The organism is Micrococcus sp. iso_239 (genome assembly GCF_056173395.1).
The window spans coordinates 1-114341 of record NZ_CM149672.1 but is presented as its reverse complement, the minus strand read 5'-3'; the positions used below and the strand labels follow the sequence as shown (position 1 = coordinate 114341).

General features: G+C 73.1%; 102 protein-coding genes and 3 tRNA genes (1 of these 105 running past the window's edge). 35 read left to right on the top strand and 70 right to left on the bottom strand.

Annotated elements, in window-relative coordinates; all coding sequences use genetic code 11:
* The 5 genes from AC0VX2_RS00525 to AC0VX2_RS00505 form a co-directional block, all read right to left on the bottom strand.
* On the bottom strand, positions 1-1593 hold the 5' portion of the coding sequence (locus AC0VX2_RS00525) for an ATP-dependent Clp protease ATP-binding subunit (protein WP_158184786.1). It extends 963 nt beyond the left edge of the window; 1593 of the gene's 2556 nt are visible here — the first part of the coding sequence; the start codon lies at positions 1591-1593; its stop codon lies off the left edge, out of view.
* A gap of 156 nt (positions 1594-1749) precedes the next feature.
* Positions 1750-2052, bottom strand: coding sequence for a histone-like nucleoid-structuring protein Lsr2 (locus AC0VX2_RS00520; protein WP_036314827.1), 303 nt, complete (start codon positions 2050-2052; stop codon positions 1750-1752).
* 164 nt (positions 2053-2216) lie between these two features.
* Entirely contained in the window at positions 2217-2456 is a 240-nt protein-coding gene (locus AC0VX2_RS00515; RefSeq protein ID WP_041104642.1) for a hypothetical protein, read from the bottom strand.
* Between the two features lies 1 nt (position 2457).
* Positions 2458-3972 (bottom strand): lysine--tRNA ligase, encoded by a 1515-nt coding sequence (gene lysS / locus AC0VX2_RS00510; RefSeq protein ID WP_136939888.1) that lies wholly within the window; start codon positions 3970-3972, stop codon positions 2458-2460.
* Between the two features lie 32 nt (positions 3973-4004).
* Positions 4005-4994, bottom strand: a complete 990-nt coding sequence (locus tag AC0VX2_RS00505; RefSeq protein WP_136939887.1) for a 2-hydroxyacid dehydrogenase — start codon at positions 4992-4994, stop codon at positions 4005-4007.
* Between the two features lie 165 nt (positions 4995-5159).
* On the opposite strand from AC0VX2_RS00505, the gene AC0VX2_RS00500 reads away from it, so the two are divergent.
* Positions 5160-7034 carry an MDR family MFS transporter gene (locus tag AC0VX2_RS00500; RefSeq protein WP_136939886.1) on the top strand — a complete coding sequence of 625 codons (1875 nt, stop codon included), beginning with the start codon at positions 5160-5162 and terminating at the stop codon, positions 7032-7034.
* On the top strand, positions 7027-7536 hold the full coding sequence (locus AC0VX2_RS00495) for a MarR family winged helix-turn-helix transcriptional regulator (protein WP_036380863.1): 510 nt from the start codon (positions 7027-7029) through the stop codon (positions 7534-7536). Before AC0VX2_RS00500 ends, AC0VX2_RS00495 begins: the two co-directional genes overlap by 8 nt.
* A 40-nt stretch (positions 7537-7576) precedes the next feature.
* Here the strand turns inward: AC0VX2_RS00495 and AC0VX2_RS00490 are convergent, their stop codons facing one another.
* From AC0VX2_RS00490 to AC0VX2_RS00440, 11 genes are all read right to left on the bottom strand, one after another.
* Positions 7577-9640: a M13 family metallopeptidase gene (locus AC0VX2_RS00490; protein WP_036380860.1), complete on the bottom strand. Its 2064-nt coding sequence runs from the start codon at positions 9638-9640 to the stop codon at positions 7577-7579.
* Positions 9641-9789: 149 nt separating this feature from the next.
* Positions 9790-10272, bottom strand: a complete 483-nt coding sequence (locus AC0VX2_RS00485) for an SRPBCC family protein (RefSeq protein ID WP_036380856.1) — start codon at positions 10270-10272, stop codon at positions 9790-9792.
* A 47-nt stretch (positions 10273-10319) separates the two neighbouring features.
* Positions 10320-11018: a DNA-3-methyladenine glycosylase gene (locus AC0VX2_RS00480; protein ID WP_036380853.1), complete on the bottom strand. Its 699-nt coding sequence runs from the start codon at positions 11016-11018 to the stop codon at positions 10320-10322.
* The gene (gene panC, locus AC0VX2_RS00475; RefSeq protein WP_036380850.1) at positions 11015-12046 is read right to left on the bottom strand and encodes a pantoate--beta-alanine ligase; all 1032 of its coding nucleotides are present in this window, start codon (positions 12044-12046) and stop codon (positions 11015-11017) included. The genes AC0VX2_RS00480 and panC overlap by 4 nt, the downstream gene beginning before the upstream one ends.
* A gap of 154 nt (positions 12047-12200) precedes the next feature.
* The gene (locus AC0VX2_RS00470) at positions 12201-12899 is read right to left on the bottom strand and encodes a DUF3618 domain-containing protein (RefSeq protein WP_069941095.1); all 699 of its coding nucleotides are present in this window, start codon (positions 12897-12899) and stop codon (positions 12201-12203) included.
* A complete protein-coding gene (locus tag AC0VX2_RS00465; protein WP_020625304.1) occupies positions 12896-13363 on the bottom strand; it encodes a phage holin family protein in 468 nt (155 codons plus the stop codon). Before AC0VX2_RS00465 ends, AC0VX2_RS00470 begins: the two co-directional genes overlap by 4 nt.
* Positions 13360-14175 carry a CsbD family protein gene (locus AC0VX2_RS00460; RefSeq protein ID WP_020625303.1) on the bottom strand — a complete coding sequence of 272 codons (816 nt, stop codon included), beginning with the start codon at positions 14173-14175 and terminating at the stop codon, positions 13360-13362. Before AC0VX2_RS00460 ends, AC0VX2_RS00465 begins: the two co-directional genes overlap by 4 nt.
* Before the next feature lie 157 nt (positions 14176-14332).
* Complete coding sequence (locus tag AC0VX2_RS00455) at positions 14333-15559, bottom strand: glycerophosphodiester phosphodiesterase (RefSeq protein WP_396729624.1); 1227 nt, start codon at positions 15557-15559, stop codon at positions 14333-14335.
* A 174-nt stretch (positions 15560-15733) separates the two neighbouring features.
* On the bottom strand, positions 15734-17203 hold the full coding sequence (locus tag AC0VX2_RS00450; protein ID WP_101965649.1) for a GntP family permease: 1470 nt from the start codon (positions 17201-17203) through the stop codon (positions 15734-15736).
* A 39-nt stretch (positions 17204-17242) separates the two neighbouring features.
* On the bottom strand, positions 17243-18745 hold the full coding sequence (locus AC0VX2_RS00445) for a CoA-acylating methylmalonate-semialdehyde dehydrogenase (protein WP_101965650.1): 1503 nt from the start codon (positions 18743-18745) through the stop codon (positions 17243-17245).
* Between the two features lie 31 nt (positions 18746-18776).
* Positions 18777-19682 (bottom strand): NAD(P)-dependent oxidoreductase, encoded by a 906-nt coding sequence (locus AC0VX2_RS00440; protein ID WP_101965651.1) that lies wholly within the window; start codon positions 19680-19682, stop codon positions 18777-18779.
* A gap of 111 nt (positions 19683-19793) precedes the next feature.
* Here AC0VX2_RS00440 and AC0VX2_RS00435 point away from each other — a divergent pair, with 111 nt between their 5' ends.
* Positions 19794-20684, top strand: coding sequence for a LysR family transcriptional regulator (locus tag AC0VX2_RS00435; RefSeq protein ID WP_101965652.1), 891 nt, complete (start codon positions 19794-19796; stop codon positions 20682-20684).
* A gap of 35 nt (positions 20685-20719) precedes the next feature.
* On the opposite strand, the gene AC0VX2_RS00430 is transcribed toward AC0VX2_RS00435, so the two are convergent.
* Positions 20720-22882, bottom strand: a complete 2163-nt coding sequence (locus tag AC0VX2_RS00430; protein WP_475432597.1) for a S9 family peptidase — start codon at positions 22880-22882, stop codon at positions 20720-20722.
* A 95-nt stretch (positions 22883-22977) separates the two neighbouring features.
* Positions 22978-23427 carry a DUF3806 domain-containing protein gene (locus tag AC0VX2_RS00425; protein ID WP_101965654.1) on the bottom strand — a complete coding sequence of 150 codons (450 nt, stop codon included), beginning with the start codon at positions 23425-23427 and terminating at the stop codon, positions 22978-22980.
* A gap of 262 nt (positions 23428-23689) precedes the next feature.
* On the opposite strand from AC0VX2_RS00425, the gene AC0VX2_RS00420 reads away from it, so the two are divergent.
* Positions 23690-24166, top strand: coding sequence for a low molecular weight protein-tyrosine-phosphatase (locus AC0VX2_RS00420; protein WP_119217628.1), 477 nt, complete (start codon positions 23690-23692; stop codon positions 24164-24166).
* 97 nt (positions 24167-24263) lie between these two features.
* On the opposite strand, the gene AC0VX2_RS00415 is transcribed toward AC0VX2_RS00420, so the two are convergent.
* The 9 genes from AC0VX2_RS00415 to ftsH are packed head-to-tail and all read right to left on the bottom strand — an operon-like array spanning position 24264 to position 32603.
* Positions 24264-25214 carry a Rossmann-like and DUF2520 domain-containing protein gene (locus AC0VX2_RS00415; protein ID WP_020625298.1) on the bottom strand — a complete coding sequence of 317 codons (951 nt, stop codon included), beginning with the start codon at positions 25212-25214 and terminating at the stop codon, positions 24264-24266.
* Positions 25211-26902, bottom strand: a complete 1692-nt coding sequence (locus AC0VX2_RS00410) for a PH domain-containing protein (protein ID WP_020625297.1) — start codon at positions 26900-26902, stop codon at positions 25211-25213. Before AC0VX2_RS00410 ends, AC0VX2_RS00415 begins: the two co-directional genes overlap by 4 nt.
* Positions 26899-27411 (bottom strand): PH domain-containing protein, encoded by a 513-nt coding sequence (locus tag AC0VX2_RS00405; RefSeq protein WP_020625296.1) that lies wholly within the window; start codon positions 27409-27411, stop codon positions 26899-26901. The genes AC0VX2_RS00410 and AC0VX2_RS00405 overlap by 4 nt, the downstream gene beginning before the upstream one ends.
* Entirely contained in the window at positions 27392-27919 is a 528-nt protein-coding gene (locus AC0VX2_RS00400; RefSeq protein ID WP_475432596.1) for a DUF3180 domain-containing protein, read from the bottom strand. The genes AC0VX2_RS00405 and AC0VX2_RS00400 overlap by 20 nt, the downstream gene beginning before the upstream one ends.
* Positions 27916-28560, bottom strand: coding sequence for a 2-amino-4-hydroxy-6-hydroxymethyldihydropteridine diphosphokinase (gene folK / locus AC0VX2_RS00395; protein WP_020625294.1), 645 nt, complete (start codon positions 28558-28560; stop codon positions 27916-27918). Before folK ends, AC0VX2_RS00400 begins: the two co-directional genes overlap by 4 nt.
* Complete coding sequence (folB, locus tag AC0VX2_RS00390; protein WP_070708645.1) at positions 28557-28937, bottom strand: dihydroneopterin aldolase; 381 nt, start codon at positions 28935-28937, stop codon at positions 28557-28559. Before folB ends, folK begins: the two co-directional genes overlap by 4 nt.
* Positions 28934-29848, bottom strand: coding sequence for a dihydropteroate synthase (gene folP / locus AC0VX2_RS00385; RefSeq protein ID WP_102708238.1), 915 nt, complete (start codon positions 29846-29848; stop codon positions 28934-28936). Before folP ends, folB begins: the two co-directional genes overlap by 4 nt.
* A 26-nt stretch (positions 29849-29874) precedes the next feature.
* Positions 29875-30495 carry a GTP cyclohydrolase I FolE gene (gene folE / locus AC0VX2_RS00380; RefSeq protein WP_145950588.1) on the bottom strand — a complete coding sequence of 207 codons (621 nt, stop codon included), beginning with the start codon at positions 30493-30495 and terminating at the stop codon, positions 29875-29877.
* Between the two features lie 17 nt (positions 30496-30512).
* Positions 30513-32603, bottom strand: a complete 2091-nt coding sequence (gene ftsH, locus AC0VX2_RS00375) for an ATP-dependent zinc metalloprotease FtsH (protein WP_041104656.1) — start codon at positions 32601-32603, stop codon at positions 30513-30515.
* Between the two features lie 395 nt (positions 32604-32998).
* Here ftsH and AC0VX2_RS00370 point away from each other — a divergent pair, with 395 nt between their 5' ends.
* The gene (locus AC0VX2_RS00370; protein WP_396729634.1) at positions 32999-34063 is read left to right on the top strand and encodes a hypothetical protein; all 1065 of its coding nucleotides are present in this window, start codon (positions 32999-33001) and stop codon (positions 34061-34063) included.
* Positions 34064-34098: 35 nt separating this feature from the next.
* Here the strand turns inward: AC0VX2_RS00370 and hpt are convergent, their stop codons facing one another.
* Genes hpt through AC0VX2_RS00350 form a run of 4 tightly spaced genes read right to left on the bottom strand, consistent with a single transcriptional unit; the run spans position 34099 to position 38445 of the window.
* Positions 34099-34650 (bottom strand): hypoxanthine phosphoribosyltransferase, encoded by a 552-nt coding sequence (hpt, locus tag AC0VX2_RS00365; RefSeq protein ID WP_002858265.1) that lies wholly within the window; start codon positions 34648-34650, stop codon positions 34099-34101.
* Between the two features lie 49 nt (positions 34651-34699).
* The gene (tilS, locus tag AC0VX2_RS00360) at positions 34700-35881 is read right to left on the bottom strand and encodes a tRNA lysidine(34) synthetase TilS (RefSeq protein ID WP_102708240.1); all 1182 of its coding nucleotides are present in this window, start codon (positions 35879-35881) and stop codon (positions 34700-34702) included.
* On the bottom strand, positions 35868-37100 hold the full coding sequence (locus AC0VX2_RS00355) for a zinc-dependent metalloprotease (RefSeq protein ID WP_396729636.1): 1233 nt from the start codon (positions 37098-37100) through the stop codon (positions 35868-35870). The genes tilS and AC0VX2_RS00355 overlap by 14 nt, the downstream gene beginning before the upstream one ends.
* A 34-nt stretch (positions 37101-37134) precedes the next feature.
* A complete protein-coding gene (locus AC0VX2_RS00350; RefSeq protein WP_230297375.1) occupies positions 37135-38445 on the bottom strand; it encodes a D-alanyl-D-alanine carboxypeptidase/D-alanyl-D-alanine-endopeptidase in 1311 nt (436 codons plus the stop codon).
* A 220-nt stretch (positions 38446-38665) separates the two neighbouring features.
* On the opposite strand from AC0VX2_RS00350, the gene AC0VX2_RS00345 reads away from it, so the two are divergent.
* Both AC0VX2_RS00345 and AC0VX2_RS00340 read left to right on the top strand, forming a co-directional pair.
* Entirely contained in the window at positions 38666-39253 is a 588-nt protein-coding gene (locus AC0VX2_RS00345; RefSeq protein ID WP_136939882.1) for an inorganic diphosphatase, read from the top strand.
* An 89-nt stretch (positions 39254-39342) separates the two neighbouring features.
* On the top strand, positions 39343-39972 hold the full coding sequence (locus tag AC0VX2_RS00340; protein ID WP_036337173.1) for a hypothetical protein: 630 nt from the start codon (positions 39343-39345) through the stop codon (positions 39970-39972).
* Positions 39973-39999: 27 nt separating this feature from the next.
* Here the strand turns inward: AC0VX2_RS00340 and AC0VX2_RS00335 are convergent, their stop codons facing one another.
* The 3 genes from AC0VX2_RS00335 to AC0VX2_RS00325 all read right to left on the bottom strand — a co-directional run bounded on the left by AC0VX2_RS00335 (position 40000) and on the right by AC0VX2_RS00325 (position 43236).
* Complete coding sequence (locus AC0VX2_RS00335; RefSeq protein ID WP_044659867.1) at positions 40000-40809, bottom strand: HAD family hydrolase; 810 nt, start codon at positions 40807-40809, stop codon at positions 40000-40002.
* Positions 40810-40934: 125 nt separating this feature from the next.
* Entirely contained in the window at positions 40935-42218 is a 1284-nt protein-coding gene (gene serS, locus AC0VX2_RS00330) for a serine--tRNA ligase (protein ID WP_036380800.1), read from the bottom strand.
* A gap of 10 nt (positions 42219-42228) precedes the next feature.
* Positions 42229-43236, bottom strand: a complete 1008-nt coding sequence (locus AC0VX2_RS00325) for an IS481 family transposase (RefSeq protein ID WP_396729642.1) — start codon at positions 43234-43236, stop codon at positions 42229-42231.
* A gap of 146 nt (positions 43237-43382) precedes the next feature.
* Here AC0VX2_RS00325 and AC0VX2_RS00320 point away from each other — a divergent pair, with 146 nt between their 5' ends.
* Both AC0VX2_RS00320 and AC0VX2_RS00315 read left to right on the top strand, forming a co-directional pair.
* Complete coding sequence (locus tag AC0VX2_RS00320; protein WP_036316232.1) at positions 43383-44561, top strand: diacylglycerol/lipid kinase family protein; 1179 nt, start codon at positions 43383-43385, stop codon at positions 44559-44561.
* A 323-nt stretch (positions 44562-44884) separates the two neighbouring features.
* Positions 44885-46171 (top strand): ISL3 family transposase, encoded by a 1287-nt coding sequence (locus AC0VX2_RS00315; protein ID WP_355505385.1) that lies wholly within the window; start codon positions 44885-44887, stop codon positions 46169-46171.
* 147 nt (positions 46172-46318) lie between these two features.
* Here the strand turns inward: AC0VX2_RS00315 and AC0VX2_RS00310 are convergent, their stop codons facing one another.
* Positions 46319-46657 carry a transposase gene (locus AC0VX2_RS00310; protein ID WP_396730043.1) on the bottom strand — a complete coding sequence of 113 codons (339 nt, stop codon included), beginning with the start codon at positions 46655-46657 and terminating at the stop codon, positions 46319-46321.
* A 117-nt stretch (positions 46658-46774) separates the two neighbouring features.
* On the opposite strand from AC0VX2_RS00310, the gene AC0VX2_RS00305 reads away from it, so the two are divergent.
* Positions 46775-47752 (top strand): magnesium transporter CorA family protein, encoded by a 978-nt coding sequence (locus AC0VX2_RS00305; RefSeq protein WP_180951264.1) that lies wholly within the window; start codon positions 46775-46777, stop codon positions 47750-47752.
* Here the strand turns inward: AC0VX2_RS00305 and AC0VX2_RS00300 are convergent.
* Both AC0VX2_RS00300 and AC0VX2_RS00295 read right to left on the bottom strand, forming a co-directional pair.
* Positions 47749-48756: an IS481 family transposase gene (locus AC0VX2_RS00300; RefSeq protein WP_011117094.1), complete on the bottom strand. Its 1008-nt coding sequence runs from the start codon at positions 48754-48756 to the stop codon at positions 47749-47751. The two genes, AC0VX2_RS00305 and AC0VX2_RS00300, sit on opposite strands and share 4 nt — an antisense overlap.
* Before the next feature lie 114 nt (positions 48757-48870).
* A protein-coding gene (locus AC0VX2_RS00295) for an IS5 family transposase (protein ID WP_377651721.1) occupies positions 48871-49765 on the bottom strand; the annotation gives its coding sequence in 2 pieces (ribosomal slippage) (positions 48871-49407 and positions 49409-49765; 894 coding nt in all).
* 356 nt (positions 49766-50121) lie between these two features.
* Between AC0VX2_RS00295 and AC0VX2_RS00290 the strand changes: the two genes are divergently transcribed.
* The gene (locus AC0VX2_RS00290) at positions 50122-51408 is read left to right on the top strand and encodes an ISL3 family transposase (RefSeq protein WP_355505385.1); all 1287 of its coding nucleotides are present in this window, start codon (positions 50122-50124) and stop codon (positions 51406-51408) included.
* A 63-nt stretch (positions 51409-51471) separates the two neighbouring features.
* On the opposite strand, the gene pheA is transcribed toward AC0VX2_RS00290, so the two are convergent.
* A complete protein-coding gene (gene pheA / locus AC0VX2_RS00285) occupies positions 51472-52422 on the bottom strand; it encodes a prephenate dehydratase (protein WP_020625278.1) in 951 nt (316 codons plus the stop codon).
* Entirely contained in the window at positions 52419-52745 is a 327-nt protein-coding gene (locus tag AC0VX2_RS00280; protein WP_010079684.1) for a rhodanese-like domain-containing protein, read from the bottom strand. The genes pheA and AC0VX2_RS00280 overlap by 4 nt, the downstream gene beginning before the upstream one ends.
* 83 nt (positions 52746-52828) lie before the next feature.
* Here AC0VX2_RS00280 and AC0VX2_RS00275 point away from each other — a divergent pair, with 83 nt between their 5' ends.
* Positions 52829-54337, top strand: a complete 1509-nt coding sequence (locus AC0VX2_RS00275) for an amidase (RefSeq protein WP_475432595.1) — start codon at positions 52829-52831, stop codon at positions 54335-54337.
* A 9-nt stretch (positions 54338-54346) separates the two neighbouring features.
* On the opposite strand, the gene AC0VX2_RS00270 is transcribed toward AC0VX2_RS00275, so the two are convergent.
* The 3 genes from AC0VX2_RS00270 to AC0VX2_RS00260 form a co-directional block, all read right to left on the bottom strand.
* Complete coding sequence (locus AC0VX2_RS00270; RefSeq protein WP_041103506.1) at positions 54347-54916, bottom strand: DUF4190 domain-containing protein; 570 nt, start codon at positions 54914-54916, stop codon at positions 54347-54349.
* Between the two features lie 98 nt (positions 54917-55014).
* Complete coding sequence (locus AC0VX2_RS00265; protein ID WP_041103514.1) at positions 55015-57138, bottom strand: PIG-L family deacetylase; 2124 nt, start codon at positions 57136-57138, stop codon at positions 55015-55017.
* Positions 57135-58253, bottom strand: a complete 1119-nt coding sequence (locus tag AC0VX2_RS00260) for an acyl-CoA hydrolase (RefSeq protein ID WP_475432594.1) — start codon at positions 58251-58253, stop codon at positions 57135-57137. Before AC0VX2_RS00260 ends, AC0VX2_RS00265 begins: the two co-directional genes overlap by 4 nt.
* A gap of 161 nt (positions 58254-58414) precedes the next feature.
* On the opposite strand from AC0VX2_RS00260, the gene AC0VX2_RS00255 reads away from it, so the two are divergent.
* The 3 genes from AC0VX2_RS00255 to AC0VX2_RS00245 all read left to right on the top strand — a co-directional run bounded on the left by AC0VX2_RS00255 (position 58415) and on the right by AC0VX2_RS00245 (position 62342).
* Positions 58415-58843 carry a Fur family transcriptional regulator gene (locus tag AC0VX2_RS00255; RefSeq protein WP_119217636.1) on the top strand — a complete coding sequence of 143 codons (429 nt, stop codon included), beginning with the start codon at positions 58415-58417 and terminating at the stop codon, positions 58841-58843.
* Between the two features lie 67 nt (positions 58844-58910).
* Complete coding sequence (gene pgm, locus AC0VX2_RS00250; protein ID WP_119217637.1) at positions 58911-60629, top strand: phosphoglucomutase (alpha-D-glucose-1,6-bisphosphate-dependent); 1719 nt, start codon at positions 58911-58913, stop codon at positions 60627-60629.
* 207 nt (positions 60630-60836) lie between these two features.
* Complete coding sequence (locus AC0VX2_RS00245) at positions 60837-62342, top strand: aldehyde dehydrogenase family protein (RefSeq protein ID WP_036316573.1); 1506 nt, start codon at positions 60837-60839, stop codon at positions 62340-62342.
* An 11-nt stretch (positions 62343-62353) separates the two neighbouring features.
* Here AC0VX2_RS00245 and AC0VX2_RS00240 read toward each other — a convergent pair whose 3' ends face one another.
* Together AC0VX2_RS00240 and AC0VX2_RS00235 are read right to left on the bottom strand one after the other, a co-directional pair.
* The gene (locus AC0VX2_RS00240) at positions 62354-63193 is read right to left on the bottom strand and encodes a glycerophosphodiester phosphodiesterase family protein (RefSeq protein ID WP_036316556.1); all 840 of its coding nucleotides are present in this window, start codon (positions 63191-63193) and stop codon (positions 62354-62356) included.
* Positions 63194-63324: 131 nt separating this feature from the next.
* Positions 63325-63783, bottom strand: coding sequence for an Lrp/AsnC family transcriptional regulator (locus AC0VX2_RS00235; protein WP_036316550.1), 459 nt, complete (start codon positions 63781-63783; stop codon positions 63325-63327).
* 123 nt (positions 63784-63906) lie between these two features.
* On the opposite strand from AC0VX2_RS00235, the gene AC0VX2_RS00230 reads away from it, so the two are divergent.
* The 6 genes from AC0VX2_RS00230 (at position 63907) to AC0VX2_RS00205 (ending at position 70392) form a co-directional block, all read left to right on the top strand.
* The gene (locus AC0VX2_RS00230; protein WP_041103501.1) at positions 63907-65337 is read left to right on the top strand and encodes a DUF6421 family protein; all 1431 of its coding nucleotides are present in this window, start codon (positions 63907-63909) and stop codon (positions 65335-65337) included.
* A 3-nt stretch (positions 65338-65340) separates the two neighbouring features.
* Positions 65341-66018, top strand: coding sequence for an SDR family NAD(P)-dependent oxidoreductase (locus AC0VX2_RS00225; protein ID WP_036316546.1), 678 nt, complete (start codon positions 65341-65343; stop codon positions 66016-66018).
* A 1-nt stretch (position 66019) separates the two neighbouring features.
* Positions 66020-67093 (top strand): threonine aldolase family protein, encoded by a 1074-nt coding sequence (locus tag AC0VX2_RS00220; protein ID WP_041103500.1) that lies wholly within the window; start codon positions 66020-66022, stop codon positions 67091-67093.
* Positions 67094-67193: 100 nt separating this feature from the next.
* Entirely contained in the window at positions 67194-68696 is a 1503-nt protein-coding gene (locus tag AC0VX2_RS00215; RefSeq protein ID WP_049146374.1) for an amino acid permease, read from the top strand.
* Between the two features lie 22 nt (positions 68697-68718).
* Complete coding sequence (locus tag AC0VX2_RS00210; protein WP_129867231.1) at positions 68719-69810, top strand: acetyltransferase domain-containing protein; 1092 nt, start codon at positions 68719-68721, stop codon at positions 69808-69810.
* 33 nt (positions 69811-69843) lie between these two features.
* A complete protein-coding gene (locus AC0VX2_RS00205) occupies positions 69844-70392 on the top strand; it encodes an NYN domain-containing protein (RefSeq protein ID WP_002858225.1) in 549 nt (182 codons plus the stop codon).
* A gap of 22 nt (positions 70393-70414) precedes the next feature.
* Here AC0VX2_RS00205 and AC0VX2_RS00200 read toward each other — a convergent pair whose 3' ends face one another.
* The gene (locus AC0VX2_RS00200) at positions 70415-71263 is read right to left on the bottom strand and encodes an HAD family hydrolase (protein WP_101965663.1); all 849 of its coding nucleotides are present in this window, start codon (positions 71261-71263) and stop codon (positions 70415-70417) included.
* 73 nt (positions 71264-71336) lie between these two features.
* Between AC0VX2_RS00200 and AC0VX2_RS00195 the strand changes: the two genes are divergently transcribed.
* Positions 71337-72413 carry a malate dehydrogenase gene (locus AC0VX2_RS00195; protein ID WP_098093908.1) on the top strand — a complete coding sequence of 359 codons (1077 nt, stop codon included), beginning with the start codon at positions 71337-71339 and terminating at the stop codon, positions 72411-72413.
* Positions 72414-72516: 103 nt separating this feature from the next.
* On the opposite strand, the gene AC0VX2_RS00190 is transcribed toward AC0VX2_RS00195, so the two are convergent.
* Positions 72517-73437: a carbohydrate kinase family protein gene (locus tag AC0VX2_RS00190; RefSeq protein WP_010079702.1), complete on the bottom strand. Its 921-nt coding sequence runs from the start codon at positions 73435-73437 to the stop codon at positions 72517-72519.
* Positions 73438-73563: 126 nt separating this feature from the next.
* Between AC0VX2_RS00190 and AC0VX2_RS00185 the strand changes: the two genes are divergently transcribed.
* Positions 73564-74901, top strand: coding sequence for a uracil-xanthine permease family protein (locus AC0VX2_RS00185; protein ID WP_036316530.1), 1338 nt, complete (start codon positions 73564-73566; stop codon positions 74899-74901).
* 161 nt (positions 74902-75062) lie between these two features.
* Here AC0VX2_RS00185 and AC0VX2_RS00180 read toward each other — a convergent pair whose 3' ends face one another.
* The 5 genes from AC0VX2_RS00180 to AC0VX2_RS00160 form a co-directional block, all read right to left on the bottom strand.
* Positions 75063-76454 (bottom strand): aspartate aminotransferase family protein, encoded by a 1392-nt coding sequence (locus AC0VX2_RS00180; RefSeq protein WP_036316513.1) that lies wholly within the window; start codon positions 76452-76454, stop codon positions 75063-75065.
* 52 nt (positions 76455-76506) lie between these two features.
* Positions 76507-77412 (bottom strand): hypothetical protein, encoded by a 906-nt coding sequence (locus AC0VX2_RS00175; protein ID WP_101965665.1) that lies wholly within the window; start codon positions 77410-77412, stop codon positions 76507-76509.
* 86 nt (positions 77413-77498) lie between these two features.
* The gene (locus AC0VX2_RS00170; protein WP_036316518.1) at positions 77499-78224 is read right to left on the bottom strand and encodes a dienelactone hydrolase family protein; all 726 of its coding nucleotides are present in this window, start codon (positions 78222-78224) and stop codon (positions 77499-77501) included.
* A 72-nt stretch (positions 78225-78296) separates the two neighbouring features.
* Positions 78297-78848, bottom strand: a complete 552-nt coding sequence (locus AC0VX2_RS00165) for a YceI family protein (RefSeq protein ID WP_036316519.1) — start codon at positions 78846-78848, stop codon at positions 78297-78299.
* 297 nt (positions 78849-79145) lie between these two features.
* Positions 79146-80426 (bottom strand): Glu/Leu/Phe/Val family dehydrogenase, encoded by a 1281-nt coding sequence (locus tag AC0VX2_RS00160; RefSeq protein ID WP_036316520.1) that lies wholly within the window; start codon positions 80424-80426, stop codon positions 79146-79148.
* A gap of 344 nt (positions 80427-80770) precedes the next feature.
* Between AC0VX2_RS00160 and AC0VX2_RS00155 the strand changes: the two genes are divergently transcribed.
* Positions 80771-81736, top strand: a complete 966-nt coding sequence (locus AC0VX2_RS00155) for an HpcH/HpaI aldolase/citrate lyase family protein (protein WP_051995298.1) — start codon at positions 80771-80773, stop codon at positions 81734-81736.
* Between the two features lie 111 nt (positions 81737-81847).
* On the opposite strand, the gene tctA is transcribed toward AC0VX2_RS00155, so the two are convergent.
* From tctA to AC0VX2_RS00140, 3 genes are read right to left on the bottom strand one after another with little or no spacing between them, the layout of a single operon-like run.
* Entirely contained in the window at positions 81848-83353 is a 1506-nt protein-coding gene (gene tctA, locus AC0VX2_RS00150; RefSeq protein ID WP_002858211.1) for a tripartite tricarboxylate transporter permease TctA, read from the bottom strand.
* 1 nt (position 83354) lies between these two features.
* Complete coding sequence (locus tag AC0VX2_RS00145; RefSeq protein ID WP_020624449.1) at positions 83355-83915, bottom strand: tripartite tricarboxylate transporter TctB family protein; 561 nt, start codon at positions 83913-83915, stop codon at positions 83355-83357.
* Complete coding sequence (locus AC0VX2_RS00140) at positions 83912-84919, bottom strand: tripartite tricarboxylate transporter substrate binding protein (RefSeq protein ID WP_020624448.1); 1008 nt, start codon at positions 84917-84919, stop codon at positions 83912-83914. The genes AC0VX2_RS00145 and AC0VX2_RS00140 overlap by 4 nt, the downstream gene beginning before the upstream one ends.
* A 176-nt stretch (positions 84920-85095) precedes the next feature.
* Here AC0VX2_RS00140 and AC0VX2_RS00135 point away from each other — a divergent pair, with 176 nt between their 5' ends.
* Complete coding sequence (locus AC0VX2_RS00135; protein ID WP_043278910.1) at positions 85096-85446, top strand: universal stress protein; 351 nt, start codon at positions 85096-85098, stop codon at positions 85444-85446.
* Positions 85447-85620: 174 nt separating this feature from the next.
* On the opposite strand, the gene AC0VX2_RS00130 is transcribed toward AC0VX2_RS00135, so the two are convergent.
* Positions 85621-85704 (bottom strand) — tRNA-Leu (locus AC0VX2_RS00130).
* Positions 85705-85954: 250 nt separating this feature from the next.
* On the opposite strand from AC0VX2_RS00130, the gene AC0VX2_RS00125 reads away from it, so the two are divergent.
* The 7 genes from AC0VX2_RS00125 to pknB are packed head-to-tail and all read left to right on the top strand — an operon-like array spanning position 85955 to position 96401.
* A complete protein-coding gene (locus tag AC0VX2_RS00125; protein WP_020624446.1) occupies positions 85955-86890 on the top strand; it encodes an FhaA domain-containing protein in 936 nt (311 codons plus the stop codon).
* Entirely contained in the window at positions 86887-87447 is a 561-nt protein-coding gene (locus tag AC0VX2_RS00120; RefSeq protein ID WP_020624445.1) for an FHA domain-containing protein FhaB/FipA, read from the top strand. Before AC0VX2_RS00125 ends, AC0VX2_RS00120 begins: the two co-directional genes overlap by 4 nt.
* A 3-nt stretch (positions 87448-87450) precedes the next feature.
* The gene (locus AC0VX2_RS00115) at positions 87451-89166 is read left to right on the top strand and encodes a PP2C family protein-serine/threonine phosphatase (RefSeq protein WP_144861804.1); all 1716 of its coding nucleotides are present in this window, start codon (positions 87451-87453) and stop codon (positions 89164-89166) included.
* Entirely contained in the window at positions 89163-90587 is a 1425-nt protein-coding gene (locus AC0VX2_RS00110; protein WP_036314455.1) for an FtsW/RodA/SpoVE family cell cycle protein, read from the top strand. The genes AC0VX2_RS00115 and AC0VX2_RS00110 overlap by 4 nt, the downstream gene beginning before the upstream one ends.
* Positions 90584-92029 carry a peptidoglycan D,D-transpeptidase FtsI family protein gene (locus AC0VX2_RS00105; RefSeq protein WP_036314452.1) on the top strand — a complete coding sequence of 482 codons (1446 nt, stop codon included), beginning with the start codon at positions 90584-90586 and terminating at the stop codon, positions 92027-92029. Before AC0VX2_RS00110 ends, AC0VX2_RS00105 begins: the two co-directional genes overlap by 4 nt.
* Entirely contained in the window at positions 92026-94092 is a 2067-nt protein-coding gene (locus AC0VX2_RS00100) for a protein kinase domain-containing protein (RefSeq protein WP_036314450.1), read from the top strand. The genes AC0VX2_RS00105 and AC0VX2_RS00100 overlap by 4 nt, the downstream gene beginning before the upstream one ends.
* Positions 94093-94124: 32 nt before the next feature.
* Complete coding sequence (gene pknB / locus AC0VX2_RS00095; RefSeq protein ID WP_036314448.1) at positions 94125-96401, top strand: Stk1 family PASTA domain-containing Ser/Thr kinase; 2277 nt, start codon at positions 94125-94127, stop codon at positions 96399-96401.
* A gap of 45 nt (positions 96402-96446) precedes the next feature.
* Here the strand turns inward: pknB and AC0VX2_RS00090 are convergent, their stop codons facing one another.
* On the bottom strand, positions 96447-97100 hold the full coding sequence (locus tag AC0VX2_RS00090) for an anthranilate synthase component II (RefSeq protein ID WP_036337278.1): 654 nt from the start codon (positions 97098-97100) through the stop codon (positions 96447-96449).
* Positions 97101-97256: 156 nt separating this feature from the next.
* Here AC0VX2_RS00090 and AC0VX2_RS00085 point away from each other — a divergent pair, with 156 nt between their 5' ends.
* Positions 97257-97562 carry a cell division protein CrgA gene (locus tag AC0VX2_RS00085; RefSeq protein ID WP_060973757.1) on the top strand — a complete coding sequence of 102 codons (306 nt, stop codon included), beginning with the start codon at positions 97257-97259 and terminating at the stop codon, positions 97560-97562.
* Positions 97563-97729: 167 nt separating this feature from the next.
* On the opposite strand, the gene AC0VX2_RS00080 is transcribed toward AC0VX2_RS00085, so the two are convergent.
* Positions 97730-98671 (bottom strand): rhomboid family intramembrane serine protease, encoded by a 942-nt coding sequence (locus AC0VX2_RS00080; protein WP_256748691.1) that lies wholly within the window; start codon positions 98669-98671, stop codon positions 97730-97732.
* 11 nt (positions 98672-98682) lie between these two features.
* A complete protein-coding gene (locus AC0VX2_RS00075; protein WP_010079725.1) occupies positions 98683-99213 on the bottom strand; it encodes a peptidylprolyl isomerase in 531 nt (176 codons plus the stop codon).
* 186 nt (positions 99214-99399) lie between these two features.
* Between AC0VX2_RS00075 and AC0VX2_RS00070 the strand changes: the two genes are divergently transcribed.
* Both AC0VX2_RS00070 and AC0VX2_RS00065 read left to right on the top strand, forming a co-directional pair.
* The gene (locus AC0VX2_RS00070) at positions 99400-100635 is read left to right on the top strand and encodes a hypothetical protein (protein ID WP_119217653.1); all 1236 of its coding nucleotides are present in this window, start codon (positions 99400-99402) and stop codon (positions 100633-100635) included.
* 208 nt (positions 100636-100843) lie between these two features.
* Positions 100844-101491, top strand: coding sequence for an MBL fold metallo-hydrolase (locus AC0VX2_RS00065; protein WP_119217654.1), 648 nt, complete (start codon positions 100844-100846; stop codon positions 101489-101491).
* Positions 101492-101531: 40 nt separating this feature from the next.
* On the opposite strand, the gene AC0VX2_RS00060 is transcribed toward AC0VX2_RS00065, so the two are convergent.
* From AC0VX2_RS00060 to dnaA, 12 genes are all read right to left on the bottom strand, one after another.
* Positions 101532-101759, bottom strand: coding sequence for an amphi-Trp domain-containing protein (locus AC0VX2_RS00060; RefSeq protein ID WP_010079728.1), 228 nt, complete (start codon positions 101757-101759; stop codon positions 101532-101534).
* 77 nt (positions 101760-101836) lie between these two features.
* Positions 101837-102625, bottom strand: a complete 789-nt coding sequence (locus AC0VX2_RS00055) for a queuosine precursor transporter (protein ID WP_144819914.1) — start codon at positions 102623-102625, stop codon at positions 101837-101839.
* A gap of 252 nt (positions 102626-102877) precedes the next feature.
* Positions 102878-102950 (bottom strand) — tRNA-Ala (locus AC0VX2_RS00050).
* A gap of 11 nt (positions 102951-102961) precedes the next feature.
* A complete protein-coding gene (locus tag AC0VX2_RS00045) occupies positions 102962-103123 on the bottom strand; it encodes a hypothetical protein (RefSeq protein ID WP_020624432.1) in 162 nt (53 codons plus the stop codon).
* Positions 103124-103181: 58 nt separating this feature from the next.
* A tRNA-Ile gene (locus AC0VX2_RS00040) sits at positions 103182-103255 on the bottom strand.
* Between the two features lie 100 nt (positions 103256-103355).
* A complete protein-coding gene (locus AC0VX2_RS00035; protein WP_010079768.1) occupies positions 103356-103856 on the bottom strand; it encodes a DUF3566 domain-containing protein in 501 nt (166 codons plus the stop codon).
* Complete coding sequence (gene gyrA / locus AC0VX2_RS00030; RefSeq protein ID WP_101965671.1) at positions 103853-106549, bottom strand: DNA gyrase subunit A; 2697 nt, start codon at positions 106547-106549, stop codon at positions 103853-103855. The genes AC0VX2_RS00035 and gyrA overlap by 4 nt, the downstream gene beginning before the upstream one ends.
* 66 nt (positions 106550-106615) lie before the next feature.
* Positions 106616-108766, bottom strand: a complete 2151-nt coding sequence (gene gyrB, locus AC0VX2_RS00025; protein WP_169577955.1) for a DNA topoisomerase (ATP-hydrolyzing) subunit B — start codon at positions 108764-108766, stop codon at positions 106616-106618.
* Between the two features lie 368 nt (positions 108767-109134).
* Entirely contained in the window at positions 109135-109698 is a 564-nt protein-coding gene (locus AC0VX2_RS00020; RefSeq protein ID WP_036314430.1) for a DciA family protein, read from the bottom strand.
* Entirely contained in the window at positions 109691-110905 is a 1215-nt protein-coding gene (recF, locus tag AC0VX2_RS00015; protein WP_036314428.1) for a DNA replication/repair protein RecF, read from the bottom strand. Before recF ends, AC0VX2_RS00020 begins: the two co-directional genes overlap by 8 nt.
* 21 nt (positions 110906-110926) lie before the next feature.
* The gene (gene dnaN / locus AC0VX2_RS00010) at positions 110927-112042 is read right to left on the bottom strand and encodes a DNA polymerase III subunit beta (protein WP_036314462.1); all 1116 of its coding nucleotides are present in this window, start codon (positions 112040-112042) and stop codon (positions 110927-110929) included.
* Between the two features lie 751 nt (positions 112043-112793).
* Positions 112794-114341: a chromosomal replication initiator protein DnaA gene (gene dnaA / locus AC0VX2_RS00005; protein ID WP_101965672.1), complete on the bottom strand. Its 1548-nt coding sequence runs from the start codon at positions 114339-114341 to the stop codon at positions 112794-112796.

Here is a 114341-nt window from a genome sequence, read left to right as displayed (position 1 = left end):
GGACTTGATCGCCTCGTCCTGGCCGATCACGCGGCGGTGGAGCTCCTCCTCCATGTTGCGCAGGCGGTCCGTCTCCTCCTCGGTGAGCTTGAACACCGGGATGCCGGTGGACTTGGAGAGCACCTCGGCGATGAGGTCCTCGTCCACCGTGGCGACGTCGGCGTCCGCACCGGTGCGCCACGCCTGCTCCTTCTCGCGGCGCTCGTCCTCGAGCTGCTGCTCCTGGTCGCGCAGGCGGGCGGCGCCCTCGAAGTCCTGGCCGTCGATGGCGGCCTCCTTCTGGGTGCGCGCCTCCGCGATGCGGGACTCGTAGGCCTTGATCTCCGGCGGCACGGTCATGCGACGGATGCGCAGACGCGCGCCGGCCTCGTCGATCAGGTCGATGGCCTTGTCCGGCAGGTGCCGGTCGGAGACGTAGCGGTCCGCCAGGCCGGCGGCGGCCTTGAGCGCACCGTCCGTGATGGAGACCTTGTGGTGTGCCTCGTAGCGGTCCCGCAGGCCACGCAGGATCTCCGTGGCGTCCTCGACGGACGGCTCGGCGACCTGGATCGGCTGGAAGCGGCGCTCGAGCGCGGCGTCCTTCTCGATGTGCTTGCGGTACTCGTCCAGCGTGGTGGCGCCGATGGTCTGGAGCTCGCCCCGGGCCAGCATCGGCTTGAGGATGCTGGCGGCGTCGATCGCGCCCTCGGCCGCGCCCGCCCCGACGAGGGTGTGGATCTCGTCGATGAACAGGATGATGTCCCCGCGGGTGCGGATCTCCTTGAGCACCTTCTTCAGGCGCTCCTCGAAGTCGCCGCGATAGCGGGAGCCGGCCACGAGGGAGCCGAGGTCCAGCGAGTAGAGCTGCTTGCCCCTGAGCGTCTCCGGGACGTCGCCGCGGTCGATCGCCTGGGCCAGGCCCTCGACGACGGCGGTCTTGCCGACGCCGGGCTCGCCGATGAGCACGGGGTTGTTCTTGGTGCGGCGGGAGAGCACCTGCATGACGCGCTCCATCTCGCCCGCACGCCCGATGACGGGATCCAGCTTGCCGTCGTGCGCGGCCGCGGTGAGGTTGCGTCCGAACTGGTCCAGCACCACGGAGCCGGCGTTCTGGCCGGCCTCGCCGCCCTGGCCCACCCCGGCGCCGGCGGTCTCCTTGCCACCCTGGGCGCCGCCCTGGTAGCCGGAGAGCAGCTGGATGACCGTCTGACGGACGCGGTTCAGGTCCGCGCCGAGCTGCACGAGCACCTGGGCGGCCACGCCCTCGCCCTCGCGGATCAGGCCGAGCAGGATGTGCTCGGTGCCGATGTAGTTGTGGCCGAGCTGCAGCGCCTCGCGCAGGGACAGCTCGAGCACCTTCTTGGCGCGCGGCGTGAAGGGGATGTGGCCGGGCGGGTTCTGCTGACCCTGGCCGATGTCCTCCTGCACCTTCTCTCGCACGGCGCCCAGGGAGATGTCCATGGACTCCAGTGCCTTGGCTGCGACGCCCTCACCCTCGTGGATCAGACCGAGCAGGATGTGCTCGGTACCGATGTAGCTGTGGTTGAGCATGCGCGCCTCTTCCTGGGCGAGCACGACCACCCGCCGGGCGCGGTCGGTGAATCTCTCGAACATGGGCACACTCCTTGCGTACGGTCGTGGTCGAGACTACGCACCCGGGCCGCGTGCCGCGCGACTGTTCGCCAGCGGGAGAAGCGGCCCGGCCGTCGTCGGGAGGGGCCGGAACGAGGCCCGGGGACGCCGATCCCTCGACGCACCCGGGCGGGGCGCTCACTTGCGCTTCGCGTTGCGGTAGGCCTCCACCACGTCGCGGTGCAGACGGCCCCGGCTCGAGACCTCGTAGCCGTTCTCGGCCGCCCACTTGCGGATCTGGGCGGCCTCGACCTTGGGCGACGGCGGCGCCACGGCGCGGCCCTTCTTCATGTAGGGCTTCAGGAACTCACGGAGTTCCGCAGCGTGCTCCTTCGACAGGTCGATCTCGTAATTGCGACCGTCCAATGCAAAGTTCACGGTCTCATCTGCAGGCGAACCGTCAAGATCATCCACGAGGACCACTTCTACCTTCTGTGCCAACGGTGATTCCCACTTTCTTCTCTCGTGCGCGTGTCCCTGGGTTCCGGTCTTCGCTCTCGGGGTTCTTTCCCGCGTGCTCACGATTCCGGCCGTGCACTTGTGGTGATTCAAGAATACCGCAACAAAGCCGGGCAGAAGGATTCTTCAACGCCGGGGAAGGAATCTCACCGGGCGCGGTCCTCCGGATCAGCCCCCGGCCCTCCCTCGGCTCGGCGTCGGGCCGCCCACTCACGGGCCTCGGCCTCCTCGCGGGCCGCCCGCGCGTCCGCGCCCGAGAGCCGGCGGGCCTGACTCTCGCGCTCGCCCGTGTCCGAACGCAGCAGGGAGCGCATCACCAGCCAGAAGATGAGCCCGAGGCCGATCGAGGGGGCGAGGACGGAGAAGTAGTCCCAGAAGGCGGCCATGTCAGGCCTCCGGCTTGAGCAGCGGGAAGAGGATGGTCTCGCGGATGCCGGCGTCCGTGAACAGCATCACCAGGCGGTCGATGCCCAGGCCGATGCCGCCCATGGGCGGGGCGCCGTACTCGAGGGCGCGCAGGAAGTCCTCGTCCAGCTGCATCGCCTCGTCGTCGCCGGCGGCCGCCATCGCCGACTGGGCGGTCAGGCGCTCGCGCTGGATGACGGGGTCGATCAGCTCGGAGAACGCGGTGCCGCGCTCCATGCCGCCGATGATCAGGTCCCACGCCTCGATGACCCGGTCCTCCGAGCGGTGCGGGCGCGCGAGCGGCTGGGCGGCCGGCGGGTAGTCGTACACGAACGTGGGGTTCATCAGGGTGGGCTCCACGATCTCACCGAACAGCTCGATCACGAGCTTCTCCGCGTCCCACGCGGGGTCCACCTTGACCTCGTGCTCCGCGGCGATCGCCCGCAGCGTCTCGGCGTCCGTCTCCGGGGTGATCTCGCGGCCCACGGCCTCGGACAGCCCCGGGTACACGGCGACCCAGGCCCACTCGCCGTCGAGGTCGATGACGCCCTTCGCGGTCTCGAGCCGACGCCCGGCGCCCACCGCGTCCGCGGCGTTGAGGATGATCTCCTGCATGCGCTCGGCCATGACGTGCATGTCCGCCCACGCCTCATAGGACTCGAGGGTGGTGAACTCGGGCGAGTGGGTCGAGTCCACGCCCTCGTTGCGGAACACGCGGCCGATCTCGAACACGCGGTCGATGCCGCCGACGACGGCGCGCTTGAGGTACAGCTCGGTGGCGATGCGCAGGGTCATCGGCTGGTCGAACGCGTTGAGGTGCGTCTCGAAGGGACGCGCGAGGGCGCCGCCGTGGACCAGCTGGAGCATCGGGGTCTCCACCTCCACGTAGCCGTGGCCCTCGAGGGTGCGCCGCACCGCCGAGGTGACCTTGGCCCGGGTGTAGACCATGCGGCGGGCCTCCTCGCGCACGATCAGGTCCGCGTAGCGCTGGCGGACGCGGGTCTCCTCGTTCAGGTCCGCGTGCAGCACGGGCAGGGGGCGCAGCGCCTTGGAGGCCATCTCCCACGCCGAGGCCATGATGGACAGCTCGCCGCGGCGCGAGACGATCACCTCGCCGGTGACGGAGAGGAAGTCGCCCAGGTCCACGACCTTCTTCCACTCGGCCAGGGACTCCTCACCGACGGCGGCCAGGGACACCATGACCTGGAGGCGGACGGCCTCCCCGTCCGCACCGGACTCCTGCAGGGTGGCGAAGCAGAGCTTGCCGGTGTTGCGGAGGAAGACGACGCGCCCGGTCACCGACACGGTCTCGCCCGAGGTCCAGTCGGGCTCGTGGCCGTCGAACCGCTCACGCACCTCGGCCAGCGCGTGGGTGCGCGGCACCTGCACGGGGTAGGCCTCGCGGCCCGAGGCGAGCAGCTGCTCACGCTTAGCGGCGCGGACGGCCTGCTGATCGTGGTGGTCGACGGCGGCGGAGGCGGAGTTCTCGGTGGTCACGGTTCCCGAGTCTACCGACGGCGCCCCGCCGGTCAGCCGCGCACCTCGGGGTTGACGAGGGCCGGGACCTCCGCGCCCGTGGCCATGGCGATCGCGTTGCGCGCGGCCAGCTCGGCCATCGCGGCGCGGGTGTCCCGGGTGGCGGAGCCCAGATGCGGCAGGAGCATCACGTTCTCCAGCTCGGCCAGGCCCGGGGCGAGGGCGGGCTCGTCCTCGTAGACGTCCAGACCGGCGCCGAAGAGCCGCCCCTCGCGCAGGGCGGTGACGAGGGCCGCCTCGTCCACCACGGGGCCGCGGGCCGTGTTGACGAGGACGGCGTCGTCCTTCATCTTCGCGATCACCTCCGCATCCACGAGGTGGTGGGTGTCGTCCGTCAGGGGCACGTGGAGGGAGAGGACGTCCGCGACCTCGACGAGCTCCTCCCAGCGGACCTGACGGACGCGGCCGGCGAGGTCGCCGAGCTCCTCGGCCGCCACCTCCCGGTGCGCGGGAGGCCGCGGCGCGAACACGACGTCCATGCCGAAGGCGAGCGCGCGCTCGGCCACCGCCTTGCCGATCCGCCCGAAACCGGCCAGGCCCAGGGTCGCGCCGCGCACGTCCCGGCCCACGAGCAGGTCCGGCGCCCAGCCGTGGAAGCGCCCCTCGCGCACCATCCGCTCGCCCTCGGGGGCACGGCGGGTCACCCCGAGGATCAGGAGCATCGCGATGTCCGCGGTGGCGTCCGTGAGCACGTCCGGGGTGTTGCCGACGGCGATCCCCCGCCGCGTCGCGGCGGCCACGTCCACGTTGTTGTAGCCGACCGCGTAGTTGGCGATGCCCCTGATCCGCGCGTCGGCGAGCACGTCGGCGGTGAACTTCTGGTCCAGGGCCGCGACGACGACGTCGTAGTCCCCCGAGGCCACCAGCCGCGCGAGCGCGGCGTCCCCTCCGACGTCGGCGCCGTCCACCACCTCTCCGGCCGCGCGCAGCATTCCGAGCCCGGGCTCAGGGAGGCGGGTCATGAGCAGGAAACGGGGGGTCACGGCGGGGCCTCACTCTCGGATCGGGGGGAGGACGCGGCGTCGTCCGGCGTGACCAGGCTAACCGCGGACGGCGGGTGCGGCCCGGTCCGACGCCCCTTATGATTGACTCTCGTCAATCATTGACTCATGTCAATCACCGCGCCGCCCCTCCCGCCGAAGGACCCCATGACCCCAACCTCCCCCGCCCCCGAGGCCGTCGCGCCGGCCGGCGCCCCCTCGCTCGAGCGCGCCGCCGCCGACGCCGCGCGCCACCGCTCCGTGCTCCAGGCCCTGACCGGCCTCCTGCTGGGCATGTTCGTCTCGATGATCGCCAACACGGTGGTCTCGACCTCGATGCCGGTGATCATCCACGACATCGGCGGCGACCAGACCGCCTACACCTGGGTCATCACCTCGGCCCTGCTCGCCACGGCCATCGCCACCCCGATCTGGGGCAAGCTGGCCGACCTCGTCAACCGCAAGGTCCTCTTCCAGGTCGCCCTGGCGATCTTCGTCGCCGCCTCCGCGGCGGCCGGGTTCACCCACGATCCGACCTTCCTGATCGTCTGCCGCACCGTGCAGGGCCTGGGCGGCGGCGGCCTCGTCGCGCTCAGCCAGGTGATCATGGCGGACATCATCAGCCCGCGTGAGCGCGGCCGCTACATGGGCCTGTTCGGCGCCGTGATGGCCGTGGCCACGGTGGGCGGCCCGCTCGCCGGCGGCGTGATCACCGACCTGTGGGGCTGGCGCTGGAACTTCTTCGTGGCGGTGCCCTTCGCCGTCGTCGCCCTGGTGATGGTGCAGCGCACCCTCCACCTCCCGCACCGCGAGCGCCAGAAGGTGTCCATCGACTACCTCGGCATCGTGTTCCTGACCGCGGCCACCGCGCTGCTGCTGATCTGGGTCACCAGCGCCGGCCGCGACTTCGACTGGGCCAGCACCACCACCGCGTGGATGCTCGGCGGCGCCGCCGTCGCCACCGTCCTGTTCGTCGTGACCGAGCTGCGCGTCGCCGAGCCGCTCATCCCGCTCACCCTCTTCCGCGACCGCACCTTCACCCTCGCGACGATCGCCTCGATCGCCACGGGCCTGGCCATGTTCGGCTCCTCCGTCTACCTGGCCCAGTACATGCAGCTGGCCCGCGGCGCGACGCCGACCCAGGCCGGCCTCATGACCATCCCGATGATCCTCGGCCTGCTCGTGTCCTCCACGGTGATCGGCGGCCTCATCACCCGCACCGGCGTGTGGAAGCGCTGGCTCGTGATCGGCGCCGTCCTGCTGATCGCCGGCACCGCCCTGCTCGGCACCCTGCACTACGACACCTCCTTCTGGCTGGTGTCCCTCTACATGTTCCTGCTCGGCGCCGGCGTCGGCATGACCATGCAGAACCTCGTGCTCGTGGTGCAGAACACCACCGACCCGCGGCAGATGGGCGTCGCCAGCTCCGGCGTCACCTTCTTCCGCACCCTGGGCGGCAGCATCGGTGTCGCCGTGATGGGCGCCGTGGTCTCCAACGTGGTCCCGGACCGCATCGAGGAGCGCCGCGCGGACCTCGCCGCGGCCCTGCGCAGCCTGGGCCCGGACGCCGCCGAGTGGTCCGAGAGCCTGCAGTCCAGCACCCTGCCACGCGTGGCGGAGATGCCCGACGGCCTGCGCTCGATCTTCGAGGACGTCTACGCCACCGGCATCTCCCACGCGTTCCTCGTGGGCGTGCCCCTCGCAATCGTCGCGCTGATCGCGATCCTGTTCCTGCCGAACATCCCGCTGGGTCGCATGACCACCTCCGAGCGCCTCCACGCCACCCGCGCCGACCTGGCCACCCACGCCACGGCCGAGGCCATGCAGACGCTGCCCGCGACCGGTCCGATCCCCGTGGTGACCGCGGCGCAGGGGCAGCATCCCGCCGAGGACCCGGAGGAGTCCCGGGCGGTGGCGGCCGAGCGCCCGGCGACGGCGTCGCCGGTGGCCGGCCGGCCCGTCGCCCCCGCGGCGCTGGCCGTGGCGGGGACGGCCCTGCTGGCGGCCGTCGTCACCGCGCTGGTCCGGGCCCGCCGTGGCTGACGGCGCCCCGGACCCGGGCGGAGGCGGCGACGACGCGGGCTTCGAGGCCGCCGTCCAGGGGCTCGAGCAGGCGTTCTCGCGTCTGGTCCTGCAGCACCGCCAGGTGATGGTCCGCTACGCGGCGGCCCTCAGCCCGGCCCTGTCCGTCGGGGCGATGAAGGCGTTCATGATGCTGGCCAACGAGGGGACCATGACGCCCTCGGCCGTGGCCGAGGGCCTGCTGGTGGACCGCGCGCAGGTCTCCCGCATGGTCCGCGACCTCGAGGCCGCCGGGCTGATCACCCGAGAGCCGGACCCGCGGGACCGCCGCTCCGCCCTCCTGAGCGCCAGCCCCGAGGGGCTCGCCCGCCTCGACGCGGTGCGCGGCGGCCCGGCGGGTCGCGGGCTGCGCGACGACCTGGCGCGCTGGGACCGCGAGGACATCCGGACGCTGACGCGCCTGCTGGACCGGCTGGCCGCCGAGCGTCAGACCCGGATGCAGGACCCCGCCGAATCCGAGTGAGCCGCCGGCCGGACCCGCGGGGCCCGGCCGGCGGGCGGGATCACCAGATGGTGACGCGCTCCTCCGGGGCCAGCCACATGGGATCCCCCTCGCGCGTGCCGAACGCCTCGTGGAAGGCGTCGAGGTTCTTGACCACCTGGTTGCAGCGGAACTCGTTGGGCGAGTGCGGGTCCGAGGCGATGCGGGTGACCATGGCCTCCGGTCGCGTGAGCTGACGCCACACGGTGGCCCAGGCGGTGAAGAACTCGCGGTCCCCCGCCGCGGCGTCGAGGGAGGCGCCGTCGCCCTCGTCCCGCCAGATCTCCAAGGCGCGGTGGGCGATGCCCAGGCCGCCGAGGTCGCCGATGTTCTCCCCCAGGGTGAACTCGCCGTTGACGCGGTGGTCCGGGGCCTCGGCCGGGGAGAGCGCGTTGTACTGGGCCACCAGCCGGGAGGTGCGCTCGGTGAACGCCGCGCGGTCCTCCTCGGTCCACCAGTCCTCGAGCCGACCGGCGCCGTCGTACCGCGAGCCCTGGTCGTCGAAGCCGTGGCCGATCTCGTGGCCGATCACGGCGCCGATCGCCCCCAGGTTCGCGGCCATCGAGGCCTCGGGGTCGAAGAACGGGGGCTGCAAAATGGCGGCCGGGAAGACGATCGCGTTCTCGAGCGGGGAGTAGTACGCGTTCACCGTCTGCGGCGTGATGTGCCACTCCTCCGGGTCCGGCCCGTCCGCGATCTTGCGCAGGTCCCGCTCCCACTCGAGCTCCGAGGAGGAGCGGGCGTTGCCCAGCAGGTCGCCGGCGTGGACCTCGAGGGCGGAGTAGTCCAGCCACTTCGAGGGGTAGCCCACCATGGGGCGGAACATCGCCAGCTTCTCGAGCGCCCGCTGACGGGTCTCCTCGCCCATCCACTCGAGCTCCTCGATGGACCGGCGATAGGCCTCCTGGAGCAGGCCCACGAGCTCGTCCATCGCGGCCACGTGGCCCTGCGGGAAATGGCGGGCCACGTAGAGCTGCGCCACGTCCTCGCCGGCCGCCCCGTTGACGAACGCGACCGCGCGCTTCCAGCGGGGGCGGACCTCCTCGGTGCCGGCCAGGCGGCGGCCGTAGAAGGAGAAGTTCTCCTGCACGAACGCGTCCGGCAGGAAGCCGGCGAAGGAGCGCAGCACCTGCAGGATCAGCCAGTGACGCCAGTCCTCGAGGTCGGCGGCCTCGGGTCCCTCGAGCAGCCCCTGCACACCGGAGAGGAAGTCCGGCTGCCACACCACGACCTCCGCGGCGCGCTCGCCGGCGGCGTCCACGCCCTCGAGCCACGCGTCGGCCAGGGGGAAGAGCTCCGTCAGCCGGTCGTGGGTCATGGGGTTGTAGCGGGCCACGGCGTCCCGGCTGCGGACCAGGTCCCAGTGCAGGGCGGCGATGCGCTTCTCCAGCTCCACCACCCGGACGCCCAGCGCGGCGGCCTCGTCCCGGTCCGCGCCGATCCCGGCCAGCGCCAGCAGACGGCCGGTGTGCTCGGTGTACTGCTCGAGGATCTCGGCGTAGGCCTCGTCCCGGTAGTAGGACTCGTCCGGCAGGCCCAGGCCGCCCTGGAGCAGGTGCAGGAGCATGCGGTCCGGGTTCCCGGCGTCGTTGAGGGCGCCGGTGTTGATGAGGCCGGAGACGCCCTGGCGCTGCAGTCGCCCGGACAGGGCGAGCAGCTCCGCGGGGGTGGACACGGTGGCCACCGCCGCCAGGTCCGAGGCGATCGGCTCGAGGCCGCGGGCCTCCACGGTCTCGTCGTCCATGAACGAGGCGTACAGCGCGGCGATCCGGCGCTTGAGCTCCGGATGCTCCGTGCCCTCCGCGTCCTCCTCGTCCAGCGGGGCGAGCGGGACGTCCCGGTGCGCGCCGGCCGCGGCCGTGGCCTGCACGCGCGCCTGGGCGGGGTCGAAGCCCGTGCCGACCTCGCGCACGGCGTCCTCGCACAGGTGCCGGACGGCGAGCTCGGCCGCGTCCCGCAGCTCGAGGAACGCGCCGTAGGCGCCCTGGTCCGCGGGGATCTCATGGGTGTCCAGCCACCCGGCGTTGACGTGGCGGTACAGGTCCTCGCGCGGCGACGGGACTTCGGGCTCGGCGGTGGCGGTCACGGCGGATCCTCCTGGACGTGGGGGTGGACGGTCTCGCACGGCACTCTAGCCGTGACACCGGACACGACGACGGGCACCGCACCCTGGCCGGGTGCGTGCCCGTCGTCGAGGGGACGGCCAGCCCGGAGGCCGCCGTCGGGAGGCGGGGGTCAGCCGACCTCGGCGGCCAGCTTCGCGAGCGACTCCTCCATCTGCTCCTCGGACACCATCGGGAAGAGGTTCTTCGCCAGCAGCTCCGGGTCGGTCACGGCGGTCCAGTCGTAGGTGAGGGACACGACCGTGCTGCCGGAGCCGTTGTCCTCGAGCCGGTAGACCCACTGCCAACCCTTGGGCTCGGTGCCGGCGGGGGCGGTCTTCCAGCCGACCAGCTTGTTCGGGTCGTAGGCGACCACGTGATTGTCGGTCTGGTAGTCGCCACCCATGTGCTCCGCGTGCATGTTCATGGTGAACACGTCGCCGACCTTCTGGATGCGCTGGGTCTTGTCGTCGGACTGCACCATGCCCGAGCCGTCGAACTTCGCGTGGTTCGCGGGCAGGGTCAGGAAGTCGAACACGTCCTTGGCGGACGCGTCGATGGTCCGGGTGACGGTCTGCTGGGTCTCGCCGTGGGCGGTCTTGTTCATCTCGGTCATGGGATCAACCTAGGCACGGGGCCGGGGCGGTCGACAAGGTCTGGGGGTCAGTCCGGCACGTTGCGGCCACGCCGGAACGCGGACACGCTGCGGTGGCCGGCCACGCTGAACCGCCACGGGAAGCGCACGGAGCCGCCCTCCCCCGAGACGCCGACGCGCGGGCCCGTCACGACCTCGATCGGCGGCTCGGCCGGATCGCGGGGCGCGGGCGGGGCCAGGAGGAAGCGGGCGGGCGCGGCCGGCGCGGCGAGGCGGGCCGAGGTGCCACCGTCGTCGGCCACCTCCGGCGGCGCGGCGACGATCTCCACGGGCGCGTGGCCCATCTCCAGGGTGATGCCGAGGCCCTGGCCGAGGTTGCCCGGGCCGGAGAGCAGCTTGGGGCCGGTGTCCCGGCCACGGCGGGCCACCGCGAGGTCCCCTCCTGCAAGCACCTCGGCCGCACGCAGCAGCACACCGCCGGCCTCCCCCTCGGGGTGGCCCACCAGGTTCAGGCAGCGGTGGATGCCGTAGTTCAGGTACACGTACGTGCGCCGCGGCGGCCCGAACAGCGCGGCATTGCGCTCGGTGCGGCCGCGGAACGAGTGGGCGCCGGGGTCCGCTCCCGCGTTCCCGTACGCCTCGGTCTCGGTCAGCCGCACGGTGACGGCGCCGTCCGGGGCGACGACGGTCAGCCGGCACCCCAGCAGCGTCGCGGCGAGCGCGGGCGAGGGGCCGTCGAAGGCGGCGGCGAGACGCTCCGGGGTCACGGCAGCGGCCCCGCGACGGGCAGCACCATGGTGTCGATCAGCCGGACGGGCGGCACGTGCGCGGCCACGAGGGCGAGGGCCTCGCGGCGCAGCGGCTGGCACAGCAGCTCCGGACCGAGCTCGGCGAAGGTGTCCCGGTCCACCACCACGAGGTGGTCCAGCTCGACGCCCGGCTCGTCCTCGACCATCCGGCGAGCGGCCTGGACGTCGACGGGCTCACCGGCCGCCGCGGCGTCGGCCAGGGAGCGCAGGGCGCGGCTGAGGACGAGCGCGTGCTCCAGGCCCGCGGCGTCCAGGCGGGTGTTGCGGCTGGAGAGCGCGAGGCCCTCGGGCGAGCGGACGATGGGTACGGCGCGGACGTCGACGTCGATGTCCAGGTCCGTGGCCAGGCGGCGCAGGACGGTGAGCTGCTGCGCGTCCTTCTGGCCGAAGTAGCTGCGCAGGGCCGGCACCGCCGGGCGCACGATGTTCCACAGCTTCGCCACGACGGTGGCCACGCCGTCGAAGTGGCCCGGGCGGGAGGCGCCCTCGAGGACCTCCCCCATGCGGCCGGCGGAGACGGTGACGATCGGCGCGTCCGGGTAGCCCGGGTACATCTCCTGCACGTCCGGGGCGAACACGACGTCGGCGCCCGCCGCCGCCAGCAGGTCCAGGTCCGCGTCCAGGGTGCGCGGATAGTGCTCCAGGTCGGCCGGATCGCCGAACTGGAGCGGGTTCACGAAGATGCTGACCGCGACGACGTCGTTCTCGGCGCGGGCCCGCCGCACCAGGGCCGCGTGGCCGCCGTGGAGGGCGCCCATCGTGGGGATCAGGCCGACGGTGACGGGCTCGGCGTCGCCGTCGTCCGTGGCGTGGGCGACGAGCTCACGGAGAGCGGAGCGCATCTCGGCGACGGTCCGGGCCAGACGCGGGCGCGCGGAGACGCCGTCGGCCTCGGCCGTCACGGGAGCGGGGAGGGCGTCCTCGAGGGTCAGGCCGGTGCCGGCGGGGACGGGGCGCTGGTCGGGGACGCGGTCGAGAGGGGTCACCCTCCGAGTCTAGGCACGGGGCCTCGGGGAGGACTTCCGCCTCACCACGCGCATCTGGTCCAAGGCCTGAGCCGCGGGCCGGATTCGGCCCCGCCACGCGCGACGCCGGCCGGTCCCGTCAACGGGACCGGCCGGCGTCGTGCTCGAGTCGGGCTCAGGCGTCCTTCGCGGTGTCCTTCACCTGGCGGGCGGCGTCCTGGGACTCCGCCTTGAGGCCCTGCGCCGTGTCCGTGCCCTGCTCCTTGAGGTGGGAAGCGGCCTCGGCGGCCGACTCCTTCACGCTCCCGGCGGCCTCGCGGGCGGCGGGCTCGAGGTCCTCGCGCAGCTGCTGGGCGGCCTGCTTGGCCTCGTCCACCAGCGGGGCGGCCTGGTCCTTGAGGCCCTCCGCGGCGCGCTGCTCCGCGCGTGAGGCGGGGATCAGCGAGCTGAGCAGCAGGCCGGCACCGAAGGCGATCAGCCCGGCGGCCAACGGGTTGCCCGCGGTGCGGCCGCGCAGCTGAGCCGGGGCCTGGTGCAGGGCGTGCTGGGCGTCGTCGGCCCACTCGGACACCCGGTCGCCGGCGTCGCCCAGGCGGTCCTGGGCCTGGCCGGCCGCGTCATACGCGGAGGCCCGGGCGTCGTCGATCACCCCGTGGGCGCGATCGCCCAGCGAGGGCTCGTGGCGGTGCTGCTCCGGGGAGCCCATGATGTTCTCCTTCGCGTGGATGAAGCCGTCCTTGATGCGGTTGGTCTGCCGGGACACGGCCTTCGTGGGGCTCACCTTCTCGGCGAGGGCGTCCACGTCCTGGCCGAGCTCGCGGCGCGTACGCTCGATGTCGGCGCGGATCTCATCGGGGTTGTTGCTCGTGGTCATCGCGTCTCCTTCGCGGGGTTCAGGGTCTCGGGGATCTCCTGAAGCGTCTCCTGGGTCTGCGGCAGACCCTTGATCTTCTCGATGTCCTTCTTGCCCTGCACGGCCAGCACGGCCGCCACGACGCCCCACAGCACGGCCACGATCAGCGCGGCCCAGCCGATCGGCAGGAACACGTCGAGCAGGTGCATCAGGGCGAGGGACAGGAACATCAGCAGGAAGAAGCCGCCGACGGCGGCGCCGGCCAGCAGCCCCGCCCCCTTGCCGGCCTTCTTCGCGGACTCGGTGGCCTCGGCCTTGGCCAGGGCGATCTCCTGGCTGACCAGCGTCGACAGCTTGGCCGACAGGCTCTGGAACATCTCGCCGAGGCTCTCGTGCTCGGCGCGGAACTCCGCCTGCGTGGACGGCGGGGTGTGCGCGCCGGAGTGCGGCGTCGCGTCGCGGAACGGCTCGTGGGCGGTGCTCATGCGTCACCCCCGGGCCGGGTCTGGTCGAACGGCCGCTCGGCGGTCAGGCCCTGCTGGACCGGTGCCTGCGTGCCGTACGGGACGTCCCCGACGCCGGCCGCGCGGCGGGGCCCGGCGCCGTCCGCGACGCGGCCGTCGGCCTGGGAGAGCGAATCGCTCGAGTAGGCCGGGGCCTGCGAGTCCAGGTGGTGCGGAGTCACGTCCGCGTGCACCGCGTCCGGACGGGTCTCGTGACGGCGCGGCGAGGTGGAGGCGGTGGAGTCGGGCTGGGCGGCGTCGCGGATGCCGCGCGTCAGTCGACCGGCCACCAGCCCGGCGCCCAGGGCGAGGGCCAGGAACGTGCCCGGACGGCGAGCGGCGAAGCCGCGCACGTCCTGCAGCAGGTCCTGCGGGGAAGCGGTCTCCAGGCGCTGGGTCAGGGCCTCGGCACGGTCCGCCACCGAGGCGACGCCCTGGCGCACCAAATCGGTCTGCGGCTGCTCACCGGAGACCACGCGGTGCAGGTCGTCGGTGTAGCTGCGCACCTGGCCCGCGAGCCGCTCCTGCTGGGTCTGCACCTGCGCGCCGACCTGCTCCTGGGCGGAGCCGACCAGCGACTGCACCTGGTCAGCGGCCTCGTCCTTCACCTGGCCGGCCTCGTGCTTGGCGGTGGCCGCGAGGTCCTGGGCCTTGTCCTTGGCGTCGTGGGCCACGGCCTTCGCCTGGCCCTGGGCCTCGCCCGCGGCCTGCTGGGCCTTGCCCTTCGCCTGGTCCTTGGCGTCACGGCCCTCGGCTGAGGAGCCGTGGGCGTTCTTCGGCGTGTTCGTCGTCATGCTGTGCCTTCCTTCGTCCGGGTCGGCGTCCCTCATGGCCGGCCCTTCTGGCCGTCCACGTCACCGGGTCCACCGGTCTTGAGCGCCAAGGTAAGCACCGCAGGGACCCTGCCGGAAGACCTCGGGTCCGCCGGGATCGTCTCCGGTCGGGACGGGGTCAGCGCACCTTCAGGCCCCGCTGGGCGGTCTTGCCGACGCCCCGGCCCGGGTGCTCCTTCTTGCCCTGCATCCAGACGTCCACGGCCTGCACGCCGAGGTCGGGGTGGTCGGTGAAGAAGCCGTCGATGCCGGCGTCGAGGAACGGCTGGATCATGCCGACCATGTCGCCCTGTGCGTTCCGGTCCGTGGAGGAGCGGAACTCCGTGTAGAGGAACTGGTTCTCGGCGCGGAAGGTGTACGGCACCACCTCGAGGCCCGCGCGGTGGGCGAGGGAGACGAACGCGGTCTCCTCGCCCATCGAGCCGTCCTTCTCCTTGGTGATGATCTGCGCGAAGGCCGGGCCGAGCGTGTCGACGCCGGCCGCGCGGATCTCGCGCATGCCCGCGGCGGTCTCGTAGAAGTCGTAGTCGCGGAGTTCGTCGCCGGCGGCCACGGAGTCATAGGGTGCGCCGGTGACGCTGGAGAGGAACACCGTCTCGGCCTTGAGGCCGAGGTTCTCGTTGAGATCGCGCAGGTTGGCGAGTTCGAAGGACTGCACGGTGGCGGGGGCGTTGCGCTTGTTCAGGCCGTGCTCGTCGAGCAGCTCGACGACGCGCTCCTCCATGGACAGGCCGATGGAGTCGAAGTAGGTGGGGTGCTTGATCTCGGGGATGACGCCGATCTCGCGGCCGTGCCGGGCCGAGAGGCGCTCCCGCAGCTCGAGCACCTCCTCGAAGGTGGGCACCTGGTACCGGCCGTCGTAGGACGCGGACTCGGGGCGGACCTGCGGCAGGCGCTCCTTGGCGCGCAGGGTCTTGAGCTCGGCGAGGGTGAAGTCCTCGGTGAACCAGCCGGTGAGGGCCACGCCGTCGACGACCTTGGTGGTCCTGCGGTCCGCGAACTCGGGTCGCTGGGCGACGTCCGTGGTGCCGTCGATCAGGTTCTCGTGGCGGACCACGAGCACGCCGTCCTTGGTGGAGACCAGGTCCGGCTCGATCACATCCGCGCCCTGGGCGGCGGCCAGCTCGTAGGCGGCCAGGGTGTGCTCGGGGCGGTAGCCGGAGGCACCACGATGACCCACGACGTCGGGACGCACTACGGGCTTGCCCGTGACGGACTGCGCGGCGGCCGGGGTCTCCGTTGCGGCGGGGGCGGCGACGGCCGGGGCGGCCAGCGGGGCGCTGACGGCGACGGCGGCGGCGAGGGCCACGAGGCCGCGGGTGGCGTGACGACGGACGGAGGTCATGGAACGGTCCTTTCCGGGAGGGGGATGACCGCTCCAGTGGGCCAGATCCGCGTGTCGGCCGGGTGGCCCCCCTCCGGCCACAGACGGCCCGTCCGGTGAACAGCCGGTGACGGTTCCAGGCGCGGCACGGTCACGCAGCGCCGCGCCCGGCCGCGAGGACAGATCGGATCGGCGTCAGCCGACGGCGAGTGCCCCAAGGACGATCACAGCGACGGCCAGTACAGGGATCACGAGTGTGATCATCGCCACGTCCTTGTACGACTCGCGGTGCGTCATGCCACACACGAGGAGCAGAGTGATCACGGCCCCGTTGTGGGGCATCGAGTCGAGACCTCCGGATGCCATCGCGGTGACTCGGTGGAGCAACTCGAGGCTGTAGCCCTGCTCGACCGCCAGAGACCGGAGGTCCTCGCCGATGGCGTTCAACGCGATCGTCATGCCGCCCGAGGCCGAGCCCGTGATGCCGGCGATGACCGAAGTGGAGATCGCCGTCGCCGCCAGGGCGTTCATGCCGGGCGCCAGGATGCCGTTCTTGACGATGGCGAAGGCCGGCAGAGAGGCGATCACCGCTCCGTAACCCACCTCCGACGCGGTGCTGAAGATGGGCACCAGTGACCGCTGGGCACCCACGATGAAGTTCTCCCAGATCACACGCAGATGGCGGAGGTTGAGCAGGACGATGATCGCCACGGCGGCCAGCAGTGCCGAGAGGACGGCCCAGACCGCAGACCGGCCGGCCAGAGTGGCCCCACCGTACTTCTCCTCCTGGAGATACCCCCAGTCCATGGCCGGGAAGACAACCGTCGTCGCCAGCAGGTTGACCACGAAGACCGCCAGGATCGGCAGGAAGGGCAGCAGCGCGTTCCGTGGCTCGGGAAGGAGCACCTCCCCGGCCTCGGACTCCTTCACCAGAGTGCCGACGGCGGCGTCACCGGTCGGGCCGGCGGCCTTCCCCGCGTTCGCCTCGCCCACGCCCGCTGCCCGCTCCAGGTCGGTCAGGTGGCCGAACCGTTCCCCTGCCGCGACGAGCCGTCCGACCCGGAAGTGCAGCCAAAGCAGGCCGAGGCCGAGCATCAGGACGCTTCCCACCACGCCGACGATCGGCGCGGCAAACGTGCCTGTGCCGAAGAACTGCCCCGGGATGATGTTCTGGATCTGAGGCGTCCCCGGGACGGCCGTCATCGTGAAGGTCAGGATGCCCAGCGCGATCGTGGCGGGGATCATCCGCCGCGGCAGGTCAGCCATCCGGAAGAGTTCCTTCGCGAGGGGGAACATCACGAACACGGCCACGAACACACTCACGCCGCCATACGTCAGGATGGCGGCGGTGAACACCGTCGCCAGGATGGCCCGCTGAGGGCGCAGCCACCGGGTGATGACCTGGGCGACGGCGCGGGCGTACCCGGTGATCGACATCAGCCGTCCGAAGATCGCTCCGGTCACGAAGATCGGGAAGTAGCTGGTGATGAACTTGCCCAGCGCGGGCATGAAGATGTCCGTGTATGTCGCCAGGAACGGCGCCCCCGAGAAGACCATCGCCACGGCGGCGCACACCGGGGCCGCGATGACCACCGAGGTCCCCCGGTAGGCCATGGTGATGAGGAGGAGCAAGGAGAGGATGATGCCCAGGAATCCGATGATCATGGAGTGTTCATCTCACGAGGTTGTCAGTGAGCCGACGGCTCAGTGGGAGGGGAACCCGAGGTCGACTTGGGACTCGCTGGCCTCGGGCCAACGAGAGGAGACGACCTTTCGCCGGGTGTAGAAGTTGAACCCCTCGGGGCCGTACATGTGCGTGTCCCCGAACAGCGAGTCCTTCCAGCCTCCGAAACTGAACGAGCCCACCGGGACGGGGATCGGGATGTTCACCCCGACCATGCCGACTTCGATGTCGTACTCGAACGAGCGCACGGTCTTCCCATCGCGGGTGAACACCGACGTGCCGTTCGCGAACCGGTTCTCGTTGATCAGGTCGACCGCGTCCTCATACGTGTCCACGCGCACGATCGCCAGCACGGGGCCGAAGATCTCGTCGTCGTAGACCTTCATGCCCGGCCGGACATGGTCGACGATGCTGGGCCCAATGAAGAAGCCCTCGGTCGGCACGTCGTGGGTCCTCCCGTCCAGCACGAGCGTTCCACCCTCCTGCGCGGCGCCGTCCACATAGGACGTGACCCGCTCCAGCGCGTCGCGGGTGATGAGCGGGCCCATCTCGGCTTCGGGCTGGTCGCCCGGACGGACGACGAGTGCCCGGGCCAGTTCCGTGACCCGGTCGACGAACTGGTCGGCGATGTCGCCCACCACCACCGCCACCGAGATCGCCATGCAGCGCTCGCCGGCAGAACCGAAGGCGGCCGAGACAGCCGCGGCGGCCGCGCTCTCGAGGTCGGCGTCCGGCATGACGACCATGTGGTTCTTGGCCCCGCCCAAAGCCTGAACGCGCTTCCCCTCGTTCGCGGCCGTCGTGTAGATGTGATGGGCCACCGGCGTCGAACCCACAAAGGAGACAGCCTTGACCTGCGGGTGGCTGAGGAGCGCGTCCACCGCCTCCTTGTCGCCGTGGACGACATTCAGGATGCCCTCGGGCAGGCCCGCCTCCAGAAAGACCTCAGCCAGCCAGTTGGCGGCTGAAGGGTCGCGCTCGCTCGGCTTGAGGACGACGGCGTTGCCGGCAGCGATCGCCGTGGTGAACATCCAGAGCGGCACCATGGCAGGGAAGTTGAAGGGCGTGATGCACGCAACCACCCCCACCGGCTGCCGGATCTGCTTGACGTCGACACCGTCGGCCACCTGCTCGGCGAACTCCCCCTTCATGTGGTGCAGGAGCCCGGCGCAGAACTCGACGTTCTCCATCCCCCGCGCGATCTCGCCGAGTGCGTCGGAGTGGACCTTGCCGTGTTCTCTCGTGATGATCCGAGCCAGCTCGTCCTTCCGCGCGTCGATGATTTCCCGGGCCCGAAACATGATCTTCGAACGCTTCACCAACCCGACGCGCCGCCACTCCCGCTGTGCGCGCACCGCGTCCCGCACGGCTTCGTCGACCCGAGACGCCGGCGCCTGGACGAGCTCAGCGATCTGCTGGCCCGTCGCCGGGTTGTAAACGGGGGTGGTGCGGTCGCCGCCCCGAGCCTTCCCCCCGATGAAGTGTTCGATGACGGTGGTCTTTCCTGCGGACATGGTGGTCATGCTCAGCTCCTGCGTGTATGCGTGGAATCGTTCAGATCTCGGCCTGGCTCTTGCCAGGCGTCACGTACTTCACGACGAGGGTGCAGTCCTTGTCACCCAGGCCTTCGTCACGCAGCCGGTGCAGTTGCTCTTGGGCGAGAGACGCCGCCTCGAGGTGAAGGCCAGCGGCCTTTCCCGCATCCACCGCCAAGGTGACGTCCTTGATGGCCAGGTCCGCTCGGAAGCTGGCCTCGAAGTTGTTGTTGGCGGCGGCACTCGGAACGACCCCCGCGACGGGATACCACGTCTGCTGCGACCAGGACATGCCGGATGAGGCCGTCGTGATCTCCCAAAAGGTCTTCGGGTCCAGTCCCAGGTGTTTCGCGAGCTGGGACCCTTCGGACGCCGCCATCTGCGTGATGAACAGCATCATGTTGTTGGCGATTTTGGCGGCGATGCCCGCCGTCGGCCCGCCCGCGGCGAACGCCTTGCCCGACATCGGCTTCACGTGCTCCAGGGCTTCGGCGACATCGGCCTCGCTTCCGCCGATCATGAACGCGAGGGTCGCGGCAGCGGCCCCGGACGTGCCCCCGCTCACCGGGGCATCGACGAAGCGCACGCCGTGCTTGGGCGCTTCCTCGTGACACCAGCGGGACGTCTCGATGTCCACGGTGGACGAGTCCATGATGAGCGTCCCCGGACGTGCGTTGCTGAACACCCCGCCGTCCTGGGAGAGCACGTCGCGCACGTGCTGGCCCTTCGGAAGCATCGTCACCACCACGTCGGCGTCGGCAACCGCCTCCGCAATGGAGCCGACGACGTCCACGCCCACCTTCCGCGCGTCCTCCCGCGCCGCGTCACTCAGGTCGTAGCCCCTGACTGGATGGCCGGACGCGACCAGGTTGCCAGCCATGGGTGCACCCATGTTCCCGAGTCCGATCCAAGCGAAACGAGTCATCTCAATCCAGCCTCCTGCGTTGCTGTCCTGTGGTGCAGCTCACACTAAGGGGGGTGCGTGCGGGTATCAATGCATCTTCGAGAGGGGAAATTGCACGGATGATGTGCATTCGTGCATCATCAGCCGATGGAGCGCTGGAAAGCCGTCACCCAGATGGAAGGGCTGGTCACCCTCCTCCTCGTCGTCCGAGAGGGTCGCCTCGATGCAGCCGCGGAGGAACTGCAGGTGAATCGGACGACGGTCACACGCCGCTTGAAGGCGCTCGAGGCGGCCCTGGGCGGCCGGGTCGTCGTCCGGGGTCCTGCAGGGATGGAGGTGACGCCACTGGGCGAAGAAGCGCTCGCTGCCGCGCGCGCGCTCGAAGCCGCCGTGGAGCCTCTGACGGGTCGGCACCGAGGCGACCTCCACGGGGTCATCCGTCTCGGAGTTCCCGAGGCGTTCGCCGTGGCATTCGCGGCGCCGAGCATCGCCGAGCTCCAAACCGCTCATCCCCGCCTGCAGGTCCAGATCCGGACGAACCCGGCGCGGGGCCGCATGTCACACACGGACCTGGACATGGTGGTCACCGTCGGCCACCCCGGGCAGTCCCGTGCCCTGACCCGCTTCCTCCGCGACTACGAACTCCGGCTCTACGCGTCCGAGGACTACGTCCGACGGCACGGTGCTCCACAGGACCTGGCCGACCTGGGCGACCACCCGCTCGTCTACTACGTGGAGACGGAACTGAGCACCGAATCCCTGGACGCCGCGCGCGAATCGCTTCGACACATGCGGACCGGTGCCAGCTCGACCAGTGTCATGGCCCAAGTGGCGGCGACCCGGGCCGGGGCCGGCATCGGGCTGCTGCCCGACTTCTGCGCAGGCGATGACCCCGACCTGGTCCCCATCCTGCCGAACGTCTTCCGCCACCGGATGGAGTACTGGCTCATGGTCACGGTCGAGGCATGGCGCAATCCGACGGTCCGCGCTGTGCACGAGCGCCTAGCCCTGCACCAGGCCTGACGTGCTCCAGCGCCGCGGCGGCCACACCCGGCGGCTCAGCCCGCCGTCGACGACGGCCGCGTCAGTCCCAGCGTCTCCGGGGCCGTCGGGGCGCTGTCGCCGAGGACGTGCTCGCCCAGGAAGCCGAGGACGACCTCGTACCAGACCTTCGCGTGCTGCGGGGCGAGGATCCAGTGGTTCTCGTGGGGGAAGTAGAGGAACCGGTGGTCGGTGGTGCCGTCCGCGGCGGCCGGCCGCCCGGACTTCGCCAGCAGGTCCGACCACAGGCGCAGCCCCTCGCCGATCGGCACGCGGTAGTCCTTATCGCCGTGGATGACGAGCATCGGGGAGACGATCTCGCCCACGAACCGGTGCGGAGAGTTCTCCTGCTGCATCTGCTCGTCCATCTCGCGGGCCCAGTAGAACGCGGCGTCCGTCGTCGGGCCGAAGCCGTCCAGCGCCCACAGCGAGGCGTGCGTGACCACGCACCGGAACCGGTCGGTGTGCCCGGCCACCCAGTTCGCCATGTAGCCGCCGAACGAGCCGCCCATGGCGGCGGTGCGGTCGCCGTCGACGTCCTCACGCGCCACGACGGCGTCCGTGAGCGCCATCAGGTCCGTGTAGGGCGCCTGGCCCCAGCGGCCCCAGCCGCGTTCGATGAAGTCCTGGCCGTAGCCCGTGGACAGCGCCGGGTCCGGCAGCAGCACCGCGTAGCCGCGCGCCGCCATGATCCACGGGGTCCAGCGCCAGCTCCACGCGTTCCACGAGCCCAGGGGCCCGCCGTGGATCCACAGCAGCAGCGGGTGACCGCCGGCCGGCGCCTCCCCCTCGGGGAGCACGAGCCAGCCGCGCACGTGCGTGCCGTCCTCGGCGACGGTCTCCACGTCCTCGAGGGTGCCCGGGATCGCGGGGCGCTCCACGGGGTTCGGCAGGCGCGTGGTCTCGCCCGTGGCCAGGTCGATCCGCGCCACCTCCGGCGGGAACAGGTAGGAGGAGCGGACGCCGTAGGCCGTGGCCCCGTCCGGGGAGAGCACGACGTCGGTCCACGCCTCGTCCTCCCGGGTCACCTGCGCGACGGCGCCGGTGGCCACCTCGATGCGGAACACCGGGCGGCGACCCTCGGAGTCCGCGAGCGCGATCACCGCGGAGTCGTCCGGCAGCCACGCGACGACGTCGGCCCACCGGTCCCAGCCGTGGGCCAGGGGCGTGGTCTGGCCCGTGGCCGTGTCCATCACATACAGGCGCGGGTGCACGGCGGAGTGCGGCGTGGAGTCGAGGGTGCGGACGACGACGGCGCGCGTGCCGTCGTGGCTGACGGGACCGACGGAGACGTCCTCGCCGGGGACGTCGTGCAGGACGCGGTGCTCGCCCGTGGCCAGGTCCACGCGCACCACCGTGCCCTCGCGCACGTTGCCGCGGGCCTCGGCGGTGGCGGCCGTGGTGATCAGGAACGAGCCGTCCGGGGCCACCTGCGCGCCGATCCCGAACGCGTGGGAGCGCGGGAAGCCGGAGACGTGGCGCAGGTGGTGCGCGACGTCGTCGGCCTCGGGAGCCAGGCCGGAGGCGGCGGGGCCGGGCTCGGCGACGTCGGCGTCGGTGGCGGGCTCGCCCTGCGGGTCCGGGCCGGGCTCGAGGACGAAGAGCTCGGGGCGGGCGGGGCCGAGGTCGTGGTCCCAGAAGCGGATGGGGTAGCCGGTGTGCAGGATGGCGTCCACGCCGGCGTCCTTGCGGGTCTGCGCGAGGGCCGCGTGCTCGGCCTCGGTGGTCGCGCCGAGCAGCCGGTCCGCCGTGACGACCACGCGGTCCGCTGCGGACGCGCACGTGACCGCGGCGACGCCGCCCGGGCGGGAGAGCACCACGCGCGCCTCGCCGCCCCGGGCCGGCAGGGCCCACAGGGCGCTGCGCTTCTCGGCCTCGGCGTCGGCGGGGTCGGGACGGGCGGAGGTGAAGAAGAGGGTGCCGTCCGCGGCGAACTGCGCGCCGGCCTCGCCCTCGCGGGAGCGGGTCAGGCGGTGGGCGGGGCGCTCGCCCGCGGGGTCGACCTCCCAGAGGGCGGTGGCGTAGCCGGTGCCCTTCGCGTCACGGGTGGCGACGGTGGTCACCAGGCGGGCGCCGTCCGGGCTGAGGGTGAGACCGGCGACGCGCGGCAGGGCGGTGAAGGCGTCGAGGTCGTGGAAGGGGGTGGCGGGGGTGTCCGCGGTGTCCGGGGTGGAGGTCATGCGTTCGTTTCTATCGGCCCGCACGTGATCCGGGCAACACGGAGGGCGGCGGGGTGGTGGCATCGACGGCGGGCCGCCCCGGTGCCCGCCGCGCCTCAGGCGCCGGGCAGCGTGCCGGCGTCGGCCCGCATCTGCTGGAGCTGCTCGCCGAGCCAGTCGACGTACCCGCCCATCCACTCCCCCGTGGCCTGGTCGTTCCAGCTCTGGCCGACCACCGGCTGCGGGAAGACGACGGCGTCCGAGAGGGTGTCCCGCAGCGCGAGGGCGGGCCCCTCCTCATCCGCGACCGTCACCCACTGCATGCCGTGGCGCGCGCCCAGGTGCTCGCCGAGCAGCACCGCGACGACGTCCAGCAGCACCGCCAGCTCCTCGGGGTCCAGCTCCTCGGCCTCGGCCTGCGAGCGGGCCAGCACGGCGTCGTAGTAGGCGGCGACCGCGTCCAGGTCCAGGTGGTCCACGCCCTCCTGCGCGGCGAAGTCGCGACGGACGCGCACCCACTCCCGCTCGGGCTCGGTCAGGGGGCTCATCTCGGGCTGGTCGGTCATGGCCTCCATCCTGCCAGGCGCGTCGGGCGCCGTCGTCGCCGGAACAGACGGTGCCAGCCGCGCTTTCGTTCGGGAAACGGCGGCGTGTCGCAGCGCTTTCGTTCGGGAAACGGCGAGGAACCGGGGGGACACACCGCCGGAGGCCTCCGACCCTCCAGCGGGACCACTCGTGGACGCACCCGATGCCGCCCCGCCAGCGACGAGGCGAGCGTGCGGGCCGTCGTCGTCCGCCGCCCCCGCCCGGACTTGAGACACTGGCCCCATGCGCATCATGACCGTCTGCCTGGGGAACATCTGCCGCTCGCCCGCCGCCGAGGCCGTGCTGAACCGCAAGCTCGCGGAGGCCGGTCTCCACGACGTCGAGGTCACCTCCGCCGGCACGTCCGGCGAGCACGTGGGCGCCCGGCCGCATCACCTCACCCGCGAGGTCGGCGGGGAACTGGGGTACGAGTTCTCGACGGTGGGGGTGCAGCTGTCCGCCGACCTCGTGGACGAGGCCGACCTGATCCTGGTGATGGACGAGGCCAACCTCGTCGACGCGCGGCGCCTCGCGACCACGGACGAGCAGCGGGACCGGATCCACCTGATGGGCGAGTTCGCGTCGGATGCGGACAGCGCCGGGGTGCGCGAGGTCCCCGATCCATACGGGTATCCGCGGCCGCAGTTCGAGGAGATGTACCGGCAGATCGAGGACGCGGCAGACGGCGTCGTCGCCGCGATCCGCGACGGGCGCCTCTGACGGCCGGGGCGCGGCCCCGGACCCGCCGTTTCCCGAACGAAAACGGCCCGGGACCCGCCGTTTCCCGAACGAAAGCGGGGTGGCGGCGGGGGGTCGGTCAGTCGTCGTGGGGGTCGTCGGAGTCGTCGAGGACCTCGCGCAGCCGCGCCGCCGTGTCCGCGCGCAGGGCGCCGCGGGTCTCGGCGCGGTCGGTCGTCGCGCGGGCGAGGGTCTCCCACACGGCCCGCACGTCCGCCGACAGTCCCCCGGCCTCGAGCTCGCCGAGGGTCTCACGGTGGGTCCGCAGCGTGTCGACGTCGCCGCGGGCCACGGGGCCGGTGAGGGCGCCGTCGCCGTCGGTGAGCGCGTTCTCCAGCGCGGCGGTCATGAGCGAGCGCAGCACCCGCTCCGGGTCGGCCACCCCGATCGTCTCGAGGATCTGACGGGCCTGCGCCGTCAGCGTCACCAGGTGGTTCGACCCGTGGGACAGCGCCAGGTGGTAGGCCGCCCGGTCGGCCTCCTTCACGACCACGGGCTCGCCGCCCATCTCCACCACGAGCGCCTGGGCCACGGGCAGCACCACGGGGTCCGCGGTCACGCCGAACACGCAGTCCTGCAGCCGGGCGACGTCGAGGCTCAGCCCCGTGAACGTCATGGCCGGGTGGATCGCCAGGGGGATCGCCCCGTGCGCGCGCACCGGCTCCATCACCCCCACCCCGTAGCGGCCGGAGGTGTGCACGAGCAGGTGGCCGGTCTGCACGTGGCCCGCGGCGGCCAGGCCGGCCACGAGCTCGCCCAGCGCGTCGTCCGGGACGGCGAAGACGACCATCTCGGAGCGGCGCAGGATCTCGGGGATCTCCAGGACGGGCACGCCCGGCAGGAGCATCTCCGCGCGGTCCCGCGAGGCCTCGGAGACGGCGTGCACGCCCGTGATCGTGTGGCCCGCAGCCCGCAGCGCCGAGCCCAGCACGGCCCCCACTCGACCCGCGCTCACCACGCCGACGCCCAGCCGCCCGGGCCGCTGCGCCGGGTCATGCGGGTCCAGGCTCAGGTCGAGTCCGCCGGTCATCGCTCCTCCTCGCCGCGCACGGCGGGGACGTGCGCCCCGCTCTCCTCCCCGACGACGGCGCCGCCGACGACGCCGGCCCGGGCCAGTTCGCGGCGGCCCACCTCGGTGGCCGCGACCTCGCGCGTGCGCTGCTCGAAGCGGGCCAGCTCCTCGGGGCGCATCCACTGGTCGCGGTCGGCGAGGCGACGCGAGACGGCCGCGTGCCGGGCCTCCCGGGCGTACAGGTCCACGGCCACGTCCTCGTCGAGGTCGCGGACCACGGCGTTCGCCCCCGCGACCCACACGCGCACCGTGGCCAGGCCCAGGCGTCGCTGCACCGGGCCCTGCGCCAGCTCGGCCGCCTGCATGCGCTCGTGCTGGAGGGTCTGCAGCCGGCGGTTCAACCAGCCGCTGCGCACCACCAGCAGGGACCGCGTCGTCGTGAAGCCGGTCCGCCGCCAGGCGAACCAGTTGAACCACCACCTGCCGCGCCGCGGCACGTGCTGGAAGCCGCCCTCCGTGCCGGTGCCGTGCACGCCGAGGTGCATGAGCCCGGCGGGGGTCAGCCCCTGCGCGGCGCGCGGATCGCCGTCCAGGCCCGGGTCCGGGGCCACGACCGTGAGGACGCGGAGCACGTCCTCCCACGGGCCGACGGGCAGCGCGACGTCCCGGGCGCCGTCGGACTCCTGCAGGTACCCGGCCACCGCCATGTTCACCCGATACCAGCCGAAGGGCCGCCAGAACAGGGGCTGGGAGACGGTCACCCCCTGCACCCGCCCCGGCGGGACGGTCTGGTGGGTGGTCTCGGTGAGCCCGTGCCGCAGTCGCAGCCCGTCGGTGGAGCGGCGCACCTGGAAACCCCAGCCGGCGTTCAACCGGGACCACGCGACGCCGGCCACGGAGAACAGGGCGGGCAGGGACGCGGCCGCGCCGATCCCGGTCAGGGTCTCCCCCTCGTCCAGCACCGCCTCGGGCAGCAGCGCGACCACGAGGGCGAGACCGCCCAGCCAGATCAGGGACCCGGCCAGCACCCCCAGCACGCCTCCGGAGAGCAGGACGGAGCCGAGGAGCCGCCCCGCGGGCACCTGCAGCAGGAGTTCGCCGGCGTCCGCGTCCACGGCGTCGGGATCGGCGTCGGCGAGGCCGGGCTCGGCCGCGCGCTCCGGGGCGGACGCGTCCGCCCCGGCTCCCCCGAGCACCCCCGACGCGCGGTCCAGGATCTCCCGGCGCACCGCTTCGGCCTCGGCGCGGCGCAGGAAGGACAGCTCGAGCGCGGACTCGCCGCCGTCGGCCGCCTCGACCTTCACCGTGGCCAGCCCGAGCAGCCGGGCCACGAGGGGGTGCTGCAGGTCCACCGCCTGTATGCGGTCGTAGCGCATCTGCCGCCGGCTGCGGAAGAGCCAGCCCTGGCGCAGCTCGATCCGATCCTCCCCACAGCGGAACCGGGTGAACCACCAGGAGAAGAAGAACACGAGGCTGATCAGCAGGGTGACCCCCAGCAGGATGCCGCCGGCCACGAGCAGGCTGCCGTCGCCGCCGCCCGGGGCGTCCTCCCCGCTGAGCCGGCCCGCCGCGAAGTCCTCCACCGCGTTGCGGCCCGCGAAGAACAGGATCAGCAGCAGGAAGGTCCAGCCCCGCACCCAGGGCGAGGCGGGGTGGACGCGGACCCAGCCGGCGTCGTCGGCGGGGGGCGGGGCGGCCGCGCTCACAGGCCCGCCAGCCGCGCCTGGCCGCGCGCCATGAGGACTTCGCGCAGCTCCTCGGCCCTCTCGCGGGGCACGCCCTCCAGGGTGACGTCCCCGCCCGCGGCGGCGGTCTTCAGGGTGAGGGTCTGCAGCCCGACCCGGCGCAGCAGCGGACCGTCCGAGACGTCCACGTACTGCAGGCGGCCGTACGGCACCGCGTGCACGCTGCGGAACAGGATGCCCTCGCGCCACAGGACGTCGTCCTCGCGCTCGGCCCAGCCCATCGCGCGCACGCGCCGCGGGATCAGGATCAGGTCCACGATCCAGGACACGACGACGACGGCCGGCAGCCCCCACGCGACCCACGCGGCCATCCCCGCCCACGGGCCGGTGAGCTTGAGGATCAGCGGCACGGAGAACGCGGCGAGCCAGATCAGGTGGCCGATGGTCGTGGCGATGAGCTTCACCGTCGCCAGCCGCGGCGAGGCCGGCGTGAAGGCCACGCCGCTCAGGTCAATGCCGGGCACGGGCATACCCTCCTTCCGTCTCGGGACGGGCCGGTTGGCCCGGGGACCCATCCTGCCCACGACCGCCCTCGGGCGCATCCTCCTCAGGCGGGATCCGGCACCACCGTTCGACGATCAGCCCCACCACCAGCAGGACGAGACCGCCGACGGCCTGCAGGGCGGCCTCCCGCACGGTCGGTGCCTCCACGCCGGCCCGCAGCAGCACCTGCACCGCCACCCCGGCGTGCCACCCGCCGAGGGCCGCTCCCGCGAAGCCGGAGGCCTGGCCGAGCACGAGGGTGCGGGCCGCGGCGAGCGGGTCCATCCGCGCGGCGGCGGGCTTCTCCCGGTCGCGGCGCACCCGCCAGCCCAGCGCGAGGCACAGCACGGAGACCGCGGCCACGGTGATCAGGCCGCCGCGGCCCACCACGGGCGCCGGCCAGCCCAGGGACGGCGCGGCGAGCCCGGCCAGCCAGCCGAGCACGGCGGCCACCAGCACCACGAGCAGGGTCCACCCGGAGCGCAGCGCGATCACGTGGCCTCCCTCCCGAGGGCGTCCGGGCGTGCCGGGCGGAGCGGGGCGACGTCGTCGGTGCCGGCCAGCAGCCGGTGCCGCTCGGGCTCCTGACGGCGCACCCCGGGGGCGTCCGCGGCGACGGCGGCGAGGTCGGCGACGGGCGTGCCGGCGAGCGTGGCGTCCGCGTCGAGCCACAGCCACGGCAGCAGCACGAAGGCCCGCTCGGCCGCGCGGGGGTGCGGCAGGGTGAGGTCCGGGTGGTCGCTGCGCACGTCTCCGTAGGCGATCACGTCCACGTCCAGGGTGCGCGCGCCCCAGCGGACCTCACGCCGCCGATGGTGGTCCTGCTCGAGCCGGTGCGCCACCGCGAGCAGCTCCCACGGCGCGAGGTCCGTGCGCAGCGTGACCACCTGGTTGAGGTAGTCGGGCTGGCCCGGCGGCCCGCCCACGGGTGTGGTGACGGCCCGGGGCGAGGCCCGGACGTCCGTGATGTGCGGCAGCGCGGACAGGGCGGCGACGGCGGCGTCGAGCGTCTGCGCGGGCTCGCGCAGGTTGGCGCCGAGGGCCAGCACGGCCGCGACGGGCGCGTCCGGGCGGGCGCCCAGCTCGGGGATGGGCGCGGGGCCCTCGGCCGGGTGCGACCAGTCGACGGTGCTCACGCGAGGTCCTCCCGGGTGCGGTGCACGGTGACGGCGGCGTCCGCGAAGTCGTGCGGGATGGGCGCCTGCGGCTTGTGCACGGTGACCTCGACGGCGGCCACCACGGGCTGCTCGGCGAGGACGGCGCGGGCGATCCGGTCGGCGACGGTCTCGATCAGGTCCACCGGCTCCCCGGTGACGAGGCGGACCACGGTGTCCGCGACCTCGGCGTAGTTGGCGGTGCGCGCGAGGTCGTCGTCGGCCGCGGCGGGGCCGGCGTCGAGGTGGAGGACGACGTCCGTGACGAACGGCTGCCCGTCCCGGCGCTCGTGGTCGAAGACCCCGTGGTGCCCGACGGCGGACAGCCCGGCCAGGCGGATGCGGTCCCGGGCGCTCACGGCAGCACGTCCTCGGAGACGGGCTCACCCGGGGCGTGCGCCCCGACCCAGGCGGCGGCGGCGCGGACGGCGTCGGCGCTGGCGCGCACGTCGTGCACGCGCACGCCCCACGCGCCCTGGGCGGCGGCGAGGGCGGAGATGGCCGCGGTGGCGGCGTCGCGCGCGGCGGGCGGGGCCGGGGTGCCGTCGTCGTCCGCCAGCAGCGTGCCCAGGAACCGCTTGCGCGAGGCGGCGACGAGCACCGGGTGGCCCATGGCGCGGAGCCACTCGAGGCCGCGCAGCAGCTCCCAGTTCTGCTCGCCGGCCTTCGCGAAGCCCAGGCCCGGGTCGACGATCAGCTGCGCGGGCTCGACGCCCGCGGCGAGGAAGCGGCCGGCCACGTCCCGCAGCTCGCACACGACGTCCGGGACGGTGTCCTCGTAGACGGCCAGCCCGTCCATGGTCTGCGGGTTCCCGCGGTTGTGCATGAGGATGTACGGCGCGCCCGACGCGGCGATCAGCGCCGGCATATCCGGCTCGTGGGCGAGGCCGGAGACGTCGTTGACGATCACCGGCCCCAGCGCCAGGGCAGCCCGGGCGGTGGCGGTGTGGCGCGTGTCCACGGAGAGGACGACGTCCTCGGCCAGCAGCGCCTCGATCACGGGCAGGATGCGCTCCTGCTCCTCGGCCGGCGGCACGGCGCGGGCCCCGGGGCGGGTGGACTCCCCGCCCACGTCCACGATGTCCGCGCCGTCCGCGACCATGCGCCGGGCGTGCTCGACGGCCGCGCGGACGGTGGCGTGCTCCCCGCCGTCCGAGAACGAGTCAGGGGTGACGTTGAGGATGCCCATGACCAGGGTCCGGTCCGCGGGCAGCCGCCCCAGCAGGGCGCGGTTCGCCTCCCGCGCCGCCGCGTCGATGCTCTCGTCCACGTGTCCTCCTCCGCCGTCGGTGGTCCTCAGCCGTGCATGATGAGGCTCATCGCCTCCGAGCGCGTGGACGGATCCCGCAGCTGGCCGCGCACCGCCGAGGTGACGGTCTTCGCGCCCGGCTTGCGCACGCCGCGCATGGACATGCACATGTGCTCGGCCTCCACCACCACGATCGCCCCGCGCGGGGCCAGGTGCTCCATGAGCGCCTCCACCACCTGCGTGGTCAGCCGCTCCTGCACCTGCGGACGCCGCGCGTACAGCTCCACGAGACGGGCCAGCTTGGACAGCCCCGTCACGCGGCCCTCGGCGGAGGGTATGTAGCCGATGTGCGCGGTGCCGTGGAACGGCACCAGGTGGTGCTCGCAGGTCGAGTAGAACGGGATGTCCTTCACCAGCACGAGCTCCTCGTGCGCGATGTCGAACGTGGTGCCGAGCACCTGGTCCGGGCTCTGGTGCAGGCCCGCGAAGAACTCCGCGTACGCCTTGGCCACCCGCGCCGGGGTGTCCGCCAGGCCCTCGCGGTCCGGGTCCTCACCGATCGCCAGCAGGATCTCCCGCACCGCCGCCTCGATGCGCGGCCGGTCCACCGCGGTCGAGTCCGGGTCGAACGTGCCGGGGACGGCGTCGTTGGGGGTGTGGGCTGTCATGCGGGTCTCCTGCGCGGTCAAAAGGTCGGTCCCTCGCCGGGGCCCGGCGTGTTGCTCGGACCGCCGTGCGGCGGCAGGCCGGGGCCGGCCGCGTCCCCGCCCAGCGACGACGGCGGCGCACCCTCCGGACGCACCGGCACCGTGGTGCCCTCGACGCCGACGGGGGTCTGCTCCCCGCCGTCGTGGCGCGAGCGGCGCTCGGAGGGGGAGAGGACGGGCGGGATGTCCTGCGGGAGCCGGTCGTCCGAGGCCAGCCACACGCCGCGCTCGGGCCGCTTGCGGACGTCCGCGAAGATGGCGGCGATGGCCTCCTGGGTGAGCGTCTCCTTCTCGAGCAGCTCGTAGGCCAGCCGGTCCAGGACGTCCCGGTTCTCCGTGAGCACCCAGTGGGCCTCGGCGTGGGCCTGGTCCAGCAGGGTGCGGACCTCGGCGTCCACCAGGTACGCGAGCTCCTCGGAGTACTCGCGGGAGGAGCCGCCGGGGGCACCGCCCACGAAGGGCTCGGAGCTGCCGCCGCCGAGCTTGACGGCGCCCACCTTGGCGGACATGCCGTACTCGGTGACCATCTTGCGGGCCGTGTCCGTGGCCTTCTGGATGTCGTTCGCGGCGCCCGTGGACGGGTCCTTGAACACGATCTCCTCCGCCACGCGCCCGCCCATCGCGTACGCGAGCTGGTCCAGGAGCTCGTTGCGGGTGACGGAGTACTTGTCGTCCTCCGGGACCACCATCGTGTAGCCCAGGGCGCGGCCGCGGGGCAGGATCGTGATCTTGGTGACCGGGGCGGAGTTGCGCAGCCCGGCCGCGACGAGCGCGTGGCCGCCCTCGTGGTAGGCGGTGACCTTGCGCTCGTGCTCGTTCATCAGGCGGGTGCGCTTCTGCGGGCCGGCCATCACGCGGTCCACGGCCTCGTCCAGGGCGTGGTTGTCGATCACGTTGTTGTTCGAGCGCGCCGTGAGCAGCGCGGCCTCGTTGATCACGTTGGCCAGGTCCGCGCCCGTGTAGCCGGGGGTGCGCTTGGCCAGGGAGCGCAGGTCCACGTCCAGGGCGATCGGCTTGCCCTGCGCGTGCACCTCGAGGATCCTGGCGCGGCCCTCGAGGTCCGGGGCGTCCACGGGGATCTGGCGGTCGAAGCGGCCCGGGCGCAGCAGCGCCGGGTCCAGGACGTCCGGGCGGTTGGTCGCGGCGATCATGATGACGTTCGTGGAGGCGTCGAAGCCGTCCATCTCCACGAGCATCTGGTTCAGGGTCTGCTCGCGCTCGTCGTTGCCGCCGCCGATGCCTGCGCCGCGGTGCCGGCCGACGGCGTCGATCTCGTCCACGAAGATGATGGCGGGGGCGTTGGACTTGGCCTGCTCGAAGAGGTCGCGCACGCGCGAGGCGCCGACACCCACGAACATCTCCACGAAGTCCGAGCCGGAGATCGAGTAGAACGGCACGCCGGCCTCACCGGCCACGGCCTTGGCCAGGAGGGTCTTGCCCGTGCCGGGCGGGCCGTAGAGCAGCACGCCCTTGGGGATCTTGGCGCCCACCGCGCGGAAGCGGTCCGGCACGGTGAGGAACTCCTTGATCTCCTGGAGCTCCTCCACCGCCTCGTCCGCGCCCGCGACGTCCTTGAACAGCACGTCCGGGTTGTCCTTGTTGATCAGCTTGGCGCGGGACTTGCCGAACTGCATGACCTTGCCGCCGCCGCCCTGCATGCGGGACATCAGGAACCAGAACAGCAGTGCGATGAGCAGGAACGGGACCATGAAGCCGAGCAGCGAGAGGAACCAGTTGCTCCGCACCGGCTCGTCCGTGTAGCCGTCCAGGGCCGAGTCGTCCACCGCGGTGACCACGTCCGTGGCGCGCGCGCTGGCGAAGTAGAAGTAGACCTCCTTGCCGAGGTCCCGGTCGTCCTGCTTGTAGGGCTCACGCAGGGTGAGGTCCACGCGCTGGTCCCCGTCCACCACGCGGGCCTGCGCGGCCTTGTCGTCCTTCAGCAGGGCCATGCCCACGTTGGTGTCCACCATGGTGCGGCCGCTCTGTGACGTGGTCAGCGGGATCGCGACGGCGAGGACCAGCAGGCCCAGCAGGATCCAGACGTAGGGCTTGTTGAACAGCTTCTTCACGGTCCGAGTGTCTCCTGGTCTGCCGCGGGGGCCGGGCTGCCCGGGGCGGCCGCCGTGCGGCCGGGGCCGGCGAAGGGCCGACGTCGCGCCCGGGTCAAGCCCCCACGGTACCGGCCCGGCCCGGGTGGCCGCTGACTGTTCGCGTCAGGTGGACAGGGCGCGGGCGGTCGGCCGGGGTCGGCGTCGGCCAGCGCCGTCCTGACGCCCACCGGGAATGCGGGGGGTCGGAATGGCGCGTGGATCGCACCTCAGAGCGACCGCTCGCGTGACAGGAACGCTGGCGCTGCGACCGCGCCCCTGCGTCCCCGCCTGCACAGACCCCCGTGCACCCGCATCCCTCCCCAGGCCGGCGGCGGCTCAGGACGCCGCCCGCTTTACCGCGCCAGGCTGGCACCATGCGTCACCCCGCCCCGCTTCCCGCGGCCTTGCTTCACGGCCCCTTCACCGCCGCGCAGGCGAGGGCCGCCGGCATCGACCTCAACCGGCTGCGTCGCTCCGACGTCGAACGCCTCGCCCGGGGCCTCTACCGCCGGCGTGAGGTCACCCCGGCTGCCGTCGAGCGCCCCGCGGCCGGCTCCTCCCCCTACCGGTGGAGCACCCCGCTCTCGGCCACCCAACACGAGCTCCTGCTGCGACTCGCCCGGCACCGCGCCACCACGGTGGTGTCGCACCAGACCGCGGCCCGCGCCCGGGAGATCTGGCTGCCGGAGCGACTGGACGCGGGGGACGACGTCCACGTGAGCCGCCCGCGAGACCGTGGCCAGCTCTCCCTCCCCGGCGTCACCTCCCACCGAACAGCGCTCCCGCCCGCGGACGTGGAGCGCGTGCGGATCGGCGGCCTGGCCTGGTACGTCACCGCCCCGCCCCGTCTCTGGGTCGACCTCTCGGCCCTGCTCGACGACGACGAGCTCGTCATCCTCGGCGACCATCTCGTCCGCCGGGCGCAGCTGTCCGGCGGCCCGGACGCCGCCGAGCGGACCCGGGCGGCCCTGGCCCAGGCGGCCGAAGCGAGCCCGTCCGCGCACAACCGACGACGACGGCTCCGCACCGCCGCCACACTGGTCCGGGTGGGGGCGCACTCGCCGAAGGAGACGCGGCTGCGGCTCGCGCTGAGGGCCGCCGGGCTCCCCGAGCCCGCACTGCAGCTCGAGGTCTGGGACCCGGAGTTCTCCCTGCACCACCCCGCGACGGCGGACCTGGGCTATCCGCAGGCGAGAGTGGCCCTGCACTACGACGGCGGCCACCACGGCGCGGATCGCCAGATCGACCGCGACGTGCAGCGCAACGCGGCCTTCGAGCGACGGGGCTACCGGAACATCACCGTGTCCTCCTCCGACGCTCGCCGCGGATTCACGCGCGTGATCGTGGAGGTGCGCCGTCACCTCGGGGACGCCGGCGGCCTGTCACGCAAGGAGTCGGAATGGGGCGGAGATCCGGCATCAGAGCGACACCACGCGTGACAGGTCGGCCACGCCGGGCCACGCCGGGCCCCCGGTCAGCTGTACACGTGCGGGGCGAGCGTGCCCACGAAGTCCAGGTTGCGGTACTTCTCCGCGTAGTCCAGGCCGTAGCCCACCACGAACTCGTTGGGGATGTCCCGCCCGACGTACTTCACGTCGATGTCCACCTTCATGGCCTCCGGCTTGCGCAGCAGGGTGCAGATCTCGACCGAGGCCGGGCCGCGGGACTCCAGGTTGGCCTTGAGCCAGGACAGGGTCAGGCCGGAGTCGATGATGTCCTCGACGATCAGGACGTGCCGGCCCGTGAGGTCCGCGTCGAGGTCCTTGAGGATGCGCACCACGCCGGAGGACTTGGTGCCGGAGCCGTAGGAGGAGACCGCCATGAAGTCCAGCTCCACGTGGGAGTGCAGGGCGCGGGTGAGGTCGGCGACCACCATCACGGCGCCCTTGAGCACGGCGACGATGAGCAGGTCCTTGTCCGCGTAGTCGCGGTCGATCTGGCGGGCCAGGTCCGTGATCGTGTCCTGCACGTCCTCGCGGGACATGAGGACGTGGGTGAGATCGTTCTGGACATCCTGTGCGTCCATGCGCCGCTCCTGGTGAGTGCTCGTGCGGGAATGCCGGGCCGGGCCGCAGTCAGGGACCGGGCAGGCAGGGGATGAGGTCCAGTCTGGCACACGCCCGATGCGCGGCCACCCCGCCGGGCAGCTCCACCGGACCGGCCGACGTGCACCCCGCGCGGGCGCCCGTCACGAGGGCGTCCACCGCGAGGATCCGTTCGCGGGGCGGGGCCTGCCCTCCCGCGGCGCGGGCGGCGCGCGCGATCACGCGGTGGCGCACGGCGGCGGGCAGCGCGGCCAGGGCGTCCAGATCCAGGGAGACGACGCGCGGGTCCCGGGCGGGCGGGTCGACGCGCAGCCGGGTGACCTCGGCGCCGGCCCATGCCTCGAGGGCCGCGGCGTCCTCGGCCGCGATGGCCGCGGTGCGCACCAGCCCGGCCCGCACGCCGGGGCCGAGGCCGGCGTCGGGGTCCTCGAGTGCGGGCAGCACGCGGGTGCGGACCCGCGAACGCAGCAGCGCGGGATCGCGGTTGTGCGGGTCCTCGAACCAGGTCAGCCCGGCCCAGCGGCAGATCGTCTCGGTGTCCGCCCGGGTCAGGCCCAGCAGCGGGCGGGCGACGGCGGCCCCGCCCGGCAGCGTCCCGCGCGCCGGGATCCCCGCGAGGGACCGCGTGCCGGAGCCGCGCGCGAGCCCGAGGAGGACCTGTTCCGCCTGGTCGTCGGCGGTGTGGGCGGTGAGGACGACGGCGGCGCGCCCCTGCCCCGCGTCCCGGGCGGCGGCGGCGAGGGCCTCCCGGCGGGCACGCCGGGCGTCGGCCTCGGGGCCGTCGCCGGTGCGGGCCACCTCGACCCGCGTGACGGTGACCGGGGTCAGACCGAGGATGCGGGCGACGTCGGCGGCGGCCGCTGCCACCGCGTCGCTGCCCGACTGCAGCCCGTGGTCCACCACGGCCGCGCCGATCGGGCCGAGCCGCGCACCGTCCCGGGTGCCCACGAGGACGGCGCAGGCCACGGCGAGCGCGAGGGAGTCGGCGCCGCCGGAGAGGGCGACGAGCCCGCGGGGGCGATTCCCCGCCCGGCCCGGCCCGGCATCCGCGCGACAGGACCCGTCGCCCGCGAGGGCCTCCCGCACCGCCGCGACGGCCCGGTGCAGGGGCTCGGGCCAGCGGGTGCGCGGCGGCCATGCGCCGACCGCGGGCAGGCCGCCGGCCCCGCCCGCCGGCGTCGGCCCCGGGTCCCGCGCCTCAGGCCTGGGCACGGATGCGCGCCACCCACGTCTCGGGGGCGTGGAGCTCGGCCTCGCTCGGCAGCAGCTCGGGGGCGTCCCAGACCACGTTGAACCCGGCCATGCCGAGCTGGGCCACGGCGGCGGCCACGAACCTCTGGCCGTCGCGGTACTGGGCCATCTTCGCGTCCATGCCCAGCACGCGGCGGAGCATGCGGTCCAGGGGCGAGCGGCGGTCGCCGCGCTCGTCGAAGCGGCGGCGGATGGTCTTGACGGAGGACACGACGGAGGAGTCGACGCCGTCCATCACCACGTTCGCGTGCCCCTCGAGCAGGGACATCACGGCCGTCAGCCGGGACAGGCGCTCCCGGTCCTCCTCGTCCTGGATCGCACCGAGCAGGCCCGGCGTGGGGCGGGCCGGGGCCGCGTCCTGCGCGTCGTGTCCGTCCCGCGCCCCAGTCCGGCCGGCGTCGGCCTCCCGACCCAGCGGGTTCGCCGCCGCGAGCGCGGTGCGCAGGCGCTCGGGCAGGGACTCGGCCTTGTCGAACAGGCCGACGGTGAGCGCCGTGATCTCGGCCCGCAGGTGCTCGCGCAGCCAGGGCGCGGCCGCGAACTGCACGCGGTGGGTCTGCTCGTGCAGGCACACCCAGAGGCGGAAGTCCGCCGGGTCCACGTTGATCTCCGCGCGCACCTGCGCGACGTTCGGGGCCACGAGCAGCAGGCGTCCGCCGGCGGGGCCGGCCGCCGTCCCCCCGGGGCCGGGCAGCGCGATGAACGGGTCGTACTGGCCGAGGATCCTCCCGGACATCCAGGCGAGGATCCCGCCCATCTCCAGGGCGGTGGCGTGCCGGGTGACGCGGGTGGTGGCGGCGGCGTGCTCGCGGGGCCGGGTGTCCCGCAGGTGCGCGAACGTGGGGTCCAGCAGCGTGGCGAAGGACTGGGTGGCGGCGCGCGACCAGGTGGGGCGGTCCACCACGAGCACCTGCGAGTCGCGCAGGTCCCGTGCCGCCTCGAGCCCGGTCAGGCGGTGGACGTGCGGCACGGCGGCCTCCGCGGCGGCGCGCAGGCCCTCCGCCTCGCGCGTCGCCTCCCGCGGCGTGAACCGGGGGCCGGCGGCGGCGAGGGACCGTGCGGTCCGTGCTGCGAAGGCCCAGTCCACCGGGTGGGCGACGGCGGGGCCCGGCTCGGCGGGGGCGCCCGGCTCGGCGTCCGCGGCGGTGCGGGGGCGGTCGGTCGCGTGGTCGTCGCTCATGGGCTCCATCAGACCACAGGGCCCGGGCCTCGGATCAGAGCCCGGCGACGGCGCTGACGGCCTCGTCGACCGCCGCGCGCGCGGGCTCCAGCTTCCACTGCAGATCCGAGCAGATGATGCTGAACGCGAGGACCCGCCCGGACGTCGCGGTGACGGTGCCGGTGAGGGAGACCGTCTGGTCGAGCGTGCCGGTCTTCGCGGCCACGGCCTGCCGCGCGGGGGCATCCGGGAACCGGTCGCCCAGGGTGGAGTCTTCGCCGGGCCGCGGCAGGCCCTCCAGCACGGTGGCCAGGGCGGGCGTGCGGGCCACCCCGGCCACGACGCCGGCCAGCTGGCCCGCACTGACGCGGTTGTCCGGGGACAGGCCCGAGGAGTCCACGAGCGCCATCCCGGCGGTGTCCACGCCGAGGTCCTCGGCGGTGGCCGTCAGCAGCCGCGTGGCGCCCTCGTGGGTGGCCGGCAGGTCCGTGGCGGGCGCGGCCGTGTGGGCCAGGGCCTCGACCACCTGGTTCTCCGAGTGGGCCAGCAGGTACGCGACCTGCTCCCCCACGGACGCGGACTCCACCGCCGCGACGGGGGCGGCGGCGAGGACCGTGGCGCGCGGCACCTCGGTGGCCGGGAGCGTGTCCCGCAGGCCCACCTCGAGGTCGGCGCCGGAGGCGGCCACCGCGTCGTCGAGCGCGGCCTGGAAGGTGAGCGCGGCGAACTGCGCCGGGGCCTCGATGCGGTCCTCCCCGGTGCCGGGGGCCTCACGGCCGCCGTAGGTGGCCAACGGCTGCACCGGCGCGATGTTGCCGCTCTCCGGGATGTCCGACGTCCAGCGCGGGTTCAGGGCCGTCCGGTCCGTGAAGAGCCGCAGGTCCGTGCTGACCACCACCTGCCCGGTGACGCCGTCCTCGACCAGCCCGGCCACGGTCCGCTCCGCGAGGGTGCGCAGGCCCGCGCGGCCGGAGACGTGCGTCGAGTCCGAGGCGCCCGTGCCCAGCAGCACGTCGCCGCCGCCCACGAGCACCAGCTCGGTGGCCGCGCCGTCCGCGGTGGGCTGGGCCACCACGGTGGTCTGCAGGGTCGTCTCAGGACCCAGGGCGGAGACGATGGCCGCGGCGGCGAGCACCTTGAGCGAGGACGCGGGGGCCACGGGCTCGTCCGCGTCCCGCGCGTAGAGCACCTCGCCGGTGGCGAGGTCGCGGAACTCGGCGGAGACCGTGCCCGGGGACGTCGCCAGCCCCGGCTCGACGGCGGCCGCCACCTCGGCCGCGGTGGGGCCGGCGGACGGGGACGTCGACGTCGGCGCGGCGGTCGTCGACGCGGCGGGCGCGCTCGACGGGGCCGGCGGTGCGGTCACGGGCCCGCAGGCGACCAGGACGGCCGCGAGCGCGGCCAGGAGGACGGCGGGGAGCGAGCGGCTCCGGCGGTGTTCCGTGCGTCGATCCCGACGCCCAGCGCGCCCCGTGTCCACCTGTCCCATGCGTCCATCATGACGGACGCCCCCGGTAGGCTGACGGCAGCACCGCCGGGCGACGCCGCGCCGCCCGGACACCCCACCCTCTGTGCGAAGGAGAGTCATGGCGCACGACGTCACCATCGAGATCCCCGCGGGCTCCCGCGTGAAGTACGAGTTCGACCACGAGACCGGCCGCCTGCGCCTGGACCGCGTGCTCTTCACCTCCATGCAGTACCCCACGCACTACGGCTACTTCGAGAACACCCTCGGCGAGGACGGCGACCCGCTGGACGCCCTCGTGTACCTGCCGGGCTTCGACCTGGTGCCGGGCTGCGTCGTCGAGGCCCGCCCGATCGGCGTGTTCAACATGACCGACGACGGCGGCGGCGACGCCAAGCTGCTGTGCGTCCCGGCGGACAAGCGCTACGACCACATCACCGAGCTCGAGCACGTGGAGGAGTCCCTCAAGCAGGAGATCGAGCACTTCTTCACCCGCTACAAGGACCTGGAGCCGGGCAAGTGGGTCAAGGCCGAGGGCTGGGAGGGCCGCGCGGCCGCCGAGGCCGAGCTCGAGGCGTCCATCCAGCGCTTCAACGCCGAGGGCGAGGAGTCCCCGACCGACGAGCCCCAGGGGCGCGACGTGGACACCGAGGAGGCACAGCCGGCCACCGAGGAGGGCGAGGCGACGGACGAGCCCCAGGGCCGCTGATCCCCGCACCGCCCACGCGCGCGACGCCGGCCGCTCACCCCTCGGGGTGGGCGGCCGGCGTCGTCTGCGGGCTGGCAGAATCGACCACCATGTTCGTGCTCACCATCAACCAGCGGGACACCCTCGACGCCGGCGACCGCGTGGACACGTTCCTGCGCGCCCTCCAGGACGTGCCGGGGCTGGACGACGCCGTCGTGCTCCCGTTCCAGCGCGCCGTGGGCGACGAGCTGATCGGCGCCGTCGAGGACCCGCGCGTCGCCGTGGACGTGGCGCTGCGCGCCCTGCGGCAGCGCCGCTGGAACGTGGGGGTCGGCGTCGGGACGGTGACGCACGCGGACGGTGCGGCGGGCGCGCCCGCCTCCGGGGACCTGCACGACGCCGGCGGGCCCGGTCTCGCGGCGGCGCGGCGGGCCGTGGAGGCGGCGGCCGTGTCCACCGCGCGGATCCCGTTGGCCGTGCGCGGCCGCGACGAGGAGGCGGCCGCCGAGGCCGAGGCCGTGCTGCGACTCGTCGGGCAGCTCGTGTGGTCCCGGACCGACGCCGAGTGGGCGGTGCTGGACCTGCTGGTGCCCGGCGTGCGCGGCCAGCAGAAGCCGGCGGCCGCCGCGCTCGGGATCACGGCGCAGGCCGTCTCGCAGGCGGTGCAGCGCTCCTACTGGAACGAGGAGCACGCCTGCCGCCCCGCCGCCGCGCGGCTGCTCACGCTGGCGGGGGGCTGACCCGGCGGCCCGGGCCGGTCGCGCCGCTCAGGCCGCGGCCGGCTCCTCGAGGAGCGAGCGCAGCACCGTGGCGAGCCCGTGCTCGTCCACGTGCCCGGTGACCTCGTCCGCGGCGGCCACGACCTCCTCCACGGCCTGGCCCATGGCCACGCCGCGGCCGGCCCAGCGCAGCATCTCGATGTCGTTGCGGCCGTCGCCCACGGCCACGGTGTCCTCGGGGGCCACCTTCAGCACGGTGCGCAGCGCCTCGAGCCCGGAGGCCTTGGTCACGCCCGCCGCGGCGACGTCGAGCCACGCCGTCCAGCCCACGGAGTAGGTCACGCCGGACAGGCCGATGCCCTCCACCGCGCGACCGAACTCCTCGGCGGAGGAGTCCGTGGAGAACACCACGAGGCGCACGGCCGTGGTGTCCATGAGCTCCTCGAACGTGACGCCCTCCGCGGCCACGCCGAAGGACATGTCCTGGAACCGCTCGGTGGAGCGGAAGGTGCCGTCCGGCAGCTCGAGCGCGTACTTGGCGCTGGGCAGGCGGTGGCGCAGCTGGGTCAGGACCGAGCGCGGGTCGAAGGTGCGCAGGTCCGTGACCTCGTAGCCCTCCTCCAGCTCGGGGTCCAGGCGCAGCGTGACGCCGCCGTTGGAGCACACCATGAAGCCGGCGCCGATCCCCAGGGAGCGGGCCACGGGCAGGGTGGCCGCGCGGGAGCGGCCCGTCGCGATGACCACGTGGTGCCCGGCGTCCAGCACGGCCCGCACGGCCGCGCGCACGGGCTCATGCAGATGGCCGTCATGGTCCACGATCGTTCCGTCCACGTCCAGGCACACGAGCTTCTTCGTCATGACCTCCACCCAACCACACGGCCCGGACACGACGGCGACGCGCGGGTGAACCGCAGGGGCGCCGCAGGGGCGCCGCGGGGCGGGCGGGCGAGGCGACCGGCGCCGCGGGGGACGACGTCGTCCGTTCAGACCAGCTCGAAGCGCTCCATCCCGCCGAGGTAGGGACGCAGCGCGGCGGGCACGGTGACCGAGCCGTCCGCGTTCTGGTGGTTCTCCAGGATCGCCACGATCCAGCGGGTGGTGGCCAGGGTGCCGTTGAGCGTGGCCACCATGCGGGTGCCGCCCTTGGAACCGTCCTCCGTGCGGACCCGCTCGCGGATGTTGAGACGGCGGGCCTGGAACGTGGTGCAGTTCGAGGTGGACGTCAGCTCGCGATAGGTGCCCTGCGTGGGGACCCAGGCCTCGCAGTCGAACTTGCGGGCGGCGGAGAGGCCGAGGTCGCCGGCGGCGATGTCGATCACGCGGTACGGCACCTCGATGGCGCCCAGCATCCGCTCCTCCCACGCCAGCAGGCGCTCGTGCTCCGCCTCCGCGTCCTCCTGTGCGGCGTAGATGAACATCTCCAGCTTGTTGAACTGGTGCACGCGGATGATGCCGCGGGTGTCCTTGCCCGCCGAGCCCGCCTCACGCCGGTAGCACGTGGACCAGCCCGCGTACCGGACGGGGGCGCTCACGTCCATGATCTCGTCCGCGTGGTAGCCGGCCAGGGCCACCTCGGAGGTGCCCACGAGATACAGGTCGTCGCGCTCCAGACGGTAGATCTCGTCGTCGTGCTCGACGTCGAAGCCGGTGCCCTGCATGGTCTCCGGGCGCACCAGGGTGGGCGGGATGACCGGCACGAAGCCGTTCTCCAGGGCCAGGTCCAGGCCCAGCTGCATCAGGGCGAGCTCGAGACGCGCGCCCACGCCCTTGAGGAAGCTGAACCGGGCGCCGGACACCTTCGCGCCGCGCTCCATGTCGATCGCCCCGAGCAGCTCGCCGAGCTCGAGGTGGTCGCGCGGCTCGAAGCCCTCGGCGGCGAAGTCGCGCGGGGTGCCGACCTCCTTGAGGACCACGAAGTCGTCCTCGCCGCCGGCCGGGACGCCGTCGACGATCAGGTTCGGGAAGGCGCGCTGCAGCTCCGCGAGGCGGGCCTCGGCCGCGCCGGCGGCCGACTCGGCCTCCTTCACGCGCGCGGCCAGGTCCTTCACCTCGGCCAGCAGGGCCTGCTTCTCCTCGCCCTTCGCCTGGGCGACGCGCTTGCCGAAGGCCTTCTGCTCCGCGCGCAGCTGCTCGAAGCCCGCGATGGACGAGCGGCGGGCCGCGTCCGCCTCGACCACGCGGTCCACGAGGGACGCGTCCTCCCCGCGCGCCTCCTGGGAGACGCGGTACTTCTCGGGCTGCTCGATGAGGTCCTTGACGTCGATCACGTGCGCCAGCCTAGCTGTAAGAGGTCATGACGTTGTTGACTCGGGCCGGGGCCAACGAGGCCGGAGGAGCGTCTCCGCAGGAGGTATGAGACCGATGGTAGTTGTAGTGGTTCACCCACACCGCCAGGGCCTCACGCCGAGCTTGCTCTGAGGTGTAGGGGCGGGCGTAGAGGACCTCATCGACCATCAGCCGGTTGTACCGCTCGACCTTCCCGTTATGGCGCGGGGTGTAGGGTCGGATCCGGTGATGCCGGCCCCCGAGCGAGACCACCTTCGCGGTGAAGTCCGCAGCCCGATAGTTGTTCCCGTTGTCCGTGATCACCCGGTCCACGGTGATGCCGTGGGCGGCGAAGAACGCCCGCGCCCGGCAGTAGAAGCTCACGGTCGTGGCCGCCCGCTCGTCCTCCAACGCCTCGGTGTAGGCCAGGCGGGTGTACCCGTCGATCGCCGAGTGCAGGTAGGTGTAGCCGACCCGCCGGCCAGGCCCGCGCTTGGAAGCACGGCCTGCTTCACTTTCACGTCCGTGGGTGCGCCAGCCGCCCCCGTCTGGGATCTTCCCGATCTTCTTCACATCCAGGTGCACCATGTGCCCCGGCCCTCTCGCGGTGATCTTCTGGGGTCGTTGGCGCAGGTCCTCACCTGTGGGCGCGAGGTCTGGCAACCGGGAGATGCCCAGCCGGTGCAGCCACCTGCCCACCGTTCGGAGGCACACCCGGTGGCCCTCGGAGACGAGGTGGTGATGGATCCGGCGGGCCGACCACTTGCACTCCCGGCGCAGGGTGAGGATCTGGGCGACCAGGACCGGATCGAGCTGGGCAGGTGAACGGCGCGGACGGCTGGGCCGGTCGAGCAGCCCGGCCTCGCCCTCGGCGCGGTAGCGGGCCACCCAGGTGGCCACCGTGGGCCGGCTCACCCGGAACTCGGCGGCCACGTGCGCCTGTGGGATCCCGTCGTGCAGGTGGCGGTGGACCATCCTGAGACGGCCGGTGGGGGTCAGGGGTGCGTTAGCGTGAGTCATGAGTGGGTCTTTTCGGGCAGGTGGGTTGTTGAGGAACTTCCATCCTGCGGGAGAGGCCCACTCGTCTCATCTCAGCCGGCGCCTCGTGGCAAGAACCTCATGACCCACAACACCTAGCGGGCGGGGCCGACGCCTAGACTCAGGGCATGACTCCCGAGTGGTGGATGGCGCTGGCCGCCCTGGTGCTCCTGGCCGTGCTGGCCGTCGTCGTGGTGGTGCTGGCGGTGCGCCAGGTCCGCCTCGGCGTGCAGCACCAACGGACGCGTCTCCTGGTGGACGCCCTCGACGCGCGGGTGGGCGGCGTGCAGCGCCGGCTGGAGGAGGTGCCCGGCATCGGCACGGGCCGCCACGAGGTCGCGCTGGTGCTGAACCCCATCAAGACGCACGCGGACCGGGTGCGGCGCGAGCTCGAGCGGCTCGCGGCGGCGGAGGGCCTCGGCGAGGTGCTCGTGCTCGAGACGCAGGAGGACGACCCCGGCACCGCCATGGCGCGGCAGGCCCTCGACGCCGGTGCCCGGCTCGTGATCGCCGCGGGCGGCGACGGCACGGTCCGCACCGTGGCCGAGCAGCTGGCCGGCACCGACGTCGCCCTCGGCGTGGTGCCGCTGGGCACCGGGAACCTGCTGGCCCGCAACCTGGACCTGCCGATCAACGACGTCGAGCAATGCCTGCGGATCGCCGTGGGGGGCCGGCAGCGACGCATCGACACCGTGGACGTCCGCTGCACGCACGAGGACGGGCGCGTCACCCGGCAGACCTTCACCGTGATCGGTGGCGCCGGCTACGACGCGGACATCATGGGCGACACCAAGGATGAGCTGAAGGATCTGGCCGGCTGGCTGGCCTACAGCGAGGCCGGCATACGGCACCTGCGCGGCAAGCGGCACGAGGTGACCGTGGCCCTCGACGGCGGTCAGCCCCGCCGGTTCAAGGTGCGCACCGTGATGGTGGCCAACTGCGGGATGCTCACGGGCGGCGTCGAGCTGCTGCCCCAGGCCAAGCTCGACGACGGCCTCCTCGACGTCATGGTCCTCTCGCCCCGGCACGCGCTCGACTGGGCGCGGATCGCCGTGAAGACCGTGACCCGGTCTCGCAGCTCCATCCCCGTGATGCACACGGAGCAGGCGCAGCGCGTGAAGGTGGAGTTCGCCGAGCCGATGCCCTCCCAGCTCGACGGCGACGCCACCGGGGTCATCACCGCCCTCGACGCCCGCGTGCAGCCGGACTCGCTCGTCGTGATGCTCGTGGCCGAGGACGACGCCTCCGTCCGCGACGACGGCGTCTCCGCCGCCGCCCCCGTCCCGGAACCGGCCCCGCACATCTGACCCCCCCCCGTCCCCGCTTTCGTTCGGGAAACGGCGGCTTCCCCAGCGCTTTCGTTCGGGAAACGGGCGCCGGGGCGACGCGCGGACGGGAAGCACGACGACGGCCCGTCGTCGTGGTGATCGTCCCGTTTCGGCCACGAAAGGGGCCTAGGAACCTCCCGTTTCGTCAACGAAAGTCCCTCGGGGGCCGCCGTTTCCCGAACGAAAGTGGCTCTTCACGGTTCGTGGTGATGGGGAGCGTCGCGTCGCTGGCGTAAGACGGCTCGTGGTCCTGCTGTGATGGGTGTTGTCAAGACATCCACATTCCAGAGGACCACGAGCCTGTGCACGAGAGTACTGGTTCGCAGCGCGATGCTGCGAGCACGATCTTCAACCTGCCCAACTATCGCGTCATCGACGCGTTCGACCTGCCCGACGGGGACCGGCGGGTGGTGATCGCCTCGACCGTTCCGCCGGGCTGCCCCGCTTGCGGGGTGCTCGCGACGAAGGTCCACTCCCGCCGGGACCAGCAGATTCGGGACGTCCCGATTGCTGGGGCGATAGAGGTGGTGTGGGCCAAGCGGCGCTGGTTCTGCCTCGAGCCGGCCTGCACCAGGGGCACGTTCTGGGAGTCCACCGAGCAGGTCCCGCGATACGCACGCTCGACGACCCGGTTGCGGGAGCAGGTGGTCTCGGCCGTGATCACTTCCGGCAGAGCAGCCTCGGAGGTGGCCCGGGCCCACGGCGTCTCGTGGTGGCTGGTCCAGGCCGCCCTGGCGGCTGCTGCCGTCGTCCTGCCTGCCGTCGACGACGTCCCGGTGACGCGCCTGGGCATCGATGAGCACCGCTACCGCACGGTGCGCTGGTTCCGCACCGATCAGGGAGCCTGGAGACGGTTCGAACCGTGGATGACGACGCTGGTCAACCTGGCCACCGGGCAGGTGCTCGGCATAGTCGATGGCCGCAACTCCGCTGCGGTCGGTGACTGGCTCGGCCAGCGCTCAGAGCCTTGGCGGGAGCGGATCGAGATCGTCGCGATCGATCCGTCAGCCGCGTTCCGCAAGGCCTTGCGGGACTACCTGCCCCGGGCCGCGGTCTCGGTCGACAAGTTCCACCTCGTGAAACTGGGCAACGACATGGTCACCACGGTCCGTCAGCGCCTGTCCCGCACCCACCGTGGTCGTCGGGGCCGCAAGGACGATCCGGCCTGGGCCCACAGGATGCTGCTGCTGCGCGGCGCGGACACCCTCACCCCTCGCGCCTGGGAACGGCTTGAGCACGTTTTCCGCACCGATGACCCCACCGACGAGCTCTCGGCCGCCTGGGGCATCAAGGAACAGCTCCGGCGCCTGCTGACCACCGACACCCTCGCCCAGGCCTGGGACGAACGGATGCGGATGGGCTACTTCGCCCAGATCGCAAACATGCCCGAGGCGACCAAGCTCTACGACACCGTCGTGGCCTGGTGGGACGCGATCGAAGTCCTGATCGTCACCGGCGCGACCACCGCCCGCGTCGAGGCAGCGAACACCGGCATCAAGAACATCAAACGCACCGGCCGCGGATTCCGCAACGCCGAGAACTACCGGACCCGTATCCTGCTGACCAGCGCCGCGAGAACCGTAGCGTGAATACCCGCCACTGCAGGGTCATTCACCACGAACCGCGAAGAGCCGGCAGAGGCTGGGCGCTGCTTCGCGGCTCGGCAGCCGCGGGAGGTGAGAAACCCACATTCTGTCGTGCCGACCACGCGGCAGACAGCCTCGAAACCGAATTGTTCACGGTGCATATCGATGAACCGGATCATTTCGTCGTGGGGCGATCGGGCTGCGCGGATAAAATGCCGATGCCTTCTTCAAGATCTCGTTCGCACGGCGCATGTCGGTCACTTCGCTCCTCAGCCGGCGATTCTCCTCCTCGAGCGATTCCTGCGGACGGGACGATCTCTCGGCGGGGCCGTAGCGGTTGCACCAGCTCCGCAAGGGCTCCTCACCGACGCCGAGCTCGGGCGCGACGGCGTGGGTCGACTGCGCTCCTGGGCCACTTTCAAGGGCGTGGCGGTCGTAGACCATGCGGACCGCACGATCACGCAGCTCCGAGCAGAACTTCGTGGGCATACTCCAGTTCTCCTTCGTGAGACTCGGGAAGGAGACCCAGCGCGCTACAGCGTCCTGGCCGGCATCGTGAGCGGCTCTGGCTCTCGCATCTCCCCTCTGCGCCACTACACTCGCCGGATGACTGAACACCTTGGATGCTCCGGTGGCACCGCACACGCGATGCGACCGCAGGTCCGACCAAAGCAACAGCAGCCGATTGCGGATCTCCGATCATTGATCACGGATCGAGGCGAGGTCGTCGACTGCCAATGTGGGCGCGAGCACACGGTTGACCAACTTGGAACTGAATTCGAGTTCCCGGAGAACATGCGAGAAATCCTGCGTGAAGGAGCCGGTCGCCCTCGCCTGGATGTATTCGGCCCCTCCTTCCTTCTGCGAATAAACCGGATCGCAAAAGCAGGGCAAGAAGATCTACGAATAGAATCACTACACATTGTCTTTCATGACGACTGGCTGGTGGTCTTTGAAGATGTCGACGGAATCGGGACCGCCTGGCATCCGGCGGAAGACAACTCAGGGCGATACTTTGCCGCAGATGAGGCGGAACTGACGCTAACGCTCATCGTCGAGGCCGCGATCGATTCCTATGACTCTGCCGCACTTTCCCTGGAGGACGGCACTGCGGACTGCGAGTCGAGTATTTTCGGGGAATTCGAGAAGGACATCGAGAGAGTTTATCGGCTCGGCTCCGATGCCAGCAAGGTCCGCTCCTCTCTTGCTTCCCTGTGCCGGTTCATCGATCGAATCCCCGCGCCAGGGGCGTCGAAGAACTCAGACTGGTCAGCCGATGCTGCGGCCTTCGCCGAGGACGCAGATGACCTTCTGTCCAGAGTGTCCGGCATCCACGCACGGCTGACACAGCTCGTTACGGTTTACTTGGCCCTAGTGGCCCAGAAACAGAACGAGGACATGAAGCGCATTTCAGGGTGGGCCGCCATCCTATTCACTCCGAGCCTTGTCGCAGCGATATACGGGATGAATTTTGAGTCAATTCCGGAACTTACCTGGGATTTTGGCTACCCGCTATCGATTCTGGCAATGGTCATCATCTCCGCGGGCCTGTACGCCGTCTTCCGCCGTCAGCGTTGGCTCTAGCTGTAGGAGGTCATGACGTTGTTGACTCGGGCCGGGGCCAACGAGGCCGGCGGGGCGTTCCCGCAGGAGGTATGAGGCCGATGGTAGTTGTAGTGGTTCACCCACACGGCCAGGGCCTCACGCCGAGCTTGCTCTGAGGTATACGGGCGGGCGTAGAGGACCTCATCGACCATCAGCCGGTTGTAGCGTTCGACCTTCCCGTTATGGCGCGGGGTGTAGGGGCGGATCCGGTGGTGCCGGCCCCCGAGCGAGACCACCTTGGCGGTGAACTCCGCGGCCCGGTAGTTGTTCCCGTTGTCCGTGATCACCCTGTCGATCCGGATGCCGTGGGCGGCGAAGAACGCCCGCGCCCGGCAGAAGAACCCGATCGTGGTCACCGCCTGCTCATCCTCCAACGCCTCGGTGTACGCCAGGCGGGTGAACCCGTCGATCGCCGAATGCAGGTAGGTGTAGCCGACCCGTCGGCCAGGCCCGCGCTTGGCTGCTCGCGCGTTCTCGGAGTCCCGGCCGTGAGCACGCCAGCCGCCCCCCTCGGGGATGCGCCCGATCTTCTTCACGTCCAGGTGCACCATGTGCCCCGGGCCGCGGGCGGTGATCTTCTGCGGTCGTTGGCGCAGGTCCTCACCCGTGGGCGCGAGGTCTGGCAACCGGGAGATGCCCAGCCGGTGCATCCACCTCCCCACGGTACGAAGACACACCCGGTGGCCTTCAGAGACGAGGTGGTGATGGATGCGGCGGGCCGACCACTTCTCCCTGCGACGCAGGGTCTGGATCTGAGCCACCACCTCGGGGTCGAGCTGGGCAGGTGAACGGCGCGGCCGGCTGGGCAGGTCCTGAAGGCCGGCTTCTCCCTGGGCGCGGTAGCGGGCCACCCAGGTGGCCACCGTGGGCCGGCTCACCCGGAACTCGGCGGCCACGTGCGCCTGTGGGATCCCGTCGTGCAGGTGGCGGTGGACCATCCTGAGACGGCCGGTGGGGGTCAGGGGTGCGTTAGCGTGAGTCATGAGCGGGTCTCTTCTGGCAGGTGGGTTGTTGAGGAACTTCCATCCTGCCGGGCGGGGCCCGCTCGTCTCATCTCAGCCCGGGCCTCGTGCCAAGAACCTCATGACCCACAACAGCTAGGGCATGTCTGACAATCGTTTTGACCATGCGAGCACAGCATTCAGGACCACAGCGGCCCTGTAGATGATCGCGTACTTGTCATACCGGGTCGCCAGACCCCGCCACTGCTTCAGGTGCGCGTACTGACGCTCGATGACGTTGCGGCCCTTGTAGGCGGCCGCGTCGAGGCTGACGGGGCGCCCGCCGCGGGCACCGCGCCGTCTGCGGTGGCCCTGCTGGTCGGCCGGTTCGGGGATGACCGCTTTGATCCCACGGGCGCGTAGGTGGGTGCGGATCGCCCGGGAGGAGTACGCCTTGTCGCCCAGCACCGCCGCAGGGCGGGTCCGGGGCCGCCCTACTGGCCGGGTCACGCGCAGCTGCTCCAGAAGAGGAAGCAGCATCGGGGAGTCCCCTGCCTGGCCGGGGGTGATCAGGCTGACCAGCGGCAGCCCGGTCCCGTCCACGAGCTGATGGATCTTCGTGCTCAGCCCGCCACGGGAGCGCCCGATGCCGTGATCGGCCGGTTCCTCATGCGGATTCTTGTAGTTCGATCCATCCCCCTGTGTGGCGGGTGATGTTCGTCGCGTGCTGGTGGGCGCGGGCGATCGTGGAGTCCACCGAGACCGACCAATCGATCAGGCCTTCGGCGTCAGCGGCGGCGGTCAGCGTGGCCAGCACCGTGTCCCATGTGCCTTCTTCGGCCAAGCGCCGATGCCAGGTCCACACGGTCTGCCAGGGCCCGTAGACCTCGGGCAGATCCCTCCAAGCGATTCCGCACCGGTACCGGTAGATGATCGCCTCCACCATGGTGCGGGCGTCGGCGAACGGCCTGCCGGCGCGGCCGGTCCGGGTCGGGAGCATCGGGGCGATCAACTCCCATTGGGTGTCAGAGAGCATCTGGAACCGGGACATGTCCCCAGGGTCTCAGCTGACTCGTGCATCTATTCTCAGACACGCCCTAGAGGCTTCGGCGCAGGTGCACAGTAGAGCGTGCTCGAGGGCCTGCAACGGCAATGCCTCGGTGGGCAGGCGGGCCGCGACGGCCCAGCCGACGATCCGCCGCGTGCGGACGTCCGTGAAGAGCGCGGCGTCGCAGAGCCCTTTCGGGATGCGAACGCAGGTGAACTTTGCGGCCCAGATGCCGCGGGCAGAGGGGCTCTTCACGGTTCGTGGTGATGGGGAGCGTCGCGTCGCTGGCGTAAGACGGCTCGTGGTCCTGCTGTGATGGGTGTTGTCAAGACATCCACATTCCAGAGGACCACGAGCCTGTGCACGAGAGTACTGGTTCGCAGCGCGATGCTGCGAGCACGATCTTCAACCTGCCCAACTATCGCGTCATCGACGCGTTCGACCTGCCCGACGGGGACCGGCGGGTGGTGATCGCCTCGACCGTTCCGCCGGGCTGCCCCGCTTGCGGGGTGCTCGCGACGAAGGTCCACTCCCGCCGGGACCAGCAGATTCGGGACGTCCCGATTGCTGGGGCGATAGAGGTGGTGTGGGCCAAGCGGCGCTGGTTCTGCCTCGAGCCGGCCTGCACCAGGGGCACGTTCTGGGAGTCCACCGAGCAGGTCCCGCGATACGCACGCTCGACGACCCGGTTGCGGGAGCAGGTGGTCTCGGCCGTGATCACTTCCGGCAGAGCAGCCTCGGAGGTGGCCCGGGCCCACGGCGTCTCGTGGTGGCTGGTCCAGGCCGCCCTGGCGGCTGCTGCCGTCGTCCTGCCTGCCGTCGACGACGTCCCGGTGACGCGCCTGGGCATCGATGAGCACCGCTACCGCACGGTGCGCTGGTTCCGCACCGATCAGGGAGCCTGGAGACGGTTCGAACCGTGGATGACGACGCTGGTCAACCTGGCCACCGGGCAGGTGCTCGGCATAGTCGATGGCCGCAACTCCGCTGCGGTCGGTGACTGGCTCGGCCAGCGCTCAGAGCCTTGGCGGGAGCGGATCGAGATCGTCGCGATCGATCCGTCAGCCGCGTTCCGCAAGGCCTTGCGGGACTACCTGCCCCGGGCCGCGGTCTCGGTCGACAAGTTCCACCTCGTGAAACTGGGCAACGACATGGTCACCACGGTCCGTCAGCGCCTGTCCCGCACCCACCGTGGTCGTCGGGGCCGCAAGGACGATCCGGCCTGGGCCCACAGGATGCTGCTGCTGCGCGGCGCGGACACCCTCACCCCTCGCGCCTGGGAACGGCTTGAGCACGTTTTCCGCACCGATGACCCCACCGACGAGCTCTCGGCCGCCTGGGGCATCAAGGAACAGCTCCGGCGCCTGCTGACCACCGACACCCTCGCCCAGGCCTGGGACGAACGGATGCGGATGGGCTACTTCGCCCAGATCGCAAACATGCCCGAGGCGACCAAGCTCTACGACACCGTCGTGGCCTGGTGGGACGCGATCGAAGTCCTGATCGTCACCGGCGCGACCACCGCCCGCGTCGAGGCAGCGAACACCGGCATCAAGAACATCAAACGCACCGGCCGCGGATTCCGCAACGCCGAGAACTACCGGACCCGTATCCTGCTGACCAGCGCCGCGAGAACCGTAGCGTGAATACCCGCCACTGCAGGGTCATTCACCACGAACCGCGAAGAGCCACGAAAGTGCTGCACCGCCTCAGCGGGAGCGGAGGGACTCCACCCAGGCGCGGCCGGAGCGATACGCGGCGTCGGTGAACTCGGCCGGCACCCTCGTGGGCACGGGCTCGGCCTGGGCGTAGGAGCCCAGGAACCGCAGGTCGGGGTACTCCCGGTACAGGGCCGCGAGCGCATCACCCACGCGGGCCTCCGCCAGGTGCCCCTCGAGGTCGAGGGAGAAGAAGTACCGCCCGATGCCCTCGCCGGTCGGCCGGGACTCGATGCGGGAGAGGTTCACCCCGCGCGTGGTGAACTCGGCCAGGATCTGCCCGAGGGCGCCGGGCCGGTCCTCCGGCAGCGGCACCACGAGCGTGGTCTTGTCCGCCCCCGTGGGCGCGGGCAGGGCCGTCGGCCGGGAGAGCAGCACGAAGCGCGTCACGGCGCCCGGCACGTCCTCGATCCGCTCGGCGAGCACCGGCAGCCCGGTCTGCTCGGCCACGAGCGGGGCGCACACGGCGGCGTCGAAGTCGCCCTGGGCCACGAGGCCGGCCCCGGCCGCCGTCGACGGGGCGGGCGTGAACTCCACGCCCGGCAGCGCCGTCTCGGCCCAGCCGCGCACCTGCGCCCAGGCGTGGGGGTGCGTGGTCACGCGCCGCACGTCCTCGATCGCGACGCCGGGCCGGCCCACGAGCACGAAGCTGATGGGCACGTGCACCTCCGCGAGGATCTGCAGCGTCTCCCCGAGGGCGATCTCGTCCACGGTGGCGGAGACGCCGCCCTCCACCGAGTTCTCGATGGGCACGACGGCGCGGTCCACCTCCCCCCTGCGCAGCGCCGCCACGGCGCTCAGCACGGAGCCCGCAGACACGAACTCGGCCTCGGCCGGGTCCGCCACCTTGCGCAGGGCGGCCTCGGTGAAGGTGCCGGCCGGGCCGAGGAAGGCGTAGCGCAGGCGCGACGGCGTCGCGTCAGCGGAGTCCGTCCCCGTCACTTGACGGTGGGCTCGGCGTCGCCGTCGGCCTCCATCGGCTTGCCGGCCTCGAGCCACGCGCCGGAGCCGCCGGCCACGTTGATGGCCGAGTAGCCGCGGCCGGTCATGAACTCGGCGGCGCGGGCGGAGCGGCCGCCGGTGCGGCAGATCAGGTAGTAGTCCGTGTCCGGGTCCAGCTCCTCGAGCCGGTCCGGCAGCTGGCCCAGCGGGATGTGCTGGGCGCCGGCGGCGCGGCCCAGGGCCCACTCGTCGTCCTCGCGGACGTCCAGGATGGCCGCATCGGCGGGGATCTCGTTCACATCGACGGTCTCGAAGGCGCTCATGGCTTCAGCGTAGCCACCCGCCCGGACGTCCCAGGAAGGCCCCGCCGTCCATGACCCGGCCCACGCCCGTTAGGCTCGGCCGCATGCAGACCTCCGACGCCGCACCCGCCGCCGACGACGACCGCACCCCCTCCGCCCCCGGCCCGGCCCGGCTCCTGGACCGCTCGGCCGTGCGCCTGCGGGAGGACCTCGCCGCCGGGGCGCTGAGCGCCCGGGAGGTCACGGAGGCGGCCCTCGCCGCGGCCCAGGCCCACGCGGACCTCGGCGCGTTCGCCCTCCTCGACGCCGAGGGCGCCCGGACCCGTGCGGCCGAGCTGGACGCGGCCCACCCGCGCGTCGCACCCCGGGCCGTGCCCGGTCCGCGCACCTCCCCCGCCCCGGACGACGACGGCGCCCCCGCCTCCCTGCACGGCCTTCCGCTGGCGTACAAGGACCTGATCGATGTGCGCGGGATGCCCACGCGGTTCGGCTCCGCCCTGCTGGCCGACGCGCCGCCGGCCGCGCAGGACGACCCGCTCGCGCTCCGCCTGCGCGCGGCCGGCACCGTCACCCTCGGCAAGACGACCGTGCCCGAGTTCGGCCTGGACTCCTACTCGGAGAACCTCGTCACGGCGCCGGCCCGCAACCCCCTGGACCCCACCCGCACCGCGGGAGGCTCCTCGGGCGGGGCCGCGGCCGCCGTCGCCGCGGGGATCCTGCCGTTCGCCCCGGGCTCGGATGGGGGCGGGTCCATCCGGATCCCCGCCGCCGCGTGCGGGCTCGTGGGCCTCAAGCCCGGCCGCGGGGAGCTGCCGATGGACGAGCACGCGGACACGGTCCGCAACCTCACGGTGTCGGGCCCGCTGGCCCACACGGTCGAGGACGCCGCCCTGCTCTACGACGTGCTGCTCTCCCCCGAGGGTCTGCCCGGCCGGGTGCTGCCGGACCTGCGCCGCACCGTGGAGACCGCCCGGGCCGGGGGCGCCGTCGACGCCCGCCGGATCGGCGTCACCACGGCCTCGCCCTTCGCCTCCGACCTCGAGATCTCCCTGGCCCGGCCCGCCGTCACCGCCCTGACGAAGGCCGCCGCCGCCCTGGACGCGGGCGGCCACGCGGTCGAGGACCTCTCCCCCTACTACGGCGAGGACTACCACCGGGACTTCCGCACGGTGTGGACCGCCGGCCTGCTCCGGGCGCCGCTGCCGGAGGACGCCGAGGCCCACGTGGGCGCGGTGGCCGCGCACTTCCTGCGCACGGCCCGGGCCGCAGGGCGCGCCGAGCTCGACGACGCCGCCCACCGGCTCGAGGAGTGGGCGCGCGGGGTGCGGGCGCAGTTCGCCGCCGTCGACGTGGTGATGACCCCGGTGCTGGCCACCGCGCCCCCGCCGGTCGGCCACTTCCTGGCGATGGAGCCCGAGGACAACTACGAGGCGCAGTGCGCGTTCACGCCCTACACCTCGATGGTCAACGTGCTCGGCCTGCCCGCGGTCGCGGTGCCCGTGCTCCGGGACGAGCGGGGCCTGAACTGGTCCGTCCAGCTCATCGGCCGGCCCGGCACGTCCGCGCCCCTGCTCGCCCTGGCCGCGCACCTCGAGCTGCTGCTGGCCGGCTGAGCCGGCCGGTCAGGTCGAGGTGTAGTCGCCCAGGGAGATCCCGGCGATCACCAGGATCACGAGGAACACGACGGCGAGCAGCAGCAGGGCGAGGGACACGTAGTTCATCACGAGGCCGGCGATCGCCATGCCGCGGCCGTGGGGCTCGCGCCTGAGGCCGATGTGGCCGAGGACCACGCCCACGATCGGCGGGAGGAGGAACGTGAACCCGCCCACCACGGAGATGATGCCGAGGATCATGGACGCCACCGAGCGGCCGACGCCGTCGGTCTGGCCGGGCTGCAGCGGGGCTCCGAAGCCGTGGCCGGGCGTGCCCTGCCCGTAGCCGTAGGCGGGGACGGTGTTCGCGTCCTGGCCGTAGCCGTACGGCTGCCCGTAGGCGGGGCGGGTCTGCCCCTCCTGCTCGGCGTACGAGGGGGCCCGGTCCCAGGCGGCGCGGTCGGCGTCGCCGGCCGGGGCGTCGGGCCAGCCGGCGGCGGAGGAGCCGGTGCCGGAGGAGCCCGCACCGGCCTCGGACCCGTACCAGCTCGGCCGGGCGGCCTCACGGCGCGGGTCGTGGGAGGCGTGGGGGTCGGTCATGACGGTCCTTCCGGTTCGGGGCGTCGCGGTCCGGTGCCGAGTCTTGGCGGTGCCCCCCGGACCCGGCCCGGCCCCGTACCCCTGCTCCCCGGCCGGCCTCACCCGGGCCGGCCCACCGCCTTGAGGTACCCGGAGAACCCGCCGGGGGTCCGCCCCTCCAGGCGGGACGAGGTGAGCACGCGGGTGGTGTCGGTGGCGATCACGCGCACCCGGCGGCCGTCACCGCCGTCGCGCTCCCCCGCCAGGGCCCGCACGGCCTCGGCCAGGCCGACGTCCTCGTGCTCGGCCACCGGCGGGAACCCGCCCACGGCCTCATACAGCGACCACGGCAGCCCCAGGTTCGCCCCGTGCACGTGCGCGTGCCCCTCCTCGTGCCGGTAGCCGCGGAGCCAGGCCTGCCGCAGCGGCCCCTGGCGCACGTCCACCGTGCCCAGCACGAGCGCCTCGTCGCGGCCGGCGGCCACGGTCTGCGCCAGCAGCCAGTCGGCGGGGACGCGGCTGTCCGCGTCGGTGGAGGCGAGCCAGAGGCGCTCGGCGGGCACGTCGGGGAACAGCGCGCGGGCCCGGCGGGCGCCCTCGACGCGGGCCCGCCCGACGCCGGCCTGCCCGGCGGTCGGCTCCCCCAGTTCGAGGACGTGGATGCGCGGGTCGGCGGCGCGGGCCTCGAGGGCGGCGGCCACCGTGGCGTCGTCGCAGCGGTCCGCGGCGACCACGACCGCGGCCGTGCCCTGCGCGTGGTGCTCCTCCCAGCGGTCCAGGGCGGCGGTGAGGGCCGCGAGCGCGGCCGGCAGCCGCTCCTGCTCGTCCTTGGCGGGCACCACGACGACGGCGTGGGTCGCGGCGGCGGCCCGCACGTGGAGGCTGAGCCGGAAATCGTCCTCCACGAGCTCGGTGCGCAGCCGCCAGCGCGGGTCGGCGGCGACGCGCGCGTGCACGGCGTCCCCGTCCAGCGGCCAGCCCTCGATGGGGTGGCGCCAGTGGCACAGCAGCAGCTCGCCGCCGGGGGCGAGCGCGGCGTCGGCGTCGTCGATCAGCGCGTCGAGCTCCTCGGGCTGCAGGAAGTAGCCGATCTCGGAGGCGATCACGAGGTCCGCGCCGGCGACGTCGGCCGGCCAGTCCGCGGGCAGCACGGCTCGGCGCACCTCGGCGTGCGGCGTGCCGGCCAGCCGGGCGGCGGCGCGCTCGACGGCGGTGGAGGACGCCTCGAGGCCGACCACGCGGTCCGCGCGCGCGGCCACGTCCGCGGTGAGCACGCCGATGGACGCGCCCGCCTCCACCACGGTCCCGTAGCGGGGCCGGGGCAGGGCGGCGAGGGTGAGCGCCCGCTTGCGGGCCTCGTACGACGAGCTGAGGTAGCGCCACGGGTCCTCCTGGGCCCGGTAGAGCCGGTCGAAGACGGCGGCGGCCCGGTGGGCGTCGGCGTCGTCGGGGCCGGAGACGCGGTGGGCCTCGAACGGGCGCTCGTGGTGGGCGAGCACGGCGGGGCCGAGGATCGCCTCGTCGCCGGGCGCGGCGGAGAGGGGCCGGACCTGGGAGGCGTGCGCGTCGAGGGCGGCACGGCGGGCGGCACGGTCGTCGTCGGTGAGCGGCAGCCGCCGGTAGCGGCGGGCGGGCAGGTCGGCCGGGTCGGCCCAGTGCCAGAACCAGATGGGGAAGGCGTAGAGCGGCAGGTCGCACTCGCCCGCGACCGCGCCGACGGCCCGGCCTACGGCCTCGTGGTCCGCGTGGCCGTCGCCCGGGTCGTGGGAGGCGAGCACGGCGGGGCCGGGGTGGGCGTCGAGGGCCGCGGCGACGGCGTCGCGCACGGCGTCCTCGTGCTCGGCCACGCCGGAGTCGGGCAGGGCCAGGGACGCCCAGGTCAGCCGGTCCCGCGCCGGGGAGCCGGGGCCTGCGGAGGCGGGCAGGCCGGCGGCGAGGGCGTCGAGGGCGTGCTCCATCTCGTCCCGGCGCAGCCGGACCAGGTCCGCGGGCGTGTGCGTGGGCGAGTGCGGGTGGGAGGCCTCGCCGGCGGTGGCGACCAGCACGTGCACGCGTGCCCCGCCGCGCAGGGCGGAGCGGATCAGGCCGGTGGCGGCGAGGGTCTCGTCGTCCGGGTGCGCCACGGCCACGAGCAGCAGCGTCTGCGCGTCCCAGACGGGCAGGCGCAGCTCCGGCAGCTCGCCGACGCCGCCCTCGGCCCAGGCCGCCTCGGACGTGCCGTCGTCGGTGTGGGAGAAGCTCACCACGTCCAGCCGCCGTCGGTCTCGCCGGCCAGGAGCGCGGCGCCCAGCCGGGCGTCGTCGCGGTGTCCGTGGTGCTGGCGCAGGTAGACCTGCAGGTCGGCCACGGCGCGGGCGTGCGCGGCGCTGCCGGTGAGCGGGCCGGGGCCGGTGGCCTGCCCGACGACGTCCATCACCTCGGTGCACAGCTGCGCCACGGTGCCGCGGATCCGGTCGGCCTCGACCATGCCGCGGCCGTGGTCCAGGCGGCCGGCGTCCACGTCGTCGGCGGCACGGGCGAGCAGGGCGGCCATCGCATGGAGCAGCCGGTCGACGCGGCCGAGCGCGGCCTGGCCGATCTGGTCCGGGCCCGGTCCGCGGCCCTCGGCCTCGGCGGCCGCGCGGGCGGCGGTGGCGTTCCGCAGAGTGCGGGCGATGCCGACGGCGCCGCCGAACCACACCGCCGCCACGCCGATGCCGCCCCACGCGAAGCCGGGCCGGCGCAGGTACCACTCGGCGCCGCCGACGGCACTGCCGGGGACGGCGTCGAAGGCCAGGCCCACCGTGCGGATCGGGGCGAGGCCGAGCGCGGGCCAGGCCGAGTCGGTCTCGGCCACACCGGGGTGGGACAGGTCCACGAGCACAGCACGGCGGGTGCCGTCCGCCTCCCGGCCGGTCACGACGGCGGCCGCGCACCGGTCCGCGAGCGAGCACCACGGCTTCTCACCGTCGAGCAGCCAGGCGGTGTCGGGGCCGTCCGGGACGGGGCGCAGGGCGGGGGTGCGACCGCCGGACTCGGAGGCGTAGACGCCGAGCAGCCCGGCCGGGGCGGGGACGCCTGCCTGGGACAGGATCGAGAGCGCGTCCAGATGGGGCTCGAGCACGCGGGCGGCCGAGAGGTCCTGCGCGGCGACGGAGGCGAGCAGCTCCCACTGCTCCCGGGTGCGCCCCGCGCCGGTCAGCGGCAGGTCGAGCGGGGCGGCGTCTTCGCCGGACGCGGCACCGGACGACGCACGGAGCAGCCCGACCATCGCGTCGACGTCGCCGCCGCAGGCCGCGGCGGCCGCGAGGAGGGCCTGCTCGGCCGGGCGGTCCACGGCTCCACCCGGGACGAGACGGACGGGCTCGGGCTGGGCCATGGGTGGGGACCTCCTCGTCGACGGCGCCCGGGCCGGTGCGCCCCGGGGTCGAGGATTCACCGTAGTCAGCACGGGCACGGCGGGGAATGGCCGATGCGCCGGGGGCGAAGCGGCCCGCTCTTTCTTGACATGTTCCAGAGAACCGGATGGGATCGACTGGCATGGAGACCACGACGCGGGATGAGGACGAGCGCACGCTGCTGCGCGGCGTCGGCCTGCGCGTGACCCGGCCCCGCCTGGCGGTGCTGACCGCCCTCGCCGACCACCCCCACGCGGACGCGTCCACCGTGCTGACCGCCGTGCGTCGGGCCCTGCCCGGCACCTCGCACCAGGCCGTCTACGACTGCCTCCACGCGCTCACCGAGGCCGGGCTCGTGCGCTCCCTGCAGCCCGCCGGCTCCCCGGCCCGCTACGAGATCTGCACGGGCGACAACCACCACCACCTCGTGTGCCGCGGCTGCGGCACGGTCGTCGACGTGCCGTGCCGCACCGGCTCCGCCCCGTGCCTCGACGCCCCCGAGGGCCACGGCTTCGCGGTCGACGAGGCCGAGGTCTACTACTGGGGGCTGTGCGCCGGCTGCCGGGAGTGACCGCCGGCGTCGTCCCGCTGGGCCGCGCGTCTTCCCCCGTCCGCCCGCCCGTGCCAAGGTGAGGCACATGACCGAGAACACCGCCGCCCTGCCCGCCGCCGAGCGTCCCGGCACCCCCGCCCTGCCGCAGGACCTCATCGACGTCGACGCCCTCCTGGAGGCGTACCGCACCGGTCACCCGGACGTGACGGATCCGGCGCAGAAGGTCGTGTTCGGCACCTCCGGCCACCGCGGCTCCGCGTTCACGACCTCGTTCAACGACGACCACATCGCCGCCATCACGCAGGCCGTGGTCGAGTACCGCGCGCACCACGGGATCACGGGGCCGGTCCTCGTCGGCAAGGACACGCACGCCCTGTCCGGGCCCGCGCAGGACACCGCCGTCGAGGTGCTGCTCGGCAACGACGTCGAGGTGCTCGTCGACTCCCGCGGCGGCTACACGCCCACCCCCGCCGTCTCCCACGCGATCCTGCACCTGAACGCCGGGCGCGAGCTGTCGCCGTCGGGCTTTGCGGTGGACGGGGACAACGCCGGCCTCGTGGACGGCCTCGTGATCACCCCCTCGCACAACCCGCCCGCGGACGGCGGCTTCAAGTACAACCCGCCCCACGGCGGCCCCGCGGACACCGAGGCGACCACGTGGATCGCCGACCGCGCCAACGAGCTGCTCGCCGCCGGGCTGGCGGGCGTGCACCGGGTGGCGAGCGCCGACGTCGCCGGCCACGCGAAGCTGGGCGGCTTCGACTTCCTGGACCGGTACGTGTCCGATCTGCCGCAGGTGATCGACGTGGAGGCGATCCGCGAGGCGGGCGTGCGCATCGGTGCCGACCCCATGGGCGGGGCGTCCGTGGCGTACTGGGGCGAGATCGCCGACCGCCACGGGCTGGATCTGACCGTGGTGAACCCGGAGGTGGACCCGCGATTCGGGTTCATGACCCTGGACTGGGACGGCAAGATCCGCATGGACTGCTCGTCGCCGAACGCAATGGCCTCGCTGATCGAGCGGATGACCCCGGACGCGGACGGGCAGGTGCCCTTCGACGTCGCCACCGGCAACGACGCCGACGCGGACCGGCACGGGATCGTCACCCCGGACGGCGAGCTGATGAACCCGAACCACTACCTCGCCGTGGCCATCGACTACCTGTACCGCCACCGCGAGCAGTGGCCCCAGAGCGCGGGCGTGGGCAAGACCCTGGTGAGCTCCTCGATGATCGACCGCGTGGCCGGGGACCTGGGCCGCGAGCTCGTGGAGGTGCCGGTGGGCTTCAAGTGGTTCGTGCCGGGACTGCTGACGGGCACCGGCGTGTTCGGCGGCGAGGAGTCCGCGGGCGCGTCCTTCGTGCAGTTCGACGGCAGCCCATGGTCCACGGACAAGGACGGGCTGCTGCTGTGCCTGCTGGCCGCGGAGATCATCGCCGTGACGGGCCAGTCCCCGTCCGAGCGGTACCGCGACCTCGTGGCCCTGCACGGCGACCCGGCGTACGCGCGCATCGACGCCCCCGCGACCGCCGAGCAGAAGGCGAAGCTGAAGACCCTCTCCCCCGACGACGTCCCCGTGACCGAGCTGGCCGGCGAGACCATCCTCGCGACGCTGACCAACGCCCCGGGCAACGGCGCCCCGATCGGCGGGCTCAAGGTGGTCACGCAGCACGCGTGGTTCGCGGCGCGGCCCTCCGGCACCGAGGACGTCTACAAGATCTACGCGGAGTCCTTCCGCGGCCCCGAGCACCTGACGCAGGTGCAGGCGGAGGCGCAGCGGCTGGTGGACGCGGTCATCGGCTGACCCCCGCCCCATCTCCCCTCCCCCCGTCCGCTTTCGTTCGGGAAACGGCGGCGTGTCGCACCGCTTTCGTTCGGGAAATGGCGGGGCGCGTGCGCCGTTTCCCGAACGAAAACGCCGTGGCGCCCGTCGGGGCGGCACCAGCGGCCGGAGGACGACGACGGCGCCCCGCCCTGCCGCCGCACAGGGCCGCTCGGTAGCGTGGCCGGCATGAGCACGCAGCCCCCCGGTCTGACCACCGACTCCCCCGACTCCCCCGCCGACGATCCGGTCCGCGAGCCGTTGCCCACCGAGGCCCTGCCGATCGCGCCGGCCGGGCCCCGACCCGAGGAGCCGCGGGCCGCCGTCGAGCGGCTGCGCGCCGCCGCCCGCTCCCGCGCCGCCCACCCGCGCGCGGTGCGGGTGCGCCAGCTCAAGGGCCTGAAGCGGATGCTGACCGAGCACGCGGACCGGTTCGTCGCGGCGCTCGGCACGGACCTGGGCAAGCCGGCCACCGAGGCCCTGATCACGGAGATCGTCTCGGTGCGCTCCGAGGTGGACCACGCGCTGCTGCACCTGACCGACTGGATGGAGCCGCGGCCCGTGAAGCTGCCGCTGGCCCTGCGGCCCGCGAGCGCGGAGGTCCGGCCGCGGCCCAAGGGTCTCGTGCTGGTCATCGGCGCGTGGAACTACCCGGTGCAGCTCGCGCTCGCCCCGGTCGTGGGTGCGCTGGCGGCCGGCAACACGGTGGTGCTCAGCCCGTCGGAGAAGGCCCCGGCCACGGCGGCGGCGCTGCGGGAGCTGGTGCCGCAGTACCTGGACTCCGCGCTGGTCTCCGTGGTGGCGGGCGGCAAGGAGTGCAACACCGCGCTGCTGGCGGAGCCGTGGGACCACATCCTCTACACCGGCGGGGAGCGCGTGGGCCGGATCGTCTACGAGGCGGCGGCGAAGACCCTCTCCCCCGTGACGCTCGAGCTGGGCGGCAAGTCGCCGGCGGTGGTGACGCCGTCGCGGAACACGGGAGCGATGGCCCGCCGCATCGCGTGGGCGAAGTTCACCAACGCGGGCCAGACGTGCGTGGCCCCGGACTACGTGCTGGCCGTCGGCGAGGCCGCGCTGCGCCAGGTGACCGCCGAGATCCCCGCCGCCCTGCGCGAGTTCTACGGCGACGACCCCCGCGCGTCGAAGGACTACGGCCGGCTCATCTCCGCCGAGCACGCGGAGCGGCTGCGGGAGATGCTCCAGACGGACCTCGACGCCGGCGCCGAGCTGCTCGTCGGCGGCGACGTGGATGTGGCAGGACGGTACATGGCGCCGACCGTGGTGACGGGCGTGCGGCCCGACGGCGCGCTCATGCAGGAGGAGCTGTTCGGCCCGATCCTGCCCGTGCTGACCGTGGACACCTTCCAGGACGCCCTGGACTTCATCGCGGAGCGCCCGCACCCGCTGGCCGCCTACCTCTTCACGGACCGGCCGAGCTACCACCGCGCGTTCGACGACCAGGTACAGGCCGGCGGCCTCGGCTACGACGTCGGCCTGCTGCACGCCGGCATCGCGACGCTGCCGTTCGGCGGGATCGGCGCGTCCGGGATGGGCGCGTACCACGGCATCCACGGGTTCGAGACGTTCTCCCACCTGCGCCCGTCCATCACGAAGTCGGACCAGGTGGACACGCTCAAGACCGCGTACCCGCCGTACGGGCGGATGAAGCGGGCGCTGCTGCCGAAGATGCTCTGAGGGGGCGGGGATCAGCGCTGCGGCCAGAAGCCGCGGCGGTCGTAGACCTCCGCGAGGACGTCGGCGCGGTCGGTCATGACGCCGTCGACGCCGAGGTCGAGCAGGCGCTCGATCTCCGCGGGCTCGTCCACGACCCACACGTGCACCGGCAGGCCCGCCGCGTGGCACCGCCGCACGAAGTCGGCGGTGGCCACGGGCACGCGGCCGTGCCGGACGGGCACCTGCACGCAGTCGACGTCGAGGGCGCACCGGCGCAGCCAGCGGGTCAGTCCCAGCGGGCCCAGCGTCACGAGCGCCGCGATGGCGGCCGCCCCGCCCGACGTCGCCACCCGCTCCGGCCCGTACGCCCGCTCGGGGTGGCCGAGGCGGGCGAGGGCGCGCCGGAAGAGGCGGCGCCGCGAGTCGTGGAACGAGGCGACGAGCACGCGGTCCCACGCGCCGTGCTCGGCGAGGATGCGGGCCAGGGCCGGGGCCGACGCGCGGTCCTTGAGGTCCACGTTCAGGCGGGCTTCGGGGAGCGCCGTGAGCAGCTCGGTGAAGCGCAGCAGCGGCTCCCCGCCGACCGTGACGTCCGCCAGCCGCTCCCACGTGTGGTCGCGCAGCCGGCCGCGGCCCGTGCTGACGCGGTCCAGAGTCTCGTCGTGGAACACGACGAGCTCGCCGTCCGCCGTGGTGCGCACGTCCAGCTCGAGGTAGGTGAACCCGGCGGCGTGGGCGTCCGCGAACGCGGCCAGGGAATTCTCCCGGTCGACGGCGGCGCCCCGGTGGGCGAACCCCAGCGGGTGGCCGCGACGGGCGGGGACGGAGTCGGTGAGGTAGGCGGGGGCGGGACGGGGCGAGGTCGGACGCACGGGATCACCGTAGCGGGGACGGACGGCCGAGTGCCCGCTGCCGCAGCCGGGAACGCGAGAGGTCGGAATGAGCGTCAGACCCGCCCTCATTCCGACCACTCACGTGACAGGTGGGGCCGACGCGCCCGCCCTCAGTCCTCCGCCGGCAACTCCAGCATGGGGCGGTGCTCGTAGAAGGTCTGCAGCACCACGGTGGTCCGGGTGGACACCGACGCCGTCTGGCGGATCTCCGTCACGAGGGCCTCGAGCTCGCGTGGCGAGCCCACGCGCACGAAGAGCATGTACGCGGCGTCGCCGGCCACGGAGTGGCACGCCTCGATCGCCGCGATGGACTCGAGGAGCTCGGGGGCGTCGTCGGGCTGGCGCGGGTCCAGCGGGCTGATCTCGATGAACGCGGAGAGCGGCCTGCCCACGGCCTCGGGGTCGAGCAGCGCACGGTAGCCCGTGATGACGCCCGTGCTCTCGAGCCGGCGCAGGCGCGCCTGCACGGCGGAGGTCGAGAGGCCGACCCGCTCGGAGAGCTGGGCGAGCGTGGCGCGCGGGTCATGGGAGACGGCGGCCGCAAGCCGCGCGTCGACAGGGTCGTCCATGCGCCGCACGCTATCAGCCGGCCCCGGCCGCCGGGTTGACAGCCCCATGCCCTCATGGAAACCTTCCGGCAAGTGATCCGCATCACCGGATATTTTCCGGCGATTCGACCTCAGGAGGGTTCCATGTCCACCACTCTGCAGCCCGCCCGGACCGACGTCGTCGTTCCGGAGACCCCGGCCGACGCGCGCACCGTCGAGACCCACCCGGCCTGGCTCCGCCTCAAGGCCGCCGCCACCGCCCTGCAGCCCCTGCAGGTCAAGGACGGCTCCATCCCGGACCCCGCGGACCACGCCGCCGCGCGCGAGCACGTGGAGACCATCGTCGCCGCCGTCGAGGAGCTCGCCCCGCTCTTCCCACACGACGCCGCCTACCTCGCCGCCCTGCCCCGCGACTTCGCCCGCTGGGCCGACGGCGGCTTCGGCGTCCCGGACTTCCTGGACTCCCTCGTCGCCTTCCAGCCGCAGGAGCACCGCGTCGACGGCGTCCGGCACCTCGTGGTCTTCCCGATGTACACGCAGAACGGCTCCCCCGACCGGCACGTGGAGGCCCTCGTCGTCGAGACCATCTGGCCCGAGTTCATCGCCGAGCTCGAGGCCGGCGACTACGGCAACCGCCTCTTCGTCTCCCTGCGCCTGATCGACTTCACCCCCGGCTACGACACGAACTCGGCCGTCCTCTTCCCCGAGACCGTGGCCATGCGCGAGATCCCCACCTTCACGTGGGGCGCCATCTTCCAGGACCGCGAGGCCGCCCGCTTCCGCCGGGTCGTCACCGCCGCCGCCGAGATCACCCAGCTCGAGCTCCCGGCCGAGCTCGCCGAACTGCTCTCCTGCCAGGAGCTCGCCGAGGGCACCTTCGTGATGTGGGACCTCATCCACGACCGCACGCACATGCGCGGCGATCTGCCCTTCGACCCGTTCATGATCAAGCAGCGCATGCCCTTCTTCCTCTACACGCTCGAGGAGATGCGCTGCGACATGACCGCCTTCCGCGAGTGCGTGGCGATCGAGCGCCGCCTCACGGCGCGCGCCGCCGCCGGTGAGCAGCTCACCGCGCTCGAGGAGCAGACCCGCCGCCACGCCGGGCTCGTGCAGCACGCCGTCCTCTTCGACCGCGTCTTCCGCTTCGCCCTCACCGGCTCCCGCGTCCGCAACTACGACGGCCTCGGCGGCCAGCTGCTCTTCGCCTGGCTGCACCGCAAGGACGTGATCCAGTGGCGCGACGTCGAGCTCAGCGTGGACTGGGACCGGCTCGCCAACGCCGTCGTCGAGCTGGGCGACGCCATCGACACGCTCTACTGGGAGTCCATCGACCGCCCCAAGACCGTGCACTGGCTCCAGGCCTACGAGCTCGTCGCCTCCGTGGTCACCCCGCACCCGGCCTCCGTGTGGGCGCAGGGCCTGCCGCGCGAGGTGCTCGCCGGCCCGCCCAAGGGCTACACCGACCTCGTGCTCGACGACGAGTTCCCGCTGTCCATGTTCTTCGAGGCCCTCGAGAAGAAGATGTGCGGCGTCATCGAGTCCACCGCCGGGATCCGCGGCACGGACGCCTGACCCGTGGCCGCCCTGACCGACCGCGCCGTCCTGATCGCGGGCGCCACGAGCGCCTCGGGCCGGGCCGCCGCCCGCACCCTCCTCGACGCCGGCGCGCACGTCGTCGCGACCGGGCGCGACGCCGCGAAGCTCGCCCCCCTCGCCGAACTCGGCGCCGAGACCGCGGCCCTGGACCTCACGGACGAGACCGCCGTCCGCGGCCTCGTCGAGGACCTGCACGCCCGCGGCACCCGGATCGACGGCCTGCTCCACCTGGTGGGCGGCTGGCGCGGCGGCGGGGGCCTCGCCGGCCAGACCGAGGAGGACTACCGCGCCCTCGAGGCCTCGTTCACGGCGCTGCGGCACGTGAGCCGGGCCCTCGACGACGACCTGCGGGCCTCGTCCGCCGGTCGCCTCGCGATCGTCTCGTCCACGGCGGTGACCCGGCCGCTCGCCGGCGGCGCGAACTACGCCGCGGTGAAGGCGGCGAGCGAGGCATGGACCCGCGCGGTCGCGCAGGGCTGGGCCAAGGCCGCCCGGGACGCGGAGGCGCCGCTGCGCTCGGCGGCCGTCGTGTTCCGCGTGAAGTCCCTCGCCGGGCTCGAGGAACGGCTGGCCGAGGAGTACGCGCGACTGTGGAAGGCTGAGGCGGGCGCGCTGAACGACGCCGTCCTCACGCTCCAGGAGAAGGGAACGGACTGACATGCAGAGGATCCACGATCCGCAGGAGCGGGGCTTCGCCTCGGACAACTACTCCGGCGTCCACCCGGAGGTGCTCGCGGCGATCGCCGAGGCCAACGGGGGCCACCAGGTCGCCTACGGCGAGGACGTGTACACGGCCCGCCTCCAGGAGGTCGTGGCCCAGCACTTCGGCAAGGACGCCACCGCGTGGCCGATGTTCAACGGGACCGGGGCGAACGTCGTCGGGCTCCAGGCCATGCTGCCCCGCTGGGGCGCGGTGATCTGCGCGGACACCGCGCACATCCACGTGGACGAGGGCGGCGCGCCCGAGAAGTCCGCCGGCATCAAGCTGCTGCCCGTGGCCACCGACGACGGCAAGCTCACCCCCGAGCTGATCGCCGCCGAGGCCTGGGGCTGGGGTGACGAGCACCGCGCCCAGCCCCTGGTCGTCTACCTCACCCAGTCCACCGAGCTCGGCACGGTCTACACCCCGGACGAGGTCAAGGCCATCACGGACTACGCCCACGAGCACGGGATGCGCGTCTACATGGACGGCGCCCGCATCGCCAATGCCGCGGCCTCCCTGGGCCTGCCGCTGCGCGCCTTCACCACCGACGTCGGCGTGGACGTGCTCTCCCTCGGCGGCACCAAGAACGGGGCGCTGCTGGCCGAGGCCGTCGTCGTGCTCGACCCGGACGCCGCGGACGGCCTCGTGTACCTGCGCAAGAACCAGATGCAGCTGGCCTCGAAGATGCGCTTCGTCTCGGCGCAGCTGCTCGCCCTGTTCGACGGCGACCTGTACCTGCGCTCCGCCCGCCACGCCAACGCCATGGCCGCCCGGCTGCGCGCCGTCATCGAGGCGGGGGTCGCCGACGGCTCGCTGGCCGGCGTCGAGTTCACGCAGGCCACGGACGCCAACGCCGTGTTCGCCGTCCTGCCCGAGGGCGTGGCCGACCGGCTGCGCGCCCGCTTCCGGTTCTACGACTGGGACGCGGCGCGCCGCGAGGTGCGCTGGGTGTGCGGCTTCGACACGACCGAGGAGGACGTGGACGCGTTCACGGCGGCGCTGCGCGCCGAACTCGTCCCCGCCGTCTGACGGACGCGCCCGGCCGGGATACCCTTCTACCACCGTGCAGCAGGGTGGGACGCCGCGGCCTTCGACGCGCGTCCGACCGCTCCTCCACCGAAAGGCCACCGTGGACACCAGCGCACCCCGGACGTCCCCGTCGACGCCGGCCGCCTCCGCCGCCCACGCCACCCATGAGGGCGGCTCCCTGCAACGCACCCTCAAGTCCCGGCACCTGACGATGATCGCGATGGGCGGCGCCATCGGCACGGGCCTGTTCGTGGCCTCGGGCAACACCATCGCGACCGCCGGCCCCGGTGGCGCCCTCGTGGCCTATGTGGCCATCGGCTTCATGGTGTTCCTGCTGATGCAGTCGCTCGGCGAGATGTCCACGTACCTGCCGGTCTCCGGCGCGTTCGAGGAGTACTCGACCCGCTTCGTGAGCCCCTCGTTCGGCTTCGCCATCGGCTGGAACTACTGGTACAACTGGGCGATCACGGTGGCCGCCGAGCTCGTCGCGGCGGCCCTGATCATGCGGTACTGGCTCCCGGACGTGCCCTCGTGGATCTGGTCCGCGATCTTCCTCGCGCTGCTCTTCGGCCTCAACGCCCTCTCCACGCGCGCCTACGGCGAGAGCGAGTTCTGGTTCTCGCTCATCAAGGTCGCCACGGTGGTGATCTTCCTGGTGCTCGGCGTCCTGATGATCGTCGGCATCCTCGGCGGCTCCTCCCCCGGCTTCCACAACTGGACGGACGGCGAGGCCCCCTTCGTGGGCGGCGGCGCCGGCATCCTGGCGATCTTCATGGTGGCCGGCTTCTCCTTCCAGGGCACCGAGCTGGTCGGCGTGGCCGCGGGCGAGGCCGAGGACCCGGAGAAGAACGTGCCCAAGGCGATCCGCACCGTGTTCGTGCGCATCCTGCTCTTCTACGTCGGCGCAATCACCGTCGTCGGCTTCCTCATCCCCTACACCAGCCCCCACCTGCTGGGCAGCGACGTCGAGGACATCTCGATCTCCCCGTTCACGCTCGTCTTCGAGAACGCGGGCGTGCTCGCCGCCGCCTCCGTGATGAACGCCGTGATCCTCACGGCCATCCTCTCCGCGGGCAACTCGGGCCTGTACGCCTCCACCCGCATGCTCTGGGCCCTGGCCGACTCCGGGAAGGCCCCGCGCTTCCTGGCGAAGGTGAACCGGCGCGGCGTGCCCATGAACGCCCTCTACGCCACCACCGCGGTGGGCGCGGCGTGCTTCCTGACCACGTTCATCGGGGACGGCGCCGCCTACGTGTGGCTCGTCTCCGCCTCGGGCCTGGCCGGGTTCATCGTGTGGATGGGCATCGCCTGGAGCCACTACCGGTTCCGGCAGGCCTACGTCGCGCAGGGCCACGATCCGAAGGATCTGCCCTACCGCGCCTTCCTGTTCCCCCTGGGCCCGATCGTCGCGCTGGTCATGTGCGCCGTCGTGATCCTCGGCCAGAACTACCAGGCGTTCATGGGCGACGTGGACCTCGTGGCCGTGGCCAGCGCGTACATCGGCCTGCCCCTGTTCCTCGCGCTGTGGCTCGGCCACAAGCTCGTCACCGGCTCGAAGCCGGTCCGCTACGAGGACGCCGACCTCACCCGCGTCCTGGACTGAGTCCCCCACCTCGGAGGTCGCCGTGCCCGCCCCCTCCTCCCACGCTCCCGCCGCCACCCACACCGCCCGGGGCCGCCTGGTCTGGGTGGACGTCGCGCGCGGCCTGGCCCTGGTCGCGATGATGGTCGCCCACACGGCGCCCGCCGGCGGCCCGGGTGGGGTGCTCCACCTCTCCGAGCACCTCACCGCGCCCCTGTTCGCGGCGCTCGTGGGCGTGGGCGCGCGCCTCGAGGCGGAGTGGCTGGGCCGTGGCCGGGCCGTGCCCCGCGCGCTTGTGCGGGCGGCCGCCCTGTGCGGGGCGGCGTGGCTGACCGGGCTCTTCGGGGCGGCCGTCGTGAACGTGCTGGCGCACCTGGCTGTGCTCACGGTGCTCATGGCACTGCTGGCCGCCCTCCCCCTCGCCGCGCACCTCGTGCTCGCCGTCCTGGCCGGCGGAGGCGGCCTCCTGCTCGCCGCCACACCGACGGCCGACGTCGTCGACCGGCTCCTCCCCGCCGCGCAGGCGCTCGGGCTGAGCCGCGCGACGCTGACCCCGTGGGTCTCCGCGTTCCTCACGGACGGCCCGTACCGTCTCCCCCTGTTCCTCGCGTGGGCGCTGCTGGGGGCGGTGCTGGTCGCCACCGTCCACGGCACGACGACGGCGGCCCCGGCCCGGCGCGCACGGCTCACGGGGCTCGCCTGGGCGGCCGGGGGGATCGCGCTGGCCGGCGTCGTGCTCGCCCTGTCCCGGACGCAGACCGGCGCCGCCCCCGTGCCCTCCACCGCGACCCCCGCGGAGGCCCTGCTGGACACGGGCCTCGTGCTGACCGTGCTCGGCGGGTGCGCGGCCCTGGCGCCGCGGTGGGCCGGGCTGCTGGCCGTGCGCGGCGCGATGACGCTGTCCGTGTACGTGGCGCACCTGTGGTACCTCGGCTGGGTGCGGGGGCTCGGACCCGGGCCGTGGCGCAGCGCCACGGGCACGGACGACACGTGGTTCAACCTGGCCGTGCTGGTGGCCGGCGCGCTGCTGCTGCCGCTGCTGTGGCGGGCCGTCGTGCGTATCGGCCCGTTCCGCGCGGGGCCGCTGGAGGGCGTCGTCCGCCTGCTGACGGCCCCGTTCGACCGCGCGCGCTGACCGACGTCCACCCCAGCGGGTAGCCTCGAGAGCGTGAGCGAGCGAACCACCTACCTGCTGATCGACGGCGAGAACATCGACGCCACCCTCGGCACGTCCATCCTGCAGCGGCGCCCCCAGCCCGACGAGCGGCCACGCTGGAAGCGCCTGCTCGGCTACCTCGAGGACCGCTGGGACCAGCCGGTCAAGGGCCTGTTCTTCCTCGCCATCGACGGTGAGATCCCCATCCCGTTCGTCCAGGCGCTCACCGCCCTCGGCTTCCAGCCGATCATGCTGCGGGGCGAGGGCAAGGTCGTGGACATCGGCATCCAGCGCACCGCGGAGGCGCTGCTGGGCCGGGAGGACGACGTCGTCCTCGTCAGCCACGACGCCGACTTCGCCCCCCAGCTCACCGACCTCGCGGCCACGCCGGGCCGACGCACCGGGATCATGGGCTTCGAGGAGTTCCTCTCCCACGAGCTGCGCCGCATCCCCGGGGTCGAGTTCTTCGACCTGGAGCACGCGGTGGGCGCGTTCGACTCGTCCCTGCCGCGCCTGCGCGTGATCGACGTCGAGGCGTTCGACCCGTACGAGTTCCTCTGACCCGCCGGGGGTGGCCCGCGGCTCAGTCCGTGGGCAGCTCCAGCAGGCGTTCGACGGTGGCGGCCACCCCGTCGTCGTCGCACGCCCCGACCACGCCGTCCGCCGCGGCCAGCAGCGACGGATGGCCCGAGGCCACGGCCAGGCCGAGACCAGCCCACTGGAGCATCTCCAGGTCGTTGGGCATGTCCCCGAACGCGACGACGTCGACCGGCGCGACCCCCCGGCTCGCGGCGAACTCGGCGAGGGTCGCGGCCTTGTGCACGCCCGGGGCGGACATCTCCACGAGCGCGATGCCGGGCGCGGAGTGCGTGGCACTCACGAGCTCGTCCAGCTCGGCGCGGGCCGCGGCGAGGAAGGCGTCCGGGGCCAGGGTGTCCGAGCGGGCCAGCAGCTTCACCACGCCCAGCCGACCCGGCAGCGCGGCCTCGAGCGTGGCCGCCGCGTGGACCTCGGCCCGGAACTCGGCGCGCTCGGAGAACGCGTGCTCCCAGAAGAAGCCCTCGAGGGTCTCGGCGCCGAAGGACACGGTGCGGTCCAGGGCGCGCAGCCGGTCCGTGGCTGTCCACACGGCCTCGACGGGCATGGGGTGGGCGATCAGGACGTCGTCCGTGGCGGTGTCCACGAGGACGGCGCCGTTGGAGCAGATCACCGGGCCGACGGGGCCGAGCTGCGCGCTCAGCGGGCCGAGCCAGCGGAGGGGACGGCCGGTCACGAACACCACCTCGACGCCGGCGTCGTGGGCGTCCCGCAGCGCCGCGATGGTGCGCGGGCTCAGGCGCCCCGACCGCGTGTGCCGGTACCCGATGATGGTGCCGTCCAGGTCCGTCGCGATCATCTGCGGACGGCGCGAGGGCAGGGGCAGGGCGGGCATGCGCTCAGTCTAGGCCGGGGCCGTGCGGCGGGCCGGGGTGTCCTCCGCGGGCGAGCGGGGGCACGATGGGGGCGTGGACACCGCACAGCAGACCACCGCACAGGACACCGCCCCGGACCCCGCGTCGACGACGCCCCGCACGGTCACCGTCACCGGCGCCGCCGGCAACATCGGCTACGCGCTGCTCTTCCGCATCGCCGCCGGCGGGATGCTCGGCCCGGACACCCCGGTCCGGCTGCGCCTGCTCGAGATCCCGGCCGCCCTGGGCGCCGCGGAGGGCACCGCCATGGAGCTCGCCGACGCGGCCTTCCCGCTGCTGGCCGACGTGGAGGTCACGGACGACCCGGCCCGCGCCTTCGACGGGGTCCAGCACGCGCTGCTCGTCGGCGCGCGGCCGCGCACGAAGGGCATGGAGCGCGGCGACCTGCTCGAGGCGAACGGCGGGATCTTCGGGCCTCAGGGCCGGGCGATCAACGACCACGCGGCGCAGGACGTGCGGGTCGTCGTCGTCGGGAACCCGGCCAACACCAACGCGCTGATCGCCGCCGCCCACGCCCCGGACGTGCCGGCCGCGCGCTTCACGGCGCTGACCCGGCTGGACCACAACCGGGCCGTGGCGCAGCTGGCGGCGCGGGCCGGCGTCGCGGTGACGGACGTGTCCGGCGTGACGATCTGGGGCAACCACTCCGCCACCCAGTTCCCGGACCTCACCCACGCCCGCGTGCGGGTGGACGGGACGTGGCGGCCGGCGCTCGAGGTGGTGGACCCGGTGTGGGCGAGCGAGGAGTTCGTGCCGCGCGTGGCGAGGCGGGGCGCGGAGATCATCGAGGTGCGCGGGGCGAGCTCGGCGGCGTCGGCGGCGTCCGCGGCGATCGATCACCTGCGCGACTGGACCCTCGGCACCGGTGTGGACGCGGACGGGGCGCCGCGCCGGACGTCGGCCGCGGTGGTCTCGGACGGCTCCTACGGGGTGCCGGAGGGGCTGATCAGCTCGTTCCCCGTGACCTCCGACGGCGGCACCGCGTGGCGGATCGTGCCGGGGCTGGAGCCGGACGAGTCCGTGCTGCCGGGTGAGGGCGGGCGGCTGGCCGCGACCGTCGCCGAGCTGGAGGCCGAGCGCGACGCCGTGCGAGGGCTGGGCCTGCTCTGAGGCGACCGGGATCTTCTGCGTCTCTGACCCTTCTGGGGGCGTCCCCGCCCGCCGGAAGGGTCAGATGCGCAACAGATTCGTGCGGGGACGGGCGGGCGTGGGATCAGTCCGCCAGCTCGGCCCGCGTGGGCGGGTCCGCCCCCGGGCGGGAGGCCGTGATCGCCGACGCGCGCGAGGCGTAGATCAGCACCGACTCGACGTCGGCCGGGTCCATCGCGTGCAGGCGGCCGCGGTTCGCGGCGCCGAGCAGGGAGCGGTCGTCGAGGGCGGCGAGCAGGGCGGCGGTGAACGAGTCGCCGGCGCCCACGGTGTCCGCGACGTCCACGGGCACGATCGGGCGCTCCACCACGCCGTGCGCGGTGACGGCCACGATGTCCTCGGCGCCGCGGGTCATCACCACGAACGCCGGGCCCATCTGCTGCCACGCCTGCAGCGACTCGCGCAGCGGGCGGTCCGGGTACAGCCACGCGATGTCCTCGTCCGAGGCGTGCACCACGTCCGCCAGCCGCACGGACTCCTCCGCGCGGGCGCGGGCGAACGCCCGGTCCGGCACGATCGTGGGCCGCACGTTGGGGTCGTAGCTGATGGTCGTGACCGCGGAGATCCGCTCGAGCAGGGCCATCACCTCGGCGTCGCCGGGGGCGAGCATGGTGGCGATGGAGCCGGCATGCATGTGGTGCAGCGGGCCGCCGGCGGCGTCGTCGAAGTCCCGGGCGAGCGCGGCGGCGGGCGGCAGCGTCCAGTCCAGCTCGAACTCATAGCTGGCGGCGCCCGTGGGGTCCAGGCGGGCGGTGGCCACGGAGGTGGCGGCGGCATCCGGCTCGAGCAGGCAGCGCACGCCGTTCTCCCGCAGGTGCGAGGCGATCATGTCCCCGTGCGCATCGCGGCCGAGGCGGCCGGCGAACAGGACGGGCCGCTCCAGCCGACTCAGGCCCACGGCCACGTTCAGGGGGCTGCCCCCGACGTGCACGCGGGGGGTCGCGGTGTCCGAGACCACGACGTCGACGAGCGCCTCTCCGATCACACCACAGTACTGAGCCACGCGCCCCACGGTACCCTAATCACCGGCGCGGAACCGGGGCTGTGCTCAGGCTTCCAGGCCCCCGAGAAACGCCCGACACCCCCATCCCCGACCCCTCGGCAGGCGGCCATGTCCCCCACCCCCACCCGGCCCTCGCGCGGCCCCGGCTGGCGCCTCCACGGCGACGGCCGCACCATCACCCCGGGCACCGTCGTCGCCCCGGACGAGCGGCTGAGCTGGCCCCGGACCGTGGGCATCGGCGTGCAGCACGTGATGGCCATGTTCGGCGCCACCGTGCTCGTGCCCGCCCTGACCGGCATGCCCGCGACGACGGCGCTGCTCTTCTCCGGCCTGGGCACCCTGCTCTTCCTGGTCATCACGGGCAACCGCCTGCCCTCGTACCTGGGCAGCTCGTTCGCGTTCATCGCACCCCTGACGGCCGCCGCCGCGATCGGCGGCACGGGGGCCGCGCTCGGCGGCATCCTGGTGACGGGCCTGCTGCTCACGGTGATCGGCGCGATCGTGCACCGCGCCGGCACCGGGTGGATCCACGCGCTCATGCCGCCGGCGGTGATGGGCACGATCGTGGCCCTGATCGGCCTCAACCTCGCCGGCGCCACGACGACGGCCATGCAGGAGGTGCCGGTCACCACGTTCGGCACGGCCCTGGCGGTGGTGCTCACGGCCGTGACGTTCCGGGGGCTCCTGGGCCGCCTGTCCATCCTCGTGGGCATCGTGGTGGGCTACGTGCTGGCCCTCGCGCAGGGCCAGGTGGACTTCGCCGCCGTCGGGGAGGCCGCCTGGATCGGGCTGCCGCCCTTCCACGGCCCGGAGCTGCGCTGGGACCTGCTGCCCCTGTTCCTGCCCGTCGTGCTCGTGCTGGTCGCGGAGAACATCGGCCATGTCAGGACCGTCGGGCTGATGACCAAGCGCGACCTGGACCCGCTCACCGGCCGTGCCCTGATCGCGGACGGCCTGTCCACCATGCTCTCCGGCGCGGGCGGCGGCGTCGGCACCACCACGTATGCGGAGAACATCGGCGTGATGGCCAGCTCGCGCGTCTACTCGACGGCGGCGTACTGGGTGGCCGGCCTGACCGCGATCGCCCTCGCGTTCCTGCCGAAGTTCGGGGCCGCCGTCGCCACCATCCCGGCCGGGGTGGCCGGCGGCGCGGGCATCATCCTCTACGGGATGATCGGCATGATGGGCGTGCGCATCTGGGTGCAGAACCGCGTGGACTTCTCCAACACCGTGAACCTCATGACGGCGGGTGCGGGCCTGATCATCGCGATCGCCGACCCCCAGCTCGTGGTCGGCGGGCTCGTGTTCGGCGGCATCACGCTCGGCACGGTCGCCGCCCTGGTGGTGTACCACCTCATGACGGCGATCGCCCGCGCCCGCGGCACCGAGCCGGTGCCCGAGGACGAGGAGCAGTTCGAGGCCTCGGAGGCCGGCCGGCTCGGCTGACCCCGATCCCGCGCCACGCGCATCCCCGCGCCACGCGCACTTTCGGTCGTGAGATAGGGCCAATCTCACGACCGAAAGCGCTGAGAACCCCCATTTCACGTTCGAAAACGCGGGGTGGGCGGACTGGGGCGGGGCCGGGCGGGGCTGGGGGGCGGGTCCCGTCAGCCGGCCGCGACCTCCTCGTCGGCGAGGGCGAGGACCTGGTCGAGCACGTCGAGGCCGAAGCGCAGGTCCTCGTCCGAGATGTTCAGCGGCGGGCACAGGTGGAACCGGTTCTCGGCCATGAACAGCAGCAGCCCGCGGTCCTTGGCCTCGGCCATCATCCGCCCCATCACGGGCGCGACCTGACCGAGCGGGGCCAGCCGCTCCCGAGTCTGCCGGTCCTTCACCAGCTCGACGGCCCAGAACGCGCCGGCGCCGCGCACGTCGCCCACGCTCGGGTGGGCCGCGGCGATCTCGGCCAGGCGCGGCCCGATGACCTCCTCGCCGATGCGCTTCGCGTGGGCGACCATGCCCTCCTCCTCCATCGCGGTGATCGCGGCGACGGCGGCCGCGCACGCGAGGGGGTGGCCCGAGTAGGTCAGGCCGCCGGGGTAGGGCGTGGTCGCGAAGCTCTCGTAGACGTCGTCGCTCATGGCGACGCCGCCCAACGGCACATACCCGGAGTTGACCCCCTTGGCGAACGTGACGATGTCCGGGGTGACGCCCGTCAGCTGGTGGCCGAACCACTCGCCCACGCGGCCGAAGCCGACCATGACCTCGTCGATGATCAGCAGGATCCCGTGCTCACGGCACAGCTCCTTGACGCCGGCCATGTAGCCGGGCGGCGGCAGGAAGATGCCCGCGGTGCCGGGGACGGCCTCGAGGATCACGGCGGCCACGGTGGAGGGGCCCTCGAGCTCGATCACGTCGCGCAGGTGGGCCAGCGCGCGCTCGGCCTCCTGCTCGTCGCTCTCCGAGCCGAACGCGGAGCGGTACGTGTACGCGGGCTGGAAGTGCACGACGCCGTCGGACGCCGAGTCCGAGCCCACGCGCCGCAGGGAGCCGGTCAGGTTCGCCGTCAGGCGCGTGGCGCCGTGGTACGAGAGGTACGCGGAGAGCACCTTGTGCCGGCCCGTGTGCAGGCGTGCCATCCGCACCGCGTGCTCGTTGGCCTCCGCGCCCGCGTTCGTGAAGAACACGTGGTTGATGGACTCCGGCAGCCGCTCCGTGATCAGCCGGGCCGCCTCGGACCGGGCGTCGTTGACGTGCTGCGGGGCCACGGTGGCGAGCGTCTCGGCCTGCTCCCGGATCGCGGCCACGATCTTCGGGTGGCGGTGGCCGACGTTCGTGAAGACGAGCTGCCCGCTGAAGTCGACCATGGGCCGACCCTCGCCGTCCCACACCCACGACCCCTCGGCGTCGAGGATGGTCATGGGTGTGAGGTCGCGCTGCGCGCTCCACGAGTGGAACACGTGCGCGCGGTCGAGCTCGTGGGCGCGGCGGCCGCGCTCGATGGCCTCGTCGCTGATCCGGGGGTCCCGGCGGCCGACGTGCTGCTGATGCTCGGACATGCGCCCTCCTTGAGTGTGATGCGGCTCATTCCGAGCATAGGCGCGCCCGCCCTCAGCGCGAGCTGGCGCCCCGCCGCCCGCGCGCCACCCCCACGAACGCCTGCACGAGCTCCGAGTCGGCCGCCTTGAGCCAGGCCAGGGCGACGTCCCAGCCGGGGTGGCGGGCGTCGTCGTCGCCGTGGCGCGCGGGATCCGGCCCGTCGACGACGGCGGCGCCCGCCTCCGCCTCGGCCCGCGCCTGCTCGTCCGCGAGCGCCGACCGCGTGGCGGCGGCCTCGCGGTCGGCGCGGGACAGGCCCACGGTGTCGTCGAGGGTGGAGGCCAGCGGCAGCACGATCACGTCCTTGCGGCCGAACATGCGGGCCACGGACATCGGCAGCACGACGTGGCCGGCGCCGGACGCGGCGATCTCCAGGGCCATCCGCTCGCCCGCGCCGGGCAGCTCGGCGGCGTCCATCGGCTCCGCGCTGGGGGCCGGGGCGAAGCGGGCGGGATCCAGCTCCTCGTCCGGGTCGAGCTCGGCGGGCGGCACCGGGCCGTCCGCGTCCACGTCCCAGGCGGCGAGCAGGTGGTCCTTGCCCACGCACACCACCGGCAGCTCGGAGTACACGCCCACGAGGTGCACGTGGCCCGGGTCGACGCCGCCGGCGCGCAGGAACTCCTCGGCGGACACGTCGCGTCGGCGCCGCACATAGCCCAGCTGCGGCAGGAAGTGGCGGGGCTGACCGGCGTCGTCGTGGGCGAGGTGGGCCAGCTGGGCGGCGTCGTCGTGGTTGACGAGCTGCACCGTGCGCTGGCGCGTGGTGAACCGCTCCACCCACGTGGACGGCGTGGCCCCGGGGATGGTGGCCAGGAAGAGGGTCTCGGGCGGGACGGGCAGGTCGGCCGGTGGCGCGGGCGCGGGACGACGCCGGCCCTCGCCCCCGGCGCGGCCCGCGGGCTTCACGCCCTTGGCCACGCCGCGCCCGCCGCCGGAGCGGGTGGATCGGGCGGGGCCGCCCCTGCTCGCGCGGGACTTCCCGCCCCGGCCGCCACGGGAGCCGCTCAGCGGACCTTCTCCTTCAGGAAGGAGACGGCGCGGTCCCAGGCGAGGGCCGCGGCCTCGGGCCGGTAGTTGCCCTGGGGGTTCTCGTCGTTGTGGAAGGCGTGCGGGGCGTCGTAGTAGAAGTACTCGACGTCGGCCCCGGACTCCTCGCGGATCTGCTGCTCCTGCCGCCGCGCGTCCTCGACGGGGAAGGAGTCGTCCTGTTCGGCGTAGTGGCCCTGGACGGCGGCGGTGACGCCGGAGAAGTCGCCGGGCACGCCCTGGCCCACGCCGTAGAAGGGCACGGCGGCGGAGACCTTGTCGCCCTGCTGTGCCGCGAGGGCGAGTACGAAGCCGCCGCCCATGCAGAAGCCGATCGCCCCCACGGTCTGCGAGGTCACCTCGTCCCGGGCGAGGAGCCAGTCGACGGCGCCGGCCAGCTGGCGGGCGCCCTCCTCGGCGGGCAGGTTCTGCATCATCTCGCCGGCCTCGTCACCGTCGTGGGCGATCCAGCCGCCGTAGAGGTCCGGGGCGAGCGCGACGAAGCCGAGGTCGGCGAGGCGGTCGCACACGTCCTTGATGTGGTCCACCAGGCCCCACCACTCCTGGATCACGATCACGCCGGGGCCCTTCCCGGAGGCGGGCAGCGCGAGGTAGCCGTGGCCCGTCCGGTCGCCGTCCTGGCCGGCGTCCTTCGTGGGCAGGTCGAACGTGACGTTCTGGTGCGGGGTCTTCGAAGCCATCATGGGCCCCACCCTACGAGGAGACCGGGCCCCTCATCGAGGGACCCGGTCTCGACGCGCGAGGTCGACTCAGGCTCAGGCCTGGGCGTCGGCCTCGGGCAGCACGAAGGCGGCGCCGATCTCGAGCTTCACCTTGTCCGAGACCAGGAGGCCGCCGGCCTCGGTGGCCGCGTTCCAGGTCAGGCCGAAGTCCTTGCGGGAGATCTCGCCCGTGGCCTCGAAGCCCACGCGGGTCGCGCCGAAGGGATCCTTGTCCTGGCCGCCGAACTCGGCCTCGAGCTCCACGGTCCGGGTGACGCCGTGCAGCGTCAGCTCGCCGACCAGGGTGAACTCCTCGGGCTCGCCGCGGACCTCGGTGGAGCGGAAGGTCATGGTGGGGAACTGCTCCACGTCGAAGAAGTCGGCGGAGCGCAGGTGGGCGTCGCGGCCCTCGTTCTTGGTGCTGATGGAGGCGACGTCGACGGTCACGTCGACGGAGGACTGGGCGAACTGCTCGGCGATGACGAGCTGGCCCTCCACGGCGTGGAAGGTGCCGCGGACCTTGGAGATGCCCGCGTGGCGGACGACGAAGTCGACGTCCGAGTGCGCGGCGTCCAGGTTCCAGGTGCCGGTGGTGATGGCGTTCATGGGGTGCTCCTTCTGAAGCGGGTCTGTCTGGTGTGTCCGGGGTGGGCCGCCGCGGCGGGCGGTTCCTCGGCCTCCGAACTTGTTTCAAATTCAAACATCATCCGGGCGGGTTGTCCACGCCTGATCGTCAAAATTCGAAATAGAGATGGACGTCACGGGCCGTGGGGGCACCTCAGGGACGGGCCCGCCCACGACGACGGCCCGGAACCTCCGGGGTTCCGGGCCGTCGGCCCGCGGGCGGGCAGCGGGGCCGCGCTCGGGCGGCCGGACGGGGTCAGGCGGCGGGGCCGCCCCCCGTCACGGGTAGAGGCCGCGGGTGCGGTGGGCCTCGGCCACGCGCTGCACGGCGGTCAGGGTGGCGGCCTCGCGCAGGCTCACGCGGCGGCTCTCGGAGGTGGCCAGCACGGCCTTCCATGCGGCGACCATGCGCTGCTTCAGGCGCTCGTCCACCTCCTCGCGGCTCCACCAGTAGGCCTGGTTCGCCTGGACCCACTCGAAGTAGGAGACGATCACGCCGCCGGCGTTGGCCAGGATGTCCGGGACGACCAGGACGCCCTTCTCCGCGAGGATGCGGTCGGCCTCGCCCGTGGTGGGGCCGTTGGCGCCCTCCACGACCAGCCGGGCGCGCACGCGCGGGGCGTTCTCCTCGGTCAGCACGGACTGCACGGCGGCCGGGACCACGAGGTCCACGTCCATCTCGAGCAGCTCGTCCGCGTCCATGGGCGCGGTGCCGGGGGTGTCCTTCACGGAGCCGGTGTCCCAGAGCTGCCTCTGCAGGGCGTCGTAGTGCAGGCCCTCGTCGTCGCGCACGGCGCCGTACTGGTCCGACACGGCCACGACCTTCACGCCGGCCGCCTCGAGCAGCTCGACCGTGCCGGCGCCGACCTTGCCGAAGCCCTGGACCGCCGCCGTCGCCTGCGACGGCTCGATGCCGAGGTGCTCGAGCGCGGCGAGCGCCACGTGGACCACGCCCGCCGAGGTGGCGGAGGCGCGGCCCAGCGAGCCGCCGAGCGAGACGGGCTTGCCGGTGACCACGCCGAGCGTGGTGTGGCCGACGTTCACCGAGTAGGTGTCCATCATCCAGGCCATGGTCTGCTCGTCCGTGCCCACGTCCGGGGCGGGGATGTCCACCTCGGGGCCGATGATCGGCTGGATCTCGGAGGTGTAGCGGCGGGTGACGCGCTCGAGCTCGGCCTTCGAGTACTGGCGGGGGTCGATGGCCACCCCGCCCTTGGCGCCGCCATAGGGCACGTCCAACAGGGCGCACTTCCAGGTCATCCACATGGCCAGCGCGCGGACCTCGTCCAGGTCCACGTCCTGACTGAAGCGCACGCCGCCCTTGGCCGGGCCGCGGGAGAAGTTGTGCTGCACGCGGTAGCCGCGGAGCACCTCGGTGGAGCCGTCGTCGCGGCGCAGGGGGATGGAGACGGCCATCTCGCGGCGGGGGGCGGCGAGCATCTGGTGCAGGCCCTCGTCGTAGCCGAGCGTCTTCACGGCGGCGGAGAGCTGGGCCAGGGCGTTGTCGAGCGGGGAGGACGGCGCCGTCACGGCCTCGTCCTCGGCGGGGATCCTCGTCATTGAGCGTCCTCGTGGTCCGGTGGGCAGGGGTGTGTCGCGGCCCGACCGACGCGCGGAGGGCCGCGCCCCATTGCGCGGCCGACGTCGTCCGGACCCCGATGAACGCTACGCGCTCCCCCCGCACCCGTCACCCCTTCTGAGCCGAGATCCACGCCCACCCGGGTGACGTCGGACACGGTGGCGTGTACTGTGCTGTGGACGCGCCGCACACCCGCGGCGCCCTTCGGCGTCGAACCGACGCCGCTCGCTCAGGGCCCACCTGGTCCGTCCCCCGGCCGTCCGCCGCGCGAGGCACCCCGCCCGCGACCTCGGCCCGACGCCCCAGCCCCGTGAAGGAGCCCCTCATGACCGTGACCCTGCCCGCCGCGATCACCCCCTCCCCCGCGTTCCAGCCCGTGCCCGGCCAGCGCATCGATCCGGAGCTCGCCCGCTCCTGGCTGCTGGTCAACGCCGCCCAGCCCGAACGGTTCCAGCCCGCCGAGGACTCGGCCGCGGACATCGTCATCCTCGACATCGAGGACGCCGTGGCCCCCAAGGACAAGGACCAGGCCCGCGCGGACGCCGTCGCCTGGCTGACCTCCGGGCACACCGGCTGGGTGCGGCTCAACGGCTACGGCTCGCGGTGGTGGGAGCAGGACGTCGAGGCGCTCGCCGCGGCCCTGCCCGCGCACCTGGGCGGGCCGGTCGCCGAGGGCGGCCTGGCCGGCGTCGTGCTGGCGATGGTGGAGTCCACGGACCACGTGAACGAGACCGCCCGACGGCTGCCCGGCGTGCCCGTCGTGGCGCTCGTGGAGACGGCGCGCGGGCTGCAGCGGATCGACTCGATCGCCGCCGCGAAGGGCACGTTCCGGCTGGCCTTCGGGATCGGCGACTTCCGCCGCGACACCGGCCTGGGCGAGTCGCCGCAGGCGCTGGCGTACACGCGGTCCCAGTTCACGATCGCGGCGCGGGCCACGGGGCTGCCGGGCGCGATCGACGGGCCGACCGTGGGCTCCACCGGCGTGAAGCTCGCCGAGGCGACGGCGGTGACCGCGGAGTTCGGCATGACCGGCAAGCTGTGCCTCGCGCCGGAGCAGTGCGCGGCCGTGAACGAGGGGCTCAGCCCGTCCCAGGAGGAGCTGGCGTGGGCCCACGAGTTCCTCGCGGACTTCGAGGCCGACGGCGGCGAGATCCGCAACGGCTCCGACCTGCCCCGCAAGGCGCGCGCGGAGAAGATCCTCGGGCTGGCCACCGCGTTCGGGGTGCGCTCCACGCGGTACCCGGACCAGGACAACGCGATCACGGCGCCGTCGGACACGTACCACTACTGAGCGGGGCCGCCGCCCACCAGAAACGCGGGTTGAGTTGTCACGGGTGCGGAGGCCGCACACCGGTGACAACTCAACCCGCGTTGCCTCGGGGGGTGCGGATCCCGCCTCCGCTCACACGTCCTGGCGCGTCCGGCGCACGACGGCGGCCCGCACCGAGAACGCCAGCACGATCGCCAGGATCCCGTAGATCACCCACGTGATGGGGGTGGAGACGAGCACGGCCGGGTCGCCCACCGAGCTGAGCAGGGCGTCGCGCAGGCTGGTCTCCGCCAGCGGGCCGAGCACCATGCCGATCATCAGCGGCGCCAGCGGGTAGCCGTACCGCCTCATCAGGAAGCCCAGCACGCCGATCCCCAGCAGCATCAGCAGGTCGAACACCGCGCCCGTGGTGGCGTAGATGCCCAGCCCGCAGAACAGCGTGATCCCCGCGTAGAGGTAGTGCTTCGGGATGAGCAGGAGCTTGGCCCACAGCTGCGCGAACGGCAGGTTGATCGCCAGCAGCACGATCATCGCGATGAAGAAGCTCGCCAGCAGCGCCCACACGAGGTCCGGGCTGCGGTCGAACAGCAGGGGGCCGGGCTGCAGCCCGTACTGGCGGAACGCCGCCAGCATGATGGCCGCCGTCGCGGAGACGGGCAGGCCGAGCGTGAGCAGCGCGCCCATCGCCATGCCGGTGGTCGAGTTGCCCGCGGCCTCCGGGGCCGCCAGCCCGCGGATCGCGCCGCGGCCGAACTGCGGATGCGCCCGGCGCCGGTCCAGGCGCCGCTCGGCCGAGTACGCCAGGAACGTCGGCACCTCGGAGCCGCCCACCGGCACGATGCCGAACGGCAGGCCGATCGCCGTGCCGCGCAGCCACGCCGGGGCGGCCTCGCGGAACTCGGCGCCCGACAGCCACGGCCGGCCGGTGCGACGGATGCGCAGGTCCTCGTGCTCGCGGCGCACCCGGGAGGCCACGTGGAACACCTCGCCGAGCGCGAGGATCGCCACCGTGACGGTCACGAGCGGGATGCCGTCGAACAGCTGCGGGGAGCCCATCGTGAAGCGCTCGGTGCCGGTCACCGCATCGATCCCGACGACGGCGATGCCCAGTCCCAGCACCAGGGAGGCCAGGCCGCGCAGCACCGAGTCGGCGACCACCGAGGAGGTGGCCACGAAGGCGAAGAGCGCGAGCGCGAAGTACTCCGCGGGGCCGAAGCTCGTGGAGAACTCCGCCAGGACGGGGGCGAGGAACACGACGCACACCGAGGCCACCATGCCGCCGATGAAGGCGCCGAGCGCCGCCGTCGCCAGGGCCTGGGCCGCCCGGCCGTCCTGGGCCATGCGGTGGCCCTCGAACGTGGAAGCGATGGCCGAGGCCTGGCCGGGGGTGTTCATGAGGATGGCCATCGTGGAGTCGCCGAAGAGGCCGCCGAAGTACACGCCGGAGAACATGATGAACGCGGCGGTGGGCTCGAGGGCGAAGGTCATGGGCAGCAGCAGGGCCACGGCCATCGAGGAGCCGAGTCCGGGCATCACGCCGACCGCGGTGCCGAGCAGACAGCCCAGCACCACCCAGAGCAGGTTCATCGGGGTGAGGGCTCCGGCGAAGCCCTCCATGAGGAGTCCGAGGGTCTCCATGTCAGAAGCCACCTCCCAGGATGCCCGAGGGCAGGGTCAGGCCCAGGGCCACCGCGAAGCCGAGGTAGGCCAGCGAGGAGACGAACAGGGCGACGAGGATGTCGAACACGGGGTGCGGGGCGCCGAACGCGCGCGTGACGCACCAGAACAGCAGCGCCCCGGCGAGGATCCACCCCAGCCAGGGCAGCAGGACGGCGAACGCGAGGAAGCCGAGGAAGCACCAGGCCAGCGCGCCGAAGTCCGAGTGGAACAGGGTCAGCGGGCCGGCCGCCTGGCCGACCTCGCCGTCCGCGTCGGCCTGACCCTCGGGGGCCTGGCGCACGCGCACGACCTCCACCGCGAGCGCGGCGGCGATCACGAGGCCCGCGACCGAGAGGATCAGCGGGAAGAAGTCCGGGCCGGGGAAGTCGGCGCCGTCGGTGTCCATGGTCAGGGACCCCAGCAGCAGGTAGAGGCTGAACGCGGCCAGCACGGCCGGCATGACGAGTCCGGAGAGCCCGGCGGCGCGTCCCCAGCGGGAGGGGGCGTCGGCGGCGGGGGGGACGGTGGATGCGTGGCTCACTTGATCTCCTCCGTCAGCGTGCCGATGCGCTCCTTCTCGGCGGCGATGAACTCCTCGAGTTCGGTGCCGGAGAGGGGCACGGGGTTCCAGTAGTTGCGCTGCACCGCCTCCTTCCACTCGGGGGTGTCGACCGCCTCGGCGATGAGGGTCTCGAGCTCGGTGCGCTCCTCCGCGGAGACGCCCGGCGGCACGAACAGGGCGCGCCAGTTGGTGAGCGTGACGTCGTAGCCCTGGGAGCGCAGGGTCGGGATCTCCTCGACGCCGGCCAGCGGCTCGGCCGCCACCACGCCGAGGGCGCGCAGTCGGCCGGCCTCGACCTGCGGGTAGATGTCCGCGAAGCCGCCGGCGGAGGCCTGGGCGGTGCCGTTGAGCAGGGCCTGGATGGCCTCGCCGCCGCCGTCGGACGGGATGTAGGTGGTGTCCGCGACCGGCACGCCGGCCGTGCGGGCGATGTCCGCCATGACGAGCTGGTCGAAGGAGCCGCCGCCGGTCCACGCCACGTGGGCGGGGTCGGCGCGCCAGGCGCTCACCAGGTCGTCCATGCTCTGGTACGGCGAGTCCGCCGGGACCACCACGAGGCTGTATTCCTCGACGACGCGGCTGACCGCGGTGACCTGGGAGAGCTCGGGGCCGGTGCCACGGGCCGCGTGGGCGGCGATCTGGCCGGTGCCGCCCACCATGAGGTTGTTCGCGTCCTCGAGCGTGGTCAGCTGGCCGAGGGCGATGTTGCCGCCGGCACCGGGGATGTTGACCACCTGGACGTTGTTCACCAGCCCGTTGACGCGCATGGTCTGCTGCAGCTCGCGCTGGAACGAGTCCCAGCCGCCGCCGGCGGCCGCGGGGGCGATGAGGGTCAGGTTGGTGCGGATGTCGTTCCCTCCCGAGGCCGAGCGGATGGAGAAGGCGGAGGCCGCGAGCACGGTGAGCACCGCGATCACGCTGAAGACGATCCGGCCGATCCCCGTGCGTCGGCGCGGGGGGCCGTCGGGGGAGGTGGAGGACATGGCGGTTCCTAACAGAGACACCCCGCCGCCAGGGAGTGGCGCCGGGGACAGGTGCGAGTGGTGGAGGTCACCGTAACAGCGCGACGAGGCTGCGTGCGCTCCGCGTCCGCAGAGTGACCGACGACAACCGGCCCGGGTGGTGACGGGGACCGCGCCCATGACGCACAGTGGTCCCCATGACGATCATCAGCACCGGAACCAGCACCCCCGAGAGCGCCGCGGCCTGGCGGGCCGCCCTGGCGGAGGCGGCCCTGCGCGGAGAGGACGTGGTCTGGTTCTCCCTCGACGGGACCGAGCCGGACGAGGCGGAGGCACGCGAGGCCGGCGTCGGCGTGTCCGTGGCGCACGCCCAGGAGCGCGGCCGGGACGCCGTCGGCGACCTGCTCGAGCACGCCGAGCGCGTGGGCGCGAGCCGGATCGTGGTGGGCGTGAAGCACCGCTCCCCCGTGGGCAAGCTGCTGCTGGGATCGGCCGCGCAGCAGATCATCCTCGAGGCGCGCGTCCCGGTGGTGTGCGTCAAGCCGTGAGGGCCGGCGTCGGGCGGGCGGCCCTGCGCCCGGCCCACCCCGCGGCGTTTGGGGGCGGTTTCGGGCGGTATTCGGCGTGGATACCGCCCGAAACCGCCCCCAACCGGTGAGTGGGACCAGCCCGGGAACGCCGAAGGCCCCGGAACCACACGGTTCCGGGGCCTTCGTCCTCGGTGCGCGAGGGGGGACTTGAACCCCCACGTCCTTGCGAACACTGGCACCTGAAGCCAGCGCGTCTACCAATTCCGCCACTCGCGCGAGCGGCCTCCTGCTCTCGGCCCCGGACATCCGGCGACCGTCACAGGCAGCGAGGAATACTCTAACCCCCGCCCGCCCGGGCGTGCAAATCGGCCCCGACACCCGCCCCCGCGTCCCCGCCGCGCCCGTGGCCCGCCCCCTCCGTGGCCTCTCCCACCCGCGCTCCACCCCGCAGAATGCCGCTGTTCTCGGCGGTCTCCCAGCCCGGCCCGTAGTATCGGGACGGACAACTGTGGAAAGGAGCCCCGTCGTGGGACTTCTGGACAACCTCGAACGCGGCCTCGAGCGGGTCGTGCGCTCGGCCTTCTCGGCCGGCGGTCCGCGGGCGGTCAAGCCGGTGGAGATCGCCTCGGCCCTGCGGCAGGCGATGGACGACGAGTCTCTCGCCCTGTCGGAGGGCCACACGGTCGCGCCCAACAGCTACGTGGTCCACTTCTCCCCCGCCGACTTCGAGCGCGCCCGCTCGTGGGGGTCCACCCTCGCCAGCGAGCTGTGCGACGAGGTCATCCGCCACGCCGACTCCCAGGGCTATGCGCTGCCCGGCACGGTCCGGGTCGCCTTCCACCCGGACGCGGACGTGCGCGCCGGGGACCTGCGCGTGGTCACCCGCCTGGACGACGGCTCGCTCACCGCCCCGGCCCCCCACGACGACGGCGCCTCGCCCGCCGCCGCCCACGGCCCGGGAGCCTCCGCCGCGGCGCCGGACCGACTGGTCGAGGACCTGCCGGCGGCCGCGCCCCGTGAGCCCTCCCCCGCCCCGCGCGTCGGACCCCGTCCGGCGCCCCGCCGGGCCGCCGCCCCGGCCGCGCCCGCCGCCCCGGCCGCGCCCGCCGCCCCTGCCCACGCCGACCAGCCGACCGTCGTGATGGGCCGCCCCGTGACCGGGCCCGCCGGCCCGGCCCTCGAGCTGGACGGCCGCATGCTCCCCCTGGACGGGGACGACCTCATCCTCGGCCGCTCGGCCGAGCGTGCCGACCTCGTGATCCCGGACTCCTCGGTGTCCCGCGAGCACCTGCGCCTGCTCACCGTCGGCTCCACGGTCACGCTCCTGGACCTGGGCAGCCGCAACGGCGTGCTCGTCAACGGCCGCCGCGTGGACGGCTCCGTCACCCTGCGCGACGGGGACGTGGTGACCGTCGGCCAGACCGAGCTGCTGTTCTTCGGCGGGACGGGGGGCCGCGCATGAGCGAGCTCGCCGTCGCCGTGCTCCGCATGGGCCTGCTGCTGGCCCTGTGGGTGCTGATCATCTCCATCGTCATGGCGCAGGGCCGCGACCTCGTGGTCGGCCGGCGCAACAAGACGCGCCTCCAGCAGGCCCAGCGCGACGCCGGCCTGGTCACCGCGGTGCCCGCGGCCGGGGTCGCCGGGGCGGGCTCGTCCGCGGTCGACCGACCCGCGCCCGCGTCGACGCCGTCCCCCGCCGCGTCCGCGCCGACGACGCCGGCCCCGCGGCTGTCCCGGACCCTGCGGGTGGTCGAGGGCCCGAAGGCCGGGCAGACCATCGCCCTGGAGGGCCGTCCCCTGCTGATGGGCCGCGCCCAGGACGCCGACCTGGTGCTCGTGGACGACTACGCCTCCGGCCGCCACGCCCGGCTGTTCCCGCAGGGCACCCGCTGGTTCCTCGAGGACCTCGGCTCCACGAACGGCACCTACGTGAACGGCGCCCCCGTCACCCGCGCGCTGCCCGTGGGCCCCGGCACGGCCATCCGCATCGGCAAGACCGTCATGGAGCTCGAGGCCTGACCCATGACCCTCGTCCTCCGCTACGCCGCCCGCTCCGACGTCGGCCGCGTCCGTGCCAAGAACGACGACTCCGCCTACGTGGGCCGTCATCTGGCCGTGCTCGCGGACGGCATGGGCGGGCACGTGGGCGGCGACGTGGCAAGCGCGTCCACGGTGCTGGATCTGGCCCCGCTGGATGCGGTGGGCTACGAGGACCCGGCCACGGTGCTGCCGGACGAGATCCAGAACGCCAACCTGATCCTCAACGAGCTGGTGCACGCCAACCCCAAGCTCGCCGGCATGGGCACCACGTGCACCGCCGGCCTGCTCGCGGGGACCACGCTGCACATCGCGCACATCGGCGACTCCCGTGCCTACCGGCTCGCGGACGGCGAGTTCTCCCAGGTCACCACGGACCACACGTTCGTGCAGAAGCTCGTGGACGAGGGGCGCCTCGAGGCCGGGGAGGCCCCGTTCCACCCGAACAAGAACGTGCTCATGCGCGTGCTCGGCGACGTGGACGCCTCCCCCGAGCTGGACGTGTTCGAGGTGCCCGTCGCCCCCGGAGAACGGTGGCTGTTCTGCTCGGACGGCCTCACGGACGTGGTCCCCCCCGAGAGGATCCACGAGGTGCTGCGGGACTCGGAGGCTCTCAACCAGGCCGTCGACACCCTCGTGGACCTCACCCTCAAGGGCGGCGCCCCGGACAACGTCACCGTGGTGGCGTTCGAGATCGCGGAGGGCACGGCGGAGGAGCTGGCCCCCGTCCCGGACGTCCACCTGTCCGAGCAGGCCCTCGCCGCCGCCCACCCGCCCGAGGTCGGCCCGGTCTCCGGCCTGCTGCTGCGCGAGGACCTGGACGCACGGCCTCACCTGCTCGTCGGCGCGGCCTCCAACGCCGTGAAGACCGATCGCATCCCCGTGGTCACCCGCAGCTCCACGCGCCGCCGTGCCGCCGCCCTGCTCGGCGAGACGCCCGTGCCGGAGAACCGTCCCCGGCGCACCGCGGCCGTCCTCACGGACGGGCCGGATCCCGCCGCCGCCCCGCGCCCGGACGCCTCCGTCCCGCCCGCCGCGCAGAGCGGCACCGCTGCCGCCGCCGGCTCCTCCTCCGCCGCCACACCGGCCGCCACCGCTGCCGACCACCCGTCCGACGAGGCCGCCGAGCCGATGACCACGGCCCCCACCCCGGCCCCGGCGACCGCCGGGCCCGCCGGCGGCCCCGAGGACGGGGCCGCGCGTCGGCGGCGTGGAAAGGACGACCGCCCGGTGCAGTACCGCCGCGGCTGGTTCATCCCCGTGTTCACCACGCTGCTCGCCCTCACCCTCGCGGCCGTGGCCGTGTGGGGCTACCTGTGGACCCAGACGCAGTACTACGTGGGGGCCAACGACGGCCGGATCGCCGTGTTCAAGGGCGTCTCCCAGCGGCTGGGCCCGCTCGAGCTGTCCCACGTGGACCGCCAGACCGACCTCCCGGTGGACGCGCTGCCCGCGTACGCACGCGACCGCGTGAACGCCGGCATGCCCGCCCGGGACGTGGACCACGCGGAGCAGATCGTCGCCGAGCTGCGCGACTCGCTGCACCCGAACGCCCCCGCCCCCGCCGGTGAGCCCTCCGAGCGGGCCCGGCCGAGCACGACGCCGTCGTCGTCCTCCGCCCGCCCCTCGGACGCGTCCGGCTCCACCGCGCCGACGAGCCCGGCGTCGTCCCCGAGCGCGACGGGAGGTGAGGCCCCGTGACCGAGGTGATCTCCCCCGCACGCCCGCGCCGGAACATCGAACTGGTCCTGCTGCTGGCCGCCCTGGCCATCGCCCTGGGGGCGGACCTGCTGGGCATGATCGGCACGGACGCCCCGCTGGACTCCACCGCCTGGGTGCCGCTGGGCGTCTTCGGCGCCGCCACCCTCGTGCTGCACGTGGTCCTGCGGCTGCGGGCCCCCTACGCGGACCCGTTCATGCTGCCGATCACCGCCCTGCTCAACGGGCTGGGCCTGGCCATGATCCACCGGCTGAGCCAGGACGCCGCGATGGCCAACCCCACCTCGCAGCTCGTGTGGTCCGTCCTGGCCGTCCTGGTGGCCTCCGCCCTGGTGTTCCTGGTGCGCGACCACCGGGTGCTGCGGCGCTGGCCCTACCTGTTCCTCGCCGCGTCCGGCGTGCTGCTGCTCCTGCCGCTCGTGCCCGGGCTGGGCCTGAGCATGTACGGGGCGCGGATCTGGATCGACGTCGGATTCGGCACCTTCCAGCCCGGCGAGATCGCCAAGATCACGCTGGCCATCTTCTTCGCCGGCTACCTCTCCGCGAACCGCGACCTGATCCTGCTGGCCGGCCGCCGTGTGGGCCCGGTGACCTTCCCCCGAGCCCGGGACCTCGGCCCGTTGCTGGCCGGCTGGCTCCTGGCGCTCGGCGTGCTCGTGTTCCAGCGCGACCTGGGCTCGGCCCTGCTGTTCTTCGGCATGTTCATGGCGATGCTCTACATCGCCACGTCCCGCGCCTCCTGGATCCTCCTCGGCCTGGGCCTGATCGCCTTCGGCGCGGCGCTGGCGTTCCTGTTCATGCCGCACGTGACCGCCAGGTTCGAGATCTGGCTGAGGGCCTTCGACCCCGAGATCTACCATCGCGACTTCGGCGGCTCCTACCAGGTGGTCCAGGGCCTGTTCGCGATGGCCTCAGGCGGGCTGATGGGCACCGGCCTGGGCGCGGGCAACCCCACCCAGGTGCCGCTGTCCTTCTCGGACATGATCCTCACGGCCATCGGCGAGGAGCTCGGCTTCGTGGGCCTGGCCGCCGTGCTCGTCCTGTACCTCCTGCTCGTCACCCGCATGATGCGCGCCGCCCTCGGCGTGCGCGACGCGTTCGGCAAGGTGCTCGCCTCCGGCCTGGCCTTCACCATGGCGTGGCAGGTGTTCGTGGTGATGGGCGGCGTGACCCTCGTGCTGCCGCTCACCGGCCTCACGACGCCGTTCCTCGCCGCCGGCGGCTCGTCGCTGCTGGCCAACTGGATCATCGTGGGGCTCGTGCTGCGCATCTCGAACGCCGCCCGCCGGCCCGTGGTCGTGGACGGGATGGTCAACGCGTCCGGGCCCGGCGCCGGCCACCTCGACCCCGGCACGGCGCTCCCGGCGGCCGCCGTGCCCCCGGGAGGAGGTGAGGAGCGGTGAACGAGGCGATCCGACGCACGTGGACCGTCATGGCGGCCATGCTCCTCGTGCTCGCGCTGGCTGCGTCCGTCATCCAGGTGCTGGCCGCTGACCAGCTCAAGACGCACGCCCTGAACTCTCGGCAGATGTTCCTGGAGTTCGGCGCCCCGCGCGGGCCGATCCTCGTGGACGGCGAGCCGATCGCCGAGTCCGTCCCCTCCGGCGACGCGTACCACTACCAGCGCGTCTACCACGAGACCGAGCTGTACGCCCCGCTCACGGGCTTCTATTCGCTCACCTACGGCACCGACGGGCTGGAGGCGGCCATGAACGAGCAGCTCTCCGGCACCCCCACGTCCCAGTTCGTGGACCGCGCCATGGAGATCATCACGGGTGCCACGCCCGAGGGCGACCAGGTGGAGCTGACGATCGACCCCGAGCTGCAGCGTCTGGCGTACGACGCGCTCCCGGACGGCGTGCGCGCCTCCGCCGTGGTCACGGACCCGACGACGGGCGAGATCCTGGCCATGGCGTCGAAGCCGGGCTTCGACTCCAACGCGCTCTCCTCACACAGCCCGGCCGAGGCGCAGTCGGCCATGGCCGCGATCGACCAGATCCCCGGCGCCAGCGCATACCGCAACCGCGCCGCGGAGCAGCTCGTGTCCCCCGGCTCCACGTTCAAGCTGATCGACGCGGTGGCCATGCTCGAGTCCGGTGACTACACCCCGGGCGGGACGGTGGACATCCCCGCCGCGTGGACGCTGCCCGGCACGACCACGGAGCTGCCCAACTACGACGGCTCACCGTGCAACACCGTGGGGCGTCAGACCCTCACGTGGGCGCTGGCGCAGTCCTGCAACACGCCGTTCGCCATGGCCGCCGTCGAGCTGGGCCAAGACCGGATCCGGGAGGTCGCCGAGCGGTTCGGCTTCAACGACTCCTTCGACTACCCGTTGCCCGTGACCGGCTCCGTGTTCCCCTCCGACCTGGACGACGCCACGCTGGCGCAGTCCTCGATCGGCCAGCGGGACGTGCAGGCCACCGCGCTGCAGATGGCCATGGTGGCCGCCGGCATCGCGAACGACGGCGTGGTCATGGAGCCGCAGCTGATCAAGGCGGTCCGCCGTTCGGACCTCACCACGGTGCAGGAGTTCAGCCCCCGTGAGCGCGGCCGGGCCACGACCCCCGAGGTGGCCGGGCAGGTCTCGGACATGATGGTCTCGGCGGTGGAGGACGGCATCCTGGGATCCGTGCAGTCGGACACGGTGCGGATCGCGGCGAAGTCGGGCACGGCCGAGGTCGGGGACACGGGCAACGTGCACTCCTGGATCACCGGCTTCGACGCGAGCGAGAACCCCCGGGCGGCCGTGACGATCGTGGTGGAGGACGAGCCGCCGGGGGTTGGACATCAGACAGTCGTCAGTGGCATGAAGGCAATCATGGAAGCGGTGGTCACGGAATGAGGCCGACATCGGGCATCACCCTCGGCGGCAGGTACCAGTTGACCGATCGCATCGCGATCGGCGGCATGGGCGAGGTGTGGAAGGCGCGGGACAAGGTCCTGGGCCGGATCACCGCCGTGAAGATCCTCAAGGAGGAGTACACGGGTGACCCCAACTTCCTGCGCCGCTTCCGGGCGGAGGCCCAGCACACCGCGCTGCTGAACCACCCCGGCGTCGCCAACGTCTACGACTACGGCGAGGAGAAGGGCTCCGCCTACCTCGTCATGGAGCTCGTGCCGGGCCAGCCGCTGTCCTCCATCCTCGAGAAGGAGAAGGTGCTCTCCCCCGAGCGGACCCTGCGGATCATCGCGCAGACGGCGGCCGCGCTCTCGGCGGCCCACGCCCAGGGGCTCGTGCACCGCGACGTCAAGCCCGGCAACCTCATGATCACGCCCACCGGCCGGGTGAAGGTGACGGACTTCGGCATCGCGCGCCTGGCGGACCAGGTCCCCCTCACGGCCACCGGCCAGGTGATGGGCACCGCCCAGTACCTCGCGCCCGAGCAGGCCACGGGGCAGCAGGCCACCGGCTCCTCCGATCTCTACTCGCTGGGCATCATCGGCTACGAGGCCCTCGCCGGGCATCGCCCGTTCACGGGCGAGTCCCAGATCGCGATCGCCCTCGCCCAGGTCAACGACACGCCGCCGCCCCTGCCGGACACCGTCCCGGCCCCGGTGCGCGCCCTGATCATGTGCATGCTCTCGAAGGACCCCCGGGAGCGGCCCTCGGACGCGGCCGCGCTCTCGGACGCCGCCGACGCGCTGCGGCGCAAGGACACCCGCGGCGCCGTGGAGGCCGTGCCCGCCCTGGCCGTCTTCCTCGAGGAGCAGGGCGTGACCGACCCCTCGGGCGCCGAGACCGCTCCCCTGGACTACGACGGCATGCGCACCACCCATCCGCGCGCCGAGGGCACCCGGGCGGACGGCTCCCCCGCCACCGCGGCGCTGCCGGTGACCACGGCCCAGCCCCGCACCGACGACGCCGCCCGCGGCACCGGCGCCGCCGGTGCGGCGGCCGTGGGCGCGGCCGGTGCGTTCGGCGCCGCCGCGAGCGCTCGCACGCGCGACCACGAGATCGCCGCCGTGCGCGACCAGCAGACCCGCCCGGGCGACGTCGTGGACCCGGGCCCGCCCGCCGGGGGAGGATCCGCGCCCGCCCGCCGGCGACGCGCCAACCGCTGGCCGCTGTGGGCGCTGCTCGGGCTCGTGGTGTTCGCCCTGCTGGGGGCGCTGCTGTGGCCGCTGCTCACGGGTGACCGCGGCGTCGGCGGCTCAGCGCCGGCGACCTCGCAGGAGGAGTCGTCCGTGCACGTGGACCCGGAGGCGTACAAGGGTCGCCCCGTGAGCGAGGTGCGCACCGAGCTCGAGGGCCTCGGCCTGGCGGTGCGCGAGGAGGACCGCGACGCGCAGAGCCCGCAGGGCACCGTCGAGGAGATCAACCCGGTGGGGGCGCTGCGGCGCGGTGAGACCGTCACGCTGGCCGTCTCCACCGGGGAGGGCGTCATCCCGGAGGGCCTCGTGGGCCAACCCGTGGAGAGCGCGATCCAGACGCTGCGCGACCGCGGCTTCACCGTGGACCGGGTGGACGACCCGTCCGCCGACGGCGCCGACGGCGAGGTGGTGCGCGTGGTGCCCGGCGAGGGCGAGCGTCACCGCTACGACACGCACGTGCAGCTGATCGTGGCCACCGGCGGGTCCGACGCCGCGCCGACCCGCGAGGCGTCCCAGCCCGCCTCGGAGCCGGAGCCCAGCGCGTCGGAGGAGCCGAGCACCGAGCCGAGCAGCGAGCCGAGCCCGTCGGCCTCGGACGAGCCCCGCCCGTCCCCCACCGCCGAATCCCCGACGGCCACCGCCGACCCGGAGCCCATGCCGGAGCCGTCCGAGGAGCCGACGACGCCCACGGGGGATCCGACGACGGAGTCCTCCGGGGAGTCCACGGCACCGACGGGCGAGCCCACCACCGACCCGTCCGCTGACGCGCGTGGTGCGGAGGCCTCGTCCGCCGACGCCACGCCCTCCGCTTGAGCGGCGGGCGGGACGGGCACGCGGACGTGTCTGTGGATGAGCAGAGGATCCTGAACGGGCGGTACCGGATCGGTGAGCTGATCGGGCGCGGCGGCATGGCGGACGTCTTCCGCGGCGAGGACCTGCGGCTACACCGCCCGGTGGCGGTCAAGCTGATGCGCCGGGACCTGGCGCGCGATCCGCACTTCCAGGCACGCTTCCGCAAGGAGGCACGCTCGGCGGCCTCCCTGAACCACCCCTCGATCGTCTCCGTGTACGACACGGGCGAGGTCTCTCTCGAGGACGGCCTCCATCCGGTGGACTGCCCGTTCCTGGTGATGGAGCTCGTCTCCGGCCGGACGCTGCGGGAGATCCTGCACGCCGAGGGCGCCGTGGGCACGGACCGTGCCGTGGCCTGGACCCGGGGCGTGCTGGAAGCGCTCGAGCACGCGCATGAGGAGGGCATCGTCCACCGCGACGTGAAGCCCGCGAACGTCATGGTCACGGAGACGGGCGCCGTCAAGGTGATGGACTTCGGGATCGCCCATGCGCTGGCCGACACCTCCGCCACCACGTCGCAGACCCAGGCCGTGGTGGGCACGGCCCTCTACCTGGCCCCGGAGCAGGCGACGGGCCGCATCGTGGACGGCCGCGCCGACCTCTACGCGGCCGGCTGCCTGCTGTTCGAGCTGCTCACGGGCCGACCCCCCTTCACGGGTGACACGCCGCTGGCCGTGGCCTATCAACACGTGCGCGAGGAGCCGCCGGCGCCCTCCGACGTCGACCCCGACCTGCCGCCCGCGTTCGACCCCGTGGTGCTGCGCGCCCTGCGCAAGGATCCGGAGGACCGGTTCCCCACGGGCGCCGCGTTCCTCGCGGCCCTCGAGGAGGCCGCCGCGGATCCGCACGCCGGCCCCGGCCGTCACACCCCGCCGCTCGATGCCGTCCCTCCCGCCCTCGTCGGCGCGGTGCTGGGCTCTGCGGCCGCGGAGCACGGGGCCGACGACGCCGACGTGCCGACGGCCGCGGTCCCGCTGACCCGGCCGACGCCCTCCATCCCGGCCGAGCCGGACGCCGCACACCCCCAGGCGGCGAACCATGCCGTCGCGGGTGCGGGACTGCCCGGCGCCGCCTCCGCCGCGCAGCTGGCCGCCGCCGCCGCCATGGACGGCCCCCGCCCGGTGACGGCCGGCCAGCCGGTGACGCCCGGTGCGGTCGCGACGCCCCGGCCCGAACCGCCCGGGGACACGCCGGCGTCGGCGACGGCCACACCCCGTCGCGTGCGCCGGCGCCTCCGCCGGCGCACGCTCCTGGCGGCCGGCGCGGTCCTGGTGGCGCTGGTCCTGGTCCTGGCGCCGTGGCTCGCGGCGGCCCTGCGCACCACCGTGGAGGTGCCCACGGTGGTGGGGCTGCAGCAGGATGAGGCGGTCGCGGCGCTCGAGGACGCAGGCCTGGTGGCCGTCGTCTCGTCCGCGTACATGGCCGACGCCCCGGACGGGACCGTCACCCAGAGCGACCCGCCGACGGGCACGGAGGTGCCCCGCGGGGCCGAGGTGCGGATCCGGGTGTCCCGCGGCGAGGAGGGCATCGCGCTGCCCGACTCCCTGCACGGGCTGTCCGAGGACGCGGCCCGCCGCGAGCTGGAACGGTTGGGCCTGCGCGTCTCCTCCGTGCAGTACCAGGACGACGGCCGACTCGAGCGCGGGCTGCTCGCCCGCACCGACCCCGCGATGGGCACCCACGTGCCGCCCGGCTCCTCCGTGGTGCTGCACCTGTCCAGCGGCATGGTCGCCGTGCCGGACGTGGTGGGGATGAGCGCTCCGGACGCGCGGCGTCAGCTGGCGCTGAGCGCCCCCGAGCTGCGCGTGCGGATCCAGGACGAGGACGGCGCGACCACCGACACCGGCACGGTCGTGGCCCAGGATCCGCCCGCCGGCGTCCGCGTGGACAACCGTTCCTCCCTGACCCTGACCGCTTCCTCGTGGATCGCGCCCACGGCCGAGCCCTCCGAGCCGGCCCCGCCATCCAGCGAGGCGCCCGAGCCCACGCCGTCGGCGTCCGCGCCACCGAGCCCCCCGCCGACGGAGAGCCCCGAGCCCTCCGAGAGCGCGGAGCCGTCACCCTCGCCGTCCGCCTCGGCCACGCCCAGCCCCGAGCCGACGACGACCGAGACGCCGTGGCCGACGCAGAGCCCGTCACCGACGTCGGCGGCCCCGTCGGAGCCGACCGGGCAGCCGCCGAGCACGTCGCCCACCGCGACGCCGGTGGACCCGCTGCCGACGCTGACGCCGGACCCCGAGCCCTCGATCGACCCGCCGCCGTCCACCTGAGCGGCCGGGGCGCCGTCCGACCCGCGAACCGGGCCCCGGGACCGGTCAGTCCTGGCGGACGAGGGGCGAGAGCCGGCCACCGCGCTCGGCGGCCCCGGAGAGCCCCACGGACTCGAGCCAGTTGCCGAGCATCCGGTAGCCGCCCTCGGTGAGCACGGACTCGGGGTGGAACTGCACGCCCCACAGGGGCGCGGTGCGGTGGGCCAGTCCCATCACGACGCCGTCCTCGGTCTCGGCGGTGATCTCCAGGACCGCCTCGTCCACGGTGGGCCGCACGGCGGCCAGCGAGTGGTAGCGGGTGGCGGTGAACGGCGAGGGGACGCCCTCGAACATGGGGTGCTCGCCGCGGCGGACCAGAGACGTCTTGCCGTGCATGAGGGATTCCGCGTGCGTCACGGTGGCGCCGAACGCCTCCGCGATGGCCTGGTGCCCCAGGCACACCCCGAAGAGCGGACGGCCGCCGTCGGCGGCGGAGCGGATGAGGTCGAGGGAGACACCGGCGTCGGCGGGCGCGCCCGGCCCGGGCGAGATGAGCACCGCCGTGTGCTCGGCCGCGAGCTCGAGGGCGCGGGCGGGGGTGACCTCGTCGTTGCGGATCACGGTGGTGCGGGCCCCGAGCTGCTCGAGGTAGCCCACCAGGGTGTAGACGAAGCTGTCGTAGTTGTCGACGACGAGGACGGAGACCTCGGGGCTCTGCACGGGGGCGCTCTTTCCTCCCCGCCGCGTGGGAGCGGGGTGCATAGACTGGCCGGGCACGTCGCTGACCCCGGTCCTGGGCAGGTCAGCAGGATACCGTCCCCGCCCCGGTCCCCGCCGGTGGGGGCGCCCACCACCCCCCACCCGAGGAGAAGACCCGTGGCAGCACCCGCCGGCAAGCGCAAGGACTCGGCCCGTCGGAAGCGCGAGGAGCTCGAGGCCGCGCGCCGCAGCCGCTCCGCCGTGCGGACGGACCTCGGGGACGTGGACCCGGGTCCGAAGCCCCTCTCCCCCGGGTACAAGGTCGTGATGTTCGGCCTGCTGATCCTCGGCCTGCTCTGGATCATCGTCTACTACCTGACCCAGGGCCTCTTCCCGATCGTGCAGATCGGCGGCTGGAACATCCTCGTGGGCTTCGGCATCGCGCTCGTCGGGTTCCTGATGATGTCCCGCTGGAGCGAATGACACGCGTGTAGTTCTCCACAGCGGTGGACAACCCTGTGGATGGCCGATCCGCACGATCCCGCCCGGAGACGAGTTGTCCCCGGAGTTGTCCACAGGTGTGGACACCCCTGTGGGAAGAAGTGCACACCCGGCTGTGGAGAACTCCGGGGACGGTCGGGGACGACGGTCTAGCCGAGCAGGCCGGCCACCGTGACCCGTGCGGCGCCGAGCACCGTGAGCGCCGCCAGCGCCGCCGCCACGACCACGAGGCCGGCTGCCTGGGCGCCCACGGACGGCACGCGCGCGCGGCCGGGCCGCAGCCCGCCGGCCAGGGAGAACACGACGGCGACGACGGCGCCCGTCAGCAGCCCGCCCACGTGCACCTGCCAGGCCACCCCGGGCAACAGGAACGAGAACACGAGGTTCAGGCCGATCAGCACGGCGATCGAGCGCACCTGGCCGCCCCGCACCCGGGTGAGCAGGAACAGGGCCGCGAACATGCCGTACACGGCGCCGGACGCCCCGACGACGGGCTGCAGCGGGTCCGAGACCCACAGCGCGAACACCGCGCCGCCCACGGCGGAGAGCACGTAGAGGGCGAGGAACCGCCACCAGCCCAGCGCGGGCTCGAGCACGCGCCCGATCACCCACAGCGCGAGCATGTTCAGCAGCAGGTGCGTGGGACCGGAGACGTCGTGCACGAGCGCGTAGGAGGCCATCCGCCACGGCTCCATGCCGTACGGGGACGTGTAGAGCCCGGCGTACCAGAGCGCCTCGGTCACGCCGGACGCCTGGTCCCGGGTCAGCCACTGCGCCGCGTAGACCACCGCCGTGACCGCCAGCAGGATCCAGGTGACGGGCGAGGCGGCGAAGCCCGTCCGCCGTCGGACCGGGACCGACGCGGCGGCGCCGGCGGGAGCCACCGTCGGAGCAGGGCCGGCCACGACGCCGGACGCACAGTCCACGCAGACCGGTCCGGCCGCGGAGCCGGGACGCTGGCAGTCGAGGCACGCGGGGCGCCGGCAGACGGCGCAGCGCACATACGCGGCACGGCCCGGATGCCGCGGGCACACCGGGGGTGTGCCGTCCGCGGAGTCCGGGCCGTGCGGGTCAGAGGGGGTGGTGCTCACCGAGGGGCTGCTCAGGCCTCGTCGATGTCGATGGACTCGATGACGACGTCCTCGAGCGGGCGGTCACGGGGATCGGTGGCGACGGCGTTGAGCTCGTCCACGACCTTCTGGGAGGCCTCGTCCTTCACCTCGCCGAAGATGGTGTGCTTGCCGTTGAGCCAGCCGGTGGGCACGGAGGTGATGAAGAACTGCGAGCCGTTGGTGCCGGGGCCGGCGTTGGCCATGGCCAGCAGGTAGGGGCGGTCGAACTGCAGCTCGGGGTGGATCTCGTCGCCGAACTGGTAGCCGGGGCCGCCGATGCCCATGCCGAGCGGGTCGCCGCCCTGGATCATGAAGTCCTTGATGATGCGGTGGAACACGGTGCCGGAGTACAGCGGGGCGCCGTTGTTCTTCTCACCGGTCTGCGGGTGGGTCCACTCCTGCTCGCCGGTGGCGAGGCCCACGAAGTTCTTCACGGTCTTCGGGGCGTGGTTGCCGAACAGCTCGACGACGATGTCGCCGTGGTTCGTGTGGATGGTCGCGGTGTGCGTCTTGTTCGCCATGCGCCCCATTGTTCCATCCGCAGCGGCGGGCCGTCCGGATCCCGCCGTCCGGGGGGCGGGTCTTCCGCGATCGGCGTACGCACTCCCGGCGTGCCGGGACCCGTGCCACGGCGGGGGTCGGCCACTAGGCTGGGCCTCGAGGACCACCGCGTTCAACGACCATCCAGAACCCACGGGAGGCATCACATGGCCCGCAAGACCCTGCACGACGAGATCCAGCACGACGGCGGCGCGAACGCGTTCGTCGCACGCCAGGCGGAGAACCTGCGCCACTGGGCCGCCCCGAAGGTGGAGTCCACCCGCGCCTGGAGCGAGGTGGCGGCGGCCTACGGGCTGATCGGCGGCTCCGCCGCGGCCGAGGAGGGCCGCCGCAAGGCCCAGGACGCCAAGAAGGAGTACGGCCCCGTGGTCGAGCGCGGGGCGCGGAAGGCCGGCGAGGCCGTCGCGCACCAGTACGGGCTGCTGGCCCCCGCCGTCGCCCAGGGCGTGGACACCGTCCAGGACTTCCTCGAGCACCTGCAGGCCCAGGCGCAGGACGCCGGCCACGAGGTGCAGCAGCAGTTCGCCGCGGCGCGCAAGGACGCCGAGAAGGCCGCGAAGAAGGGCCGCCGTCGTGGGGGCCGCAAGGCCAAGCAGCTGCGCCGGGACGGCCGCCAGGCCGCCAAGGGCCTGCGCAAGGACGCGAAGAAGACCGCCAAGGGCGCCCGCAAGGACGCCCAGCGGTCCGCCGCCCTGTTCAGCGACCGTGCCGGTCAGGCCAAGGACGCCGCCGCGGCGGGCGGCCTGACCCTCGCCGGTCTCCTCGCCACGGGCCTGTCCGCGCTGCAGGAGCAGGGCGGGAAGGTGGCCCCGCAGGTGCAGGCCCGCCTGGCCGACGCCGGCGACTACGCCCAGCGCCGCAAGGAGGAGGTCCTCCCCGTGGCCGCCGCCCGCCTGGCCGACGGCGCCGCGCACGCCCGCAAGACCGCCCACGACGTCGAGGTCCCGGACGCCCTGGAGCAGGCCCTGATCAAGCTCACCGGGGACAAGGCGATCGTGACGCGCCTGCGCAAGGGTGCCGAGCAGTACGCCGGCGCCGCCGAGAAGGACCTGAACCGTGCCGCCGGTCGCCGGGCCTCCCGCTCGGGCGGCCGCGCCTGGATCGTCGCGGGCATGGCGGCCGCCGCCGCCGGCGCCGGCTACGCCCTGTGGCGCCTGACCAAGCCGGTGCAGGATCCGTGGACCGCCCCGGTCCCGGGCCCGATCACCGCGAACATCCCGGTGGTGGAGGCCAACAACCCCTACGCCCAGCAGCAGAAGGTCGTGGCCGAGGCCGGCTCGGCCGCGGCGGGCCAGGGCGTGCGGGTGGACACCGCAGCCCCGGACCCGGTGGCCGCCGCCAACGCGAAGGTGCTGGGCGTCCAGCCCGGGCAGCAGCGCTGACCCGCGCCCTGAGCGCGCAGCGGACTGCGCCCGGCCCGCGCATCCTCGGCAGGACCGAGGGGGCGCGGGCCGGCCCGCGTCCGGGCGCAGGTCGGGGCGGGAGTCGGTGGGTCGCCGTCGAACGGGGCGCGGGCCTTGTCCACCGCCGGGAGCGCGCGGGAGGCTGGGAGCGCCCGGGATCCCGACGCCGGGCGGAGGAGTGATCTGCATGAGCACGACCCTGACCCTCTTCGGCCACTCGGCCGTCCGCCTCGAGAAGGCCGGCCGACGACTCGCGTTCGACCCCGGCGCGTTCAGCGACGCGGCGGTCCTGGACGGCGCGGACGCCGTCCTCGTGACGCACGGCCACCCGGACCACGTGGTCCCCGAGCAGCTGGCCAGGGCTGTGGCCGGCACGGAGGCGCACGTGTGGGCGCCACGGGACCTCACGGGGCCGCTGGCGGAGGCGGGACTCGACGCTGGGCGAGTGCACACGGCCGTGCCCGGGGAGACGTTCGAGGCCGCCGGCTTCCGGGTGGAGGTGCTCGGCGGGGAGCACGCGGTGATCCACGCCGAGGTCCCGCGCCCGGTCAACGTGTCCTACCTCGTGGACGGGGCCGTGCTGCACCCCGGCGACTCGTTCACGGTGCCGGACGCCGACGTCGAGGTGCTCCTCCTGCCCGCCGCGGCGCCGTGGTTGCGCATCGCGGACGTGGTGGACCAGATGCGGGCCATCGCGGCGACGCACACCCGCCCCATCCACGACGGCATCCTCAGCGAGGACGGCAAGGGCGTGGTGGACGGGGTGCTCTCGGGGCTCGCCGAGGGCGTGACCGACTACCGGCGTCTGGCCCCCGGGGAAGCCTGGACGTTCTGAGGCGCGGGGAGGCGGCCCCGGGCGGCCGACCCGGGGCCGGTCACCAGCTGAGGGTGATCTCCAGCTCGGCGTCGCCGTCGTCCTCGACCTCGAGCTCCACCTCGAGGCCCACGCGGTCCGGGACGGTGACGACGACGTCGCGGCCGCCGTGCTCGATCCGCACCTCGTTCTGCCGGGAGAGCTGGTCGGCGAGGTCGCGCAGGCGTGCGGCGGCCTGCTCGCGGCTGAGGGTCTGCTGCTGCTCGTGCTCGAAGAGGTCCTTGCCCATGGCACCGACGGTAGTCGGTGGTCGGGGTGCGCGCGACGGACGGGCCCCGGCGCGGCCGACGCCGGGGCCCGTGCGGGTCAGCGGGACGCGGCCGGGGCGAGGGCGGGATCGTCGTCGCGGTGGATCTCGAAGCCGGGTGCCCGGTAGGTGGGCTCCCGGCGCTTGAGGGCCCGGATGACGAGCAGGGTCACCGGCACGATGAGGATCTCCACGAGCGTCTTGTACCCGAAGCCGGTCACCGTGTAGTTCGCCAGTTCCAGCAGCGAGATGGTGCCGGCGTAGGCGATGGTGCAGAAGATCAGGGTGTCGAAGAACTGGCCGACCACGGTGGAGAGGATGAGCCGGAACGCCACGTGCCGTTCCTTCATGCGCTCCTTGAGGCGGACCACGATGGACGCGTTGAGCAGGGAGCCCACGAGGAACGCGACGACGCCGGCCACGGTGATCCGGAGCATCGGGGCGAGGGCCTGGTCCCAGACCTCGAAGCCATCGACGGGCGTGGTCCAGGAGACCACCGTGTAGGTGAGGGCGGCGAGCACGAGCATCGCGAAGCCGAGGACGATGGCGCGGCGGGCCCGGCGCCAGCCGTACACCTCGGCGAGGATGTCGCCGACGATGTACGCGAACGGGAACAGGAAGGCGCCGCCGTCGAAGATGAGGGGACCGCCGTCGTAGAAGAGGTCCGAGATGACCGGGACGGTGGGGCCGTAGAAGAGCTTGGCCGCGGTGACGCCGGAGAGGATCAGGAGGGCGATGAAGACGCCCACGAAGATGTCGTAGTAGCTCGCGGGCACCCGGGCGTAGGCCGGGGTGCCCTGCCCAGGGGCGGGTCGGTCGGGGGACGGGGTGTCGATGATGGTGTTCACCGGACCATCCAACACCACACGCGACGGCCACGGGCGCGGTGGGCGGGTCCGGCGGCGGGGGTTCGGGGCAGGCCATCCCCGTCCCTCCGTGGGCAGAAACGCCCTCTCTTCTGCCCACGGGGCCCGAAGTCCTGCAGTTTGTGCCCCAGGAGCCCCCGGGTCGCCGGTTTCTGCCCACGGTGCCGGCGCCGGCGGCCACCCTGGGCATACGAAAGGGCCCGGGAGTCTCACGACTCCCGGGCCCTTCTTCGGTGGAGGCAAGGGGACTCGAACCCCTAACCCCCTGCTTGCAAAGCAGGTGCGCTACCAATTGCGCCATGCCCCCGTGAGGACCGGTCAGTCCTCCGGTGCCGGCTCGACGCCGTCGGCGTCCTCCGGCAGGTCGTCCGTGGCCGTGGCCCAGACGTCCTTCCCCGCACTGTTCTCCCGCCAGAGACGCGCCCCATAGGCGGCTGCCGCGGCGCTGACCACGAGGGCCACGCGTGCCAGTCGACCCATGGGAAGACCTCCGGAGACGAACGGAGCCCCAGCGGACCGGGGCTCTGTGTGGTGGGAGTGGGCGTACCAAGACTTGAACTTGGGACCTCTTCGTTATCAGCGAAGCGCTCTAACCGCCTGAGCTATACGCCCTCACCGTCGCTCACGGCTGACGCCGTTCACAACAGGAGATGACTGTACAGGAACGCCGACGCCCCGCGCAAATCCGCGCGGGGCGTCGTCGAGGGTCTGCTCAGTCGTCCGTCAACGTGACGCCGAGGCCGCCCACGAGGCTCGCGCAGAGGTTGTAGAGCAGCGCGGCCACGGTGGCCAGGGCGGTCAGCAGGATGACGTTGACCACGGCCAGCACGGTGGCCAGCGAGGTCACGGTGCTCAGCGGGGCCAGGGACGCCACGGTGTAGCGCCCGGCCTCGGAGCCGAGCACGGTGCCGATCACGTCGTTGACCCTGTCGAAGATCCCGAGGACGTCGGACAGCGAGTACAGCGCCACCGCCGCCACCACCGTGAGGATGCCCAGCGCCACCGAGAGCAGGAACGCCAGCTTCAGCACGGACCACGGGTCCACCCGGGTCAGGACCAGGCGGGCGCGGCGCACCTTGGCCTTCGGGACGGCGCGGACCAGGTCCTCCTGCGAGGACCCGCTGGCCTTGCGCACCGGACGACCGGACCGCGGCTCGGCGGCCTTCCCGGTGCTCCGCCCCTGGCCGGGACGCGACGACGCGGACGTGCTCACTGCTCTCCTCCGTCTGCACCCTCACCGGCGTCCTGCGTCAGGGCGTCCTCCGGTGCGGCTACGGGGTCGGTCGGGTCGATGTCTGCGTCCAAGGGTACATCCGGCCCCGCCTCGGCCTCGGCGTCCGCCTTCGCCTCCATCTCCTGCTCATTGTTCAGGGTGACGGCGACGATCCGGTCCCGCTTGTCCGGCTTGGCGAAGATCACGCCCATCGTGTCGCGGCCCTTGGCCGGCACGCCGGCGACGGCGGAGCGCACCACCTTGCCCGAGGCCATCACCACGAGGACCTCCTGGTCCTCGCGCACCACGAGACCGCCGGCGAGCTCGCCGCGGTCGTCCACGAGCTTGGCGACCTTGATGCCGAGGCCGCCGCGGTTCTGCAGGCGGTACTCGTCCACGTGGGTGCGCTTGGCGAAGCCGCCGTCCGTGACGGTGAAGACGTAGCCGTCCTCCTCCACCACGTCCATCGTCAGCAGGGAGTCGTCGTCGCGGAACTTCATGCCAGTCACGCCCGAGGTCGCACGGCCCATGGGACGCAGCGCCTCGTCCGTGGCGGTGAACCGCAGGGACTGGCCCTTGCGCGAGATCAGGATGAGGTCGTCGTCGGGCGAGACCACGCGGGCCGAGACCAGCTCGTCCCCCTCACGCAGCTTGATGGCGATCAGGCCGGCGGTGCGGTTCGTGTCGTAGTCCAGCAGCGGCGTCTTCTTCACGAGGCCGCCGCGCGTGGCGAGCACGAGGTACGGGGCCCGGCCGTAGTCCACGAGCGGCTGGATCTGGGCGATCCGCTCGTCCGGCTGGAACGCGAGCAGGTTGGCCACGTGCTGGCCCTTCGCGTCGCGGCCGGCCTCGAGCAGCTCGTACGTCTTGATGCGGTACACGCGGCCGAAGTTCGTGAAGAACAGCAGCCAGTGGTGCGTGGACACGGTGAGGAAGTGCTCGACGACGTCGTCGCCGCGCAGCGTCGCCCCGCGCACGCCCTTGCCGCCGCGCGCCTGGGACCGGTACTGGTCGATCCGGGTGCGCTTGACATAGCCGCCGCGGGTGATGGAGACGACCATCTCCTCCTCGGGGATCAGGTCCTCGATGGACATGTCCCCGTCGAAGCCGGCCATGATCTCGGTGCGGCGGTCGTCGCCGTGCTTGGCCACGATCTCAGCGAGCTCCTCGGAGATGACCTCGCGCTGACGCTGCGGGGACTCCAGGATCCGGTTGTACTCGGCGATCTTCGCCATGAGGTCGTCGTACTCGTCCTGGATCTTCCGGGACTCCAGGGCGGCGAGCTGGCGCAGCTGCATCTGCAGGATGGCCTGGGCCTGGACGTCGTCGATGTCCAGGAGCTCCTTGAGGGCCTCGCGGGCCACGTCCGCCGAGGCCGAGCGGCGGATGGTCGCGATGACCTCGTCCAGCATGTCCAGGGCCTTGAGCAGGCCGCGCAGGATGTGCGCGCGCTCCTCGGCCTTGCGCTTGCGGAACGCGGTGCGGCGCACGATCACGTCGATCTGGTGCTTCACCCAGTGGTGCACGAAGCCGTCCAGGGACAGGGTGCGCGGCACGCCGTCCACGAGCGCGAGCATGTTGGCCGAGAAGTTCGACTGCAGCTCGGTGTGCTTGTAGAGGTTGTTCAGCACCACCTTGGCGACGGCGTCGCGTTTGAGCACGATCACCAGGCGCTGGCCGGTGCGACCCGAGGTCTCGTCGCGCATGTCCGCGATGCCGTTGATCTTGCCGTCCCGCACCATCTCCGCGATCTTCGCGGCGAGGTTGTCCGGGTTGGTCATGTAGGGCAGCTCGGTGACCACCAGGCACGTGCGGCCCTGGATCTCCTCCACGTTGACCACAGCGCGCATGGTGATGGGGCCGCGGCCGGTCCGGTAGACCTCCTCGATGCCCTTGCGGCCCAGGATCTGGGCGCCCGTGGGGAAGTCGGGGCCGTGCACGCGGGCCAGGAGCGCCTCGAGCAGCTCCTCGCGGGTGGCCTCGGGGTGCTCGAGGTACCACTGCACGCCCGCGGCCACCTCGCGCATGTTGTGCGGCGGGATGTTCGTGGCCATGCCGACGGCGATGCCCGAGGAGCCGTTGACCAGCAGGTTCGGGTACCGGGCGGGCAGGACGACGGGCTCCTGCTGCTTGCCGTCGTAGTTGTCCTGCATGTCGACGGTGTCCTCGTCGATGTCCCGGACCATCTCCATGGCCAGCGGGGCCATCTTGGTCTCGGTGTAGCGCTGGGCGGCCGCGCCGTCGTTGCCCGGGGAGCCGAAGTTGCCCTGGCCGAGCGCCAGCGGGTAGCGCTGGACCCAGTCCTGGATGAGGCGCACGAGGGCGTCGTAGATCGCGGTGTCGCCGTGCGGGTGGTAGTTGCCCATCACGTCGCCCACCACGCGGGCGGACTTGTTGAACGCGCGGTCCGGGCGGTAGCCGCCGTCGTACATCGCGTAGAGCACGCGACGGTGCACCGGCTTGAGGCCGTCGCGCACGTCCGGCAGCGCGCGGCCGACGATCACGGCCATCGCGTAGTCCAGGTACGAGCGCTTCATCTCCGACTCGAGGTCGACGGGCTCGACCTTGTCGGCGGCGCCCTCGGGGAGCACGTAGTGCTCGACCTCGATGTCCAGGCCGGTCTGCGGGGTCCCCGGGATCGGGGCGCCCTCGACGGGCTCGTCCGGGGTCTGGGGGGTGGTCTCGTCGCTCACGCGGGTCCTCTCGTGCTCCCCTCAGGCGGGGAGGGTGGTCGACTCAGGCAGGTCTGCGGGTCCGGCTCAGACGTCCAGGAAGCGGATGTCCTTGGCGTTCTGCTGGATGAAGCTGCGGCGGGACTCCACGTCCTCGCCCATCAGCATGGAGAAGACGGCGTCCGCGGCGGCGGCGTCCTCCATGGTCACCTGCAGCAGGGTGCGGTGCTCCGGGTCCATGGTGGTGTCCCACAGCTCCTGGTAGTTCATCTCGCCCAGGCCCTTGTAGCGCTGCACGCCGTTGTCCTTGGGGTAGCGCCAGCCCTTGGCCAGGCCGGCCTCGACGGCGGCGTCGCGCTCCTCGTCCGAGAACACGTAGTCGTGCGGGGCGTTGGACCACTTGATGCGGTACAGCGGCGGCTGCGCGAGGAACACGTGGCCGGCCTCGATGAGCGGGCGCATGTACCGGAACAGCACGGTCAGCAGGAGCGTGGTGATGTGCTGGCCGTCCACGTCCGCGTCCGCCATGAGCACGATCTTGTGGTACCGCAGCTTGGAGATGTCGAACTCCTCGCCGATGTTGGTGCCGAACGCCGTGATCATCGACTGGATCTCGGCGTTGCCGAGGGCCTTGTCCAGGCGGGCGCGCTCCACGTTCAGGATCTTGCCGCGCAGCGGCAGGATGGCCTGCGTCTCCGGGTTGCGGCCCTGCTTGGCCGAACCGCCGGCGGAGTCGCCCTCCACGATGTACACCTCGCAGCGCTCGGGGTCCTTCGAGGAGCAGTCGGCCAGCTTGCCGGGCATGCCGAAGGACTCCAGCGGGGACTTGCGGCGGGCGTTGTCCCGGGCCTTGCGGGCGGCCAGGCGGGCGTGCGAGGCCATGATGGCCTTGCGGATGATCTCCTTGGCCGGCCCCGGATTGCGCTCGAACCAGTCGCCGAGGTGGTCCGTGACCGCCTTGGACACGAACCCGCGGGCCTCGGAGTTGCCGAGCTTGGTCTTGGTCTGGCCCTCGAACTGCGGCTCGGAGAGCTTCACGGAGATCACGGCGGTCAGGCCCTCGCGGATGTCCTCGCCCGTGAGGTTGTCCTCCTTGGGCTTGAGGATCTCCTTCTCCCGCGCGTAGCGGTTGACCAGGGAGGTCAGCGCGGCGCGGAAGCCCTCCTCGTGGGTGCCGCCCTCGTGGGTGTTGATCGTGTTCGCGTAGGTGTGCACGGACTCCGAGTAGGCGGAGGTCCACTGCATGGCCACCTCGACGGCCATGGAGCGGCCGTCCGAGACGTCCTCGGCCTCGAAGGCGATGACGTCGTCGTGGACGTACTCGACCTTCTTGGCGGAGTTGAGGTGCTGGACGTAGTCGAGCAGGCCGTTCTCGTACAGGTAGGTGACGGAGCGGCGCTGGGGCTCCTGCTCCGCCTCCTCCGCCAGGCCGTTCTCCGCGACGTCCTCACCGGCGGCGCCCTCGCCCGCGATCTCGTCGTCGACGACCTCGTTGGACTCCTGGACGCGCTCGTCCGTGAGGGTGATGCGCAGGCCCCTGTTGAGGAAGGCCATCTGCTGGAAGCGGGCACGCAGGGTCTCGTAGTCGAACTCGATCGAGTCGAAGATCTCCGGGTCCGGGTAGAACGTCTGCACGGTGCCCGTGGCGTCCGTGGCCTCCCCCTTCACCAGCTCGCCCTGGGGCACGCCGCCGTCCGCGAAGGACATGCGCCACACGTGCCCCTGACGGCGGACCTCGGTGTCCACGCGGCGGGAGAGCGCGTTGACCACGGAGATGCCCACGCCGTGCAGGCCGCCCGAGACGGCGTAGCCGCCGCCGCCGAACTTGCCGCCGGCGTGCAGGATCGTCATGACGACCTCGACGGTCGGCCTCCCCTCGGTGGGGTGCAGGTCCACGGGGATGCCGCGGCCGTCGTCCGCCACGCGCACGCCGCCGTCGGCCTGCAGCGTGACGTCGATGCCGGTGGCGTAGCCGGCCAGCGCCTCGTCCACGGAGTTGTCCACGACCTCGTACACGAGGTGATGCAGGCCCCGCGGGCCGGTGGAGCCGATGTACATGCCGGGGCGCTTGCGGACGGCCTCGAGACCCTCGAGCACGGTGATGGCGCTGGCGCCGTACTCACCGGGCACCTTCCGGTCCTTCACGGGGGTCTCGGGCTGCCCGACGGCGTCCGGCACGGCCTCCGGGTTCGGCGCGGCCGACGCGGCGGTCGGCTCCTCCGCGGGGTTCTCGGGCATGGCGTCAACCACGGGTGGCTCACTTCCTCGGACGTCGGCGGCTGGGTCGACCCGCGCGCAGGCGCGCGACGCCGCCCGGACAGGACCGGCACGCGACACGCTCCCGCAGATCCACGGGGGCGGGGGACGGACGACGGCCGGCCCCCTCTCACTGGTCCCAGTGTACCGCCTGACACCCCGAGGGCCCGCATCGACGGGGGCCCGCCGCGGGAGAACACCCGCTCAGCGGCCAGGGACACGGCTCAGGACGCGCGCAGGAGACCGCCTATGCCTCCCGGGCCGTCACCGACCCTGTGACCGCGCCAGAGCGGCGCCCATGGCCTCGCCGCGTCCGGGACCTCGTCGGGCGGCGCGGGGTGGCCGCGGACTCAGCCGTAGGTGTCGCGCGGCCCGCGGCCGCCGCGCACGGTGCGCGGCCCCTTGCGCCAGCTCGGGGCCTGGGGCCCCACCACGTCGATGCGGGTCACGACGCCGGGCCCGAGCGCCTCGTCGAAGCGCTGCAGGAGCACGGGGCTCATCAGGCGCAGCTGCGTGGCCCACGCGGTGGAGCTCGTCCGGACCCGCACCACGGAGTCCTCGAAGCTCTCCGGGCGGCAGTGCAGCGCGATCTCCGGCCCCACCAGCTCGGCCCAGCGGGTGAGCACGGACCCGACCGCCACGGGGGTGGACCAGCCGCGGTCGCGGATGAGCCGGCCGAACACGGTGGACACCGTGGCCGGGTCCCGGTCCGCACCCCCGAACGGGCGCCGACGGTCCGGCCGCTCCCGGCCGGCCGACGTCGTGCCCGCCATGGCCCCGGCCAGGCCCGCGCCCGTCCCCCGCGCCCGCAGCGGCGCCTCGCCCCGCTCCCGGGCGGCCTCGCGGACCCGGCGCAGCTGCACGAGCGCCAGGTCCGGCCGGTCCGGCTCGAACGGGGCGGGGGTCTCAGCCATCGGCCCCGCCCTCGCGCCGGGGCTCGCGGATGTCGCCCTCCACGGGGGCCGCGGCGGCCACGGCCTCGGAGCCCTCCGCGTCCTGGCGGATGAGCACGCGGTGGGCCGTGAGCTCCTTGGGGACGTCCTCGAGCGCGGCGGCCGTGACGATCACCTGCTCGGCCCGGTGCACGAGCGCGGCGAGGCGGCGGCGACGGGCGGCGTCGAGCTCCGCGAACACGTCGTCCAGGATCAGGACGGGGCGGGCGTCGGGGTCCGGGTCGTCGGCCACGAGCACGTCGTAGGCCGCCATGCGCAGGGCGAGCGCCAGCGACCACGTCTCCCCGTGGGAGGCGTAGCCGCGCGCGGGCGCCGGGCCCAGGAAGAGGGCGAGCTCGTCCCGGTGCGGGCCCACCAGGGTGAGCGACCGTGCCCGCTCCTCCTCCCGCTGGGCCTCGAGCGTCCGGCGCATGTCCGCGGCCAGGTCCGCCACCGCCGGGACCTCCGTGTGGGTGCCGCGGGCCAGCGGGACGGTGGACTCGTAGGCGTAGGTCGCCGCCTTGGAGCCGTTGGTCAGCGCCGCATACATCTCCTGGAGGGGGCGGGCCAGCAGGCGCAGCACGTGCAGGCGGCCGTGGAGCAGGCGGGCGCCGGCGGCGCAGAGGTGCTCGTCCCAGACGGCGAGCGTCGCGTCCTCCTCGGGGCCCCAGCGGCGCGAGCCGCGGCTCGACTTGAGCAGGGCGTTGCGTTGGCGCAGCACGCGTTCGTAGTCGGCGGCGGCCTCGCCGAGCGCCGGACGCAGCTGCACCATGAGCTGGTCGAGGAGACGGCGGCGGCCCCCCGGCTCCCCCGTCACGAGGCTCAGGTCCTCCGGGGCGAAGACCACGGTGCGCAGGATCCCGAGGCCCTCCTTCGCCCGCACGGGGGCGCCGCGGTTGATGGCCACCTGGTTGGACCGGCCCGGCAGGATCTCCAGCTCGAGGGCGACGGCGCGCGATCCGCGGTGCACGCGTCCGGCGATCCGGGCTCGGTCCCGGCCGAAGCGCACGAGCTGCGCGTCCGAGCTGACCCGGTGCGACTGCTGGGCGCCGAGGTAGCCGATCGCCTCCACGAGGTTGGTCTTGCCCACCCCGTTGGCCCCGAGCAGCACCGTGGGCCCCGGCGTCAGCTCCAGGTCGGCCCAGCGATAGGACCGGAAGTCCGCGACGGTGAGGTGGGACAGGTACACGGGAGCGTCCAGCCCCCTGCGTCAGGCGATGCGCACCGGCATCACGAGGTAGCGGTAGTCGGAGACGACGCCGTCCTCCTGGTTCACGCCGGTGAGCAGGGCGGGCTTGGGCGCGGACGTGAAGGCGAAGCGCACCTGCGGCTGGTCCACCACGGCCAGGCCCTCGGAGAGGTAGGACGGGTTGAACGCCACGGTGATGTCCTCGCCCTCGAGCGTGCACGGCACGGACTCGTTGGCGCTCGCGTCGTCGCCGGTGCCGGCGTCCAGGGTGACCTGGCCCTCCGTGAACACCATGCGCAGGGCGGTGTTGCGCTCGGCCACGAGGGCCACGCGGCGGGACGCCTCGACCAGGGCGGCGGTGTCCACCACGGCCTGGATGGGGCTGGACTCGGGGAAGAGCGAGCGGATCTTGGGGTACTCGCCGTCCACGAGCACGGAGGTGGTGCGGCGGCCGCCGGAGGCGAAGCCCACGAGGTCGGCGGTCTGACCGAGCAGGATCTCCAGGTCGCCGCCGGAGCCGAGGGACTTGGCGACCTCGGTGAGCGTGCGCGCCTTGATGAGCAGCGACGTCGAGATGGACGGGTCCGCCGGGGTCCAGCGGATCTCCTTCATGGCCAGCCGGTAGCGGTCCGTGGCCAGGAAGGTCATGGTGTCGCCCTCGATCTCCACCTTCACGGCGGTGAGGATCGGCAGGGTGTCGTCCTTGGAGGCGGCGACGGTGACCTGGGCGACGGCGTGGGCGAACGCGGCCCCGTCCACGGTGCCTGCGGGGGCCGGCAGCTCGGGCAGGGCCGGGTAGTCGCCCACGGGCATCGTGGCCAGGGCGAAGCGGGAGGAGCGGCAGGTGACGAGCACCTTGCCGCCGTCGAGCTCCACCGTGACCTGGGCCTGCGGCAGGGAGCGGACGATGTCGTTCAGCAGACGGCCGGAGACGAGCACCTGGCCCGCGGTCTCGACGTCCGCCTCGATCTCCAGGCGCGCGGAGGTCTCGTAGTCGAAGCTCGCGATGGACACGACGCCGGCCTCGGCCGTGATCAGCAGGCCCGAGAGCACCGGCACCGGCGGGCGCGGGGACAGGGAGCGGGCGGCCCAGGAGACGGCGTCGGTGAGGATGTCGCGTTCGACGGTGAACTTCACGAGCTGCACTGCCTCTCTGGGGGTGATGACGGGGGTTGCGGGCCCGGGGGGAACGGCGACACGCGGGCCTCAGCATAGGCGGTCCGCGCGGCGGGTGTCAGGTCGGAAGCGAATGACAAGCGTGTGATTCCAAGGATTCCGACCGCACGGGCGCAGCCCGGGCTCTCGAGGCGCTCAGCTCGGTGTGGGGTGGCGGAGATGATGTTGCTTGGCGGAATCTCTGAAGGGGGATCAGAAGTAGTGGTAGCGGGTGTGGATCCTGTGGAGAACGCCGTTCTGCCGCGTCAGCATGCGGATCCGGTTGGGGGAACCGTGTGGACACCCGCTCGTTCGGGGTGTGCATCCGGTGTGGACGAGCCCCGGGGGTCCTTCCCCCGCTCTGCACAGGTTCGACCGGAGTTGTCCAGACTCATCCCCGGATCCACCCCCCAGTTGTCCACATTCCTGTCCACAGGACGCGTCCACACCCGTCGAAAACCGCGAGATCATGCGGTTTTCGGCTGTGGAGATCTGTGGATACATGTGGACCATCGAATGACATCCGTGTGATTCACCAGCCTGTGCACCGTCGCCGTCCCCAGGGGTGTGGACGCGGCGTGAGCGGCCTGATTCCGCCATCCACAGGGGCGGAGGTTGTCCACAGCACCGGGGGTTCTCCACAGAGTTGTCCACACCGGTGGACAATGTGGACGAAGGCTCGAGTCCCGGTCGAATGTTCGAACCGGGACTCGAGGGTGGGACGGCGGGTGGCTCAGGCGCCGCGCTGTTTCCGCTTGATCTCGTTGGTGAGCTCGGTGACCTGGTTGTAGATCGTCCGCCGCTCGGCCATCAGCTCGCGGATCTTGCGGTCCGCGTGGATGACGGTGGTGTGGTCGCGGCCGCCCAGGACCTGACCGATCTTGGGCAGGGACATCTCGGTCAGCTCGCGCAGCAGGTACATGGCGATCTGCCGCGCCGTCACCAGCGTGCGGGTGCGGGACTTGCTGGTCAGCTCCTCGAGGGTGAGATTGAAGTACTCCCCCGTGGCGTGCAGGATCAGCTCCGGGGTGATCTCGTGCGCCGTCTCGTCCGTGATCAGGTCCTTGAGCACATGCTCGGCCAGCTCGATGTCCACGGTCTGCCGGTTGAGTGAGGCGAACGCGGTCACGCGGATCAGCGCGCCCTCGAGCTCGCGGATGTTCGTGGAGATGCGCGAGGCGATGTACTCCAGCGCCTCCGGCGGGGCCACGAGCCCCTCGGCCTCCGCCTTCTTCCGGAGGATCGCGATGCGCGTCTCGAGGTCCGGCGGCTGGATGTCCGTGATCAGCCCCCACTCGAAGCGGGAGCGCAGCCGGTCCTCGAACCCGGAGAGCTGCTTGGGCGGCAGGTCCGAGGTGATGACCACCTGCTTGTTGTTGTTGTAGAGCGTGTTGAAGGTGTGGAAGAACTCCTCGACCGTCGCCTCCTTGTCCGCCAGGAACTGGATGTCGTCGATCAGCAGGATGTCCACGTTGCGGTAGACCTGCTTGAACGAGGCGCCCTCGTCGTGGCGGATGGAGTTGATGAAGTCGTTGGTGAACTCCTCCGAGTTCACGTACCGCACCCGCAGGCCCGGGTAGAGGCGGCGGGCGTAGTGCCCGATCGCGTGCAGCAGGTGCGTCTTGCCCAGGCCGGACTCGCCGTAGATGAACAGCGGGTTGTACGCCTTCGCCGGCGCCTCGGCCACAGCGTTCGCGGCGGCGTGCGCGAACCGGTTGGACGAGCCGATCACGAACGTCTCGAAGTGGTAGCGGTCGTTGAGGCGGCTGGTCTCCGCGGACGTCGACGGCGGTGCGGGGGTCGGCTTGCCGTTCCCGCTCGGGGCCGCGGTCGCGGCGGGCACGACGTCGGCCGGCGGCTCGATGCGGAAGCCCGGCAGCTCCTCGGCGACGGCGCGGCGGGAGGTGGCGGCGGTCGCGGCCGGGGGCAGCTCGACGTCCGGCGCCGCGGCGTCGGACGGCCCGCCGGCGAGGGAGGAGCGGCGGGCCTCGGAGGAGGGGGTCCGCGGCGGCTGCAGGTTCGCATCGATCGAGATGGCCAGCAGGATCTCCTCGCGGAACTCCTGGGTCAGGGCGTCCGTGAGGGCGTCGGCCACCTGGGTGCCCTGGAGGGTCTCGCGGGTGGTCTCGTTCGGCACGGCCAGCAGGAGCGTGTTGCCGATGAGGCCCTGCGGCTGGGCCAGGTAGACGAAGCCCATGAGGCGGGCGCTGACCCGCGCGTCGTCCTCGAGGGAGCCCAGGACGGAGCGCCACGAGCTGAGCACGGCCTGGTCTGCCACCAC

Coding starts and splice junctions, on each gene's coding strand:
- AC0VX2_RS00515 (WP_041104642.1), bottom strand. CDS start 2,456: ATGGCCGCCTTCTGGGACTACTTCTCCGTCCTCGCCCCCTCGATCGGC.
- AC0VX2_RS00500 (WP_136939886.1), top strand. CDS start 5,160: ATGACCCCAACCTCCCCCGCCCCCGAGGCCGTCGCGCCGGCCGGCGCC.
- AC0VX2_RS00485 (WP_036380856.1), bottom strand. CDS start 10,272: ATGACCGAGATGAACAAGACCGCCCACGGCGAGACCCAGCAGACCGTC.
- AC0VX2_RS00470 (WP_069941095.1), bottom strand. CDS start 12,899: ATGACCACGAGCAACAACCCCGATGAGATCCGCGCCGACATCGAGCGT.
- AC0VX2_RS00465 (WP_020625304.1), bottom strand. CDS start 13,363: ATGAGCACCGCCCACGAGCCGTTCCGCGACGCGACGCCGCACTCCGGC.
- AC0VX2_RS00460 (WP_020625303.1), bottom strand. CDS start 14,175: ATGACGACGAACACGCCGAAGAACGCCCACGGCTCCTCAGCCGAGGGC.
- AC0VX2_RS00455 (WP_396729624.1), bottom strand. CDS start 15,559: ATGACCTCCGTCCGTCGTCACGCCACCCGCGGCCTCGTGGCCCTCGCC.
- AC0VX2_RS00450 (WP_101965649.1), bottom strand. CDS start 17,203: ATGATCATCGGATTCCTGGGCATCATCCTCTCCTTGCTCCTCCTCATC.
- AC0VX2_RS00445 (WP_101965650.1), bottom strand. CDS start 18,745: ATGACCACCATGTCCGCAGGAAAGACCACCGTCATCGAACACTTCATC.
- AC0VX2_RS00440 (WP_101965651.1), bottom strand. CDS start 19,682: ATGACTCGTTTCGCTTGGATCGGACTCGGGAACATGGGTGCACCCATG.
- AC0VX2_RS00430 (WP_475432597.1), bottom strand. CDS start 22,882: ATGACCTCCACCCCGGACACCGCGGACACCCCCGCCACCCCCTTCCAC.
- AC0VX2_RS00425 (WP_101965654.1), bottom strand. CDS start 23,427: ATGACCGACCAGCCCGAGATGAGCCCCCTGACCGAGCCCGAGCGGGAG.
- AC0VX2_RS00420 (WP_119217628.1), top strand. CDS start 23,690: ATGCGCATCATGACCGTCTGCCTGGGGAACATCTGCCGCTCGCCCGCC.
- AC0VX2_RS00415 (WP_020625298.1), bottom strand. CDS start 25,214: ATGACCGGCGGACTCGACCTGAGCCTGGACCCGCATGACCCGGCGCAG.
- AC0VX2_RS00405 (WP_020625296.1), bottom strand. CDS start 27,411: ATGCCCGTGCCCGGCATTGACCTGAGCGGCGTGGCCTTCACGCCGGCC.
- folE (WP_145950588.1), bottom strand. CDS start 30,495: ATGACAGCCCACACCCCCAACGACGCCGTCCCCGGCACGTTCGACCCG.
- AC0VX2_RS00370 (WP_396729634.1), top strand. CDS start 32,999: ATGCGTCACCCCGCCCCGCTTCCCGCGGCCTTGCTTCACGGCCCCTTC.
- hpt (WP_002858265.1), bottom strand. CDS start 34,650: ATGGACGCACAGGATGTCCAGAACGATCTCACCCACGTCCTCATGTCC.
- AC0VX2_RS00355 (WP_396729636.1), bottom strand. CDS start 37,100: ATGAGCGACGACCACGCGACCGACCGCCCCCGCACCGCCGCGGACGCC.
- AC0VX2_RS00345 (WP_136939882.1), top strand. CDS start 38,666: ATGGCGCACGACGTCACCATCGAGATCCCCGCGGGCTCCCGCGTGAAG.
- AC0VX2_RS00340 (WP_036337173.1), top strand. CDS start 39,343: ATGTTCGTGCTCACCATCAACCAGCGGGACACCCTCGACGCCGGCGAC.
- AC0VX2_RS00335 (WP_044659867.1), bottom strand. CDS start 40,809: ATGACGAAGAAGCTCGTGTGCCTGGACGTGGACGGAACGATCGTGGAC.
- AC0VX2_RS00325 (WP_396729642.1), bottom strand. CDS start 43,236: ATGACTCACGCTAACGCACCCCTGACCCCCACCGGCCGTCTCAGGATG.
- AC0VX2_RS00320 (WP_036316232.1), top strand. CDS start 43,383: ATGACTCCCGAGTGGTGGATGGCGCTGGCCGCCCTGGTGCTCCTGGCC.
- AC0VX2_RS00310 (WP_396730043.1), bottom strand. CDS start 46,657: ATGCCCACGAAGTTCTGCTCGGAGCTGCGTGATCGTGCGGTCCGCATG.
- AC0VX2_RS00305 (WP_180951264.1), top strand. CDS start 46,775: ATGACTGAACACCTTGGATGCTCCGGTGGCACCGCACACGCGATGCGA.
- AC0VX2_RS00300 (WP_011117094.1), bottom strand. CDS start 48,756: ATGACTCACGCTAACGCACCCCTGACCCCCACCGGCCGTCTCAGGATG.
- AC0VX2_RS00280 (WP_010079684.1), bottom strand. CDS start 52,745: ATGAGCGCCTTCGAGACCGTCGATGTGAACGAGATCCCCGCCGATGCG.
- AC0VX2_RS00275 (WP_475432595.1), top strand. CDS start 52,829: ATGCAGACCTCCGACGCCGCACCCGCCGCCGACGACGACCGCACCCCC.
- AC0VX2_RS00270 (WP_041103506.1), bottom strand. CDS start 54,916: ATGACCGACCCCCACGCCTCCCACGACCCGCGCCGTGAGGCCGCCCGG.
- AC0VX2_RS00260 (WP_475432594.1), bottom strand. CDS start 58,253: ATGGCCCAGCCCGAGCCCGTCCGTCTCGTCCCGGGTGGAGCCGTGGAC.
- AC0VX2_RS00255 (WP_119217636.1), top strand. CDS start 58,415: ATGGAGACCACGACGCGGGATGAGGACGAGCGCACGCTGCTGCGCGGC.
- pgm (WP_119217637.1), top strand. CDS start 58,911: ATGACCGAGAACACCGCCGCCCTGCCCGCCGCCGAGCGTCCCGGCACC.
- AC0VX2_RS00245 (WP_036316573.1), top strand. CDS start 60,837: ATGAGCACGCAGCCCCCCGGTCTGACCACCGACTCCCCCGACTCCCCC.
- AC0VX2_RS00235 (WP_036316550.1), bottom strand. CDS start 63,783: ATGGACGACCCTGTCGACGCGCGGCTTGCGGCCGCCGTCTCCCATGAC.
- AC0VX2_RS00230 (WP_041103501.1), top strand. CDS start 63,907: ATGTCCACCACTCTGCAGCCCGCCCGGACCGACGTCGTCGTTCCGGAG.
- AC0VX2_RS00220 (WP_041103500.1), top strand. CDS start 66,020: ATGCAGAGGATCCACGATCCGCAGGAGCGGGGCTTCGCCTCGGACAAC.
- AC0VX2_RS00200 (WP_101965663.1), bottom strand. CDS start 71,263: ATGCCCGCCCTGCCCCTGCCCTCGCGCCGTCCGCAGATGATCGCGACG.
- AC0VX2_RS00185 (WP_036316530.1), top strand. CDS start 73,564: ATGTCCCCCACCCCCACCCGGCCCTCGCGCGGCCCCGGCTGGCGCCTC.
- AC0VX2_RS00180 (WP_036316513.1), bottom strand. CDS start 76,454: ATGTCCGAGCATCAGCAGCACGTCGGCCGCCGGGACCCCCGGATCAGC.
- AC0VX2_RS00170 (WP_036316518.1), bottom strand. CDS start 78,224: ATGATGGCTTCGAAGACCCCGCACCAGAACGTCACGTTCGACCTGCCC.
- AC0VX2_RS00165 (WP_036316519.1), bottom strand. CDS start 78,848: ATGAACGCCATCACCACCGGCACCTGGAACCTGGACGCCGCGCACTCG.
- AC0VX2_RS00160 (WP_036316520.1), bottom strand. CDS start 80,426: ATGACGAGGATCCCCGCCGAGGACGAGGCCGTGACGGCGCCGTCCTCC.
- AC0VX2_RS00155 (WP_051995298.1), top strand. CDS start 80,771: ATGACCGTGACCCTGCCCGCCGCGATCACCCCCTCCCCCGCGTTCCAG.
- tctA (WP_002858211.1), bottom strand. CDS start 83,353: ATGGAGACCCTCGGACTCCTCATGGAGGGCTTCGCCGGAGCCCTCACC.
- AC0VX2_RS00140 (WP_020624448.1), bottom strand. CDS start 84,919: ATGTCCTCCACCTCCCCCGACGGCCCCCCGCGCCGACGCACGGGGATC.
- AC0VX2_RS00135 (WP_043278910.1), top strand. CDS start 85,096: ATGACGATCATCAGCACCGGAACCAGCACCCCCGAGAGCGCCGCGGCC.
- AC0VX2_RS00120 (WP_020624445.1), top strand. CDS start 86,887: ATGAGCGAGCTCGCCGTCGCCGTGCTCCGCATGGGCCTGCTGCTGGCC.
- AC0VX2_RS00115 (WP_144861804.1), top strand. CDS start 87,451: ATGACCCTCGTCCTCCGCTACGCCGCCCGCTCCGACGTCGGCCGCGTC.
- AC0VX2_RS00100 (WP_036314450.1), top strand. CDS start 92,026: ATGAGGCCGACATCGGGCATCACCCTCGGCGGCAGGTACCAGTTGACC.
- AC0VX2_RS00075 (WP_010079725.1), bottom strand. CDS start 99,213: ATGGCGAACAAGACGCACACCGCGACCATCCACACGAACCACGGCGAC.
- AC0VX2_RS00070 (WP_119217653.1), top strand. CDS start 99,400: ATGGCCCGCAAGACCCTGCACGACGAGATCCAGCACGACGGCGGCGCG.
- AC0VX2_RS00065 (WP_119217654.1), top strand. CDS start 100,844: ATGAGCACGACCCTGACCCTCTTCGGCCACTCGGCCGTCCGCCTCGAG.
- AC0VX2_RS00060 (WP_010079728.1), bottom strand. CDS start 101,759: ATGGGCAAGGACCTCTTCGAGCACGAGCAGCAGCAGACCCTCAGCCGC.
- AC0VX2_RS00045 (WP_020624432.1), bottom strand. CDS start 103,123: ATGGGTCGACTGGCACGCGTGGCCCTCGTGGTCAGCGCCGCGGCAGCC.
- gyrB (WP_169577955.1), bottom strand. CDS start 108,766: ATGCCCGAGAACCCCGCGGAGGAGCCGACCGCCGCGTCGGCCGCGCCG.
- AC0VX2_RS00020 (WP_036314430.1), bottom strand. CDS start 109,698: ATGGCTGAGACCCCCGCCCCGTTCGAGCCGGACCGGCCGGACCTGGCG.